Genomic DNA, 115343 nt, shown 5'->3' on the forward strand with positions numbered 1-115343 from the left:
CAATTCAATATGTCTATGAACGTGTCATTCTTTTTTGTGCCGCCATTCTCTCGTTTAGCGGGTGCAAAAGTACATCTTTTTTCTTAACTCGCAAGTAAATCGAAAAAAAATATTTTTTTCTTTTTTCTTGAACTTTCTTTCAAAAAACTATCTGAAATTAATTCAGATTAAATATTCGTTTTGCGGATGGCAAAGGTAAAACCTTTATCTTTTCCTTGCAAATCTTTTTTTAGTTTTTTTTCAGTATTTGTTATAGAACGTCTGCCGTATTGCGGGTGCAAAAGTAGTCATCTTTTTCATTCTCGCAAATCTTTTTAAACCCTTTTTTAAAACTATTTTTTAATTCACTGATTTTACGTTTGTTGGAAACAAAAGTTTTTTTTCTTACATTCAAATGCAGTACTCTAAACAAAAAATCTTTTGAAAAGATAATATCTATTCAATACAACATCTAAATAGCCCCGATTGTCGCAACTACCTTGTAGTGCAGAAAGCGGGAATAAGGATCGCAAAGATGCCCGAAACTTTCGCTCAAAAAAAATACTTTAGATATTATACCTATTATATATTGTATGTGTTTTGTTAATCTTATATATTTGCAGTCCATAAAATTTAAGGAATGATAAAGATTACTCTACCTGACGGTTCGGTTAAGGAGTTCGCAAATGGTTCGACTCCAATGGATATTGCAAAAAGCATCAGTGAAGGATTAGCAAGAAATGTAATTTCGGCTGCTTTTAATGGTACAACTATAGAAACTTCCACGGAATTAACGACCGATGGTTCATTGATATTATACACATGGAATGACAAAGAAGGTAAAAAAGCTTTTTGGCATTCTACATCACATGTCATGGCTCAGGTTTTGGAGGAAAAATACAATGGTATTAAATTGACTCTTGGACCAGCAATTGATAATGGATTTTATTATGATGTTGATTTTGGTGATAACAAAATAACTGATGCAGATTTTAAAGCTATTGAAGATAGAGTTTTAGAAATTTCTAGAGAGAAGCATGAATTTAAAATGCGTGCTGTTACTAAAGCAGAAGCATTAGCTACCTATAAGGATAACGAATACAAAACTGAATTAATTTCAAATTTAGAAGACGGAACGATTACTTTCTGTGATCATGCTAACTTCTTTGATTTGTGTCGTGGTGGACATATTCCGAATACTGGAATTATTAAAGCCATGAAGATCATGAGTGTTGCTGGTGCCTATTGGCGTGGTGACGAGAAAAACAAACAATTAACTCGTGTTTATGGAGTTTCATTTCCTAAACAAAAAGATTTGACAGACTATCTTGAATTACTTGAAGAAGCGAAAAGACGTGACCATAGAAAACTTGGGAAAGAATTAGACTTATTTGCTTTTTCACAAAAAGTAGGTCAAGGTTTGCCTTTATGGTTACCTAAAGGAGCTGCTTTGAGAGATCGATTGGAGCAATTCTTAAAAAGAGCTCAAAAGAAAGCTGGATACGAACAAGTTGTTACACCTCACATTGGTCAAAAAGAACTTTATGTTACTTCTGGGCATTATGCTAAATATGGTGCTGATAGTTTTCAACCTATAACAACTCCTGCTGAAGGCGAAGAGTTTTTATTGAAACCCATGAACTGTCCTCATCACTGTGAAATTTACAACACTAAACCTTGGTCATATAAAGATTTACCCAAACGTTATGCTGAATTTGGAACTGTATACAGATATGAGCAAAGTGGCGAATTGCATGGATTAACTCGTGTAAGAGGATTTACTCAAGATGACGCGCATATTTTCTGTACACCAGATCAACTGGATTCTGAGTTTAAAAAAGTAATTGACCTTGTATTATATGTATTTGGTTCGTTAGGTTTTGAAAACTTTACAGCACAAATATCATTACGTGATCAAGATAACAGAGATAAATATATAGGAAGCGATGAAAATTGGGAAAAAGCAGAAAATGCTATTATCAATGCTGCTGCTGATAAAGGTTTGAATACTGTTGTTGAATATGGTGAAGCTGCTTTCTATGGTCCTAAGTTGGATTTCATGGTAAAAGATGCTTTAGGTAGAAGTTGGCAACTTGGAACAATTCAAGTAGATTATAATTTACCAGAGCGTTTTGAATTGACTTATAAAGGTGCAGATGATAAATTACACCGTCCAGTTATGATTCACCGTGCACCATTTGGTTCAATGGAGCGTTTTATTGCAATTCTACTAGAACATACCGCAGGAAACTTCCCACTTTGGTTGATGCCAGAACAAGCTATTATCTTGTCTTTGAGTGAGAAATATGAAAATTATGCGAAAAAAGTTTTAGAATTGCTAGAAAATCACGAAATTCGCGCCCTAATTGACAACCGCAACGAGACGATTGGTAAGAAAATTAGAGATGCTGAGGTTCAGAAGATGCCGTTTATGGTGATAGTTGGTGAGGAAGAAGAGAAAAACGGAACCATTTCTGTACGTCGTCACGGTCAAGAAGGAAAAGGTAATATCACGGTTACAATTGAAGAATTTGCTAAAATTGTGAACGAAGAAATTGCCAAAACATTAAAAACATTTGAAGTTTAACTAAAATAATAAAGCCATAGCAATTAGAAACAACAGAGGTTATCAACCTCGAGTAGAAAAAAAAGATGAACACAGAATAAATAATTTTATTCGTGTACCTGAAGTACGTCTTGTTGGAGACAATGTAGAACCAGGTATTTTTAAAACTGCAGATGCTATGCGTCTTGCGGATGAATTAGAATTAGATTTGGTAGAAATTTCTCCAAATGCTGAACCACCAGTATGTAAAATCATAGACTATAAAAAGTTTGTTTACATGCAAAAAAAGCGTGAGAAAGAGTTGAAAGCAAAATCAACGCAAATTGTGGTTAAAGAAATTCGTTTTGGTCCTCAAACAGACGAACATGATTATGAGTTCAAAAGAAAAAATGCTGAAAAATTCCTAAAAGAAGGTTCAAAATTAAAAGCATTTGTATTCTTTAAAGGACGATCAATCATTTACAAAGAGCAAGGACAAATATTATTATTACGTTTAGCTCAAGATTTAGAAGAACACGGAAAAGTAGAAGCTTTACCAGTTCTTGAAGGAAAGAGAATGATTATGTACATTGCTCCGAAGAAGAAAAAGTAAACAGTTTTCAGTCTCAGTAAACAGAGGATGAATTACAAAAATAAGTAAGTAAGTTAAATTTAAATAAATTAGGGAAATTATGCCTAAAATGAAAACAAAATCTAGTGCTAAGAAACGTTTTAAAGTTACTGGCTCTGGAAAAATTAAAAGAAAACACGCTTTCAAAAGCCACATCTTGACTAAAAAGTCTAAGAAGCGTAAATTAGCTTTAACTCACTCTGCTTTAGTTGCTAAAGTAGATGAAAAAAGCATTAAACAACAATTAAGAATTATCTAATCGACTTTTGTCAATTAAAGAATAATTCTTTAGGTTAAAACAATTTTAATAACCTTGGAGTATGGCTATAAAGTTCCTTTGATTAAATTCAGGGCGCCTGCTACAAAAACACAAGAAAATTATGCCAAGATCAGTAAATTCAGTTGCTAAAAGAGCAAGAAGAAAAAAGATAATGAAGCAAGCCAAAGGTTTCTTTGGTCGTCGTAAAAACGTTTGGACTGTAGCTAAAAACGCAGTTGAAAAAGCGATGGTTTACGCTTATCGCGATAGAAAACAAAACAAGAGAAACTTCCGTTCTTTATGGATTCAACGTATTAACGCTGGAGCTCGTTTAGAAGGAATGTCTTACTCTCAATTCATGGGATTAGTTAAGAAAAACGGTATCGAATTGAACCGTAAAGTATTAGCAGATTTAGCAATGAATCACCCAGAAGCTTTCAAAGCTGTTGTGAAAAAAGTGAAATAAAAAACGTTTGTACAACCCGTTTAACTTACTTACATATAGAAAATCCCAATCGAAAGGTTGGGATTTTTTGTTTTATTAAATATTGAAACGAAGTCAAAATTATATAAATTTCATTTAATAAAAAAATGTAACAAAAAAATAAAAAATACACTAATAAGAAAATCAATTATTTAAAAGCTATGAAATTATCTTATTATATGTTTTCAGCATTATTATTCGTTTTCATATCTTCAATTTCATTTGCTCAAAATAAAGGAACAATAAAAGGTTTTGTCTACGATAATAATGGAAATAAACTCGAGGGTATTTTAATATCTTTATTACAATCTGATGGAATAACCATTTCAAAAACAATTTCTTCAGAAGATGATGGTCGTTTCACTTTTGATGAAGTTTCCTTTTCTTCTTATTTTGTATCAATATCGATTAATGGTTTTGAAAATTATATTAGCAATTCAATTGATGTAAATGAACAAAATCTAATTGTTCAACTAACAAATATCATTTTAAAGAAGAAAGAAATTATTGAATTAGAAGAAGTCAAAATTGATAAAAAAATTCCATTTGTGGTTCAAAAAGTAGATAAAACCATTGTAATCCCAGATGCATTAATCTCAAACGCTGGCGGAAATGCTTTAGACGTTTTGTCAAAATCACCAGGAGTTTCAGTCGATGAAAACGGAAATGTAAAACTAAGAGGAAAATCTGGTGTAACAATCTTTATTGATGACAAACCGACTTATTTAACTGGATCTGAACTGGAAAGTTATCTTAAATCACTTCCATCTAATTCAATCAAACAAGTAGAAATCATGACTAATCCACCTGCTAAATATGAAGCTTCAGGAAATGGAGGCATAATTAATATCGTTACAAAAAGAAGCAAACTAAAAGGATTTAACGGAAATACAAGTTTAAATTTCGGACAAGGAAAATATGCTAGAACAAATGATAATTTAAATCTAAATTATAATGCACCTAAATTTTCTTTATTTTCAAATTTGAGTTATACAAACGGCAAAGGATATCATGATTTAACAATAGAACGCAGATTTAAAAACCCAGATCTAATGCCACTTTCAAGCTTTAAACAAAATACGTATTTAAAATCCTCACGTCAATCATACAATGCTAGAATTGGTTTTGATTATTATCTTTCTGAAAAAAGTACCATAGGAATTGCAGCCAAAGGATTAATCAATAAAAATAAAAGTCCACGATATAATTATGCAACAGTAAAGGATGCAAACGGAAATATAGAACAAATTGTAACTGCTGATAATTTTGAAAAAGTAGATTTCAATAACAGAACAATTACGCTAAATTACCGACAACAATTTTCAAAACCAGAACAACTGCTTACAACAGATTTTGATTTTGTAACTTATTCTGCCACAATAGATCAACTTTATAAAAATGCTATTGAAGATTTAGTTGGTTCTAATTCAAGTGAAGATATTCAAAACGGTTATTTACCTTCTACAATTAACATTTATGCCTTAAAAAGCGATTATTCTACTCCATTAAAAAACAATTCTAAATTAGATTTTGGAGCTAAAGTAAGTTTAACAAATACCGACAATAATGCGGTTTATACAAAAACTACTCAAGCCAATGGTACACAGCCAAATTATGATTTAAGCAACCACTTTTTCTATGATGAAATCATTAGTGCTGCTTATATAAACTATACAAAAACGTTTAAAAAAATTGATCTTCAAGCTGGATTGCGTTTTGAAGATACACAACTAAAAGGCAAACAATTAGGAAATCCCGAAAAACCATATTCAGAATTTAAAAATAATTACAATTCTATTTTTCCAACTCTATATGCTAGTTACAAAATAGACAGTTTGGCAACTAAAACCATAAATCTTTCCTACGGAAAAAGAGTACAACGTCCTTTTTATAAAGATTTAAATCCATTTTCAAGTCCATTAGATCAATTTACTTATTACGAAGGAAATCCATTTTTAAAACCAACATTTGGGCATAACCTTTCATTAACTTACAATTATAAAGAGTTACTTTCTACCTCTTTTTCCTACAGTTATGGAAAAGACGAGATAAAAGAAACAATTGAAATTAATGATGGAATATATTATAGTCGTCCAAACAATATTGGGAAAAGTAATCAATATGTATTATCAATTCAAAGCCGATTCAATCCTACAAAGTGGCTCACAACTGTTCTTTACACCGAAGTAAATCACTCTAGATTTATAAGTCAGTTGTACGATCAAAATCTGAATGCAACTGGAACATATTGGTTTATTAATGCAACAAATAGTATTCAATTTTCTAAGAAATGGAGTGGCGAAATAAGTGGTCAATACTTATCAGAATCTGTCGATGCTCAATTTACTGTTGGTGACTTTGGATTCGTTTCAATTGGTTGTCAAAAGAAAATTCTTAACGATTTAGGAACTTTAAAATTCAATTTAAGTGATGTGTTCTTTACAAATCAAATTCGTGGCACAATAAATAATCTTGGTACAACAGAAGCAAATTGGTTTGGTCCACGTGATACAAGAATACTCTCTGTTACATTTTCGTATCGTTTCGGAAAAAACACAAGTAAAAAAGCAAAATACAATGGAACTGGTTCTGAAAGTGAACAAAATCGTGTTAAAGTGTAAGAACTATTATATTGAAATTTTTATAATAAAAAAGATATATATAGAAAATCCCAATCGAAAGGTTGGGATTTTTTGTTTTTAGTTAATCCCTAAATTTAAATATTAATAATAAAAATGAATTGTATTAAATAAAACACTAACTTCGTAATTCATTTATTATCAGATATTTAAAAAATATTCTCTTCTTATGGGTAACAAATGAAAAAGTTCATTGATATATAGTTGAATTAACCTTTAAAATCAAACTATCATGAAAAAATTATTACTTACAACAGTTTTTGCCCTATTCTTTTCAGTATTAACTTTTGGGCAAACAGGTACAGGATGCTGGCGCATGGTTTCAGCAGGACAAAATTTCTCTATGGGAATTAAAATAGACGGAACTCTTTGGGGTTGGGGACAAAATGGAAATCTTCTGGGGCTTAACGGAAATATGGCTAATCAAAATCTACCAATCCAAATTGGAACAGCAAATGATTGGGCTACAGTTTCTGCTGGAAATGTTCACACACTAGCCGTAAAAACAAATGGAACATTATGGTCATGGGGAAATGGACAATTCGGACAACTTGGAAATGGTATTTTCAATTCGGCTACTTGGACAGTAACTCAAGTTGGAACTGCTAATGATTGGTTGACAGTTTCAGCAGGAAATAGGTTTAGCTTAGCCATTAAAACAAATGGTACATTATGGTCTTGGGGATTAAATAATCTTGGACAATTGGGAATAAATAATCTAATCGATCAAAACCTTCCTGTTCAAGTTGGAACAGCTTCAAATTGGTTTAAAATTGATGCTGGTAATCAACATTCATTAGCAATCGATAATGCAGGATTCATCTACGCTTGGGGTAATAATACTTTTGGGCAATTTGGAAATGGAACCAATACAAATAGTTTATTTCCAATAACAGTTTCAACTTCAAATAATTGGGCAGAAATTTCAGCTGGTTGGGATCATAGTATGGCGTTAGATTCTGGTGGAATCTTATTTACTTTCGGTAATAATACAAATGGTCAATTGTGTGATGGTACAAATACTGCTTCAAATGTAATGGTACCTATTAGTTTCAGTAATTCAGGAGTAGTAACTCAATATATTGTAATTTCTGCAGGAAATAGTTTCTCATTAGCTATCAAAAATGATAATACTCTTTGGTCTGGAGGATTCAATTCAAGTGGACAATTAGGCTTAGGAAATAACACTGCTGTGAATATTCTAAATCAAGTCGGAACAAGTAACACATGGTTTGCTATTTCTGCAGGAGATGTTCACTCACTTGCCATGGAAACTACGACCTCATTATGGTCAACTGGAAGAGGAATTGAAGGTCAGTTAGGTGTTGGTACTTGGGTTTCTAATAACACATTGCAATCTGTAGGATGTCCTACAACAACATTATCAAACAATACAGCTTTATTAGATAAAACCACAATTAGTGTATATCCAAATCCAACAAATAATATAGTAAACATCAATTATAATTTGGAGGATTCTTCTATTGTAATTCTTAGACTAACAAATATTCAAGGTCAAATTATTTCAGAAACTAAAGCTGATAAATCAAATGGATTACAAACAGATTCTATCGATTTGAGTAATGAATCTAGTGGAATGTATTTCTTAACTATTACTTCAGGAAACAACTCACATACTACAAAAATTATAAAGCAATAACCAAGAATTAAAATAAAAAAAACCGATAAGCATTACTTATCGGTTTTTCATTTATACTTATTTTTTAACCAAAAACTTCTTCCTTCTCACCATCATAACTCGCAAAAACCATACTTGGATGCGAATCTTGATGAAACATATTTCCGTTTTTATCAATAGCAATTGCTCCAGCAAAACCATCATAAGGTTTCAATTCTGCGAAAGTTTTTTCGAATGCTTTGTCTAAAGAAAATCCGTCGGTAACACGTGTCACAATTTTGGCAGCAGTTGCATTACTTACAATATCTTCTCCAACTCCAGTCAAACTCACGCCACAAAACTCATTCACATAATTTCCAGCAACCGTAGCACTATCTGATATTCTTCCTGGAATTTCAAATCCTTTTCCTCCAGTAGAAGTTGCAGCAGCAAGATTTCCATTGGAGTCTAAAGCCACACAACCTACAGTTCCTGTTCCTGTTGCGGCTAATTTTGCTTCATATTCTGCTCTACGTTGTGGAATTTCAGTAGAAAATTTTTCAAATCCGTGTTGTCTTGCAAAATCGGTTGCTCCACTTCCACCCAAAACTCTATCATCAACTTTCATCAATTCTAAAGCCACATGAATAGGATTTTTCACTTCTTCAATATTAATAACGCCACTGAATTTCTGAGTAGTTCCATCCATCAAAGAAGCGCTCATTCTGATTTTTCCATCACTTTGAATCTGCGAACCAATTCCGGCATTAAACAATTCGTCATCTTCTAACAACGAAACTGCATAAACTACGGTTTCAACAGCCGAATGCGTTTTCAAATACTCATAAGAATCTTTTACAATTCGCAATAAAGCATTTTGTTTAGCAACCTTAGTCTCATGACTTGTAGATGATTCTGAAAAAAAACCGCCGTGAATTATTATTTTCATTTTTATGCTGAACTTGTTTCAGCATCTCGTGATACTGAATTTTTATATAAAATTAAACGTATTGCGAACTATTAATAGTCATTTTAAAAGTATCCAAATCAAAAGTATCATTTTTGCTCATCACGTGAGTTACTAAATGATTAATGGATATTGGCTTACCAAGTTCAACCTGAGTCAAATTAGTATCTTTCACTTCTCTTCCATCAACTAAAATTACAAGTCCAGAACCGATAGCTTCCATTTGTCGACCGTTCAAAATCAACAAACCTGTATCTTCTCCAAGACCAATACCTAAAACTTTTGGATTTCCAACAACAGCTTGAAATAACCTTCCAATTCTTCCGCGTTGTACAAAATGAGTATCAATTACAACATCATCAATTAATCCTAAACCAGAAGTAATTTTTACCTCACCTTTTAATAAAGCTTCCTGACTACTTCCTTGATAAATCATATTATTACTAGCAGCAGCAGCTCCAGCCGATGTTCCAGCATAAATAAAATCAGTATTTCTGTATTTATCAATCAGTATATCATCAAATGGTGTTCCACCTAAAATAGAAGTCAATCGCAATTGATCACCACCTGTAAACATAACTACATCAGCAGCTTTTAATCGCTCTAAAACTTCAGGTTCACTCGCTTGTTCACGTTTTTCGATATACAAAACATCAACATTATTTGCACCCAAATAGCTAAAAGCTTTTACATATTCTGGACCAATTTCTCTTGGAATTTTCGATGCCGTAGTGATAACTTCAATCCTAGATAACTCTTTCTTAGCGGATTCTTTTATAATTCTTTTCAAAATTCCCTCTTCAAAAAAGTTTAAATTTTTTGGAGCGTCTTTATCTAAATTTGTTTCGGTAAAACTGCCTTTATCAACAGCGCCACCTATTATTATTAGTTTTCCTTGTATTTTCATGCAGTAAAAATAACTATTTCATAATATTTCGCAAACGTTTTATTACTTTTTGAAGCGAAACTTATTGACTACTTATTAACCATATTCCCGCTTTTCGTTCCAATCTCTTCGAGGATTTCCACTACAATCGGGGCTAAACGGCATTTGTATTGCATTTCTATTCATTTTTTCAAAAGAATTTCTATTAATTAAGCTTTCAAAAGGCAAAGCAAATACCTAAAAATCAATACAACCATAATAAATCAAATAAAAATCAAACTTTTTCTCATAAAAAATGTTTCATAATAATAAATATTTTCTATTTTTAACAAATCCATTACAATCAATACAAAACAAAATACCAATAGAATATGAAGATCGATAAAATTCAAGCGTTACGTGGACCAAATATTTGGAGTGTACAAAGAAAAAAGCTAATCCAAATGCGATTAGATTTAGAAGAATTAGAAGAACGTCCTACAAATAAAATTGAAGGTTTTCGTGAACGAATTGAAGCCATGTTTCCTACAATGATTGAGCACCGTTGCTCAGAAGGATGTCGCGGTGGATTCTTCTCTCGTGTTGATAGAGGAACTTGGATGGGACACGTTATCGAGCACATTGCTTTAGAAATTCAAACCCTTGCCGGAATGGAAACTGGTTTCGGAAGAACTCGTGAAACCAAAACTCCAGGAATATATAATGTTGTTTTTAGCTACACAGAAGAAAACGTAGGTTTATACGCAGCAGAAGCTGCAGTAAGAATTGCAGAGGCTCTAATAGATGGAACCGATTACAATCCAGAAGAAGACATTCAAAAAATGCGTGAAATTCGTGAGCGCGTTCGACTTGGTCCTTCAACAGGAAGTATTGTTGAAGAAGCAGTTGCACGTGATATTCCATGGATTCGTCTTGGAACTAACTCACTAGTACAACTAGGTTATGGTGTCAACCAAATGCGTTTTCAAGCCACAATTACATGTAAAACCAGTAACATTGCTGTAGATATTGCTTGCAACAAAGAGGAAACAAAACGTATGTTAGATTTAGCATCAATCCCAGTTGCTAGTGGTGGAATTTGTGTTGATGAAGAAGATTTAGAAACCGTAGTAAAGAAAATTGGTTATCCAATTGTTATCAAACCACTTGATGGAAATCATGGTAAAGGGGCTTCTATTAATGTAAAAACTTGGGAAGACGCAGTTTCAGGATTGGAATATGCAAAAAAATACAGTCGTAGGGTAATTGTAGAAAAATTCATTACAGGTTACGACTTTAGAGTTTTAATTATTGACAATAAATTAGTTGCCGCAGCAAAACGAGAACCTGCTCACGTAAAAGGTGACGGAAAACAAACCATCCAACAATTAATTGACGAAACCAATCTTGACCCAAGACGTGGTTATGGTCATGAAAATGTATTAACACAAATTGATGTTGACCGTGACACTGAAGATTTATTGATTAAATATGGTTATACGTTAGAAACAGTTCCAAGAAAAGATGAAGTAGTTTATTTAAAATCAACGGCTAATTTGAGTACAGGTGGAACTTCAGTTGATGTAACTGATATGATGCATCCCGAAAATATTTTTCTTTGCGAAAGAATTTCTCGTGTTATTGGATTAGATATTTGCGGCGTTGACATCATGGCTGAAAATTTAACGCAACCATTAAAGGAAACAGGCGGTTGTATTCTTGAAGTTAATGCTGCTCCTGGTTTCAGAATGCATTTAGCACCAAGTGAAGGTTTGCCTAGAAACGTAGCTGCTCCAGTTATTGATATGCTATATCCTCCAGGAAAACCTAGTAGAATTCCGATTATTGCCGTTACAGGAACTAACGGAAAAACAACCACAACACGTTTGATAGCGCACATTGTAAAAAACAATGGTTATCGTGTTGGTTTTACAACTTCTGATGGAATTTATGTTCAAAACCATTTGATGGAAAAAGGTGACACCACAGGACCAATTTCTGCCGAATATATTTTGAAAGATCCAACGGTTGAATTTGCAGTTCTAGAAACAGCTCGTGGAGGAATTCTTCGTTCAGGTTTAGGTTTCAGTCGTTGTGATATCGGAATTATTACCAACATTCAAGAAGACCATTTAGGATTATCAGATATTCATACTTTAGATGATTTAGCTCGTGTAAAAGCTACTGTTGTTCGCAGTATCAAAAAAGATGGTTGGGCAATTCTTAATGCAGAAGACGACCAATGTTTGAAAATTGCAAACGAATTAAGTTGCAATGTTGCCTATTTTTCAATGGACGAAAACAATCCGAAAGCAGTCCAATTTGCTAAAGAAGGAAAAATTGTAGCCGTTTACGAAAACGGATTCATCACCATCAAAAAAGGTGAATGGAAAATTCGAGTAGAAAGAGCAACACACGTTCCGTTAACAATGGGCGGAAAAGCTAAATTTATGATTGCGAATGTTTTGGCAGCTACTTTAGCCGCTTATATACAAGGATTCAAAACAGAAGATATTAGTTTGTCATTGCAAACATTCATTCCAAGTGCGGCGCAAACTCCTGGAAGAATGAATATTTTCGAATTCAAAAAATTCAAAGTGTTGATTGACTTTGCTCATAATCCTGCAGGATATAAAGGTGTTGAAGAATATTTAAGTAGTGTTGAAGCTACCAAAAAAATCGGAATTATTGCCGGAGTTGGTGATAGACGTGACGAAGATATTAAAGAATGTGCAACAATTGCTGCTCGAATGTTTGACCACATTATTATCCGTCAAGAAAAATATTTACGTGGAAGAACCGAAGAAGAAATCATTGGCTTAATCATGGAAGGTATTGCAGCTTCTGGCAAAACAGTTACTCATGAAATCATCTCCAAAGAAACAGAAGCTATTAAACACGCTATTGACACTGCCGAAGATGGAACATTTATTACAGCTTTAAGTGATGTCGTTACTAATGCCATTGAAATTGTTCAAAGTTATTTGGATAAAGAACAAGAAGAAACTGTTTGATAGATAAATTTCTAATACATAAAATCCCAAATTCCAAACGGTTTTTGGGATTTTTTTAAATTTTAAAGTATGCAAAAGCTACAAAACCTAATTTCGCAACTAGAGTCTAAAATTCCTTTTCACCAAAAGACTAATTCTTCTGTTTCAAATGCAACAGTTGGTTGGCAAATTGAACACAGTTTGAAAACCATTTATCAAATTGCTTTAGCTGTTAAAAACTCTAATCCTCAAGAATACAGATGGAAGTTTAATAAAAGTAAACTGTTTATTTCAGTTTTGGGTTTTATTCCAAGAGGCAAAGCCAAAGCACCAAAAGTAGTTTTACCTGATGAGAATATTTCCGAAGAGTCACTATTGTTAAGTTTGCAAAAAGTAAAATCGGTACTTCAAGAATGGGATTCGTTTGATAAAAACGCCTACTTTCCACATCCTTTTTTTGGAAATTTGAATAAAAAATCAACTGAATGGTTTTTGAATTTGCACACCAACCATCATTTGAAAATTGTAAATGATATTTGTAAAGCATAATTTCAAATCATAAAATGATTAAAAAATCAATTTAATTTAGATTTCTCCAATAAATGTAAGACCTTTGCACACTTTTATTTAAGGAATTATATGAAGAAGAAAATAGAAATTCTTGCTCCTGCAAAAGATTTAATTCACGGAATGGCGGCTATAAATGCCGGTGCCGATGCTGTTTATATTGGTGCACCACAATTTGGAGCTCGTTCTAACGCACACAATTCTATTGAAGATGTTGCTGAGTTAGTGAAATATGCTCACCTTTTTAATGCACAAGTTTTTGTTGTTATTAATACTATATTGTATGACGATGAGTTAGAAACATGTCGTAAATTAATTTGGGAATTATATGACATTGGTGTTGATGCCTTAATCATTCAAGATATGGCAATCATGGAAATGGATTTGCCTCCAATAGTGCTTCATGCAAGTACTCAAGCTAATAATCGTGACGCAGATAAAATAAAATTTCTAGCAGATGCAGGAATTAAACGTGTGGTTTTAGCGCGTGAGTTGAATTTGCATCAAATAAGAGAAATCCATGAAGCTACAGATGTTGAATTGGAATTCTTTGTAACTGGAGCTTTGTGTGTTTCGTTCAGCGGAAACTGTTATATGAGTGTTGCCAATGGCGAACGTTCGGCTAATCGTGGTTCGTGTGCACAAAACTGTCGTTTACCTTATAATTTGATTGATGGAAATGGCGATACTTTAATTAAGAATAGCCATTTACTTTCTATAAAAGATTTTGATGTTTCAGATCAAATTCCAAATTTAATTGAAGCTGGAATTTGTTCGTTTAAGATTGAAGGACGTTTGAAAGATATCGTTTATGTAAAAAATAATGTATCGTATTTACGTCAAAAATTGGATGCTTTTTTAGAACAAAATAGTGATCGATACATCAAAGCTTCATCAGGAAAATCAACTTATACTTTTGAATCTTCGCTTGATAAAAGTTTCAATCGTGGTTATACTGATTATTTTGTAAACGAAAGACACCAAGCTATTGGTTCTTGGGAAAGTCCAAAATCAAAAGGACAATATATTGGAAAACTAATTAAAACGGTTGGAAATTCGTATCAAATTGAAAATGGTGAATTGCTTAATAATGGAGACGGTTTGTGTTTCATAAACGAAAATAACGAAGCCGACGGAATTTATGTAAACCGTGCTGAAAATGGTTTTGTATATCCAAATGTTCTAAAAGAAATTAAAGACGGAACTTTTATCTACAGAAACAACGATGCTGCTTTTATCAAAATTGTAGAACGTGAAGACAGTGCAGTTCGTAAAATCAGTACGACTTTGCTTCTATCTGAAAATGAAAATGGTTTTGAATTAAAAGCTACTGACGAAGACGGAAATGTGAGCGTTGTGACTCTAGTTCATCCGAAAGAACAAACCAAAAACAATGAATCGATTGAGGAAAATTTCAAAATAAATTTAGCAAAAACAGGTTTTACACCTTATAATGCTGATGAAATTACAATTGAATTCTCTCAAAATTGGTTTTTACCTATTTCTAAAATCAATGAAATGCGTAGAACGGTTTATGAGCAATTGTCTGAAATTCGTTTAGCAAATTACGTTCGTGAAGAACATCAAATGGTTAAAACATCGCATCCTTATCCTGAAAGTAAATTGGACTTTATGTACAATGTTGCCAACAAAACGGCTCGTAAATTCTACGAAAGACATGGTGTAACCGAAATAGAACAAGCCTTCGAATTACAATGGGATCCAGGAAAATCTCGTGTTATGACAACTAAATATTGTATTAAATACGAATTAGAAAAATGTCCAAAATATCATAAAGATACTATGGATGGTAAACTCAAAGAACCATTAGTGTTGAAACAAGGTGAATTGGAATACAAATTGAAATTCAACTGCAAACCATGCGAAATGGAAATTTGGGAAAAAGATGCCGAGTTTGAAATTGAAGAAGATTAGATTTCAGATTGCAGATAGCAGATTGCAGATTGCAGGATTGAGCTATACTATTTATAAAATGTAACAAAGGATAATGATTTTAGTCTAACTAACATTATCCTTTTTTTATACCTTTACCACAACAAACAAATTACATTATGAACAAAAAAATTATATTATTCTTCAGTTTATTTATTGCTATTGTTTCTCAAGCGCAATTGAAGAAAATTACATTAGAAGACGGCGTTTTGCAACAAGGAAGAAAATTTGGAGCCGATAAAATGACAGGTTTTCAATGGATTCCAAACACTAACAAATATGTTTATTTTAAAGATTCTTGGACAACGATAATATTAGGAACTCAAGGTCCAAATTTCATTGAGACACCAACTTTAGCAGACATAAACACTGCTTTAGGAACTAAATTAAAAAATTTCTTTGGAATAGAATGGTTAGATGCTTCTACAATTTTAGTTTCAGAAAACGGAAAATATTTCACTTATTCATTGACTTCTAAATCAGGAAAAGAAATTTTACAAACTCCAGAAGCAGCTGAAAATCAAACTTTTGACAAGTCAAAACAAAATTTAGCTTTCACCGAAGGGAACAATTTATTTCTTATTAATAAAAACAAAGAAAAAGTTGCTGTTACTAATAATGCAGACAAAAATATAGTTTCAGGACAATCTATTTCTAGAAACGAATTTGGAATATCAGGTGGTATTTTTTGGTCACCTAAATCATCTTATTTAGCTTTTTATCAAAAAGATGAAACTGATGTTGCAGATTATCCTTTATTAGACATTAATGAAACTCCAGGAAAATTGGTTTCGATAAAATATCCAATGATTGGTCAAAAATCAGAAAAACCTAGAGTTGGAATTTATAATTTGGCAACAGGAAAAACAGTTTTTATTTCTCCAAGAAATAATGCAGACGATTACTTAACCAATCTTTCGTGGACTCCAGACGAAAAATTTATCTTAATTGCTGAATTAAATCGCGGTCAAAATGATATGTGTCTGAATTTATATGATGCAAATTCAGGCGCATTTATCAAAACTCTTTTAAACGAAATTAGTGATAAATGGGTTGAACCAGAACACGATGCCTTTTTCCCTAGTGAGAAATCAAATAATTTTGTTTGGCATAGCGAAAAAGATGGTTTTCAAAATTTATACTATTATACAATCGATGGAAAATTGATTAAACAATTGACTAGTAACAAGTTTGTAACAAGAGATATTTTAGGAGCAAATCCTGCAGGAACTGAAATTTATTTTAAAGCAACTGGTCCAAATCCAACAAATATGTTGGTTTATAAAGTTGATTTGAAAGGAAAACAAACCTTGATTACTAAAGACGAAGGAGTTCATAACGTAGCCATTTCTTCTGACTATAATTGGATTTTTGATGAATATTCTAATCATTCTACGCCATCAAAATCGTTACTTTACGACAAAAAAGGTAAGGCAATTACTCTTTTAGAAAGTAAAAATAAATACGAAGGTTACGAAATGGGAACAGCTGAAATCAAAACAATAAAAGCTGCTGACGGAACTACTGATTTATATACAAGATTAATCAAGCCAAGTAATTTTGATGCCTCAAAAAAATATCCAGTAATGGTTTATGTTTATGGTGGACCACATGCGCAAATGATAACGAATTCTTATTTAGATGGCGCGAATTTGTGGATGTATTGGATGGCTGAACAAGGTTATTTAGTATTTACAGTGGACAATCGTGGTTCTGACAATCGTGGATTTGCTTTTGAAAGTGTGATTCATGGAAAATGTGGAACTAATGAAATTGAAGATCAAATGAAAGGTGTAGAATACTTAAAATCATTACCTTATGTTGACGGAAATCGCTTAGCGGTTCATGGTTGGAGTTATGGTGGATTTATGACCAATTCGTTAATGCTAAGAAAACCAGATGCTTTTAAAGTTGGAGTTGCTGGTGGACCAGTTGTAGATTGGAAATGGTATGAAGTAATGTATGGAGAACGCTACATGGACACACCAACAGAAAATCCTAAAGGTTTTGAAGAATCAAGTTTGCTAACTCATGTTAAAGATTTGAAAGGAAAACTACTTTTAATTCATGGAACCAATGATGATGTCGTTGTAGAACAACACAATTTATCATTAGTAAAGAAATTTGTTGAAGCTGGAAAACAAGTAGATTATTTCCCTTATCCAATGCACAAACACAATGTTATTGGAAAAGACAGAGTGCATTTAATGACTAAAGTTTTGAATTATATTATAGAAAACAATAAGTAGTTTCAAATTCCAAAATTTAAAATCCCAAATTCCAATTCTTATGGAGTTTGGGATTTTTTATTGAAAAATTTAAAATAAAGTCGTAATTGCTTTTTGATATACTTGTTAAATGAATTGAATTTATCATACATATATTCAAGTTGTGTGCTATATTAAAAAATAGCGTACCAAGATTAAACCTTTTAATGAAATTAATATCTAACCATGTATGACTATCAAAATAAACAAAATATGATTAGAACATTTTTATTATTTGTCGTGATTTTTACCCTTGGTTGTAACAAGGATGACGACAATCAAAATCCTTCAAATCCTAATATTATTCCTTACCAAGAAGGTTTGACAACAAATTTTATAACAATAAACAACATTACAAGAAAATATTTAGTTTATAGACCACTAGGAATGACAACTGTAAATGCTGTTGTAACAGTTTTGCACGGTGGCGGTGGACTTGGTGTTGGAGTTTCAGAAATTGGTACTCACCCATTATCCGTTTTTCGAACAATTGCAGACAATGAAAAGTTTTTAGTAGTCTATCCAGAAGGTTCACTCGACATTCAAGGAAATCCTGGATGGAATGATTGTAGAAGTGATGATATATCAGGAAGTCAAGGTGACGACATTTCCTTTTTGTATCAGTTAAATTCAAAATTAATCTCAGAGTTAAATATTAATTCAAACAAAATGTATTTAACAGGGACAAGTAATGGTGCTTTAATGACCTATTCTTATGCTTTTCAATTTCCTGAAACTATCAAAGCGATAGCTGTTTCAAGTGGAAATTTACCAGAGTTTCCTGAAAGCGGGCTTTGTACAAATGGCTCTAATCTACCATTACCAATCTTGATAACTCACGGAACAAGTGATCCTGCAATGCCTGCAAATGGTGGTTGTGTTGCTAATATTGGAGGCAATTGTAATCGAGGAAAAGTAATATCTCAAACTGCAACCTTAGATTATTGGTTACAAAGAAACGGTTTACAAAATATTAATCCAACCATATCAACTTTTAACTTGAACACAACAGATGCAGGCAACGTAGAAAAAAGAATTTACAGTGGTGCAAAACCATTGATTTATTTTGTTCTAAATAACGCTGGTCATGCTGTGCCAAGTAAGACCGTTTATACCAATTCTTCACCTGCAAGTGGAGTTCAAAATAGAGATATAGAATATGCTGAAGAAGTTTGGAACTTTTTTAAAGGACTTCAATAAAAACAGGATACAATAGCAGTTTGGAAAATAGTGGATTTGGCGCTAAATTGAAAATAAATAATTATAAATCAATTACTTATACAATTTATCAAAACGTTCAAAACTAAATTTCCAAATTATGTCAATGAATATAACTTTTAGCTATTACCATAAAAACCCAAATTTCAATCACAATTGAGTTTGGGATTTTTCATTTTGTATTACTTTTACAAAAAAATCACAATGAAAAAGCATATTTCATTAACACTTTCATTTCTCTTTATCATTAGCAATATCTCTTGCCAAAAAGAAAAAAAATCGGATGACAAATCAATTTCAGTTACTGAAGAAATAACACCTGAAACTGCTAATGATACAATTAATTGGTATACAGAGTTATGTGAAATGAATAGTAAATTTGATACTTCAAAATACACAAAAAAACAATTAAAAGACACCCATCATCTTTGGTTTGGCACAAGTGGTTATATCAGTTTTAATGGTTATCCTGTATTTAATTTGGAAGACAAAACAGAACCCATTACCGTTTTGGAAGAACGATATGCTGAAGGAAAAGCAGAACTTGAAAACTTAGAAATAGTTGATTTACCTTATTGGAACAACTTAAAAAAACTAAAACTTCAGGAACTAAAATCGTTTTATGACCACCAAAAATTAGCTCTTTCTGCTTATTCAAATCTATCTCTTTTGAAAAACACTTCCTATAATCCAAAAGCAAAAGTATATGTTGACGCTTTGGTTTCTGGTGATAGTTTGAAAATGATTGCTGCTTGGAAAAAATTAAATGAAGAGCAAAAAGCCAACAATGGTTCACCTGAAAATGTTGAGAAGAAATTTCAAAGCAGATTAAATTCTCCTCAATGTTTGGAATATGCAAAAATGGATTTGTTCACCTTTGGTTGGAGCAACAATACTATCAAAACTTGCAAAGAATGCAAAGATTTAGAAAATACTGAAATTATGTATCAGGAATATAAAAAGTTATTTATTTCAACAACAGAAGAATGTAGTGAACCTTAATTTTAAGTTTTCTGTTTTTTCTTTTTCGCTGCAGGAAATAATACATTGTTTAATATCAATCGAAAACCAGGAGAATTTGGATGCAGATCTAAAACTGTTGGAGCATCACCTACTCTATGTTGGTAATCTTCAGGATCATGTCCTCCAAAGAAAGTGAAAAATCCTTTTCCTTTTTGACCATGTATGTATCTTGCCTCTTCATTCAATTCATTCTGACCTAAAACTAAAACATTAGATTTTATCAATTCTCTTTCAAATGAAGTTGTTTGTCCCATAAAACCTTTTACTAATTGGGTATGATTTTGACATAACATACTAGGAATTACATCCCATTTTGCAGAATATTCCATCAATGTAAAATAGTCTTTCTCCATCGGAATTCTTCTTTTTTCGGTCATATCAATATCTGAAAACTCATAATGCTCAGGTTTTCTATCCAATATAAAATTTTTGAAAGCGAAAGTTTTAGCATAATCTATTTTTGATTGATAGTTAGCTTCACTATCATCGCCATCGAACATTGGTTCGCAAATATCAACACCTTCAGCTGCTAATGCTATATCAAAACTATCTGTCGCTGAACACATTGCAAACATAAAACCGCCGCCAATTACAAAATCCCTTATTTTTTTGGCAACAGCTAACTTTGCCTCAGAAACTTTTGAAAAACCAAGTTTTGCAGCCAAAGCTTCTGCTTCCTTTTTTTGATCTATATACCATGGAGCATTTCTATAGGCGCCATAAAACTTACCATATTGACCAGAAAAATCTTCATGATGTAAATGCAACCAATCGTATAATATTAATTGATCATTAAGGACTTCTTCATCATAAATTGGTGTAAAAGGGATTTCAGCGTAGGTTAAAACCATAGTTACTGCATCGTCCCAAGGCTGCTTACCTTTTGGTGTATAAACAGCAATCTTTGGTGCCTTTTCTAAAACAACAGTTTCCATATTTTGAGAAGGTGAAGAAATTTCGTCAAGAATTTGATTAGCTTCACCATCAGAAAGAAGTTCAAAACTTACACCTCTAATTTGACATTCTTTTCTTATTTCTGGAGCATCTGGCAACAAAAAAGAACCTCCTCTATAATTCAACAACCAACTGGCTTTATATTGTTTATCAAGACACCAATAAGTTATTCCATAAGCTTTTAGATGATTTTTTTGAGAAACATCATCCATTGGTAATAATATAAAATTAGCGTGAACCTTGGTTACACAAACCAAAAGAAGCATTAGACAAACTGACTTTAATAATTTCATATTGAATGAATAAATTTATTTTCGAAGATACTATTTTTAGATAATATAGTCAAAGATAATGTTTTGTTAAATATTTTACATTAAAACTAAAAACACGTAAAACTACGTATATGAGAGAAATTTATTGTAGTTAATTTTGGATTAACAATTAAATACAATTTAACATGAACATAAACGAAACAATAACCATGAGTAATTCTTTTAAAAGCATGAATATTTTTAAAAAATTAGGCCTAACTTTATTATTAGTTATGTTATTAGCATATTTTGTTTTATCTATTAAATTCATTTTAAGCTAATCATTAAATGGATTATAGACTAAGACTTGATTCAAAAGGAATTTATATTTCTGATATTCAAACCATTATTAATTCAATAAAATTAAATGGTAATAAAGTCACATGTGATTCAATAAACGTTTCGCATCCTAATGGTGCTGAAATAACTCTTCTAATGAATTTTGGTTTGGAAACCAATTCAAAAAATCCTCCAATAATTGCTTCATTAAATATCTTAGGTTTTAAAACAAAAAACAATCAAGAATTTATATTTAATATAGTTCCTTTTCCGTGTGAAGAAACTACAATTAAAGCAGAAAAATTGGCTGTTAATGGAACTTACAAAAGTTTAGGTTTTGGAATGAAATTACCTGTAATAACAGATAAAAACCTATTGGACAGTATTAATATTCTGAATAATGTTAAAAATAGTGAAGAAATTGGTCAAGCTGAATATGATTCGATTGCAAGATTAATTATTACTTTAAGTGAAGCAACAAGATTTTCTTCTGTTGCTAATGGAATAAATAGTGTTCTTGGAAATGAAAATTCATTCAGTCCAAATTTGTTTGAAATTATTGGTTGGGGCGGTCACTCTTTAGCAAGTTAAAGCTCGTCTGTTAATAATAATTTATTTTGTATTGCATATACAACTAAACCTGCAATATTCTTTGATTCTGTTTTCAACAACAAATTAGTTCTATGCCCTTCTACAGTTCTAGAACTTATAAATAACTTTTCGGCAATTTCATTAGTACTCAATTGTTGGCAAATTAAAGTTAAAACCTCTCGTTCACGATTAGTTAAAAATTCATCATCAAAAGCACTTTTATTAGATTTATTACCTGATAAAATATCATCTTGAATTACTTCCAAAACTGTATCATTATAATAAAAACCTTTTTTTGAAACCTCATTAATTGTTTCAACCATTTCGGATGGAGAAGCATTTTTTACCAAATAAGAAACAGCTCCAACATTGATCATATTAGCTATAAATGATTTTGTGTTATAACTAGTTAAAGCGATAATTTTAACATCTGAAAACTCTTTATGAATAATTTTAGTTGCTTCTACTCCATTTATTCCAGGCATTTTTAAATCCATTAGAATAATATCTGGTTGAGTTTCGCATGTTTTTAGATAATCAATTATTTCAGCACCATTAGAAGCTTCGAAAACTACTTCAATATTTTTTTCTCTTTGCAACAAAAAATAAATTCCTTTTCGGAATAATTCTTCATCATCAGCTAAAACTATTTTGATAATATTATCCATAGATTAAAATGTAAAATTGATTTTAACACCATTATTTAAAGATGAATTCAAAGAAAAAGTTCCATTTAAAAAATTGATCCTACTTTCAATGTTTTTCATACCTAATCCTTTTTGAGCAGAATCAGAATTGCTATCAAATCCAATTCCATTATCTGAATAAATGCAAGTGTTTTGATTATCAATCGATTTAAAAGCGATTGAAATTTCAGTAGCTTTTCCATGTCTAACTGAGTTGTTTAGTAACTCTTGCAGTATTCTAAAAACATGTAAGTGTTTGTCTATATCTGCAATATCAAACATCAAATCATTTTTATAAATTACATTAACAACTTTTGAGCTATTAAATTCAACAACTAACTCTTCAATACCTGCATGTAATCCGAACTTTTCAAGAACTGGAGGCAATAAATCGTGTGCGATTCTTCTGGAATTTTCTAATGCTTTTTGAGTTAAATCGGTAATGTTGTTTGTAATATCTTGTAGCTCATCATCAGATAAATTAGGTGTTTTAAGAAGATGCGTATTTAAAGAAACTACATTCAATTTTGAACTTATATCATCATGTAAATCTTGTGCAATTCTTTTTCTTTCAGCCTCTTGAGTAAGAATTACAGAACGCAAAAGTTCTTTTTGATGATTAATTTCTAGATTTTTTTTTTCAATTTCTTTTTGGATGATTTTCTTTCTAGAAAAATAAAAGAATAAAATCACAATTATTGACATTAAAAGAAAAACTAAGAATATATAACTCAAAGCTTCATTAATATTATTACTCAAAAAAGAAGTAGTAGTGTCTTTCATTTATTAATTCTTAAATTAATATTTCTCCATTCTAAAAAAATAAAAATCAAGTAAACAATATATAGAATAATATTTAGTATGTGTAATGCCATACTAAATGAGTATCCATATATCACGTGAAGATTTCTTGGTAAAAAAGTTACTGTACTCCCAAAAAGATAAATTATTATTCCACAATTTATCAAATAAAATTCTTTTCTATTTGATAACATATTATAAAAATGAAAAGTACAATAACTTATAATTGATATAGAAGTTAATAAAATTTCAAGCAAACTGAATTTATGAATCTCAGACGGATTTATAAAAAAATTCACCATCAAGATTAAAGGAATCAAAATCAAATTAAATTTAATAATCTTCTTTTGATACTTTTCTGTCAATAATTCTAAATAAAATAAACTGAGTAAAATAAACTGTCCAGTAAAATATAAATGAGAAAATATCAAATTTTCAAATCCAAAATCTACAACAAGCTTAATTGTAATTTCAATTAAAACTATAAAGCCCAGATAAATCGAATAAATTTTATATGCATTGCTTCCTATTTTATATTTAGAAAGAAAAAGCAAAAAATTTATACCTAAAATTATGTGGGCTATTAGTCTTAATTTATCAAACATAAATTTTTATAATTTGAATAATGGACTATCTACATCACAAATTCTTGGACATCCCGAAGTAAAATCATAGATATACTGGCCATTATTATCGTCAATTAAATCTTTACCATTAAGATCTACTCCAACAATCATCAATTTACAATTACCATTATCATCTATACCTAAATAAGAACGAACATTTACTGTGCTTTCTTCAGCCATTACTTGAGTTAAATCAACTTCTGGAATTAAAAAAGCTCTAATATCTTTATTTGGATTATCGATCCAATTTTGTGCCCATTTTTGAGCTTGCTCCAATGTAATTGTGTTTTCTGCCATGATTATTTAATTTTAGTTAGGGTTAAATATTTATTTCTGTAATAATGAAATATTATAATAATTAAAAGAGCCATTGACAAAGAAACCGTAAAGAGAATCTTTATCAAATTAATAAATTGCTCACCATTTAAATTATTTTCAATCATATAATTTATGCCTTACTTTGAAGTGCATAAAATTATAATAATGTTTTGGTTTAAAACCACGTAAAACTACGTGTTTTTTAATATAAAAAAAAGTCCTGATTTCTCAGAACTTTCAATATTTTAAAATGGAACATCACTATCATCATCATTGGAATTGGAACTACTTCCAAATGCTTCATTTGCAGAAGGTAAGTTCTTGGTGAAAAATGGATTATCATCACCAAGATTCATTTTAGAAGGTAAATCGTCAAATCCGCCACCATATTCTTCAAGGTTATCAAATTTTCCAAGGTTTCCGATGAATTTTAAACGAACATTTTCTAAAGAACCATTTCTATGTTTTGCAATTATAAATTCGGCTTGACCAGCAGTTGGCGATTGTTCATCATCATCCCATTCTTCAATTTTGTAATATTCTGGACGATAAATAAACGATACAATATCGGCATCTTGCTCAATTGCTCCTGATTCACGAAGGTCAGAAAGCAAAGGCCTTTTGCTTGAACCACGAGTTTCAACGGCACGAGATAATTGTGATAGCGCAATTACTGGAACTTCTAATTCTTTTGCTAAAGCTTTTAAGTTTCTTGAAATTGTTGAAATTTCTTGCTCACGATTTCCGCCACCTTTTCCGTTTCCTCCTGCTGTCATCAATTGAAGGTAATCGACAATAATTAGTTTTATTCCGTGTTGAGAAGATAAACGTCTTGCTTTGGCACGTAAATCAAAAATGGATAACGATGGAGTATCATCAATATATAAAGGTGCTTTTTCTAAATCTTTTACTTTTACAGAAAGCTGCTCCCATTCATGTTTTTCTAATTTTCCAGTACGAAGTTTTTCAGAAGACAAACCAGTTTCTGATGAAATCAAACGAGTAATTAACTGAACAGAAGACATCTCAAGAGAAAATAATGCTACAGGATGACCAAAGTCAATAGCCATATTTCTTGCCATTGAGAGTACGAAAGCTGTTTTACCCATACCAGGACGAGCCGCAATAATAACAAGATCTGATGGTTGCCAACCCGAAGTTACTTTATCTAATTTATCAAAACCTGTTGCAATTCCAGATAAACCTTCTTTGTTGGCTATTTCTTCAATTCGCTTTTTAGCTTGAATTACTAAACTTTGTGCTGTTTCTGAACTTCTTTTGATATTTCCTTGCGTTACTTCATATAATTTAGATTCAGCTTTGTCAAGTAAATCGAATACATCTGTAGTTTCATCGTAAGATTCTTCAATAATTTCTGAGGATATTCTTATCAAACTTCTTTGAATGTATTTTTGTAAAATAATTCTCGAGTGAAATTCAATATGTGCAGAAGAAGATATTTTTTGTGTAAGTTGAATAAGGTAAAAATCACCTCCAGCCAATTCTAGTTTAGCATTCTTTTTTAACTGAGCCGAAACTGTTAACAAGTCAATAGGCTGAGAATCTGTGAATAACTGAAAAATAGCTTCAAATATGTGCTTGTGAGCATCTTTATAAAACGCATCTGATTGCAGAATATCAATAACCTCATCAACACCTTTTTTATCAATCATCATCGCACCAAGAACTGCTTCCTCAAGGTCTAATGCTTGTGGAGGTAACTTCCCTTTTTCTAGATTGATTATAGTAGTTTTATCTACTTTAATTGGGTTTATATTTTTGAGATTTTCCATGTAGCGAAAGTAACCAATTCTGAAATTTTTATGAACTTTAGTTATTACTATTTATTGTTTATAACTAAGTATTTTTTGTTAACAACCTAAAAAAAATCCGTCTAATCCTAGCTTTTAGGACGAGACGGATTTTGATTAATTTTGTAAGATTTTACTCTTTATATTCGCCCATTTTGCTGTATTTGTCCATTCTCTGGGAAACTAATTCAGTTGTTGATAAATCTTTCAATTCATTAAAAGCTTTCATGATATATTGCTCTACCGTTTTGAAAGTTGTTTCTTTATCATAATGAGCACCACCAAGTGGTTCTGGAATAATATCGTCCACTAATTTTTGCTTTTTCATATCAGCTGAAGTCAATTTTAAGGCATCGGCAGCTTGCTCTTTATATTCCCAACTTTTCCATAAAATTGAAGAACAAGATTCAGGAGAAATTACAGAATACCAAGTGTTTTCCATCATTAAAACTCTATCACCAACACCAATTCCTAAAGCTCCACCAGAAGCACCTTCACCAACAATTACACAAATAATTGGCACTTTCAGACGGCACATTTCAAAAATATTTCTTGCAATTGCTTCTCCTTGACCTCTTTCTTCTGCTTCTAAACCAGGATATGCTCCAGGAGTATCAATAAAAGTAACTACAGGGATTCCAAATTTTTCGGCCATTTTCATCAAACGCAATGCTTTTCTATAGCCTTCAGGATTTGCCATTCCAAAATTTCTATACTGACGCATTTTGGTATTGATTCCTTTTTGTTGACCAATAAGCATGAATGATTGTCCGTCAATTTGACCTAAACCACCAATCATGGCTTTATCGTCTTTAAAATTTCTGTCTCCAAAAAGTTCTAAAAAAGTTCCTTTAGTTAAAGTTGTAATATGCTCTAAAGTATAAGGTCTATTAGGATGACGAGAAAGTTGAACACGTTGCCAAGCTGTTAAATTTTTGTATATTTTACGCTTTGTTTCTTCAAGTTTTTTCTCGATTTGTTTGCAAGTATTGGTTACATCAACATCTGATTCTAGACCAATAATCTGACATTTGTCTAATTGGTCTTCCAACTCTTTAATAGGAAGCTCAAAATCTAAATATTCCATAGGATTTGTGCGTTTTAATTAAAATTCGAACTACAAAGATAAAATTTTAAATCTTTTGTAAAAGTAATTTTACACGATAAGTTGTAAACAAAAGCTAAGTTGCTTTTAATCTGCTTTTTATAATTCCGTTTAAAATAACAGTTATTATGATAATCACAGCTCCAACATAAAATTGCGGACTCATTTGCTCTTTATCTTCAAAAATTAGAACCGCAAGAATGATTCCGTAAATAGGCTCTAAATTAATGGTAAGCATCACGGTATAAGGACTTAAAAATTTCATAACCGCGGTTGAGGCAATAAAAGCATAAGCTGTACAAACCGAACTTAATATCAATAAATAAACAAAATCGGAAGTAGTCAGTTGGAAAAATTCAGAATTAAAACTATTGGTAAAAAGTAGGAATATTGAGAAAAACAAAACACCTCCGCCCAACTCGTAATAAGAAATTACAGTTGGATCATAATCTTTAACAAACTTACTATTGATAACTGCAAAAGAAGCAGAAAGAAAAGCAGAAGTTAATGCTAAAACAATTCCTTCAACATATCTTCCTTCTACATTAAATATGATTGAAAGTCCGAAAACGACAATCAATCCGAAGAAAATTTCGTACCAAATAATCTTTTTTCCGAAGAAAACAGGTTCGATAAGAGAAGTAAAAAATGCACCTGTTGATAAACAAGCAAGTGTAATAGAAACATTTGACACTTTGATGGCTCTAAAAAAAGTAAACCAATGAAGTGCAATTACTAATCCAGCAACAAGAAACTTCAAAAGAATTCGCTTAGGAATCTTTATAGGCATTCTTTTGTATTTGATGTAAATAAAGATAAAGCCAACAGCAAACAACATTCGATACCAAACCAACGGTAAAGCGTCAAGAGTAATTAGTCTTCCTAGAATTGCCGTGAAACCCCAAATGAAAACTATCAAATGAAGGTGTAAGTAACTTTTGTTGTTATCGCTTAGCATTACGTAATAAATATATTGCTAAGATTCCAAAAAGTATGTTTGGAATCCACACTGCGATTATTGGTGGTGCTGATGATTTTTCTGCCAAAACGCCAAAAACTTTGTCTAAAAATACAAAAGCAAAAGCAAGCAAAATACCAATAGCAAGATTAATTCCCATTCCTCCTCTTCGCTTCATTGAAGAAACGGCTACAGCAATAATTGTAAGAATAAAAGCAGAAACAGGTATGCTATATTTTTTATATAAAACCACTAAATAAGTGTTGATATTTGTAGAACCTCTAGTTTTTTCTTTTTCAATAAATTTAATCAAATCAAAATAAGATAATGTTTCTGCAATGTAAACAACAGGTGTTAAATCTTCTAAATCAAAATTAAGAACCGTATCTTTTCGTTGTTCAGAAATAATAACATCGCCTAACTCACCAACTTTTCTCTTTTTGAAATCAAATAAAGTATAGGAGCTATCTCTTGGATTCCATTTTATTCTACTAGCAGATACTTTGTATTTTAATTTGTCTTTTTCAAATTTTTCCATAGAAAAATTGAATGCCATTTTAGAAACCGAATTAAAACTACTTACATAAATGTATTCGTCTTTATTGATTTGACGATAAACATCTGAGTTATCTCGCATCTCATTTTGTCCGTTTCCAATAAGATACATGTATCTAAAGTTTTTAAATCCTTCACTGGCTTTTGGAACTAAAAAGAATCCCATCAACAAAGCAAATATTGAAACTATTGTTGCTCCTATAATATAAGGTCTCAAAAATCTTGTAAATGAAATTCCTGAACTTAATATGGCTATAATTTCAGTATTATTAGCAAGTTTTGAAGTAAACCAAATAATAGATAGAAATAAAAATATAGGAAAAAGTAAATTAGCGAAATAGATAGTAAAATCGACATAATATTGAGCAATCGCACTAAAAGGTACATTGTTCTCAATCATTTTATTGACCTTTTCAGATACGTCAATGGTTATCCCAATAGGAATAAACATCAACAACATTACAGAAAATGTGGTTAAATAGCGTTTTAATATGTATTTATCTAATATTGTAAGCATAGTTTTCTTTTGTTTAATATGGTTTAAAATTGTTTAAGTTAGTTTAGATGGTTTAATACTGTTTTATCAAACAAAACTCTTTAACCTTTAAACTCTTAAACTCTTAAACTCTTAAACTTTTTAAACTTTTCTATAATTTTTGACTCATTTGCTTAACCATCATTTCTTTCCAAACTCTAAAATCGCCAGCAATAATATGTTTTCTTGCTTCACGAACCAACCACATATAAAAACCTAAATTGTGGATAGTTGCTATTTGCTTTCCAAGATACTCATTGGCAGCAAATAAATGTCGAAGATAAGCTTTTGTGTATTCGGTATCAACAAAAGTTATTCCCATTTCATCTAAAGGAGAAAAATCATCTTCCCACTTCTTATTTTTAATGTTTATGGTTCCGTTTACTGTGAATAACATTCCGTTTCTTGCATTACGAGTAGGCATTACACAATCGAACATATCTACACCAAGTGCTATATTTTCTAAAATATTAATTGGAGTTCCAACTCCCATTAAATAACGTGGTTTGTCTTCTGGAAGAATATCACAAACAACCTCTGTCATTGCATACATTTCTTCGGCTGGCTCACCAACAGAAAGTCCTCCAATAGCATTTCCTACTTGATTAGAATTGGCAATGTATTCGGCACTTTGCATTCTCAAATCTTTATAAGTACTTCCTTGAACAATTGGAAAAAATGCTTGATCATAACCATACTTTACTGGAACTTTTTCCAAATGATTAATACATCTATCCAACCAACGATGTGTCATTTTCATAGAACGTTGTGCATAACGATAATCACATGGATAAGGTGTACATTCATCAAATGCCATGATAATATCAGCACCAATAGTACGTTGAATTTCCATCACATTTTCTGGAGTAAAAAAGTGGTAAGAACCATCAATATGCGATTTGAACTTTACTCCTTCTTCTTTTATTTTTCTGTTTGCCGAAAGCGAGTATACTTGATAACCACCAGAATCGGTCAAGATATTTCTATCCCAATTCATAAATTTATGTAATCCACCAGCTTTTTCAAGAATTTCTGTTTGTGGACGAAGGTATAAATGGTAGGTATTCCCTAGAATAATATCAGGATTAATTTCTTCTTTTAACTCGCGTTGGTGCACTCCTTTTACAGAGGCAACAGTTCCAACTGGCATAAAAATAGGAGTTTCAATAACTCCATGGTCTGTGGTGATTTTTCCAGCTCTAGCTTTAGAGTGGGCATCTTTTTGTAATAAATCGAATTTCATATAGGCATTTTCAATTCGCAAAGATAACAGAATTAAAAAACTTGAATTACGAAATGCAATTTTTTAATAATGATTTATGATTTTCAAAATAAAAAACTTTCCAAACAATAAATGTTCTGTCTTGATTATAAATCGGATTACATAAATTTAGTTACATTCAACCTCATCCATTTTCATTGACTCCTCTAAAACCTTTTCTAAAGTTCCTTTAAAATCTCTTAAATTATTTCTCTTAAAAAGGTGTTTTACTCCTAATTTATTGAATTCGTTAATTAACTTTTTTGGATAAGCACTAGAAATCATAATTATAGGTATATGCTTTAAAGATTCCTTTTTTCTAATTATTTCTACTATTTCTTCACCATTAAAAATTGGCATATGTATATCTAAAATAATTATTTCGGGTTTTTCTTCTTGAAGTTCTAATGTTCTTAACATGAATTTTCCATCTAGGTAAACAATTATTTGGTATCCTATATCTTCACCAATTCCTTTTAAAAAACTGAAATCATCGAGAGAATCAACTAAATAATATATTTTTTTTGAACTTTTCATAGAGTTTTGGATTGCTGTAAAACTAGTTCTGAAAAAAAGAAATCATTTACATAAAATCATTTATAAATTATAAAATTGACTGCCAATATCTTGATAACTTGTAATAAAATCTTTTGTCTCACCAAAAAAATAGATTTACTTTTGACAAATTATAATTTATAACTACATAAAATGTCTAACATTCAACAACTACAAGATTTTACAACACAAGTACGAAGAGACATTCTTCGCATGGTTCATGCCGTAAATTCAGGTCATCCAGGAGGTTCTCTTGGTTGTGCAGAATTTTTAGTAGCACTTTACCAAGACCTCATGAAACGCAACGAAGGATTTGAAATGAACGGAACAAATGAAGATATTTTCTTCTTGTCAAACGGTCATATTTCTCCAGTTTTTTATAGCGTTTTAGCAAGAAGTGGCTATTTCCCAGTTTCTGAATTAGCTACTTTCAGAAAATTAAACACACGTTTGCAAGGACATCCAACAACACATGAAGGTTTACCTGGTGTAAGAGTTGCTTCAGGTTCATTAGGCCAAGGTTTATCTGTTGCAATTGGAGCTGCTCAAGCAAAAAAACTTAATAACGACAATCATTTAGTTTACGCTCTTACAGGTGATGGTGAATTGCAAGAAGGTCAAAACTGGGAAGCAATTATGTATGCTTCTGCAAAAAATGTAGACAATTTAATTGCAACTGTTGATTACAATGGACAACAAATTGATGGTTCTACTAAAGACGTTTTGAACATGGGCAACTTGAAAGCTAAATTTGAAGCTTTCGATTGGGATGTTTTAGAAATTAGCGAAGGAAACAATATTGAAGCAATTATCGCTGGAATGAACGAAGCGAAATCAAGAACAGGCAAAGGAAAACCGGTTTGCGTAATTCTTCATACCGAAATGGGTAATGGTGTAGATTTCATGATGCATACTCATGCTTGGCATGGAAAAGCACCAAGTGACGAACAATTAGCAAATGCTTTAGGACAAAACGCAGCAACTTTAGGAGATTATTAATTTTAGATTGCAGATTTTAGATTTCAGATTTCAGATTTCAGATATCTCTGTTAATCTTCTAATTTTAAAATCTTTTTTCTTTCAATTTATTAAAATGAAAAAATATACAAACACAGGAAGTAAAGATACACGTTCAGGATTTGGCGCAGGAATGACCGAATTGGGACAGAAAAACGAAAATGTTGTTGCACTTTGCGCCGATTTAATTGGTTCGTTAAAGTTTGACGATTTCAAAAAAAATCATCCAGAACGCTTTTTCCAAATCGGAATTGCAGAAGCAAACATGATTGGAATTGCAGCTGGATTAACTATTGGTGGAAAAATTCCATTTACAGGAACTTTCGCTAACTTTTCTACTGGAAGAGTTTACGATCAAATTCGTCAATCGGTAGCTTACTCGGATAAAAATGTGAAAATTTGTGCTTCACACGCAGGTTTGACTTTGGGTGAAGATGGAGCAACACACCAAATATTAGAAGATATTGGTTTGATGAAGATGTTACCAGGAATGACTGTAATCAACACTTGTGATTACAATCAAACAAAAGCAGCAACAATTGCATTAGCAGATCATCATGGTCCAGCTTATTTGCGTTTTGGTCGTCCTGTCGTGCCTAATTTTATGCCAGCTGACGAACCTTTCGTAATTGGAAAAGCAATTATGTTAAACGAAGGAACAGATGTAACTATTATCGCTACAGGTCATTTAGTTTGGGAAGCTTTAATCGCTGCAGAAGCATTAGAAGCAAAAGGAATTTCAGCAGAAGTTATCAATATTCACACCATTAAACCTTTGGATGAAGAAGCAATTTTAAAATCTGTTGCTAAAACAGGTTGTATAGTTACAGCAGAAGAACATAATATACTTGGTGGTTTAGGAGAAAGTGTTGCAAGAACATTAGCTTTAAATAATCCTACACCACAAGAGTTTGTTGCAGTTCAAGATTCGTTTGGTGAAAGCGGAACTCCAGAACAATTAATGAATAAATACAAACTTAACAACGAAGCAATTGTTGAAGCTGTAGAAAGAGTAATTAAAAGAAAGTAAATTTTCTTGTATAAATACAAAATCCGTCTTGTACAAACAAGGCGGATTTTTTTTATGGATTTAATTCAAATAAAAAAACCACCACATTGCTGTGATGGTTTTACGAAGAGCCGGCGGAGGGACTCGAACCCACGACCTGCTGATTACAAATCAGCTGCTCTAGCCGACTGAGCTACGCTGGCGTCATTATTGTGGTGCAAATATAATAGTGATTTTTAAATCTCCAAAACTTTTTTGCACTTTTTTGATGATTTTTTTTATTAAAGTGCGTTGATTTTTTCAATCAATTGATTTGCAGTTTGTTCTAATTCTGCATTGATTTGTTTGAAATGCGCTTTTTTATTTTCTACATTTTTTGCATTAACCTTAACGATTAAAGCATCAAAAGATGTAATTGCTTCATCTATAACTGCATTGGTAGCTGCTGTTGGCTTTCCTTCGCTAGTCATTTCGTGAATATAAACTGCTTCAATAATATCTCCTAAAACGAAGTTGATGTCTTTTTTTAAATTTTTAACGCTTGGCATTTTCTTTATTTTTTAAATTCAGGTGCAAAATTACACATAATCTTTTGAATACAAGTTAAGAAATGTAAATTTCTAACATAGATGCTTTTCCGTGAATTTCAAATTCGCTCATTTTTGCAGGAATTAAAACCGTATCACCAGTTTTATAAGAATAGGTTACATCATCATGTTTTAATTCAAAACTTCCTTCAACACACATATAAACTAAAAAGGAATTTTCATCATTTACAACTTCTAAACTTCCATCAAGAGGAATAAAATTTGTTGTAAAATAAGGACAATCAACTATTGCATTAGCTTCGTTTTTAACTTTCGAATAGCTTTTTTCAGCATCAACTACATCATAATTTATGGCATCTAAAGCTAAATCAACATGAAGTTCACGTGTATTCCCATTTGCATCTACTCTATCGAAATCGTATAATCTATAAGTAATGTCAGATGTTTGTTGGATTTCTGCAATTACTGTTCCTGCTCCAATTGCGTGAACCGTTCCAGTTTCTAAGAAGAAAACGTCTCCTTTTTTTACCTTTTTTGTATCCAGAATATCAATTAAAGTTTTGTTTTCAAGATTTTCTAAATATTCTTTTTGAGAGGATTTTTCTTTAAAACCTACTATTAATCTTGCATCTTTGTCGGCTTGCATAACATACCACATCTCGGTTTTACCAAAGGAATTATGACGTTTTGCTGCCAATTCATCATTTGGATGCACTTGAATAGATAAATCCTCGCGAGCATCAAGATATTTAAAAAGTAGTGGGAATTGTTTTCCGAACTTTTCATAAACTTTTGTTCCTAAAACTTGCTTTGGAGATTCATTTATTAATTCGTTTAACGATTTTCCTGCAAAAACTCCATTAGCAATTACACTAACATCATTTTCTACGGTAGAGATTTCCCAACTTTCACCTGTAATTTCAGATGAAATTGGTTTGTTTAAATAATCTTTCAGTTTTGTTCCTCCCCAAATTCTATCTTTAAGAATAGGTTGAAATTGCAAGGGATAAAATTTCATTTGTTATAATTTTAGATGCAAAGATGGATATTTTTAACGTAACGTTTTAATAATTTCTATCAATTACATAGCAAGTTCGGTGAATGGTTAAAAAGTATAGCTAACCCAAAACTAATTTGTCAATTTTTTCAAAACTTTTAGTGCCTTTGTAATATGAATTTCAGATGACATACTATTAAAAACCATTATCACCACACCTTGTTTATCAATTACAAAGGTTTCACGACCTGGAATTATAAACAAACTGTTTTGAACACCAAAAAGCTTTCTCAATTTTTTATCATTATCTGAAAGTAAAATAAACGGAAGATTGAATTTGCTTTTGAATTTTAAGTGAGAAGTCACTGTATCAGAACTAATTCCGATTACCTCAGCTCCTAAATCTTTAAATTCTTGATAATTATCTCTAAAACTACAAGCTTGCGCTGTGCATCCAGGCGTATCATCTTTTGGATAAAAGTAAATTACAAGTGGTTGTTTTCCAATATAGTCATGTGAATTAAAAATGTTTCCATTAGTATCTTTTGCTGAAAAACTGGGAAGCTTATCTCCTATTTTTAAAGACATATTAGTTTCCTTTATAAGTTACAAAATTTCTTGGTGTTTCATAAAGAACCACTTCTAATTCTTTATTAGTATCAATGTATTTCCTTAATTTATTCCAAATCACAACCGCAATATTTTCAGCAGTTGGATTTAAATCGGTAAAATCTGGAACATCAAGATTCAAATTTTTATGATCAAAAGCATTTTCAATATGTTCTTTTATCAAATCTGATAAAATTTTTACATCAATTACGAAACCAGTTTCTTGGTCAATATCTCCTGTTACAGAAACGATTAATTCATAATTGTGTCCATGAAAATTGGGATTATTGCATTTTCCAAAAACCAAATCGTTTTGCTCCATAGACCAATCTTTTCGATACAATCGATGTGCTGCGTTGAAATGTGCTTTTCTTGAAACGGTAACTTTCATTTTGATTTAGGATTTGCGATTAAAGGATTCAGTATTTTCACTTCGACAAGCTCAGCGTGACAGAAATTATAATTTATGGTCTTCTAAATAGTGGTAAAACTCATCAAAAATTATTTTGAACCAAACTGTATAAATATCAGGATTTTGAATCATATCGTCTTTGATATCCTCAATAGTCATCCATTTCCAACTTTCTACTTCTTCACAATTGATGTTAGGTTCTTCATTGGAATATCCAATCATAACGTGATCTAGTTCGTGTTCGGTTAAACCGTTATCAAATGGTGCTTTGTAGATGAAATGAAATAATTCCTTCAACTCAGTTTTGAAACCCATTTCTTCAAATAAACGACGTTTTCCTGCTTCAATATTGGTTTCTCCAGCACGTTGATGACTGCAACAAGTGTTTGTCCAAAGTAAAGGCGAATGATATTTGTGATGTGCACGTTGTTGCAACATGACTTCATTTTTATCATTTAAAACAAATACTGAAAACGCACGATGCAAAACTGCCTTTTCGTGAGCTTCGAGTTTGTTCATTAAACCAATAGGTTCGTCTTTTTCGTTGACTAAAATTACTTGTTCTTCTTTCATATATTTTTTATGATGGTCAAAAATACGAAAAAATAAATCCTAACAGAATTTAGTAGCGTCAACAACCGTTAAACTTTACTTAAATCATATCAATTTGTAAACTGTATGACATTTTGCAACGTACTTCTATTGTAAATTTGTACATCAATTAATTTAATTGTTATGAAAAAATTAATCACTATTTTGTTTTTGATTCCTTTGCTTACGCTAACGGCTTGTGGACAATCAAACAAAAAAATTTCAAAAAAAGATACTTCAGCTATGGAAAATGTAATTAGTAAACCCGAAAATCCTTACTATTCAAATACGGATACTAACAAACTAAATCTTTCGAATGCCGAATGGAAAAAAGTTTTATCACCTGATTTGTATGCTGTAGCAAGAGAAGCAGATACCGAAAGAGCTTTTACAGGAACCATGTGGAAAGATGAAACCAAAGGAACTTATTATTGTGCTGCTTGCGGTTATAAGCTTTTTAAATCCAATCAAAAATTCACAAGTAGTTGCGGATGGCCAAGTTTTTTTGAACAAGAAAACAAAGAAAGCATCACTTTTAAAGATGACAATTCTTATGGAATGAGAAGAATTGAAGCCAATTGCGGACGATGTGATTCACACTTAGGACATTTATTTGACGATGGTCCAGAGCCAACAGGTAAAAGATATTGTATGAATGCTATTTCGCTAGATTTTGTTCCAGATGGTGTAGCTGTAAATTCTGCAAATCTAGAAACTATTGTTCTTGGTGGTGGTTGTTTTTGGTGTGTAGAAGCCGTTTATCAAAACCTGGAAGGTGTGAAAAGCGTTTACTCTGGTTATGCTGGTGGAATGGTAGAAGATCCAAGTTATGAGCAAGTTTGCACTGGTAGAACTGGCGCAGCAGAAGTTGTAGAAATAACTTACGATAAAACTAAAACCAACTTAGATGAAATCTTTCAAGTATTTTTTACCGTTCACGACCCAACAACACTAAATCGACAAGGTGCAGATGTTGGTACGCAATATCGCTCAGTAATTTTTTATAAAAACGAAAATGAGAAAAAAATTTCTGAAGAAATTATAGCAGAGTTGAATGAAAAAGTATTTGCGAATAAAATTGTAACGACTTTAGAACCTTTGAAAAAATTCTACAAAGCAGAAGAATATCACCAAGGTTACTATGAAAACAACAAAGACAAACCTTATTGCCAAATGGTAATTCAACCCAAAATTGAAAAATTTGAAAAGGTTTTTAAAGATAGATTGAAAAAGAACTAATTGCTAATTAAAGAACCGCTTGTGAAAATAAGCGGTTTTTTTTTATTTATGATTGACTGAATTGAAAGTAAAATTTGAACTTATTGATCTTTTCTGAACTTCATCCATTGCACTTAAATTTACAAAAAAGATATCATCTTCTTCTGTATTTATAGTTACATTAAATTCGATTATTTTACAATTATCACATTTCTTGTCAAACAACTCTTGAAACGAAATAGTTGCTCCAAATTTATTGTAAAAAGTATAGGTTTCATTGGCGCTATCTTCGTCATAATCATATAAAATATGTGCAAATTTTACTCCATCATTATAAAAGAATGTTTTCTCTTTAACGCCTTCATCATACCTAATTGACTTGAACAATTTTCCGTTGTTGTAGTAATAATTCCAAATTCCTATTTCTTGTCCTGAATTGTAGCGTCCTTCAACTTTTGGTTTTCCGTTTTTATAATTTTGAAGGTACTTTCCATGTTTTTGACTATCAAAATACTCGGTTAATTCCTTTACAATACCGTTTTCAAAATAGACAATATCTTTTCCTATTTGATACCCATTACTGTCTTTTTCTTTGGACTTATAGAGCTTTCCATTTTCAAAATACTCTTGTTCCAATCCAATTTTCATTCCATTGCGATAAGTACATTTGTATTTAATTGAATTGCTTTCATCGTCAAAATAGTCAATAAATTCACCAAATAATCGATCTTCTTTATAATTGGCAATTTGACTTAATTTACCACTTTCGTAAAACGTTTTCCATTGACCAGTTTTGTATGTTCTTTCGTAAAAATCGTCAGGTTTATTACTTCCTCTATGTAGCTTTGCAATGTAATAATTTTCTAATTTCTCAATTTGACCTGAGTTATAATAATAGGTATGAATACTATCTTTATAACTACTAAAATCTCCAATTTTAGCGTAATTTCCAATGAATTTTATTGCTCCATCTTCATAATAGGATTTCCACTTTCCTATTTTTGCACTTTTAAGATAAGTTCCTTTTTCAGCTAAAGTACCATTCAAATAAAAAGACTCAAAATTGCCATCACGATAGCCATTTTTATGTTTCGTTTTTTCGATAATATCACCTTTATATTCTATTGTTGTTTGTTCAGAATACGATTGATAAATTGTTTCTATACTTAAAACTCCATTTTCATCAAAACTCTTAACATTTTTATATGTTCGGTCATCGTTGTATTCTGTTATTTTCTTTGGTTTACCTTGTTCTGAAAACGTTTCCTCTTTATAAACTTTATGATTTTTCACATAATTTCTTGACATCACAGTATCATTTGGAAAAATGGAATAATTTACGCCATTACCATTTTTATCAACATCAGAAAAAAAGTTTTTCTTCCCATTTTCGTAGTAAGACTCTGTTGTTTTTACATTTCCTTTTTTGTCTAAAACTACTCTTCTTCTAATTTGACCTGAATCGTAATAATAAACACTCTCTCCTACAAGTTTACCGTTATCCCATTCTTCCTTCACAGTCAATACTCCATCCTTGTTGTAACCGACAACTTTTCCATCTTTAACTCCATTTTTATTACGTGAAGAAGATTCTAATTTTCCGTCTATATAATAAGTCTTACTAATTCCGTGACAAACATCATTAACACATTCTAATTCCGACCTAAGCTGACCATTTTTATAAAACTCTTTTTGAACACCTTGTCGTTTTCCGAAAATATAATTGGCATAAGATCTCATAGTACCATTTTCGTAATAAGTAATGTATTCACCATTTTTCTTTCCGTCGACATATGTACCAACTTCTTTGGGTTTGCCATTACTATACAATTGATTTACATGTTCAACTTGAGCAAAACCAATTTGAAAAGAAAAAGCTATTAAAATTAAAATGATGAAATTCTTCATAACCTATTTTTTTAGAGCATATTTAAAGTTTCAGCTATTTTTAAAGCACATTTTTCGCCATCGATGGCAGCAGAAATAATTCCGCCAGCATAACCAGCGCCTTCACCACAAGGATACAAACCTTTTATTTGAACATGTTCCAACGTTTCGTTGTCTCTCGGAATTCTAACAGGCGATGATGTTCTGCTTTCTGGAGCATGAAGAATGGCATCGTTTGTCAAATATCCTCGCATTGTTTTGCCAAATTCGTTAAATCCTTCTCTCATAATTTGAGATAGAAATCCAGGAAAAACTTGTCCCATTTCTACAGAAGTCGTTCCTGGTACATAGGAAGTTTTTGGGATGGAACTAGAAACTTTATTTTGAGTAAAATCAACCATTCGTTGTGCTGGAACTTTTTGAGTTTTTCCAGCTAAATGCCATGCTTTTTGTTCGATAGCTTTCTGAAATTCCATTCCGGCAAGTGCTCCGAATTTAGCAAAGGGTTTAAAATCTTCTAATTTCAATTCGACAACTATTCCCGAATTAGCAGTAGCTTGATCACGTTTTGATGGTGACCAACCATTAGTTACAACTTCGCCTGGACTTGTTGCACAAGGCGCAATTACGCCACCTGGACACATGCAAAATGAATACATTCCGCGACCATTGACTTGTTTTACAATAGAATATGGTGATGGCGGTAAAAATTCACCACGGAAATCACACGAATATTGGATTTTATCAATTAATTCCTGCGGATGTTCTGCTCTAACTCCTAATGCAAATGGTTTTTCTTCGATAAAAATTTTCTTTTTATCTAATAATTCAAAAATATCTCTAGCTGAATGCCCTGTTGCTAAAATAACTTTATTTGCCGAAATAGTATCACCTTTTTGAGTTACAATTCCTTGAATTTCGTTATTCTTTATAATAAAATCAGTTACGCGAGTTTCAAACAAAACTTGTCCGCCACATTCAATAATTTTTTCACGAATGTCTTGAATAATTTGTGGTAGTTTATTGGTTCCAATATGTGGATGAGCTTCTACCAAAATATCATCTGAAGCTCCAAAACCTACTAATAATCTCAAAATTCTGTCAACATCTCCACGCTTTTTGGAACGCGTGTATAATTTTCCGTCAGAATAAGTTCCTGCGCCACCTTCACCAAAACAGTAATTGGAATCTTCGTTAACTATATGATCAACATTAATGGCTTTCAAATCTCTTCTTCTACCACGAACATCTTTTCCTCTTTCAATTACGATAGGTTTTAAACCCAATTCAACTAATTGTAAAGCGGCAAAAAGTCCAGCTGGACCAGCACCAACAATTATAACTTCTTGTGAATTAGAAACATTTTTATATTCTGGAAGTTCAATTTTTTGTTCAATAAAATCTTCACCTTTAAAAAAAACGGTTGCTTTTATATTGAATTTAATAGCTTTTTGACGTGCATCAATTGAGCGTTTTAAAACCACAACCTTTTGAATTTCCTTCACAGAAGTATTCAATAATCTTGCAACATGTTCATTAATTAATGATTCGTTGTGAGCTACTTCTGGTGAGACTTGAGTTTGAATTTCGCGAGGCATAAAGGTAATTTTTGACAAAAGTAATCAAATGAATTATTTTTTTTCTTCAAATGCTCTTAAAGCAAAGGAAGCTAACCAATGTTCTCCTTCATAATTTCCATCTACAATTGAAGGCAAAGAAAAATTTAAATGAATATCGGCAACTTTTTTTAGATGCGAAAACTCTTTAGGATATTGATTGATAAGGTAATAAAGATTCCATGCTCTACTAAAATTTAATCCGTCTAGATGTACCAAATGTCCATCAGTTCTATCAGAAACTTTGGCAGTTTCAATAGTAAACTTTTTACTAAACAACTGCGGAGCAAACTTTTTTAACCAAACAATGAACTCATTTTTTGGCAAAACACGTTGCATAAGTGCCATTTCTTCAAAACAAGGAGAAAGAAAATCGGTTCCGCTTGGCTCCCAACTAAATGGGCAATTTTTATCTGACAAATACAATCGCTTTGCATTGGATTTTATTACATTTTGAAACTCAATATTATTAGAAAAAACAGCATAATCCCAAGCATAAGTCAAGCCAAAAGCTGAATTAGAATGTGTTCCAACTCGAATTGGATATAATAGTTTTGGTAAAAACTCTATATATCTTTCAATAATTAAATTAGACAAAGGCTTTAAGTTTTGAGCTAGTTCTTTTGCAAATGGATCATCAAAAGTTTCAAGTTCAAGTTGTAATTTCAATAACCAATTCCATCCATAAGTTCGTTCAAATGATTTTTCATGCTTTTTATTTAAGTAATCTATTTCAGATTGAATATTTTGCTTTGAAAGATTTATTTTTAACTTTTGAATAATCTCATCTCTTTTTTCAAGATTTGGAAACTTCTTAAGTAAATAAACTAAACTCCAATGACCATGAACAGAAGAATGCCAATCAAAACAGCCATAAAAAGTTGGATGAAGCTCTTTTGGAGATTTTATCTCTGTACTATCAATAAGCATTTGACCTAACTTATTAGGATATTCTTGTTGAAGACATTTTATAGGTAAAGAAGCTAGATGGTTTGCATCACTCAAAGTAAGGTTTTGAGCTGAACATGTAATTGAGAAAATAAAAAATACATATTTGAAACATTTCATAATCTTGAATTTCTTCAAATTTAATAAAAAGTTATCTTTGACGTTCAATTTTATTAAAGATGTCAAGAAAAATAAAACTTATATGGGATTTTCGTGGTGAAGTTGCAGCAAAAACAGCTGAACATCACGAAATTCATTTGAAAGAATATATTGCAATAGAAAAACTACCAATTAACATCACTGGATTTGAAGTTTTAAACGATATGTATGCCATAGCATTTATGGTAGTTACTGACGAAAATATGATTCAAGTTCGTGATGCTTTGAAACCGCATCGAGGAGAAATTTACAGTTAGCAGTAATCAGTGCTCAGTAATCAGTTCTGTCAACTGAACACTGAACACTGCATCCTAGTTAGCTACTTCGCTAATAAATTTAATTCGCATTAATCGTAATTCTTCGATATCATAATCGCCGTCGAATTCTTTTAGAGCATCTTCAATTTTATCGGTTTCTGAATCCATGAAATAATCGTGAATCTCTTCTTGTTGATCTTCATCTAGTATTTCATCAATCCAATATTTGATATTCAATTTTGTTCCTGAATATACAATTTGCTCCATTTCTTTTAGCAAATCATCCATTTTCATTCCTTTGGCAGAAGCAATATCTTCTAAAGAAAGTTTTCTGTCAATATTTTGAATGATATATAATTTATTTGCCGAATTAGCTCCAGTAGATTTTACAACTAAATCATCAGGACGAATAATGTCGTTATCTTCAACATATCTGCTAATTAATTCTACGAACTCTTTTCCATACTTCTTAGCTTTACCCTCACCTACTCCATGAATATTTATTAATTCATCCATAGTAATTGGGTATTTCAAAGCCATATCTTCTAAAGATGGATCTTGAAAAACAACGAAAGGTGGAACACCTAATTTTTTAGCTACTTTTTTACGTAAATCACGCAACATCGCCATCAAAGCTTCATCAGCAGTTCCTGAAGATTTAGCTGCAGTTACAATGGCATCATCTTCTGCTTCATTATATTCATGGTCTTCTGACATCATGAATGAAGTTGGATTCTTAATGAAGTCGTGCCCTTTATCTGAAACTTTCAAAATTCCGTAGGTTTCAATATCTTTTGTAAGCATTCCGTCAACTAAAACTTGACGAATTAAAGCCATCCAATAGCGTTCTTCTTGGTCTTTTCCGCAACCAAAAAAGGATTGCGTATCGGTTCTATGAGCTTTTATGGTTGCATTTACTCTTCCAATTAAGGTAAAAACAACTTCTTTAGATTTGTATAAATATTTGGTATCGCGAACAACTTCTAATAATTTTTTGACATTGTCTTTAGCTTCAACTTTAGCTTTTGGATTACGAACATTGTCGTCCATATCAGCACCTTCACCAGTTTCACTATCGAATTCTTCACCAAAATAATGTAATAAAAACTTACGTCTTGACATAGAAGTTTCCGCATAGGCAACTACTTCTTGTAAAAGAGCATAACCAATTTCTTGTTCAGCAACTGGTTTACCTGACATGAATTTTTCTAACTTTTCTACATCTTTATAAGAGTAATACGCTAAACAATGTCCTTCTCCTCCATCACGACCTGCACGACCTGTTTCTTGATAGTAACTTTCTAAAGATTTTGGAATATCATGATGAATTACAAAACGAACGTCTGGTTTGTCAATTCCCATTCCGAAGGCTATTGTTGCAACAACAACTTCAACATCTTCCATAAGGAACATGTCTTGATGTTTTGCTCTAGTTTTTGCATCCAAACCTGCATGATAAGGAACAGCACTGATACCGTTTACTTGTAAAACTTCGGCGATTGCTTCAACTTTCTTTCGGCTTAAGCAATATATAATTCCTGATTTACCTTTGTTTTGTTTTATAAATCGGATTATATCAGCTTCAATATTTTTGGTTTTTGTTCGTACTTCATAAAATAAATTCGGACGATTGAACGATGCTTTGTAAGTAGTAGCATCAGACATATCTAAATTCTTAAGTATATCCTCTTGAACTTTTGGAGTTGCTGTAGCGGTTAATCCAATAACAGGAACATTCCCAAGTTGTTTAATAATAGTTCGTAAATTTCTGTATTCAGGTCTAAAGTCATGTCCCCATTCTGAAATACAATGCGCTTCATCAATAGCTACAAAAGAGATTGGAACAGATTGTAAAAATTCAACATATTCTTCTTTTGTTAATGATTCTGGTGCTACATATAATAGTTTAGTTATTCCAGAAGTAATATCCTTTTTTACTTGATTGATTTCGGTTTTAGTCAATGACGAATTTAATACATGCGCAATGCCATCATTCGTTGATACACTTCTTATAGCATCAACTTGATTTTTCATTAAAGCAATCAAAGGAGAAACTACAATTGCAGTTCCTTCTTGAACAAGCGAAGGCAGTTGATAGCACAATGACTTTCCGCCACCTGTTGGCATAATTACAAATGTATTTTCTTTTGCCAAAATACTTTTGATAACCTTTTCTTGTAAACCTTTGAAATGGTTAAAACCAAAATATTTTTTTAATTCTTTGTGTATGTCAATTTCGTTTGAATTCATTCTTACTTAATAGTATTTTTACATAAATTTGCAACCATAAATATACAACTTTCTTTTATTCATACAAATTTTATAACAAATCTATTTTGATAACTAAAGAAAATATCATTGAATCGGCCAAAAAAACACTCTTATCAGAGAGCCAATCAATTGCAAAACTTACTGATTTCATTGACAATAGCTTTGTAGAAGCCGTTGAAATTATTTACAATACCAAAGGACGTTTAATTGTAACTGGAATTGGAAAAAGTGCTATTATCGCACAAAAAATTGTTGCCACAATGAACTCAACTGGAACTCCTTCTATGTTTTTACATGCATCTGAAGCTATTCATGGTGATTTAGGTATGGTTCAAGATGGAGATGTTGTTATTTGTATCTCAAAAAGTGGTAATAGTCCAGAAATAAAAGTTTTGGTTCCGTTATTAAAAAGATTTGGTAATAAACTAATTGGAATTACAGGTAATATAACTTCATTTTTAGGAAAAGAATCTGATATTACCTTAAATACTTATGTAGAAAGTGAAGCTTGTCCAAATAATTTGGCTCCAACTAATAGCACAACAGCACAGTTAGTTATGGGTGATGCTATGGCAGTTGCTTTAATGGAAATGAGAAATTTTAAAGCTGAAGATTTTGCAAAATATCATCCAGGTGGCGCTTTAGGTAAAAAATTATTATTGCGAGTTCAAGATATGTTGGATACCAGCAGAAAACCATTTGTGAGTCCAGACTCAAGCATCAAAAATGTTATTGTTGAAATTTCTGAGAAAAGATTAGGTGTTGCTGCTGTTATTGAAAATGATAAAGTAGTTGGTATTATAACGGATGGCGACATCAGAAGAATGCTAAATAAAACAGAAACCATTACAGGATTAACTGCAAAAGATATTATGACAGTAAATCCAAAAACAATAAAAACATCTGATATGGTAGTTGATGCACTAAACATATTGGAAGATTTTTCAATTACACAATTAGTTGTAGTTGATAATAATGAATATAAAGGAGTGATTCATTTACACGATATTTTAAAAGAAGGAATTGTATAATGGCTAAAAAAGAAATGAAGGAAATGTCCTTTATGGAACATCTTGAAGAATTAAGATGGTTGTTGGTAAGAAGTACAATTGCTGTTCTAATTGGAGCAATAGCAACTTTTTTCATAAGTGATTTTATATTTGAAAATATTATTTTCGGACCAACAAATCCAAATTTTATAACTTATCGTTTGTTTTGTGAGTTATCTAACTATGTTGGATTTCAGGAAAGTATTTGTGTTACTGAATTACCTTTTGTGATTCAAAATACTGATATGGAAGGTCAAGTCACTATATTAATTTGGACTTGTATAACGGCTGGATTTATTTTTGCTTTTCCATACATATTATGGTTGTTATGGAGTTTTATTAGTCCGGCGCTTTATGAAAAAGAACGAAAAAATGCTAAATATTTCATTTTTGTAGCTTCAATTTTATTCTTTCTAGGCGTTTTATTTGGTTACTACATAATTGTTCCAATGTCGGTAAACTTTTTTGCCACATTTACTGTAAGTAGTATTATTAAAAACGAATTCAATGTTGATTCCTATATAGGTATGATAAAAACATCTGTAATTGCATGTGGTTTGTTTTTCGAATTACCAATTATCATTTATTTCTTAAGCAAATTAGGCTTGGTTACACCACAGTTTCTTAGAAAATACAGAAAATATGGCATTGTAATTATTCTTTTTGTAGCTGCAATAGTTACGCCACCAGATGTGGTTAGCCAGGTTATAGTATCAATTCCTATGTTATTAATTTATGAAGTCAGTATATTTATATCGGCTTTCGTAGTAAAAAGAAGTTTAAAAGCAGATGAGCAATCAAGTTAAAGAATTTAATGAATATCGTTCTAAAATGAACGAAAAGTTATTGGCTGACAATAATAAAATTGTAAAACGTATTTTCAATTTAGACACTAATGCCTACGCAGAAGGTGCATTAGATGTAAAAACTAAAGAACTTTTGGGTTTAGTAGCTTCAACTGTTCTTAGATGTGATGATTGCATAAAATACCATTTGGAAACCTCACACAAAGAAGGTATTACAAAAGAAGAAATGATGGAAGCCATGGGAATTGCTACTTTAGTTGGTGGAACTATAGTTATTCCTCATTTAAGAAGAGCTTACGAATTTTGGGAAGCTTTGGAAGAAAGTGCTCAGTAATTAGATTTCAGTTGGCAGATTGCAAAATTGAAGTTAAATAGTAAAATCAAGCCAATGATTTTTGTTAATTTGCACAAATAAATTCAGTACAACAATATCTCATTAATAGGAGATAATGAACTAAATTCAAAAATAGAGTTTAGCATTGATAAAATGCTGAACTAAATTCAGCATAAATATGAAACTAAGAGCCGAAAATTTAATCAAAACCTACAAAGGTAGAAGCGTTGTAAAAGGAATTTCTGTTGAAGTAAATCAAGGAGAAATCGTTGGGCTTTTGGGACCAAATGGTGCTGGAAAAACTACTTCTTTCTATATGATTGTTGGATTGGTAAAACCAAATTCTGGAAATATTTATCTTGATGACATGAATATTACTGAGTTTCCAATGTACAAACGTGCTCAAAATGGTATTGGTTATCTGGCTCAAGAAGCATCTGTTTTTAGAAAATTAAGTATTGAAGATAATATATTGAGTGTATTGCAATTGACAAATCACACAAAAGAAGAGCAAATTGCAAAAATGGAAAGCTTAATTCATGAATTCAGTTTAGAACACATTAGAACCAATCGTGGTGATTTACTTTCTGGAGGAGAACGACGTAGAACTGAGATTGCAAGAGCTTTAGCAACTGACCCAAAATTCATCTTACTTGACGAACCTTTTGCAGGAGTTGACCCTGTTGCAGTTGAGGATATTCAAAGAATTGTAGCCCAATTAAAAAATAAAAACATTGGAATTTTGATTACTGACCACAACGTTCAAGAAACTTTGGCTATTACTGATAAAACCTACTTAATGTTTGAAGGCGGAATTCTAAAAGCTGGAAAACCTGAAGAATTAGTTGAAGACGAAATGGTTAGAAGAGTTTATTTAGGTCAGAATTTTGAATTACGTAAAACCAAAATTGACTTTAATGCTCCAAAAGTAGATTTAGACGTTTAAAAAAATGGAAAATCCATCGAAAGAGACATTAGATAAATGGCATAAAGATCCTAATAATTGGAAATTTGGTGGTATTTATTATAACAAAGAAGACAAACGTATTTTTCCACCAAAAAGAGTAAAATGGATGGGTTGGACTGTAAATTTTGCCAATACAAAATCTGTTTTAGTTTTTGCATTAGTAATGATTTTAGTAATTGCTATTCTATATAATTCTAAAGTAACTAATTAATCGTCAAATATTCTAACATCTTTGGCGTACCGTTATAAATATTCAAATCAACTCGTTCGTTGATTCCTTTTATTGTTGCTTTTTCTGTAAACTGCCAAAAAAGCCAATCTTCTTTTATATTTTCTACAAAGAAATTATAATTGGCAACCCAAAAAGTATATCCTTTAAATTCCTCTTTTAGAAAATCTTCATAATATTTTTCGCCGGTATAGATAATAGGTTTCACCTTATAATGTGCGTCAATTTTTTTCAACCACCGTTTCAATCCTACTTTCAAACTATCAATAGATTGTTCTTTTGGCAATTGTTCTATATCTAAAACTGGAGGCAAATCACCTTTTTTCAAAGTTACTGTCTTAATAAAATTTTCGGCTTGTTCGATTGAATTTTCGTTTGGACGATAATAATGGTAAGCTCCACGAATAAAATTATGCTTTTTGGCTGCTTTCCAATTGTCATCAAACTCCGAATCCTCTTTATTATTTCCGGCTGTTGCTCTAATAAGTACAAAATGTAATGGAAATTTATTTTCAACAGAATCTATTTGTTCCCAATCTATTTCGCCTTGATATTGAGAAACATCAAACCCGAAAGTCAATTCTTTATGAGCTTTCAAAATTTGATAAATTCTAGCTTGAGCCACTTTATCTTCTTTTAAAACTTTATCTGTTTTGAAACTAAAATAATATAGAATAGCATTACGATAGTGATATATTCCTAAAGAAAATAGAATAATCAAAAGCGATATAATAATAAACTTTAAAGAAAAAAAAGTTTGCTTTTTCTTGGTAGCTCTTTTTCGAATTGGTGTTTTTCTCGTGGTAGCTTTTGCCATAAAAGTCTTGATACATACTACTAAAATCTTAATACTAAATAACTACTTTTTTGCCAACATATTATTTGCAACCGACAATAAAACATAAGTCATTATGATTAAAGGTATTGCAAGATATTGCAGAGTAGCAATCATTACTATTGAAAGAACTAAAAATCCAATTTGCAATTTATATTTTTGAAAACTAAAATTCTTTATTTTCAATGAAAACAACGGAATTTCAGCATTCATAACGTAAGCACTTATCATAGTTATGGCTAAAAGAACCCATTTTATATTTAGAAGTTCACTTAAGGTAAGAAAATGACACTCTTCAATAACCAATGGTAAACTCATTATAAAAAGTGCATTTGCTGGAGTTGGCAAACCAATAAATGAATCAGATTGTCTTGTATCGATATTGAAATTTGCCAAACGATAACAAGCACCGAGTGTAATAATAAAACCTAAAAAAGAGACTTGAAAAAAAGACAAATCATTTGTAATTTGCATAAAACTTCCATCAAACGACAACATTTGATACATTACATATCCAGGCGCTACACCACTTGTAACCATATCTGCTAAGGAATCTAACTGAACACCTAAAGGCCCGGCTACACCAAACTTTCTGGCAAAGAAACCGTCAAAAAAATCAAAAAATATTCCCAAGCAAACAAAATAAAAAGCTAAGTCAAACCTCAATTTAGAGATAAAAACTATGGCGATACAACCACATAATAAATTTAATAAAGTTAGTATATTAGGAATGTGTTTTTTGATGTTCATGCTTTTATTTTTTCTAAAGACAAATGTAATACAATAAGTTTATACATAAGTACGTTTGTAATTAGAGTTTTTATTTGAGATATTATTATGAATTGTATATGAAGTTAGCTCAATAAAAATTTCTATTTTTGAAAAAATATTTGCTTTGAAGAAAATTCTTTTTTTAACTTTCATTTTAGGATGCACTTTAGCTCATAGTCAAGCTGTTAGAAAATATTCTAACGAGTTTATGAATATAGGTGTAGATGCTGCTGCATTGGGAATGTCTAATGCTGTTGTCGCACATACAAATGATGTGAATTCTGGCTACTGGAATCCAGCAGGTTTACTTGGCTTAGAAGATAGTCAAGCGTCGTTAATGCATGCGAGTTATTTTGCAAATATTGCTCAATATGATTATGCTGCTTATGCTAAACCGATTGATGATGACAGTGCTTGGGGAATCTCTTTGATACGATTTGGAGTAGATGATATATTAAACACCACACAACTTATTGATGGTGATGGAAATATTGATTACAATAGAATCAGTAAATTTTCAACTGCCGATTACGGATTGACTTTATCTTATGCAAGAAGACTTAAAATACCTGGTTTTCAATATGGAGTTAATGCAAAAGTGATTCGACGTGTCATTGGAGATTTTGCAAATTCTTGGGGTTTTGGTTTTGATTTAGGATTACAATTTGAAAGAGACGATTGGAAGTTTGGTTTAATGTTGAGAGACATTACTACTTCCTATAATGTATGGGCCATCAATGAGGAAGAATATGCTAAAATAAAAAATGCCATTCCTGGAGAGAACCAAGATTTACCTGAAAGCTCTGAAATTACACTTCCAAAAGCACAACTTGGGATGTCTAAAACATTCGATTTTCATAATGAAACGTATTTAAAAGCTTCTGGAAATTTGAACATGCAGTTTGCTAGAACCAATGATATATTATCAACTAACTTTGTAAGTATCGACCCTGCCTTAGGATTTGAATACAATTATACTGATTTAGTATTTCTAAGAGCTGGTGTAGGAAATTTTCAAAACATCACACAATTAGATGGTTCTAGAAAAGTAGGTTTTCAGCCCAATATTGGACTTGGATTTAAATATAAAGGAATTCAAGTTGATTATGCTTTGACCGATTTAGGTGATCAAAGTGTTGCATTATATTCAAATATTTTTTCTGTGAAAGTTGATTTTAGTGTTTTTAGATAACCATTATGATTAAAAAATTACTTCTTCTACTTATCTTATTTTTTCAAACCATTGGTTTCTCTCAAAATCCAGCGCTATCAGAAAATGCTTCTGTAAGTATTTTTACTTGTGGAAGAGGAAATGAACTTTACTCCACTTTTGGTCATACAGCCATACGAATTAAAGATTCCATAAATAACTTAGACGTTGTATATAACTATGGTGCTTTCGATTTTAGAACAGAAAATTTCTATTTAAAATTTGTAAAAGGTGACTTACAATATTTTATAAATACAACTTCTTATGAAGACTTCATTTTTGAATATCAAAGTGATAATCGTGAAGTTATCGAACAGACTTTATCATTTCCATTAGCAAAAAAACAAGAACTATTTGAACTTTTAAATGCTTCTCTTTATTCTGAAGAAAGAAATTATACTTACAAATTTATAGACAGAAATTGTACTACGATGGTTGTAGATAAAATTAATGCCATTGTAGGTCAAAAATTAATCGAAAAAGTGGATGATAAATCCATTTCATACAGAGAATTACTTTATCCTTATTTTGATAATCACTTTTATTATAAATTGGGTATAAACATAATTTTTGGAGCAAAAACAGATGTAAAAGCTGAAAAACTATTTCTTCCTATTGAGTTGTTAAATAGTTTAGACAAAGCCAAAATTGAAAGCAAACCTTTGGTTGTAAAAAAAGAAACCTTAATTAAAGGAGCCGAGCTTACTTCTTCCTTTTCGTTTATAAATAGTATCTATTTCATAGTTCTTATCCTATTAGTGATATCTTTAATCAATAATAAGTATGTTTCATTATCCTATCTATTCCTATCAGGATTATTGGGGATTTTTCTTTGCCTAGTAGGATTATACTCAGAGCATAAAGAAGTTTTGTGGAATTATAATGCTTTGCTGTTTAATCCAATATATATAACCTTAGGATTTTTGGGAAGCACTTGGTTTAGAAAAATGGCTAATGTGTGTTTTGCAATGACCTTAGTTTATATTGCAATTATGATAGGAAAACCACATTTACCTTTAATGATTCCATTTATTTTAGCCAACAATTATATTTTGTTGAAATTATTAAAGAGAAATAAAAAATTGGAGCCTAGCATTTAAGAAACTTATTGTCCTCTATAAAACAATACTGTGCTAAAAGTTTTAATGATAATATTGATATCAAGAAAAATACTTCTGTGCTTGATGTAATATAAATCATATTGTAGCTTCATCAAACTATCTTCAATAGAATCACCATAAGCGTAATTTACTTGTGCCCAACCTGTTAATCCTGGCTTAACAACATGCCTAGTTTCGTAGAATGGCATCATTTCTGCGATTTCATTAACAAAAATAGGACGTTCTGGTCTTGGTCCTATAATTGCCATATCACCTTTTAGTATATTTATAAATTGAGGGAATTCATCTAATCTAGTTTTACGCATAAACTTACCAAAAGGTGTAATTCTACTATCGTTGGCAGTCGTAAATACAGCTCCATTTGCCTCAGCATTTTTCACCATAGTTCTGTATTTATATATTTTAAATACTTCTCCATTTTTACCAACACGCTCTTGTGTATAAAATAAGCCACCTCTATTTCCAATGAGATTACCAATTAAAATTATCGGAAAAAACAATAAACCAATAGTCAAACCAATTACTGAAAAAATCACTTCAATCAATCTTGATACCAATAAATACAAATGATTTTGATTACTTCTACTAAAAGGAAAATATCTGTAAAAATCTCGTGAAACATATTGCACAGGAATTCGTTGTGTAATAGCCTCATATACTTGTGTATACTCTCTAATTATAAAACCATTTTCTAATAAATGAATCAGTTGATTATATAAACTAACAGTTATTCCTTCGGTTTTTTGAGAAGCAATTACTATTTCAGAAATAGAGTTGTTTCTAACAAAATTTTCTAATTCATTAGGATGAATATTCTTAATTGATTTGAATTTAAAATTAAAAGAATCTTCTCCATCAGAATTAACAAATGCTATTATTTTATAATGTGGATCAGCATTTTCAAGACCAGTAACAAGTTCTTGCAATTGCTCCTTATCACAAACCAAAACGGCTTTTTTTACAAATCGATGTGATGCTAAAAATTTTACATAAAAAATTCTCCAAGCTAGTAAGGATCCAAAAATAGCTACAAAAAATATAATAATCTGTAGTCTATTTGAAGGTAAAACAGGTGTATAAATTGGAGTTAAAAGATAAATTAATACTGTTGTAGAAGAAGCAAGTATTATACTTTTTATTATTTGAAATTGATTACTTGCTACTTGCAAATTATACATTTCAAAAACAGATCCAAAAATATTAACATAGATAGCTAATACAATTGCCCAATAATAATTTGTAGTAGAAAATGTAAAATATTTAAAATCAAAAATAGAGCTTATAATGTACAATGATAGTAATACAAAGATTACATCAAAAATCTTCAGAAGAACCTTTCTTTCTGATACCTCAAAATGTATTTTTTTATTGCTATTCATTAGTACGTTTACAACTGTGACGCAAGTTAGTAAAATCTATACAAATTTAAACACTATTTCAATATTTCAAACCATTTTTGCTTTATTACATTCCAATCAAAGGATTCTACAGTATTTCTTGCATTTGTAGTAATTTTTTCTCTTAAAATTTCATTATTGAAAATTTCAAGAATTGCATTGGTCATTCCATCAACATCACTATCACCAACTAAAAGTCCATTTTCATTGTCCGTTAGAAGAAATGGAATTCCTCCAACATTGGTTGAGACTATTGGTAAACCTAATGCCATAGCTTCAATAACACTTATTGGAGTATTATCAAAATGTGTTGTATTAATAAAAACATTATAATCTTTAGACAATGCAACCCATTCTTCTTTGGCTAATTTTCCAGTAAATTCTACTTCTAGATTTAACTCTGATGCATGTTTCTTACAACCATCAATAAGGTTTTCTTTATCAGGACCAACCATTGTTAAAGTTGCATTTGGAAAATCTTTCTTGAGATTAAACAATACATCGATTGCCATTTTTGGATTGTATATTTTCGAAAAAGAACGTACCCATAATAACTTTGGGGAATTAAATTCTCTTTTGTTAAAAGTATATTTTTTTGATTCTATAGTATTAGGAATAAATATTAAATTTTTAGCATACTTATCCTTGAAAGCTTTAAAAAGGTAATTAGATGGTGCTACCAATTTAAACGCTTTATTAAAGATGAAATTACATAAAATCGGGCTAGATTTTAACCTATGAGGTAAATTCCCACCATGTAATATAGAAATATATTTTTTATTAAAAAGCCTACAAATACTGCTTATTATCAAAGTATAGTAAAAACTAAATGTACTATAGGTATCAATTATTATGGTATCAACTTTTCTAATGTTACATGTGGTTACATAAACCATATCTAACATTCTAAAAAGTTGGTTATTTTTTTCTGATGCATATACAACTTCATATCCTTCATACTCTAAAAGAGCACCAAGAGTTTCGATGTAGGTTAAATTATTACCATGTTTTGATAATTTATTTCCGATATAGAGCAACTTCTTCGTCATCGAATCTTACTTTTAACATGGATAATGCATAAATAAATGAGGGTGATGCCGTTCGCATAGCGGCATGATTTATTGTTAAAAACCAAAACACAAGGAAACAAAATAAATATAAATTTTGTTTATTCCCTAAAAAATAAATTATTGGAGTAAAAAATAAAATCATTAGTCCTATGATACCAAGCGATCCGTGTTCAGCTAACATTCTAGTTATTTCATCATGAGACGCAGCAACATAACCCATCTTTTCAGTACGAATATCAGTACCTTTTGCAACACCAACACCAAAAAATGGATTCTCTAAAAACATTTCTATCTCGTCTTCTGCTAAAGTTCCTCTACCAGTCAAAACATCAGACTTTTCTATTCCATGCGCATTTTTGTTTGCATAACGTTTATTAATTAATCCTCCAGTTTGTTCGGAGGTATATATCCAAGTAACCGACATTGCAGCTATGATAATTACAATAAGATAATTCAATTTTACTCGTCCTCTATATGCTGAATTAATATACATAAAAAAGATAAAAACAGCAATCATTCCAAAACCAGTTAACATGCCACCACGAGAAAAAGTTAAAAAACCGCGATAACTTATGTAAAATGCAATAACAATGTTTATTACAAACATTATCTTAGTTCTAGAATATAGAATTAATCTAGTAAAAAAAATAAACATTCCTAGTCCAAAAATAGTGGCGACTTGATTTGGGCCAAAGCCTCCAGAAAGAAACTCATTTGAACCAGTACCAGTAAGTACTTCCTTTATATTTGGAGCATACAAATTTACATAGGCTGCTGTAGAAATTATGGGAAGTCCCATCATCAATAAGATATTGCCCATTTCATTCATACTAATTCGTTTACCAAAAGTATAAATTGTTGCCAATCCTAAACAAATTGGGCCTGAAAGATTAAAAATGATTTTTTTTCTGAATTCAACATTTAAATCTAAGGTTTCATTTGCAATAATAACCCCAGGAATGAGAATTAATAAAAAAAACCAATAGGGTAACGCATATTTTGAAAATCCTGAATATACAATTCCAAAAAGTAAAAAAATAAAAACACTATATTTAGCAAACTCATGACTCGGATTTCCATATGTCATACGAAGAAAAACTTCACTTCCAACTATATAGGCACAAATATAAAGGACTTCATTTTTTTTATTTTGAGATTTTATTAAAATGATTACTCCAGCTAAAATAATTAAGTAACCGTAAATTTGCGAAACAATAATTGGTGTTAAATAGATTAAAACTCCCAGAAATATGTGAATAACTACTAACCAAATATAATTTTTATCTTTATTTTGCATGCAGTCAATTTATTTTAATGTTTTTCAAATCTAAAACCCAAGAAAAATACTTGTCAATAACTACTTGCTCTGAGTATGTCTCTAAAATTACTTTGTGAATTTCTTTTCCAAATTTAAGTCTTAATTCTTTATCTGCCATCAAAGTACTTAAATTAACACTAAATCCTTCCGAATCACCTATCTTAGAAATAAAACCACATTTCCCATGTTGAACAATATAAGGAATTTGTCCTACGCTTGTTGAAACTACTGGTTTACAAAAAAGTCCATATTCTAACAATGCAACTGGTAAACCTTCTGAATTTGATGTAAAAACAGCTATATCACATTGATTAATTATATGTTCAGTATCTTGTTTAGAGCCATAAATGTAAATTACATTTTCTAAGTTGTACTCTTTTATTTTAGCTTTAAGCCTAGTTGAATAATCGTTATTTGAATCATTACCAACTAAATGAAAAGTCCATTCTTTAAAATCATTGTGAACTTTTTTAACAGCATCAATCAATAAAAAATGGTTTTTTTGATGTCTCAAATTGGCTAAATATAAAACTCTTTTACCGTCTTCTCCTTTCAAAAGAGTTGTTTTATCAAAATCGTTATTCTCAACAACATAATTTTGCAGATAAATGATGTTTTTACAGAATAATTTTCTTCTAGCCCATGCCTCTAATTCAGTATTCACGGCTATTATTCCTTTGAAAAAAATTGAAAAAAACTGTAAATAAATTGCTCCTTCTCTTTTTGGTATAACTCCTATTCCATTATGGTCATGCCATAAAATTTGTATTTTAGGATATGTCATTTTAACCATACAAGCAATAAAAAAAGAACTTGAATGTGCCTGAATGGTTCTTACATCATTTTTTTTACAGTAATTCCTTAACCTCATAACGGCCCAAAAATCAATACGATGTTTTCTTCTTAAGAAAAAATAATTTACATCATCCTTGATGCTTTTTTTTAAACTGCCTTCTTTTCGGGTAACAACTAAACCAGAAAATTCCATTCTTGACGAAAGAGAATTTGCAAAACTGACTGCCATTTTTTCTGCTCCTCCAATATCAAGCGAGTCTATAATTTGAATAATCCTCATGATTTTAATATATTCTTTATTTCTTGTTCAAATTTATCAATTGTAAATTGCCGGGACCAATTTATTCCCTCTTTTATTTTTTTATTATATTCTTCTTGATTTGACAATAAGTCACTTATCGAAGTAACATCGGTCTGCAAATTTTCAGTTAATAAGATTCCTCTTTCACCAAAATTCAGCATATTTGGCACACAAGAAATAGGTGTTGCTATTGGTAAGCAACCCCAAAACATGGCTTCGGCAACCACTTTTGGCCAACCTTCGCTTTTGGAAGGCAATATTAAACAATGACTTTCTTGATAGATTTTTTTCATAGATTCTCTATCGGTATTTCCTTTTAGAAATATATTAGAATTCAATTTTTTTGAATGAATATATTCTTCTAGAATCGCTCGTTCACTTCCATCGCCATAAATTGATAATTCTATATCAAAATTCTGTTTTTTCAGTTCTTCAACAACCTTAATTACATAAAGTGGTTGTTTTCCTTTTGATAACATCCCAACGAAAATCATTTTTATTGTACCATTCATATTTCTTGGCTCAATTTCAATAATTTCAGATTTAGCATACGTAGCAGTAAAAAAAGGCTTAATATTTTTAGTTTGGTTTTTCCATTCTCCATAAACCAATACTTGCATATTTTTAGTAAGAAAAGTATTGCTAAGTATCCATTTTTGAATTTTATAACTTATGGGTTGTTTTGCTTTAGAATCCCAATTGCCTGCATATTTTACAGTTTTCTTTTTGTTTGGAAAAAATATCTGAATACAGCTAGCTAACAAACCAATATTCCCTGGACATCTAAGATGAATAACATCTGAATTATAAATACTTTTAAAAAGGATTATACAATTAATTAATAGTATTGGAATGGCTTTTAAAGCACTAAAAAATGTCTTAAAATGAAATTCTTTTAATTCATAAATCTTATCAATTTTAAAAGGAATTTTAGTTATCAATAAATCGCCTTCCTTTTCCCAAAACGTACATGAAAAAGCAATCTCATCTACATATTTTTGCCACACTTCAATTTCTTTTACGTAAGGACTATAGGCGTAAATCCCATCTGACTTTCTAATAAAAGGTGCTGAAGAAATGACTAAAAACTTCATTATAAATATCCGTTAGATGAATTTTGAGAAATAACTTTTGCTGGAACTCCAAGCATAACAGAATTTTCTGCTACATCGGTTGTGACTAAAGAACATGCTCCAATCAATACATTATCACTAACAATAATATTTCCTGCAACAACTGAATTTGCTCCAATATAAACATTGTTCCCAATAATTGGCACGCCTCTTTTTTCATCAATACCAGAAACTCCAATGGTTACTCCTTGTGAAATATTACAATTGTTTCCAATGACAGCCTTTGCGTTTAAGAAAATCCCACCAAAATGACCTATATAAAAAGAATGCCCTATTTGTGCAGAAGCCGGAATTGAAATTCCTGTTGCAATTTCAATTGACTTTCTCCATAGTAAACAAAAGGAAAGAACGATTTGTCTTACGACCGGAATTTTAAGTCTTCTGTGAAAAAAATTAGCTGTTCTATATTGCATTATTGCCCAAAATCCTTGCGTTAAAAAAAGTATCGTTATGAAGTTGCCTCCATACGATTTATACTTTTTATAATCTGATTGTATCAATGCAAACATAACTTTAGTTTTTAATTAAAGAATTGAAAAAATCGATATTCTTTTTGGTAATTTTATCAGCAGAAAATTTTTCTAAAACAAAGGTTCTAGCATTATTTTCAATTTCAATAGCCTTTGCTTCATTAGAAAAAACCCAATTGATTTTTTCAGCAATATCTTTAGGATTGAATGGATCACAAAGTAATCCAGTTTCATATTCTGCAATCGTTTCTGGCCCTGGGCCTTCTTTTGTAAATACTACAACTTTTTTCATTGCCATAGCCTCTGGCGCAACCAATCCTTGTGTTTCCATGTGAGACGGAAAAACACAAACATGAGCCATTGCATACTTTTCTGGAATTTTATCATAATCAACCAATCCGTGGAAATAAATATCTTTAGATAACTCACCAAGTTTTGGCAATTCAACTTCTGTCAACATTGTTGTGTAGGATGTTCCGTCTGGATAAAACCATTCTCTTCCATAAATTTCTAGAGTTGCGTCAGGAAATTGTTTTTTGATGTATGGAAAGGATTGTATCAGTTGTCGGACTCCTTTTTTCTCACAAACACTACCCACAAAAACAATACTATGCTTTTTTACAACTGCATTTTTTGGAGAAAAGAAATCAATATCTATGGGATAATTAATCAATTCAACTGGTTTGTTGTTGAAACTTAAAAACTTATTGGTGTGAATTTTGACGTAATTAGAAACAGGAATAAATGCATCTGCTTTCTTAAAAGAACGTTTCTCTTGAAAACCTTTCCAAAAATTTATTTTTCGGTTTTCAGATTCAGCAAAAAAATGATGTCCACCATGCAATCTAATTACATACTTTATATTTTTAATTTTATCTATGCAAAATAAACCTAATTCACTGGCTTCAACTACATCAATTGGATCGTTTTTATGAATTTCAGCTATTTTTTGGCTCGTTGCTTTTGCACCAAAATACCATCCTAATTTATTAATATTCTTATAATTTAATCTGTATATTTTTACACCTCTATCTTCAACATATTCATACTCATTTTCATAATTTAAGCCTACGATAGTAACTTTAACCCCATTTTGAATCAGCTTTGGAGCTAAAGTTTTAACAAAACTTCCAATGCCGCCGTGAACAAAACCAGGTTTTGGATATTCATGTGTAATTATACAGATGTGCATGTTTTCTCTAATTCGTTTGCCAAATTCTTACTGTTTTCATTTAATGGATGTTTTACAATTAGTTCCATCCATTTACTTCTATCTTTTCCTATTTGGCTTGGTTCTTCAATTGCTTTTAAAATCTTAGCTCCTATTTCCAATTTAGTAGTTATCCAACCTACAGCTTCAAGATTATTCATACTTCTAAAATGCTGAAATTGATATACCTCTTTTACCGGTAGCTTAGAATTTACTTCTGGATCATAATTAAAATACAGACAAGGTTTGTCCAATACCGCAAAATCATGCGCCATAGTACTTCCCAGATTTACAACAACATCAGAATGTAAAACCGTATTTACCAACAAAGATATATCATTATAACTTGGAAAAATATTTATAAAATTACCATCTCCTTCTGTTTCGGTTCGCCAATCAGGATTTACTACAGAAACTAAATTTTTATACTTCTCTAAAATACAATTGAATCTGCCTGATTTATCAAACGGATTGATTCTGAAAAGTATTTGTGGTCGAACAGCAACTTCAATTTTACTAATTTCTTCACATAAATCTTCTAAATAAGTTGGATCATATGGAGATGAAGTATCATTAGACGAAAAGCAAATGGTTTTTTTGTTTACATCCAATTTGTATTTTTCAAAGAATTCAGATTTAGTTAGATGCAATTTTTTATTAAAATAAAACTCAAATTGTGGCGTTCCAACAACCATTACTTTATTAGAATCAATTTCTGGATAAAGCAAATCAAGCTCATTCTTCATAAGTTCAGACCACACAAAATAATAATCATAAGAAGACACCAACCTTGCTTTAGGAACGTTATCCCATGAATAAATAACTGTTGCTGATTTGATACCTTTACTTTTAGAATAATTTATTATTGGCGCACTTGTCATTGAACGTTGGTGCAGATTCAACACAATATCAGGCTGAATTCGGTCTATTTCTTTTGATAATTCTTGTGCAACATTGGTTTTGAGCATTAAATTATCATATTTTTTTTCTAAAAAAAGAATTGCATTATATGATTTTGAAACAAAAAAACCTAAAAATTCTGATAAATTTAAAAGAAGTTTACGTTTGAAACCTTTTTGATTTCTGCTCCAAAAATATAAAATAGTTTCGTTTTTAAGTTTCTTTTTGTTTATCAATAATCTTGCATAAACAACTACTTCTCTTATAATTCTAGCAATAAACGGTTCAGTGAAATAGGGAATGAAAATAAATTCTTTTATATCTTGAGAAACAGTTTTAATTTCGGCAACAGCGGCATTTGGAATTTGATGAAAAACATAAATTTCAAATCCTCTTTGGGTTAATTCGTTTACAAAATCTGAATACAAATAATTTCTTACGACTACTCCATCAGGTATGATTAAAATGATTTTCATAACAAATTGATGAATTATTTTTGGGCTATAAAAATCAAATTATTATAGCCTTTTTTTCTATCGTAAACTTGATTTAGTAATGCGTAATATTCTTCTAGTGAATAAATTTCGATCGATTTAAATCCAGACGATTGAATATCATTAAACAAGTCATTTTTTTTATAATAGTAACCCTCTACTTCAAATCCGTTGTAACCAGTAGTTCTATTTCCAACTTTTTCACCAAAATAAAATGAAAATAAATTTCTTAATTTAAAGTAGGTTGTTTTTAAAAAAGTTCCTTCTTGATTGTGAACCGTTCCAATTAATACGCCATTTGGTTTAGCAATTTTGTAGGCATTTTTAAAAATATCAATTCTATCTTGTTTTTTTACAACATAAGTTAGCATACTGTTCAAAATAGTTACTAAATCAAACTTGTTTTCTACTTTATTGTAATCTTTAGCATCAATTACTAGTGTTTTAGTAACCGAATCTATTTTCCATTTTTTTAAATTTTCATTGCACTTTTCAATCATATTTGATGATATGTCAGAGGCAATTATTTCACTAGGTTTAAAAAAATTCTCAATAGTTTCAATTTCTCGACCAGTACCACAACCAAAAATTTTAATAGTTTTTATATCACCAACTTTACTGTAAATCTCTTTAGCTTTTTTAAACATAAAAATCTCAAATTCAGCAGATTTTTTCATGTTTTCTTGTACTTCGATTACATTATCGATTTCCCAAAAATCTTTATTTTCAATTTTCATGTGATTATTTTTTTTTCATTAACATCGTTAAGTGCATGCACGAAAACAATTTTGAGAAAGATGTTGCCGATTGTTCCCAATCGTCATGGTGCCATTTTTTTCCCAAAGCGATTTTTTTATCTTCTGAAATTGGTAAAAACGACAACATAAATGCCCATTTTGTTTTACCCAACATCGCACGTTTTTCGATTACATCAAAAGCATTTGTAAATTTATAAACTGTTTTTTTTGTGAATGGCCATTCCCAAGCAGCATCAGTTTGAAAAGGCCTATAAATCATTCTAATAAATTTAATTGGCAAACTAGTTTCTAAAGGGTCGTAACTTATTACAACTCCGTCTTTAGCTAATTTTTCGTTCAATCTGGCAATTAACAAATCTACATTGGGAAAGTGATGTAAAACGCCATAAGCATAAATAATATCAAAATCTTTTTCAGCAAAATCATCTGAAAGAAAATCTACTGCAAATGCTTTTGCATTAGGAAATGGAGCAATTTTCTCGCTTAGTTTTTCAATAGCAACATCGCTCAAGTCAATTCCAAAGTATTGTTTAGAATTTTCTGCCAAGTGAAGTGTTAAGTTATTTCCAGAAAAACAACCTAAATCTAGTACCTTTTTGTTAGACAAATCTCCAAACCAAACTTTATGAGTAGCGTAAGTTTTTTCAAGTATTCCTAAACTTTTAGATATATTTTTTAATATTTTTTCTCTTAAAAAAGACCAAATTTTAGTGGCAAAGTTTTTTTTCTTGGTGTTGTAAAACTCTTTCTGCTTTACGTTGGTATCAATTATTTCTTGTTTAGTCTTCATGTCAATTTTAAAAAAAACAAATTTAACTTATAAATTTAATTTTCTGCTATTTAAAAACTTTTTTTAAATTAAATAGTAGTTTAGCAATAGATTGCTTGTAAGGTTTAAGCCATTTTTCCATAAAAATATAAATTTTGAAATAGAATGGTTTCAAAACCCAATATCTTGAGTTTTCAAAATTGAATAATTGACTACCAAATCCTTCTTTAAATCTAATAACACCTTCACTTCCTCCAACAGAAACATCATAACTTTTATAACCTTTTTCGATAGAATATCTAATTAGTTCGCAATGCATATAAACCGAAATTGGTAAGTTTTGATATTGTTTTAAAACGCCTCCATTAATATAAATTAAACGTTGTCCGCAAATCATAACATAAATTGCACCCACAACTTTATTTTGATAAACACAAGTTGCAATTATTGCCTGATTATTGTCTACATAGTTTTGCAAAGTGTCTTTAATAGAATCATACGAGCGTAACGGATAACCTTTGTTTTGAGCATTTTGAACAAAACATTCGTACGCTTCAGCAATGGCTTCTTTAGTTGTTACCTGCTGAAATTGAAAATCAAACGAACTAACTTTTTTTAAATTTCTTTTATGATTGGAACCAAATCCTTGAACAACCTCATCAAAGGTTTTATTATGCAAATCAACCAATCGCATTCCGAAAAGTGGAATAACATACTTGAATTTTGTTCCTTCTAACCCAGTGTAAAAAATACTATTTGATGAGATTTTATCTAAAGTATAATCATGAAAAGCATCACCTTCTTTAAGTAGTGGCAAATTAATTTGAAAATAACAACAATTTTTTTGAACCGCATATTCTTTCAAATTATTTAAAACCAAATCCATTAAATGTTCTTGATTTTTATCTAAAACTGGTCCACAAGGAACAATTAAAAATTTAAAAACAGAAAATTTTGCAATTACAATTCCGCATCCTCCAATTATTTTATCATTTTCTGTAATGATATAAAAATCGTGATCAAAGCCGTAAACATCATACGATTTTATCCAAAATGACATTTGGTTGTACAATCCTCTTTCGGTTTCTTGAAGATAATTGTCCCATTTATCAAGCCAATTTTGCTCTTTTGTAAAAAAGGATTGTATCATATTATACTTCTTGAAGGAATATTTGTATTGTTTTTTATAAAAATAACACCTTTTTCATCAATGTCAAAAACGGTTTCTTGAAAATTTTTATAAAAATCTAATAATTCTGACAATATTGGATTCCAGATAGCATTTTCAGCAACTTTTTGAGCTAGATAATTAAAATTTCTAACCACGTTTTTATTCAATGAATTATCAGAATTGATTAATTTTCCGTGGTAATGATTCATGTTAACAGAAAAATAAGTATGTGCAATAAACAATCCTGAATCATGTACAAGCTCATCAACATTTTCTTTACATAATGCTTTATCAAAATCAACCATTTCAATCGCCTGAAAGATATAAAACTCGTTTTTGTCGATTTTATGTTTGAAAAATAATGGTGAATATTTGGCTACTTTGTAGGTTTTCTTTTTGGTTTTATTCCAATTAAAAAAAACTTTTAAAAGCATTACCGCAACTGGAATTGCATTTTTAAACAAACTAAAAATTTCTAAAACTTTACCTTTTTTAAAAATTCGTTTGGTATGCGTAATGGTTTCAATATAATTTCTTACTCTAAACTCATCATTATCATAATGAAATATGATGTTTTTAATTAGCATAACCATCCGCTTCAAAAAAGACACATCAGTAATTGATTTATAATACTTTTCAAGATTAAAATCATTTGGATTCAACTGATTCAAAATGCCCTTAGTTGCCGTTGCTGCATCAATATAGTTGCAAAGAACAGAAATATTTTTGTCTAAAAGCGTAGCTTCATAGCGTTCTTTAGCAATAGCATTTTTCTCAAACATACTAAAATTATAGGGCTGAAAACCGTGATCTATCCAGATATTTACATTTTCAAGAGGCGGAATAAAATTATAAAACTCATTAAAAGCCTCTTCGTCACTTCTTATAGATTGCGTTAAGGAGTGATAACACAATTCGTGGTTGTCGTTTTTCCATTTTAATAATTCTTCTTTATCGTTTTGAAAAGAAGCATTATCATCTCTTTTAGAAAAATGATTTAGAAAGAATCCTTTAGTAATTTTTAAATTATTTTCTTTTAAGAATTTACGCTGTATTTTTAAATTTTCTAATGTGTCAAAATCACAATGATCTGTAAAACAAGCAATAGCAGAAAAAGGAATTTTAGAACGACTTAATTCAATGGGATTGTTTTTTGTAAATAAAAGTGCTAAATTTTCATTCAAATCTAGTTTTGAGTTAGCAGAAACTATTTTCTTGGTGTTCAACTCATTGCAATATCTAGTAAGTGGTGCTGCATATTCTGGATTGAATCGCCAAAGCAACACATTGGTTTTTTTTTTATTGATTTCCCAAATACCAAAATTTACGTTGGCTTGTACAAAGCTTCCGTTTTGTAACTTTATTATTTTGGGCGAAAAATCATTAGCTATTCTATCTTGCGATAAATCTACCCATTGATAATTATGGTTTCTAAAGGAGACAATTGGTTGCGAAAATTGGATTTTTATATCAAACGATTGCTCATTTTGAAAATTTGAATTCTCAAAACGAAAAATAGTACCAATTGATTCACAATCAATTGAAAAATCAAATTTTAACTTTGTAATCACTATTTCATTTGACATAATTACAAATCTCTAAATTGCTTTTGATGATTTACCTCCCAAATACTGGAATCTTTTAAGGATTCTAAAAACAATTGAGCACTATTTCCTTTTCCAAAATCGGAATTTGATTTTTGAATTTTATGTGAATCTATACTATTTAATGCTTTTAAAATGCTTACCTCTGAATAATCTACATTTATAATATCTGCATGAACGGCTCTGTTTTGCTGGCGTGTTCCTATATTAATAATTGGAATTCCATAATACGGAGCTTCACGTATTCCGGCGCTGCTGTTTCCTATAATAAATTGAGAATTCTTTAGTAAAGTTAAAAAATATTCAAAACGCAAGGAAGGAAAAATTCTAAAACGTGAATGCTCTTTCAGATTCGAGTATTCATCAATTATAAACTGACTTCCCAAATCGTTATTAGGATAAATAACTACATAATTATGTGAATCGTTTTGCAAAGCAGCAACAAAATTTTGAGCATAGTGCTTCATATCGTTAGCTTCTGTCGTAACAGGATGAAACATTACGATACCAAATTGATCAAAAGGAATCTGATAATATTCTTTTGCAACTTCAATTGTTGGTAAATCATTAGAAAACATAATATCAATATCAGGCGAACCAATAGTGTAAATAGATGATTTCATTTCACCCATTTGAACCAATCGTTTGGCTGCTTCCTCATTAGAAACAAAATGAATATGACTCAACTTCGAAACACTATGACGAATCAACTCATCTACAGTTCCAGATAATTCGCCTCCTTCAATGTGAGCAACTAAAATATTATTTAATGAACCTACAATTGCTCCTGCCAAAGTCTCTACTCTATCGCCATGAACCAAAATCATATCTGGATGTACATTCTTGCAATAACTTGACAAACCTTCAATGGTTTTAGCCAAAGTTAAATCCATTGTGGTTTCGTGTGTGTGATTTTCAAAAGTGTGTACATTTTTGAAATTACAACGTTCAATTTCTATTAAGGTATATCCGTACTCTTTTTGCAAATGCATACCGGTTACAAAAACAAAAACTTCAAAATTAGGTTGATTTTCCAAAATTGAAATCAGTGATTTTATTTTTCCAAAATCGGCACGTGTGCCTGTTAGAAATAGAATTTTTTTATTCACTTTTAATATTGACTATAATTGTTATAAAGGTCTTCGACAAGCTTAGATTGACATATCTATCGCTAATTTGTATTATTTTTACTTGATTTATTCTTTAACTAAATAAGAAATAGCATGCGAATAAGGCAATTTTTTAACGGTTGCTTTTCCTTTAAAAAAATCATCCACCGCTTTGTTTGTTCCTGCAAAAGCGCCATAATCGTCTAATATTATGATGCCTCCTGTGGTGACTTTATCGTATAGTTTTTCTAAAATATGCTTGGTTGGTTCATACAAATCGACATCAATATGCAAAAGTGAAATCTTTAGATGTGGATTTTTTTCTAAATAATCATCTAAAGTAACTAAAATATCTCCTTTAATAATATCTACATTTTTATTCAAACCTTGTTTTTCCAATAATTCGTTGATTTCTTCAAATGAAATGCTTTTTCCACCATTAGTTTCGGCAACAAACGCATCTCTTTTATCTTTATCTTCCTCAAAATGAGCTTCAGGAAAATCACCAAAAATATCAAACCCGATTACTTTTCGGCTGTTAGTTTGTTCTAATAAATCTCTAAACTTTATCCATCTAAAAAATGAATTTCCTTTAAAAATTCCAAACTCTACAATTTCACCTCGTACGTTTGATGTTTGTTTGAAGAATTCTAAGTGCGTTAAAATTTTGCTGAAACGAGATGGATCAGCTGTAGCATAAAATCCGTTTTCATATTCAAATTTTCTATTTAAGTCGTATAATTTATCCATAAGTTAAAATCATTAAAATTTAATTGTTATCAGTTTGCAAATCAAATAGTTATTTTCAGTTTTGTATCTAAAGTATAACTCATATTTTGGAATCACTTACATCGATTTTTATTTACCAAACTTTGTTTTTAGTTTTAAAAATGGTTTTTCAATAACATAATATGAAAAAACAGCCATTGCAACTATGCAAATAATATTTTGAGGAAACCTATTTACCCAATAACCCATAGAACTTATAAAAATTTGTTGCCATAAATAAATGCTGTATGATAGAATACCGATATAATTCATAATCTTTAAATTAAGGAACTTAAACCAAATTCCTTTAGGTCCAAATACAGAATACATCATAATTAATGCAATTGCAAGATTAGCAAGAGAACCATCTGATAATCCTAATGGAACAAAAATAAATTTTAAATGAATTTTCTTTGCCAAAATTGGTAAATATCTTAAAGATAATATAACAAAAACAGAAGAATAAAATACCAATGTCCAATATTTACTCAATCTTTTAGTTATTTCATCTTTATAGATAGCAAATATACATCCTAAAGCAATTGAATCGATTTTAGCCAAAATATGTAATTGCTCTTCAATAGGAATTGTGTATTTGTTAATAAAAACTCTCAAAACTGGTATTAAAAACACAACAGAAAAAGCAATTATTTTTCTTGTTTTTACTCCAGACAAGAAAACAAACGGCCAAAAGAAGTAAAAAAGTTCCTCTAAACTTAATGACCAAGAATGAGCTGTATACCAATCTAAACGACCATTCAAATATTTTGTATACGTCAGTGAAGTTAGCCAAGATGATGGACTAATATAAATAATATTAAAGAATTGAAGAATGAAATAAACTAATAGTAAAAAGTAATATGCTGGAAAAATTCTTAATACTCTCCTAATATAAAATTTACTCAAAGATATTGTTCCTGAATTTGACTCTTCTTTTAATAGCAAAGATGTTATTAAGAAACCCGAAATAACAAAAAAAACATTAACTCCTAGAACACCATCTTGAATAAAAAACAGTAACGGTTCTAACCATTTAATTTCTGAAAATGAATCAAAAACATTGTTCTTCAAACCTAAATGAAGGTTCAAAACTAAAATAATACTTATTGCTCTAAGTCCATTTAAACTTGGATATTTTTTTAAATCCATATTTTTTTTTCAACTCAATTAAAATCTTCAAAAGTTAATTGTTCGTCGTTTGCAATATCTCTAGTTGCTACTTTTCCAAGAAGATCATTGAAATTTTCTGCAAGTATTTTTCCTGTTCCTGGTCGTTTTACCCAAATATTTTCTTTGGTTAATATTTCACCTTTTTTAATTGGCGCAATAGAGCAAACCGTTGCAAATGCAAAATCTATGGTTACTTGTTCTTCTTTTGCAGGTTCTTTTGTTCCGCCGCGCATTTGCCACATTTCATTGGAAGAAATAATTAATTCGGCTGTAGTTTTTTCGTCCATACTACAAACGATATCTGGACCAGTCCGTTGCATGTGATCTGTAAAATGACGTTCTAAAATACTAGCGCCAAGCGCAACAGCACCAAGACATGCATTGTTGTTTAACGTATGGTCAGACAAGCCAAAAACTTTATCAGGAAAAGCCTCATGTAATTGAGTCATCGCACCAAAGCGCACTAAATGAATTGGTGTTGGATACAAATTAGTAGTATGTAACAAAGCAACCGGAATATTATGTTTATCAAAAATAGTAACTGCTTTTTGAACACTTTCAATTGTATTCATACCAGTGCTTAAAATTACTGGTTTCCCAAACGAACAAATGTGCTCTAAAAGTGGATAATTATTGCATTCACCCGAACCAATTTTATAGGCTGGAATATCAAATTTCTTTAATCTTTCAGCAGCTGCTCTAGAAAATGGTGTTGAAATAAAAATCATTCCGTTGCTTTCTACATAGTTTTTCAGTTCTAGCTCGTCGGCTTCATTTAAAGAACAACGTTCCATAATTTCATAAATTGAAACATCGGCATTACCTGGAATAACTTTTTTGGCCGCACCGCTCATTTCATCAGAGACAATATGGGTTTGATGTTTTACCACCTCAACTCCAGCACGTTTGGCAGCATCAACCATTTGTTTGGCAACTGTTAACGAACCTTCGTGGTTGATTCCGATTTCAGCGATTACTAATGGTGGAAAATCAGGTCCTATTTTTCTACCTGCGATTTCTATAAAGGAATTCAAATTACTCATTATTTTTATTTATGATTGGTAAAGGTAGCCAGTTTTTCTTTCCGTAATAAAAAAGGTTTTTCAATAAACTTATAGGAAATTCCAGCAACAATTATAGTTAATAAAATTGAAATTAAATATAATACAAAGTGATTAAATAAATTAAATTTCAAAAGGCAATTTAATACAACAACAATTATTATTTGATGATACATGTATAATCCGTAAGAAATTTGTCCTAAATAATTAAAAGCATCATTTTCGAGTAGGTTTTGAAGTTTAGGATGATTTACCAAATTGATTATTACAATAACAAATAAAAATGCAAAAAAGGTTGATTTAAGGAAGCCTAAATTGTAGTGACTTACCAATAACAAAATAACAGTTAAAATCGCCATAAAAAAAATCATTTTATGGGTTAGAATACTGATAATTTTACTTTTACAGTAAAGCATATAAGCAGCTAAAGCTCCAATAGTAAGGCAATCTAGTTGAAAAGCAAAAACAAAATTAATGAAAACACTACTGTATTTTATACTATCAAAAATACCCGTACTTATACTTATAATAACTAAATTGTATGCTAGGATTAGACCAAAAAAGATTGGTTTTAGCTTTTGAAATTTATTTATAATGATTGGCCAAATCAAATAAAACTGTTCTTCTGTTCCAATAGACCATGTTTGCGCAGCAAACGGAATACGTACAATACTAATTAAAATATTAGTTAAGAAGAAAACAAAAAACAAAATAATCATTACCAACCTCGAGGTTGAAACTATTTCTAATTCCATATTTGGAATTGAAAAAATTGAAAAATGAGGTAATACAAATAAAGCGAGAATTACAATTACATAATATAAAGGCCAAATCCTATAAATACGTTTGAGATAAAAGTTCTTAATCCCAATAAACCCATTTTTTTCTTTCTCTTTAACCAATAAAAAAGTAATTAAAAAACCACTTAATACAAAAAAAAGAGAAACTCCAAGTCGCCCAATTTCTTTGATACTATGGAAATAGTTGGGCAAATCAAAGTGCGATTTATTTAGTTCTAAATGACTTACAATAACCATTAAAGCAGCAATAAAACGCAAACCGTTAAGGTTATTAAAATAAAGTCTATCTTTCATTAATGTAGTTTTTGGTAAAGAAATTCGGCGTAGTCAAAATCTTCTTGCGTATCGATATCGACATGGGCAAAAATATGATTTACTATGAATGGAAAAGCATTTTCTGAAATTATTTTATTATCAAGAATTGACTTGGCATTTGTGATGTATAATAATCCATTTTCAAAAAATAGTGGATCTAAATCTTGACTTCTTTGTCCAATTTCATAATTAAATGGTATAAATTTAGAGCCAACAATTTTTCCAAATTTATGATGGTTCTGTGAAACAGTAAATAAACTGTCTGAACCAGTTTCTTTAAATGTTTTAAAACATTCTTTCAATAAATTTTCTGGCCTTAGCGGATTAGTTGGTTGCAATAAAACTACATTTTCAACTTCGTCATTTATAGATTGCAAAACATGTTGCAAGGTTGTAATTGTAGGTTCTAAATCGCCTGAAATTGCTGATGGTCTATCGATTACTTTAGCTCCAAATTGAAGTGCTATTTCTTTAATTTTTTCATCATCAGTAGAAACATAAATTTCATCTATAATGTCACTATTTGCTTTAGCATACAAAATGCTATGCACCAACAACGGATAATTTCCTAACAAAAGAATATTTTTATTAGGCAATCTTTTAGATCCGCCACGTGCTGGAATTATTGCAATAGTTTTACTCATTTAATATAATTTTATTTCTTCTGGATTTCGTTTTAAATGAAAAACTCGTAACCAAATTTCAAAAACAAATAATCCGTACATTATTTTACCTAATTTATTAGACTCATTTTTTCTAAAAACAGCTAAATAATTAAGTACTTCGTCAGAATTTATGAGACCTAAATCTGAAGAAATTCCTTCTTTAATAAAATCTTCTAGCAAATTTCCCCATTGATTTTTCATGTATTTTACATAAGGAATAGAAAATCCTTTTTTTGGTAAATCAAAAAATTCTCTTGGCAGATATTTTGCTCCTATATTCTTTAAAATTTCCTTATCAATCCCGTTTGGCATTAATTGTTCAATGGATAATTTTGAGGTATAATCAATTATTCTATTATCTAAAAATGGTGCTCTTGATTCTACTGAAAAAAACATATTTGCAGCATCCATCTTGAACAAGTAATCACTTGCTAATTTAGTTTTTATTCCAACATAAAGCAATTTATCTTCTTCTCTATCGCAAAATTCATTAGAATCGGATAAATAGTTTTTAATATTATTGTGATAATTACCTTTCGTAATAATTTTTTTTACAACACTTGGAAAAAGCAAATGATTGTTGTAGTAGGTTTCAATTCCTGCCCATTTGAAAATTCTTTTATCGTTTAATTTATAATTTAGAACGTTAAAAGGATAATTAAAAGAGTTCTCAATGACTGTATTTATTACTTTTTTAGATAGAAAATTACCTTTAAAACTGTTGTGAAAATAATTTAGTGGTGCTTTATAACCTCCAAAAATATCATCACCTCCATCACCAGAAAGCATTACTTTAAAATTGGTTTTGGCTTCTTTTGCAATTTCCATATTTGGAATAATTGAGGCATCTGCAATTGGCTCAATAGTTTTCAAAATATGTGGAAGGTTATTTACGCAACTGTCTTCGAGCTTTATAAGTTTGTGTTTTATTCCTAACTTTTGCGATACAATTTTAGATTCTTCAGTTTCATCATATTTGCTGTTTCCTGGCATTGTTAAGGTATACGCAACAACATCCTTTTTTATTTTAGAAGCTATCGATGCTATAACACTTGAATCGGTTCCTCCACTTAAATATAAACCAACTGGAACATCGGCCACAATTTGTTCTTCAACTGAACTTTGAAGTAAATTATGAATTGTATTTTCTATTGATACACTAGAATCTTCAATTTTATTTTTATAATATGGATTCCAATATTGTTTGGTTTCAATTCCGTGTTTTGATAATTTTAAGTAATATCCTGGTTGCAATTTTTCAATTCCGCTATAAATACAAGTTTTATTGTCTATATTTTGATACGTTAACAACTCATAAATAGCTTGTTTATTAATTACTAAATCGAACTCACATAAAGGAACTATTCCTGATAAATTAGAAGCAAAACCAAAAGCATCTTTATCATGAAAATAATAAAATGGTTTCTCACCAAATCGATCTCTTGCTGCAAAAAGTTCTTGATTGGTTACATCCCAAATTACAAAAGAAAACATTCCACGAATTTTTTGAAGTATTTTTTCGCCAAACAATTGATATCCTTCAAGCAAAACTTCGGTGTCTGAAGTGGTTCGAAAGTTGATTCCTTTAGTAACGAGTTCGTTTTTTAGCTCTTTGAAATTGTATATTTCTCCATTAAAAACAATTATAAACTTTCCGTCTTTGGATTGCATTGGTTGATTAGAACGCTCATTTATATCTAAAATTGACAATCTGTTATGTCCTAAAACTATTTTATCATCAACGTAAATGTCTGAAAAATTGGGACCTCTATAGTCCATATTTATCAAAGAATCCTTTACATTCTCAATAGCTTTTTGTTGAAGTTTACTCCAATTTAACAAACCACTAATTCCGCACATAGCTATGTTTTACCTTTAAATCGTTGTTCCCATTTATCAAAAACTTTTGCAAATTTTTGACACCATTCATCATTACTTAAAATTTGATTTTCAAACGATTGCACCTGATAATTTTGGTTCATTAATTCAAAACTATCATTGAAACTTTTTACCCAATTAGCTATAATATTCGGACTATCAATTAGAATACCATTTTCAGAATTAAAGAAATCTGAAACGCCACCATTATTTGCTGCAATTGAGAAACATCCGCAACACATTGCTTGAGCTAAACTTAATCCAAAACCCTCTTTGCACAAGGTTGGAAACAAATAAACATGAGCCATTTTATAATATTTATCGACCAAATCACTTGGAACTTGTCCTATAAATTGTACTCCATTTATTTTCTCGCTACGTTTTGCTCCTACTACCAAAAGTTGCGCCTCATCTGGAGATTTATTCCAATCTTTCCAGGCATTCAAAACGATATTTAATCCTTTTTTTTCTCTGTCATGAGACAACCATAAATAAACGATTTTGTTATGTAATTGGTTCTCTTTTAAAAGCGATTCCTTTTCTAGTTTAGGAATTGAAAAAAACTTTTGTTTATTTACCGGATTATTAATTATTGTAACTTCTGGAGTAAATTCTATGTATTTTTGTTTGTTATACAAATAGGCATTTTCAGTTAGAAAAATCATTTCACTACAATTTTTAAGAAAAGTAGCAGTTGTAGTATCATCTAAATAATAGGAATAACCGCAATTGTAAAAAATTAAAGTCACTTTATTAAGTGCATTATTTTTTTCAAGATAACTATTGATAGCTATTTTTAACTTTACATTATCTACAACACAAATTATTAAATGATCATGTTTTAATAAAAGGTCTCTAATGGATTTGGTATATTCTTTATATCTATACCCTTTAAAAAACTTAGATATAAATTTAGATTTATATTGATTAACTCTGTAAAAAGTGGTTTTTGATTTTAATGTTCCGTTTATTTTACCGCATATATAATAATCGATACAATTGTAATCACTTTCCAGAAAATATTCCATTCTTTGGGACCATGATCCATTTTTTGGATACGGAATTGGATGTTCTGATATGATAACTTTTGCGGTATTCATTGTTAATGATTGACTGGATTGGAAGAAAAGGATTTTCCAGAAGTAAGAATTCCGTAGACTTTATTCTTAGGATTTATTTTCTTTACATCAAATTTGGATTCTTTTAATAAAATAAACCAATCATTAAGAATTTTTCTTTCATCTAATCTTCTAACGTCATCTAGAAAAACACTAAAGTCTTCATTAATATTATTTATTATTGATGGTACAGCTGGTTTTCTGGATTCTTTTCCCAAACCTCCACTTGGGCCATCAACAAGTATCAAATCAAATTTTTGGTTATTTACAACTTTTGCAACTTCATTTTTATCATACCACAAAACTTCACTTGAATTTTTTACTAGTGGAATGTGATGTAAAGTAACAACTTGTTTACAATTGTATTTTTCAAGTTGAGATGCTATAAAATCGCACCATGATTTATTATCTTCAATAGAAATTATTTTAGCATCGAGCTTATTCTCTACAATAAATTTTGCCAAAATAACGGTTGAAATTCCGGAACCAAACTCAATTATTGATTTTCTATTGTTAATTTGAAGGTCATTAATTACGTGGAGAATAGTATTTGGATTTAATGAAAATGTAGTAAATGGCAATATTGTAGCATCTGGAAACAAACGATGCAACAAAATACTAGCATTAGTATCGTAAGTATTTCTTGATAACTTATCGAAATAAAAATTTAAACTAAATAGTTTGATTAGTTTACTTAACATTATTGTTTGTTTTTAAAAATCTTTAGAATTAAGTCCCAAAAAATTTAGTACTTTTAATTTGATAGTTGTGTTTCTTGCAATTAATTTTTGAATTATAAATCCAATAGTTCTTCCAATTTTAGAAATTGGTTTGGCTTTAAAATCTGATGAGCTATGTTGAGGCATGGTTTGTTCTTTTTTCAAAAGTGCCAATTCATCGTGCATCCAATCTTCAATAGAATTCCCCATATGAAAAGCATAATTATCTACAGTAGAAATTCTTAAGAAACCCATTTCCTCATTGGGAATATCTATAAACTTATTTTCAACACCACCTACAATTTTAATAAATGCGGGTTCATTTGTTCCTTTATCAAAAACTTCTCTTCTTAAAGTTGCAACAAAATGTCCTCCACCCATAACAGCTTTAGCATTTTTTTTCTTATTGTAAATCACTAAATACTTTTCAAGATGAATTGGTTTTAGTAATGATTTAGCATTTCCTAAGCTATCATCAAATCGAATCATGGCTTGTGGGTCGGAAACTGGTTCAAATTTTAATTTGCTTTTGAACAATCCAAAATACCAATTATTTTTTACAAATTGAGATACTGCTTTGCTATTAGGAACAGGACAAATCATTCCTGCCTGCGGAAAATCTATCATTAAATCTTCCATTGCTTTTTGCCAATTTTGTTTAAAAAAAACATCCGAATCAGTAATGGTAATTAATGGTTCTAAATTTCCTTTTACAGAAGCTAATATGGCGTTTATTTTTCCTAAATTCTCTTTGGAGTGAAAAACTTGATCTATTAATTCCGACTCACTATATTTTTGATCAATATATTCCTTTACGTCAGCATGACAATTGTTGTTGTAAATTGTAATTCTTGTTTTAGAATGTACCGTAAGTAATAATGATTCTATACATAGTTTAAAAACTGTAAAAGCTTGAGCGAAATAACCTTCAAAATGTGGTATATAAACAGGAATAACTATGCGATGATAATTATTAAGTTCAATTTCTTTATTATTTTTTTCAGGATTAATTCCTATTCTCATAATGATCTATTAGTTTTTTGATTCCAACTTCTAATCCAATCAAATCTCTTTGGAGCAAATTTTTCATTTTTGAAGTATCTGGACAACGACGAGTCATATCGCCTTCTTCTAGTGCAGGTAAATGAATGATTTGAGATTTTGAACCTGTTACTTCAATTACTTTTTTAGCCAAATCGAGAATAGTCATTTCAATATCACTACCTACATTTAAGACATCATTTACACATTTTTCGCTATTCATTGCTTTAACACATGCTTCTGTATTATCATCAACATAACAAAATGAACGTGTTTGCAAACCGTCACCATATAATGTAATTGGTTCGTTTTTTAATGCTGCTTTAATAAATCTTGGGACCACAAAATCTTCACTTTGATTGGGTCCGTAAGTATTAAAAAATCTAAAAATAGTATATTCTAAACCATATTCTTGAAAATAAGATTTAAAAAAAGCTTCACCAACATTTTTTACAATTGCATAAGGCAATCTTGAGTTAAGTGGTGTTGTATTTTCATTTTGCGGAATTTCAAATGGTTCACCATAAACTTCAGATGAACTCGAATAAAATACTCTTTTTACACCTGAATTTTTAGATAAAGAAAGAATATTTTTTATACCTTCTATATCATTAAGAACCATTATTGGATTTTCAAGTGTTCGTTTTACCCCAACTACAGCAGCATAATGAAACACATAATCAAAATTATACCTGCCAAAAATGGGTACAATATCATTGTAATTGTTGGCATCTGCTTTAATAAATTTAACATTTTCTTTTTGAGGCACTTTTAACAAACTTCCAGTAGAAAGATTATCCACTATAACTATAAAATTATCATTATTTTCAGATAATTTATTAGCTAATGCGCTTGCTACATTTCCTGCACCGCCTGTTATTAGAATGTTTTTTTTGTTATTCATCTTATTTATAATGGGTTAATTCTTTAAATTGTTTAAGTTTTTTAAATAATAAAATGGATTTAAAAATATTTTCCATTTGCTAATTATTACTTTGTCGTCTTTATAAAAAATATTTCTATTTCTTATTCCTGTTCGAGCTAATTTTACTGCAATTTTATACAAAGTAAATGGATTTTTTATGCCCATTTTTAAAAAATTTTCAAAAAACCTTCGTTCTATTCCAATATACTTCTCTTCATTTTTAGACAACCTTGAAATGGAGTTACAATCTCTATAATATGATAATGGTTCGTTTATGTAATAGATTTTATAAAAGTAAAACATTCTTTGGTAAAAATCTAAATCTTCACCAACAACTAATTGTTCGTCGAATTGCAATTTGTCGAAAACTTTTTTTCTAAACAAAGGTGTTGGTGACTTTATGCACCAATTTCCTAGTGCATTCCAAAAAACATAACCCGATCTACTATTTGCTTTATTGACTGCCGCACCAATTGTTTCGCCGGTTACTATTCCGTTCTCATCTATTATAGCTGCCGATGAATGTACACAATCAACATCAAGGTTATTTATAAGAATTGCTATTTGTTTTTCAATTTTTTCTGGCATAAACAAATCATCATCGTCAAGAAAAGCAATAAAATCTCCAGTAGCATTTTGTATCCCAAAATTTCTAGCAGAAGAAATTCCTCCATTTACTTTATAAAAGTACTTGCAGTTTTCAAATTTATTACAAATAGCTTCAGCATATTTTCTTGAAGAACCATCGTCTATTACAAGAATTTCAATGTTTTTGTAGGTTTGATTTACTACAGAATTTATGGCGTCCTCAAGAAACTCATCTCTATTGTATGTTGGAATAATTACACTAACTAAATAATTTTTATTTAGCTCCATAAAGTTTTGAATTTGATGAAAATAAATTTCAATAAAGTTAGATAATACTTTCTTTCAATAGAATGATTTCCTTTTAGATTTTTTAAAAAATTGTAATTTAATACATCCTTTTTATTATTCCAAACAAAATGCTTAATGTAATGATCTATTAAAATTTGAACTTTATATTGTTGATTAAAATAGTTTAAATACTTAACTTTTTCGACATAAATATTCTTTAAAGATGTCGCATTCATTTTTACTGTAGTAGAATCTTGATGCCTTCTAAAGTAATTAAGTTTTTTATTTAAAAAAGCAACCGAATGATTCTGTACTAAAAGTGTCCAAAGAAACAAGTCTGAAGATTGTTTATTACAAAAAATTTCTTTTGAAATAGGTTCTGTTGGCTTTTTAAAAACAACACTACTTGCATTTGTAATATAGGTTTCTAGAGGCATTTTTGATAAAAACAATTGAGAAGAAATAATTTTAAAAGAGTTTTCTTCTACATTTAAATCTTTAGTTCGCCTAGTTGAATCATAAATAATAATATCATTTTCAACATAATTGCTTACACAAAAAGCTAAACTTGTATTTTCATTTTTTTCTAAAACCTCTATTAATTCTTCTAAGAATGTTGGTTCAGAATAATCATCCGTTTCGGCAATCCAAATGTATTTTGTTTGTGCTAATTCAATACCTTTTTGCCATGAAAAATAACCACTACCAGAATTTGATTCATGGCTAATAAAATATTTTATTTTTGAGGGATTATTTTTAGCAAATTCTGATAAAATCTCTAAACTAGAATCAGAAGAATAATCGTCTATAATAATCAGTTCCCAATCTGTATATGTTTGATTTAAAATAGATTGCAACCGTTTATTTAAAAACCTTGCATGATTATAACTTGGTATTATTATAGAAAGAGTTGGCATTTAATTAAGTATTTGATTCCAACAATCTATTATAGTTTTCACTTCCATTTCCATACTGTATTCTGAAAGAATAAAGTCAGATGCTTTTTTACTTTTTTCTATAAATGATGAACTATTGGAATCATACTCTTTAATAACTTTTTCTAATGTTTTTGCATACGAAATAACATCTCTATCTTCTACAGGATAACAAAAATCGTCTTTAAAAAATTCTTTTCCTCCTTTTCCAGCATAACCAACAACGATACATCCGCAAGCCATGGCTTCTGCTGGAGGCATTCCAAAACCTTCATTAATACTAAAACTTAAAAAAATAGCGCAATCTCTTAAGGTATTTGCTACTTGTTTTTCATTCATGTTTTCAATGGCTACCAATTCCCAATTTTCTAAAACACCTCTAAACTTTAAAATATTAATTACTTGAATTAGATCAACTCTAAGTCGTCTAGGCATAAAAGCAATTTTTCTTTTCTTTTGTGTATTAAGATAAAAATTCTTAGAATCAATACCATATCGAACTCGTTTAACATTCATTTTAGGAAAAGTATATTGAATGTATTCTTTAGCATTTTCAGAATTGACAATTGTAGCGATTAATTCTGTATTAAGATAAGGCGAATCATTGTTTTTGAGATTCAAATCATAGTGAAAAAAAGTTTGATATGCGCCTTGATTATAGATGACTTTAAGATTTCCTTTTATTAAATTTCCTAATAATGGTCCATATACCTCTGGAAAGACAAACACATCATCTGGTAGTATTGTGATATCGTTTTTTGTTGAATGTTGTAATTGCTTTATATTTTTTATTATTGATTTAATAACTTTTTTGGATTTAGAAATAAGTCCAGTTGCACTATTATTAGGCATAATCAAATTATTCATCTGATTATGTATGCTATAACTATAAGCCAATTTGGTTTGATTAACAAACCAAGAACATTTAAATCCAGCGTTTTGGTGAAGAATAAAAGCGTTGTATCCGTTGTTATTCAATACATCCACTTGTCTGTACAATTGTTTGATTCCACCAGTAGGTGAATTGATATCGGGTGAAATAAAGAAAATACGAGAGTTAGCCATGTTCATTATTTATTATAAAAATCAACATCAAAATCGAGGTAAATTTTACTTTCTTCTACAGGAATATTTCTTCCAGTATGGTAATAATCACCATCCATTACTTCAAAATATATAGCACTTTGAAGCCAATCGGCTCTTTTGTAATCTACATATAAATCTGTACTAATATAATAACCACCTTGATTTAGAATGAGTTTATCAATTTTAAAAATCATTTTTGTAACATTATTAACTGTTTGTTTTTCAAACAAATAATTACTTAACCACAAAAATCGCTGACCTAGATTATCATCAATTTTCAAATCTAATCGAATTTGAGATGAGTCTATTTTAGAAGGGTTATAAAGTTCTAATTCAATATGAAGAGGCTGACCAACTTGAGGTTCTACAAATTGGTTTTCACCATAGATTTTAGCATTAATTATTTTAACTATTCCAGTTCCAGATCGACCTTTATAATCGGCTAAAGAAGTAATATCTGCACTGTTTTTTAAGTATTCTTGAATAGCTTTATCGGCTGCACCTTGAAAATGATTCATTCCGTTTTGCAACACAATTCCTTTATTACATAAATTTTGAACGGCAGCCATATTATGACTTACAAACAATACTGTTCTGCCTTCGCTTTTAGAAATATCGCCCATTTTTCCTAGACATTTCTTTTGAAATTCTGCATCGCCAACAGCTAGTACTTCATCTACAATTAGAATTTCACTTTCTAAATGTGCTGCAACAGCAAAGGCAAGTCGCACATACATTCCTGAGGAATAACGTTTTACTGGTGTGTCAATATAGCGCTCTACTCCAGAAAAATCAATGATTTCACCGAGTTTTCTAGTGATTTCTTTTTTTCGCATGCCAAGAATGGCTCCGTTAAGATAAATATTTTCTCTACCTGAAAGTTCGGGATGAAAACCTGTACCAACTTCAAGTAAACTGGCAATTCTGCCCTTTACTTTAATTTGTCCTGTCGTTGGACTTGTTACTCTTGAAAGTAGTTTTAACAAGGTACTTTTCCCAGCTCCGTTTTTTCCGATTATTCCAACTGCATCTCCTTGATTTATTTCAAAATTTATATCTTTTAAAGACCAAACAATGTTGCTAGTTCCTTTAACACTTCTATTATTTGTTTCACCAATTTTAAGAAATGGATCATCTTTACCTAATATTTTTGTCTGCCAAAAACGTTCAACATCTTTAGAAAGCGTTCTTGAACCAATTTGACCAATTTGATAGGCCTTCGATAAATTCTCTACTTTTATTATTGGCTTGCTCATTATATAGTATCTACGAAGTTTTTTTCTGTCTTATTAAAAATAATAACACCAAAAAATAAAATAATTAATGTAACTACTGTTGAATAGCCTAAACTTGCTGCTGTAAACTCTCCTTTTCCAAGAAAAGCATATCTAAATGCTTCTATGATTCCAGTCATTGGATTTAATTCTGCAATATTTCCATAACCCTTTTCACGGGCATAACTCAAAGGGTAAATCACTGTTGTTCCATACATTAACAATTGGACACCAAAAGTAACAAGAAACGTTAAATCTCGGTATTTAGTAGTCATTGCGGTAATTATAAGACCAAGACCTAATCCTAAAAGAGCCATTAATAATACCAATATTGGGAATAAAAATAATCCTAAAGTAATATGAAAACTTGTTCCGGCAATTGGGAAAATATAAAAATACGCCATCATGCAAATCATGAGTAGCAGTTGAACTCCAAATCTAACTAGGTTACTTACCACAATACTTAACGGCATAATTAATCTTGGGAAATATACTTTTCCAAAAATATTAGCATTATCTCTAAAAACAGTACTTGTTTTTGTAAGGCAATCTGAAAAATAGGCCCAAGATGTAATTCCTGTTAAATAAAACAAATAACTTGGTAAACCATCAGTACTTATCCCTGCTAAATTGCCAAAAACGAATGAAAAAACAATAGTTGTAAAAATGGGTTGAATAAAAAACCAAAGTGGCCCCAGTACAGTCTGTTTATAGAAACTAACAAAGTCTCTTTTTACAAACATAACAAGTAAGTCTCTATATCTCCATAAGTCACTGAAATTTAAATCAAAGAGCGAAGAATGCCCTTTGATTATTAAATCCCAATTTTGTTCTTCTTGATTATCTTTCATCTAGTTCTATAAAATTCGATTGAAACTATTTAACTTCCTCAAATTTAAAAAGCAAATATAGTAATTTGACATAATTATAAGACTCAATTCTGTTGTTTTAATTATTATTTGTTTCTTTGTAAAAAATACATTCAATTTTGTTTTTCTTCAATAAAAAATCTACTTACCTCAAAGATATAATCCCTAATGATTATACTGATATTCATTCACATTTATTACCTGGAATAGATGATGGATCAAAAGATATCGAAGACACCTTGACATTGATAAACGAGTTAAAAAAGTTAGGATTCTGTAATTTCATAACAACTCCTCACGTTATGGAGCATGTTTGGGAAAATTCTAAAACTAAAATTGAAAATACACTTGCAACAACATTAAGTCGCCTAAAAGACAACTCTATTGACAATTCGTTTAAAACTGCTGCAGAATATATGCTTGATGATAACTTTAGAAAGTTATTTCAAGAAGAAAAATTATTGACTCTTAAAGAAAATTTTGTCTTAGTAGAAATGTCATACATTAACGCTCCTTTACAATTGTATAACATTATATTTGATTTACAAGTAGCTGGCTACAAACCAGTTTTGGCACATCCTGAACGATACAATTTTTACCATAATAACCTCCAAGAATATAAAAAGTTGAAACATGCAGGTTGTCTGTTTCAAATCAACCTACTCTCATCTGTGGGTTATTACGGACCAATGGTAGCCAAAACAGCCGACTATTTATTGAAAAATAACATGATTGATTTTGTAGGTTCTGATGTACATCACATGAAACATGTAGAATCATTTAATAAAAAAATTGTTTTGAAAAACCTTGATCCATTAAAGGAAGCTTTTCAAAACAATGTGTTCTTTAAACCTCAATAAAGTTTATTTCTTTTTGGCAAAAATTGCCTTTATTTTCTCAATAAACGTTAATTCATTTTCTTCAACCCCATAGCCATAGCCATAGCCGTAGCCATAGCCATAGCCATAGCCATAGGTTTTCTTAACTTCGGTATCGTTAAGAACTATTGACATGTTAGGCAACTTATTCTCTTTATATAATGTTTCGGCAAACTTAAGCATTCGCTTATCTAGATAATTGGCACGCATTACATAAATAAAAGCATCAGCATTTTTGGCAATTAATAGAGTATCTGTTACAACACTCACAGGAGCAGTATCAACTACTATATAATCGTATTGCTTTTTAAGTTCATCAAATAAAAGCGTTAATTTATCATTCATCAATAACTCTACAGGATTTGGCGGAATAACACCTGAAGGTAATGCATAAAAATTATCAAAATCTTTTACTTTAACAATATAATCCTTAATGTCTTCGTTTGGTTTTGTCAAATAGTTTGTAATACCTTTAACTGGTAAATCAATATATTGACCCAGTTTAGGATTTCTAATGTCTAAACCAATTATTAAGACTTTTTTTCCTGATAAAGCAATTGTTGTTGCCAAATTTATAGCACAAAAAGTTTTCCCTTCTTTAGGCAATGATGATGTTACAAATATAGTTTTACAAGCATTTTCAGGAACATGCGCGAGCATAAACTCTAAATTGGTTCTAATCATTCTAATCGCTTCTGCAGAACTGGACCTACTATTAGATTGAATAATTTCTTCATTAGACTCTGATTTTGGCAAATCTCCTAAGAAAGGAATAGAAACTTTACCTTCTATATCTTGACGATATTTTATTTTAGTATCAAAGAAGTTTATTAAAAATAATATTCCAAAAGGAATTAGTAATCCTAAAATAATCGCGCCAAGATAGAACATCGATTTCTTAAGTGAAATTGGTCCTATTAGATAAGCATTGTCAATTACTTTAGCTTTGGCAGAAGTAACCGCTAAGGATATTTCCGTTTCTTCTCGTTTTTGTAAAAGATACAAATACAAAGATTGCTTTATATTTTGTTGTCTTGCGATTTCATTATAATTTCGTTCATTGGTAGGAACCTGATACACTTTTCCGTTATAAAGAGAACGTTGTCTTAATAAATCTCTTTTCTGAATAGCTAAATCATTCTTTTTACTTAATAAACTTTGAACGATATTGTCTCTCAATTCCGAAATCCTCAAATCAATATTCTTAATTTTTGGATTTGATTCTGTAGCACTTTTTAATAACCTTCTCTTATCCAAAACAAGAGTATTGTATTCAGTAATGTAATTAGACGAAGTTTCTGATGCTGCTACTACATTAGTAGGAAACAATTCGTCTTTTTTTGTTTTTCTAATTTCATCTAATAGAAAATCTCTTACTTTTAAATCGGTTTCAATAGCTAGAATTGATTTATTATAATCCACAGCTCCATCTATACTCAATCCAGCATCTGACTCTAAACTAACTAATCCTTTATCTTTTTTAAACTGCTCGGCTTGTCCTTCTACACCACCTAATTCCTTAGTAATGATGTCTAATCGGTTATTGATAAATTCTTTGGTAAACTCTGCAACTTGATTTCTATCCCTTACAGCATCTTCATTATATTGTTGTACCAATGCATTTAAAAAATCAACACTTCTTTGAGGGATTTGATCTGTTATTCCTAAATTAATAACGTTGGTTTTCTCAACTGAAAATACCGATAGCCTGCCTCTAAATCCATTCGCTCTTCCTTCTAAGGTTGATTTCACAACAATGATATCAACAATATTCTCAGGCATTGGATACGTATTTAACTTAACAATAAAACTCCCTAATGTTGAAGGTACTTTTTGACCAAAACTATAGCGCTTAGCATTCTTCTTTTCAACATCCAGTACTTCAAATTGTTTATTTGAAATAACTCTAATAACGAAGCTTAAAGAATTCTCATTGTAATCCTCTTTTTTGTCAGTGAAAATAACTTTTATTGGTGAATCATTATAAAGCTCTTTAAAAACAACTCTTCCTTCACTGAAATAAGAGATGTCTAAATCCATTTTTTTAACAACATCTTGAGATAATTGTCTAGATTTTAAAATAAAAATCTCATTGTCAACATTATTCTTTCCTGAGAAAATATTCAAATCACTAAATGCAGAGAACTCACTGGTTCCACCTTTTTTTTCGTCTTTTATCAAAATGGAAGAAGCAGCACCATATTCTACAACATAATATCTTAAATATACAAAAGTGATTGCGAGAAGTACCAAAACACTTAATACAAACCACTTCCAATACTGAAGATAATTAAAGATTTGTTCCTTTATAGTAACTTCATTTTGTGCTTCTGAATTCGATTTTTGAGACAATAAATTTTGCATAATTATTATTTAGTTACTAGTAAAGTAACAGTTAACAATAAACTAAAAATTGAGGCATATATAGGTAAATTTGGTAATGCTGAAGCATCAATTTTGGCTTTTCTTTGTTCAACATAAACCATATCATTTTGGTCCATGTAATAAAATGGTGAATTTACAAAATCAGCTTTGGTGATGTCAACTCTATTGAAGGTTTTTAATCCTTGAATATCTCTTACAATCAATATATTATATCTTTTAGCAAAAACTGTTAAATCGCCAGAGGCACCAATGGCATCAAATAAAGTTACTCTATGATTAATAAAAGATTTAACTCCCGGATTTGCAACATCGCCTAAAACGGTTACTTTAAAATTTAATATTTTTATATTGATGACAGGATCAATAAGATGAGCTGCCAGTTTTTGCTTAAGCATACTTTTTAACTCTTTTGTAGAATAACCAGAAACTTGAATAGTTCCTATAACTGGAAAATCAATTTTACCTTCATTATCAACCAAATAGTTAGGCAGATTAAAAGGTGCAGCAGCATCAACTTCCTGTGTAGCCACAACAATTGACAATAAGTCGTCATTTTGAATTATAGGATCATAATTAGTAGAAACATTGCTAAAATCTTGTGAACCTTGAAGATAAACAAACTTTTTTTTAGAGGCACAAGAAGAAAATAGAAACAGAAAAAGTATTGATATATAAAAGAAATAGTTTTTCATTCGTAAAATATAATTAATTGGTGACAAATATATTAAAAAACCATTCAATTTACATTCTATTTGGTATAAACATAAGAGTCTTTGACTTCTATATCTAAAGTTTGGAATACAGAATTCATGCTTTTATACTCTGGAACTATATTTTTCATTTTTGCAGCTATCATGTCTGAGTTGCCACCATAAGAAATACTTATCAACTCTTCTACTTGTTGACTAACAATTTCAAAATCATCACATACCTCAACCGCAATAGTTATCTTTTCATGATGAGTAGTCAAATTTTGAGCAGAATCATTCAATAATTCTTCATAAAGTTTTTCGCCAGGTCGTAAACCAACAATTTTTATTTTAATCTCCTTATCTGGTTGGTATCCTGCCAAACGAATCATTTTTTTTGCTAAATCAATAATTTTAACTGGTTTACCCATATCAAAAATATAAATTTCGCCTCCATTACCCATTGAACAGGCTTCCAATACAAGCTGACAAGCTTCTGGAATAGTCATAAAATAACGAATGATTTCTGGATGTGTTATGGTAATTGGACCACCTTCTTGAATTTGTTTTGTAAATAATGGAACCACAGAACCATTGGAACCCAATACATTTCCGAATCTAGTGGTAATAAATTTAGTATAGCGCGCTGAATTGTTTTTTAAATGTTTAAAATGTTTCGATTGAATATACATTTCAGCAATTCGCTTACTTGCGCCCATAATACTACTTGGATTTACAGCTTTATCTGTAGAAATCATCACAAAACGCTCCACATGATATTTATTAGACAAATCAGCAACATTCTTTGTTCCTAAAACATTGGTAAAAATAGCTTGTGATGGATTTTCTTCCATCATTGGAACGTGTTTATAAGCAGCGGCATGATAAACTACATCGGGTTGATAAGTTATAAACAATCTTTCTAAAATTGCATAATCCCTAACATCGGCAATGACATTAACCACCTCAACTGACAAACCTAACCTTAAAATCTCTAACGATAAAGAATGAAGTGGTGTTTCTGCTTGATCCAACAATATAATTTTCTTCGGGTTAAAATGAAGTACTTGCCTTACAATTTCACTACCAATTGAACCAGCTGCTCCTGTAACTAAAATCGATTTTCCTTTAAGTTTAGAGGAAATGCTGTCGGTATTTAAAACGATTGGTTTTCGTTCTAATAAGTCTTGAATTTCAAAGTTCTTAATATTTTTGGAAATTTCTTTTTCATCATCCCAATCAGAAACTACTGGAAGCGTATATACTTTAAATCCATATTCTATACATTCATCAACTATTGTTAATCGCTCTTCTTTGGTCAGACTTTTATCCGCAATAATTAAAGCTACAACTTTTTTGGAACGCATCAAAACTGGAATACTTTTCTTTATTAGAAAAATAGGTAGATCTAGTATCCTTTTTGTCGAATTCTGATTATTTTTATCAATAAAGCCAACTAGTTTAAATCTTCCTGGCGACTCGGCTTTCAATGCAGAAGCTACCGCAGAAGCATTAGCATCTGAGCCATAAATGATTGCTGACATTTTTTTTTCGGAATTGACATCTCGAAATAATAAATCAAAAGTCTGTTTTACAATCATTCGAAAAACAAACAAAAAACTAAACGATAAAACTGCATTGATAAAGGCACCTGTAGTTAAATACAGTTTTGGTTTATCTAATAGTAAAACAACAAAGTTGAATAATAAAAGAACCACAAATGTTGAAAACTGAGAAAAAAACAACTTTAAGGCATCTATATAGGAAGAATGCCTAATAATCCCAGAATAAGTTCTGTAAATCCAAAAGAAAAAGATATTTACAAAAAGATATAAAATGGAACCAATAGTAAGGTGTTCTTTGGGAATATAATTTAATTTAAGCCCTTGAAAGAGAAAATAAGTAATAACACCTGATAGTAAAACAATAAAAACATCAATCAATAGAATAACCCATCGAGGTAAATAACTCAAATTTTTAAAACTAAATCCAAAATTGATATCGGAAAATGTTTTAAAAAAATCAGTAAAAAAATTTCTTTGGGTATTGTTTTTCAATGGATACTTCTTTTTAATAGTGGTAAAAATAATAAAAAAAAGTTCTTAAAAAAATCTTAAAAAATATTTATAACATTTTTTATTCTTTCTTTTTCATCATCTGTCAAATTAGAGCCCGAAGGAAGGCAAAGACCTATATCAAACAAATTTTCAGAAACAGTTCCTCCATAATAGGGTACATCCTTAAAAACAGGTTGTAAATGCATAGGCTTCCATAAAGGACGACTTTCAATATTTTCAGTTTCCAATAAAAGTCTCAAGTCTTCTCTAGATTTACCTCTATTTAATGAAGAATTTATGGTAATAGCAGACAACCAATGATTAGAAAAATAATTTTCATTTGGCTCAGAAAAAACTGTAATTGCAGTATTTTCTTTAAAAATATTCTTATAAAAATCGTGCATTGCTCTTCGTTTAGCCACATGATCATCTAAAATTTCCATTTGACCTCTACCTATTCCTGCACTAATATTACTCATTCTATAATTATACCCAATTTCACTATGCTGATAATGTGGTGTATTGTCTCTTGCTTGAGTAGCTAAAAAAATAGCTTTATTTTTCAAGTCACTATTCTTGGTAACTATTGCTCCTCCTCCAGAGGTAGTAATTATCTTATTTCCATTGAATGACAAAACACTAATATCACCAAAAGTGCCACATTTTTGTCCATTATAAGTACTTCCTAAAGCTTCTGCACTGTCCTCAAGAATCGGAATTTCATATTTATTGGCTATACTGCGCACCTCATCAATCTTATAAGGCATTCCATACAAATGAACAGCAATAATAGCTTTTGGCTTTTTACCTTTAGAAATTCTATCCTTTATGGCAGTTTCTAAGGCATTGGGACACAAATTCCAAGTATCGAGTTCACTGTCAATAAAAATGGGTGTGGCACCTTGATAGACTATCGGATTTGCTGAGGCTGAAAAAGTCATACTCTGACAAATAACTTCATCTCCAGCTTTTACACCAAGTAAAATCAAACCTAAATGAAGCGCTGCTGTTCCAGAACTCAAAGCTCCTACAAAGGCATTATTGCCAATATAATTTTCTAAGTCTTTTTCAAATCCAGTTACATTTGGGCCTAATGGTGCAACCCAATTACTATCAAAAGCTTCATGAATGTACTTTAATTCTGTTCCACCCATGTGTGGAGACGAAAGCCATATTTTAGTGGTGCTCATTTTGATTTAATTTAATTACTTTACCTGGATTCCCTACAACAATACTATAATCCGGAACATTATTTATGATAACTGTTCCTGCTCCAATTACAACCCATTTACCTATGGTAATACCTTGAATAATTGTAGCTCCAATTCCTACTTGCGAACCTTCACCTATCAAAACTCCTCCAGCTAATGATGCATTTGGACAAATGTGTGAATAGTCTTCAATTATACAATCGTGCTCTATAATAGCTCCTGAATTAATTATACAATGCTTACCAATTTCAACATGAGGATTAACTATAGCTCCAGCCATAATAACTGTTCCTTCTTCAATCTTAGAGTGTTTAGAAACCGTGGCGTTCGGATGAATTACTTTTTCAAAAGTTACTTTTAATTGTTCAGATAATTTTTTTCTAATTTTATTATTACCAATAGATAAAATAACACTATCACTTGATGTAAAAGAAAAGTTACTGGTATGAACTACTGAATTTTCCATTATAGAAGAAGTAATCGGATTATCATCTACTATGGTTTGAATACCAACTTGCAAACATTCTAAAATATCAATGATTACTTTACAATGTCCACTTGCTCCATATAAAATTACACTATTTTCCATTAAAAGGCTCTATTGTTGCTACATCTTTAGCGTTAATACCATCACTTTTAATAACTTTTATAATCGTTTTTAAAAGAATTTTTACATCCAAAGTAAACGAAATGTTATCTACATACCAAACATCTAATTCAAATTTTTTATCCCAAGAAATGGCATTTCTTCCGTTAACTTGTGCCCATCCTGTAATTCCTGGCTTCACCTCGTGCCTTCTATTTTGAAAATCACTATACAAATGCAAGTAAGTAGTTAGTAATGGTCTAGGACCTACAATACTCATATCGCCAATAACCACATTTAATAATTGTGGAATTTCATCTAAGGATGTTTTTCTAACAAAACTTCCTACTTTGGTCAAACGATCTGAATCTGGAAGTAAATTACCTTCGGCATCTTTCCTATCATTCATGGTTTTAAACTTGATAATTTTGAAAATTTTCCCTCCTTTACCCGGACGCAATTGAAAGAAAAACGGCTTACCATCGTTTGCAATAAATAGAAATACTGTTACTACAAGAAAAATTGGAAACAACGATATCAATCCAATCAAAGCAGAGATAATATCAAAAAAAGGCTTAAAAAGTTCTTTATACATTGTTTTCTAATCTTTTGTATTCTTGAAGTAAGTTATTCCAAACAAGTTCTTGTTGAAACCGCGAAACTATGTTAACTCTTGATTTTGATTGCAAATTTTGAAACAAATCTTTGTCATGATATAGCAATTGCATCGCGTCAAAAATAGCAATTTCATTTTTAACTGGTATAATAATCCCAGTTTCATTTGAAATAATTATCTCATTACTACCGCAAATGTCAGTTACAATACAAGGTAAATTCATGGCTCCTGCTTGCAAAACTACATTGGGAAAACCTTCTCTATGACTTGGAAAAACAAAAACATTTGAAATAGCTAAATAAGGCCTTACATCCTCTTGAAATCCAACACTAATTATAGATTTATTTGAGGATATCAAATCTAATGTTTCACTATTTAAGGGATCTAATTCGCTTTCGAAAGGACCAACCAAAAGTAATTTACAATTTGAATTTTGTTTACACAAATTAGTAAAAGCAATTACCAACTCATTGATTCCTTTATCAGACACTAGCCTTCCAACGAAAACAAAAACAAAGTCTGTAGCATTAATATGTAATTGTTGTTTTAAGTTTTCTTGTTCATCTTGAAATACTTTATTGGGATTAAAAAAATCTAAATCAATTCCATTTACATTTCCATTAGCAATTACTTTCAAAGGTTTTTTTGTAACCTTGAAAGCTAATAAATCTTTTTTAACGCCTTCTCCTTCTGGAATTATATGGGTTGCAAAACGACATAAAACTTTATCTATAAACAATAATAAATGATGCAAAAACCCTTTTTTATAAGGAAAAACCAATCCTGTAAAAGTATGAATTCTAATAGGAACACCAGCAAAATAGGCTGCTATCATGGTCAATAATCCTGCTTTAGGCGTTATAGAATGAACTATTAATGGTTTTTCTTTTCTTAAAACTTTATATAATTTTAATAATGAAATAAAATCTTTGAAAGGCGAAATCTGTCTCTGAATAGACAATGGAATCGTTCGAACTCCTTCCCTATTAGCAACATTATCCAAATGTACATCTTGCCCAGAAACAGCAACAACTTCATAATACTCTTTCAAAAAAGCCAATTGACCTTTCAGCAAAATATCTAATGAAATAGAAACGGTGGCTGTTCTTATTATTTTTTTCAAAACAATTAGGTTCTGGTTTTAAATCGAATTAATAAATATAAAGCTATTCCGAATGGAACAGCCAATAAAGTCAATAATTTTTCTGGTGAGTCTTTTAAAAAGTTACTACGTTTTAAAATAATACAACTCGATATGTAATGAATCGCTTCTATGAATTTTCTTTTTGTAGATTTTGAAAAGCGCATTGTGGTTATCCTATTGTATATAAATCCTTTAGGATATTTCATATATTGATAGAACATGGTATTACTCGAACCTGTTGGCTGATAATCAACTATGACTAAAACTTCATTAAGAGTTGCCATTTCATAGTCTTTATCTACAAAAAGATATTTTGTTCCCAATCCTACATAACGTTCTCCTTCAAAAATTGGATATTCTGGATACTTAGTAATAACATCTGTTCGATAAACCAATTTTTTATCTCCAGTTCCACCACTTAAATAAAAATCCTCTAAAGTAGTATAATCGGTAGTAAATTTTGAGCCCAAAATCGCACCAGATTCTAGTGCATCTAATCCAATAATTCCAGCATACTTTTTTTGATCAATAGTTTCCCATTTTGATAAAATTAAGGCAACACCGTTCAAAGGCATGTAATCATCAGAATCTATACAAGTATTCAAAGTAGCTTTTATTACTCTATAAGCCGTGTTATGAGCACCATGCATTCCTTGATTTTCTTGATAAATATAAGTGATTGGAATTTTATTTTCAGCAATCCAACCAGCCACTAGTGCTTTTGTATCATCAGAGGAACCATCGTCAACAACCAACCAATCAAAATCTTGACAAGTTTGATTGCACAAACTTTCATAAAGTCTAGGTAGTAAATGCGCTCTATTAAAAGCAGGTGTAAAAATGGTTAATGTCTTCATGAATGTTGTTGCAATAGTTCTAAATATTTTTCTTGTAGTAAAATTACATTTTTATTAATATCATATCCTTTATCAATGACTACTTGAGAAACATCGTTTTTTATAAAATCATTTTGAGAATGAATAGTTTGCGCCCATACTAATGCTGATTCCTTAAGAGAAATAGCTTTTACATTGTCATTTACAATTATTGCCTCTTTAGGGACACCATCAGAAATATAACATTTTACGCCACTTGCTTGTGCTTCAACCAAAGAAACTGGCAATCCTTCAAAAAGTGAAGGAAATAAAAACACATCCATTGCTTGAAGCAATTCGTTTACATCACTTCTTAATCCGAGAAAAATTACATGTTTTTCAAGTTGTAAACCAATAACTTTTTTCTGCATAGATTCCATTAACTCACCATTGCCAACCAAAAAAAGTTTTCTATTTAAATCCAATTTCACCAATTCAGCGAAAACTTCAATAAGAAATTCATGATTTTTTTGTTCGTTAAAGCGACCTACATGAATAAAATTTTGCGTTGTGGTTGCTTCTAATAGTTTTCTTATCTGAAGACTTTTACTTTCATCATAAACAAACATTTTAGTATCAACAGCATTAGTCATTGTAAAGGCTTTACTAGCATTTTTTTTACCAAAAAGCCATACTGCAGCATCATAACCACAAGTAAAATAGGTGTTTATGTAGCGCATCATTCGCTTTTTATAATAATATCTAAAAGGCGATTTCAAATTCCAACCATCTGTAGCATTGTGACCGTGAGCTATAATAACTGGCGTGCCTCTTTTTTGTGCTTCTTGATAAATATAAATCCCCAATTCGGAACAATTTCCATGAATTATTGGATAAGTATGTTGGTCAAAAAATAAGGCAATCTGTTTTTTATAATCTTTAATCTTTAGTGGATTAAAAGGTGGTAATCTGTATATTTTTCCTCCCAATGCAATAATCTCATCTTCATAAGCACCTGGCGCTTCACGATGAACAATAAAGTCAAACTGAAACTTAGTTCTATCCAACTTTCGGTAGTAGTTCATCACGTTGGTTTCTGCTCCACCGCGATTGAGTATGGTAAAAAGTTGTAAGATTCTAATTGGATATTCCATTTTGAAATTACTTTTTAATAATTTTTTTTATAGCTAATAACAATAATTGTAAAGGAACTGTTAACTTATATTTAGAAAAGAAGAAAAATAATTTCCAATGTATAGGAAAATAGCGCAATTCCAAACTTCTAAAGGCTACTTTATGATATCTAGAATTGAGAACAGTCTTCATGTTCTTACATTTAGTAAAAAAAGAAGCTTTATTAAAAGATTCGTTCAAACCCAACCCAATAACACTAAGACATATTCTATTGTTGAAAGCTTCTAGATAGTCGGTTCCTTTATTATGTTTTTTTAATTGTTCCGAAAGCAAATCGAACATATGATTGGTCTTGTCTAATAAACTATTTTTGTAATTTGAAGTTATAGACTCTGAATTAAACTTTCTATAGTTATACATTGGTACATCCAAAATGTAAACCGATTTGGACTGGTTGAGATACTCCCAAGTAAAAAACCCATCTTCCCAAGCTCCAATTTCACTTAGATTTTTAGCTTGAATTTTGTTTTCTTTAATGATAGCTGTCTTATATAGTTTACCCCAAGCCGTAACTAAAGTTTCTAAATGACTAGGATCTGAAAGTTCTTCCTTAATAGGACCTGTGATTCTTCTTTGCATAAAAGCAGCATCGAATTTTCCATTTAAACCAAAAACTCTAGCTACTTGTGTACTTGGATATTCTTTATAAAAAGAAAAACAAACCAAATCTACTTCATCCATTTTGGAAAATGCAGTTTCTATGGCGTACAATTCCATCCAATCATCACTATCAACAAACATTAAATAAGCGCCTTTTGCATTTTCAATACCTGTGTTTCTTGCTCCGGCAAGTCCTTTATTGGCTTGAGAAATAACAACGATTCTAGAATCTAATTGTTCGTAAGCTTCACATATTTTTAGACTATCATCCGTTGAACCATCATTTACAAGAATAATTTCTAGGTTTTTATAGGTTTGATTTACAATACTATCCAAGCATTGCTTCAAATATTTTGAAACATTATATACTGGAATTATAACCGTAATCAGTGGATTCATTTGTATTTATAATTTGTAAACAAAAACGTTCATAATATAGGTAAAAGCAAAATAAGCTAGTATAACTTTGACAATAACTTGATGCTGATTTTCAAAAAATTTATGCTTTATAAGTGGATAGATAATAATAATACCCAACATAAACCACGAGAGATAGGCCAAACGGTTAGAATAGTTAGATCTAATTACTAAAATCCAAAAGGCATTACAAAACAAAAAAACATTAAGCAATTGCAAATACAATTTATCTTGATATTTTTGTTTGTAAATATAATACCATCCTGCAAAAACACCAGAGGCACTATAAACTAAGAAATCCCAACGAAATCCCACATTCAATTCTACTCCTTCCGCAGCTTGATCAAACTGTCCTAAATAAACTCCAATAGCTTTTTCCTCTACAATTCCAACAGTCATAAAGAAATTTGTAAAAAAACCTCCTAGAGCTAATGATAAAGGAATACAGGCTAGCCACAAATAAAAATAGGCTTTCGAATTGTTGTATACTAAAGTAGCGATATAGGCAAATAATGGCAACAGCATTGATTTATGTACAAAAGTACTAGTAAACAAAATTGCTAAAACTATAAACTTTTTATCTTTAGATAATCCATACAAAAAAAGACTTGTGGCTATACCATTTCTTAATCCATTAGTACCATAGGTCCAAAAAGAAAAAGAAATTACGAGCATAAAAAAACCATAAAACCAGTAGTCTTTAAAGAATTTTTTAGAGGCCAAATATAAAGGAACCAAATATAGAAAAGTACACAGAAAGAAAAACACAGAAGAACTGGCTATTTGAGCCACACCAAATTTAAAATATTCAAAAAGTACATCTTTTTCAATCTTTAATGGTGCTCCAGAAGCATAGGTTTGAAATTGTCTATCATAAATTACCATATCTCCAAATCGATAATTCAAGGGACGTAAACCAATATAAAATAATAAAATAACAAAAATGACAAAACCCAAAACTTTTTTTGTACTCAAATTTTGAGAAGACTCTAATTTTGTTCCACCTTGTGCCAATACAACCAAGGTCATTAACAATAAAAATTGATAATATAAGTTAGTGTAATATTCGGCAGGTATTAGATTCATTAACTATTTTTTTCTATTATTCTTGCAGGATTTCCTACTGCAACACCATGTTTTGGTACATCTTTAACAACTACAGCACCTGCGCCAATTATGGCATTATCACCAATGGTTACACCTCCTATTACAATACATCCGGCGTGCAATTGTACGTTATTTCCAATAATTGGTTTTTTTCCATCCTTTTCACCCAAAGTAACTAAATGATTTACATAAACATTTTCACCTATAGAAGTAGCGTTCAAAATCGTTGCATAAGGATGTGCCAATTGCAATCCAGCACCAATTTTAGTTTGGACATCTATAGTAAAAGAATCTTGTTTTGGATAAAAAATTCGTAATATTTTAGAAAAAATTCCTTGTGTTCTAAAGTAAAACAATGTTCTAAAATACTTACTCAACAATAACGCTTTGGTCAAATCATAACATTGATTAATGACTCCTTGCTTTGCTGAAGTTCTAGCATACAAGTCGCGAACGATAACTTCTTTATTACTAGACAACAAAAACAATACTCCATGTGGAATAAAAAATAGTTGACCAAAAAATAAAAAAAATGTTCTCATCATGATTTAGCAAATATAATAGTATTCCATAGATTCATCACTTTTGGTAGCATATAATTTGATGCGTTCTCTTGAGCCTTACTTCCCATAGCTTTCAAAAGTGATGTGTTTTCAGCAAGTTGTTCTAAGCAATTTATATAGGCATTTTGATCGCCAACAGCTACTATAAATCCATCTTCTTCATTGTGTATTATATTTCTAGGACCTGTTGGACAATCATAGGAAATTACTGGAACTCCTGCAGCATTGGCTTCCAAAATAACCATTGGAAAACATTCTTGAATAGAAGTCATTAATAAAACTCTTGCGCTTTGTAAAACCCTTGAAACTTCATTGGTTTGTCCTTTGAATAGTATTGTTGATTCTAATTGCTTTTCATGAACTAAACTAAAAATTTTTTGATAATATTCATTCCCAATAGAACCATATAAATGCAATTCCCACTTTGGATGATTTTTGTAAAACTGTTCCCATACCTCAACCATACTTTCTAAATGCTTTACTGGAGCAAACCTAACAATAGCTATGGCTACAAGTGGTCTTTGAGATAAAGCAATTAAAGGTTCGTTTACCTCTTCCTCAATTGGATTTGGAATAACCACCGTATTATTTGAATAATAAAAGCTTTGTTCTTCTTTACTTAATGTTACTAAATAATCATATCTTGATTCTACAAAAATTAGAATTTTATTTTTGATTCCTAAATTGGAATCGTAAAATTTTGTGTAGTGAAATTCCTTAATTGTTTTAGTCTTTCCTTTAATAAAAAAAGGCAAAACATAAGTAATCGGAATATGTGAAGCAACTAAAATAAAATCGGGTTTTTGCTGAAAAATATAGCGTTGAATTTTTAAAATATTTTTGAATAATTTAAAAATATTAACACTACTAAAATAACTTTTTGTTCTATCAAAGTCTATGGCTAAATCTTGAAATTTAACCTTATCGTTTAAATCGTAAATTATTGGTTTTCCAGCTTGTTCAGTACTTAAAATAGTTACATCATAGCCAAAGACAGCACTCCAATAATTGGCTTTTATAGCAACCAATTTCTCAATTCCACCATGAGAATGCATCTGATCGACAAGGATAACTATCTTTCTCATGACAGCAACGATTTAAAAAGTACATCCCATTGATTGCATATTGTTTCTGGTAAAAATCGCTTAACATTAACTTTAGCATTGTTTCCTATCTTAGTTCTCATAGCATCGTCTTCAATAAGCAATAATAACTTTTGGGCTAACAAATCTACATCGCCATTAGCAACTAAAAAACCATCTTCACCATCAGCAATAATATCGCTTGGACCATACGGACAATCAAATGAAACACATGGAACTCCACATGCCATAGCCTCAATTAAAACCATTCCAAAACCTTCATAACGAGATGACATTACATAAATAGAGGATTCTAGATATTTTTTCTCAATAGATTTAACTGGTTCAAAAAAACTAACATTATCATTAATCTTTAGAGCTATCGCAAGAGATTCCAAACCTTCTGATGGTTCTTTTTTTCCATAAATTTCTAATTGCCAATCAGGTTGTTGAGCAACCACTTTTTGCCATGCTTGCAATAATAAATCATAACCTTTCTGATGACTTTGTTTACCAACTGCAATAACTTTTTTAGCAGTAAGTGATGCAGATGCTTCTGGATAAAAAGACAACGGATTGGAAATAACTTCTAAATTTTGCAAAGGCCATTCTTTACAATTTTCGTTAGTAAGCACAACGAATTTATCGTATTTTTTTGCTAAAATATTCATTAAAAAAAATTGAAACTTTGCAGTAATTCTTTTTAAAAATCCAGCATTTTTTCCAATCGAAATAGTTTTGGAAACATGACGTTCATAAATCATTTTGGCTTTTGACTTAATCAATAAAGGAAGGAAAAAAGCTTTCAATCCATCGTCGCAAACCAAAATCACATCAGGTTTTACTTGAGAAACCACCTTTTTTAACCCAGAAATATAACTTTTTATATACGATACTGGATTTCCTGAAACTGAAATACTATGCAAATTTATTTTAGGACTAAAGTCATAAAACAATTTGAGATGTGAATCATTCAAACAAACAATATGAACTTGATAACCCATCTTTTCAGCCAAATAACTTGCCTTGATAGACAGAACACGTTCTAATCCACCAGAGCCATTTAAGCCGTTTGTGATGTATAATAGTTTCATGAATTATGCATGGAAAATTGTTCTTAAACAAAAACCTTGTGTAAAAGGTAAAATATCAAACTCTTGCGAATGCACTCCAATAGTTTTGGTATCGCCTTGTGAAAAATCTACAACACCATCTCTTCGAGTTACTTGTTTTAAATAATTTAGAGCTTTAACTTTGGCTTGCTCACTTTCATTAGCAATACTTGAAATAGCTTTGGCTTTAGCAAAAAACCACGCTAAAGTGGCTGTAGCAGAGGAATCAAATTGAGATTGCCTGTTCGTTATTAACCAATTCCAACTTCCGTTATCATTTTGAAAAGAAAGTGTCATTTTTGCAAAGGCAATTACCATTTGAGTCACCTCATCCTTTTCAGGATGTCCATCTGGCAATTCACTCCAAGCATCAATTAATCCAATCGCATACCAACCTAAACCTCGTCCCCAACCGAATAATCCAACTGGTAAATTTGTTTTAATATTGTAAGTATGACAGGGTATAAAATGATTAGCTAACATTCCGTGAGAATTAAAAACACGTATTTGATTAATTCCTAAAGCGATCGCTTCTGGTTGATTAAAAAGCAAACCATAGCGCACTAAAAATGGAGAAATAAAACCAATAGTATCTACATAACGATAATCCGAAGTATGTTTTCTGTAAGCTATCGTACCATCAGAACCCTTCAAATTTAAAATCATTTCATACAAAAAATCAAAGGCCGGTCTATACTTTGTATAATCAAAACCATCTAATTTCAATAAAGCATATCCTAAAATTACCGAATCAACTTCGGTTGGTGGTAAAATCCAGTTTCCTTTTGAATCTAATTTTGAAGTAACGAAGGAATTAATGGAATTATCTAACTCCTTGTTGCGAGTTGTACTTTTATATTCATTTAAACCAAGAAGTAAAGCTGCTTCTTGCCAACTTTGAATAGCATTTCGTTTATAATTTCCTTTTAAAATATCAATTATTATTAAACGCGTATTATCGGTTACTTTTATAGTAGGTGTTTGCTTTAACCATCGCACAGCAATAATTTTTACTTTTTCTTTCCACTCTTCATCATTGGAAAACCTTCCAATTTTAATACGGCTTTGCCAAGTATTCAATTGTGGATACAAGTCAATAATTAGAACCAATAAAAGTGTAAAAAATACTATAAGTAGTAAGTAAACCATATTTTTTATTTAACAAATCCTACTGTGTTTGCCATCTTCTCTATCATTTCTTGCTTCATAGCATCTGTAATAGAAAAATCTAAGGTATATTCTTCTCCAAACTTTGGTGATGTTTCAAAAGTTGATTTCAACTTGGTTTCATATTCGGCAACAGTGCAAATAACTCTGGCTGGATTTCCTGCTACAACAACATCTGCTGGAACCGATTTAGAAACAATACTTCCTGCTCCAACTATGGAATTATCCCCAATAGTTACACCAGGCATAATAAAAGCTCGGGCACCAATAAAACAATTATTCCCAATTTTTATTTTTCCAATTCTGGAATAATCCAAGCTTCTTTTTGTACTTGTATCGTGTGCTAACAAGTAAACTTGAGGTGCAAAAACAACATCATCACCAATTTCAATCAACCACGAATGAGCATAATCAATAGTACAACCTATCAAGCCATAACAATTTTTTCCAACCTTCATTCCTGCTTTTATATTAGCTTCTAAGGTGAGTTGCTCTGGAGTTATTCCCTTTATCTTATAATATATTTTTTGAATAATTCTCTGTATCATATTACTTCACAATTAGTTTTCTCATTTTCAAATAAGAGTAATATCCTCTTGGAAATAAAATTAAATATAAACATTTATCTTTAAATGAGGGTAGTTTATCAAAATAACTAGTGCCACTCAGCAAAGAGTTAATGGCTAAATGAATAAAACTCCAAATATAAGTTTTTGGATATCTTGAAAAAGAATAGGTTTTATTAGCAATCAATTGAAAATATGAAAAAGCTAAAGATTTGATATACCATAGTTTATAAGAGCTATCAGACAAACCTTCTTCTAAATATTCTTTATATTGTAGTACTTTATTTAAGGCTAAAACATCATATTTTTTTGACATTTCATGCCATACAACCGCTTCAAATACAAAACGAATTCCTGCTTCTTCTGCAAATGGATATTCCTTCATCACACTAGTTTTGAAAGCAACCGATTTGTCTCCGCTCAAATGATGTTTCAAATAATAATCTGAAAATGACAATTGCCATTCGTCTTCCAAAAAAGCATCACCAACAAGTTGACCATTAGTAAATTCTGACAAACCTATAATACCGCCTATTTTGTCATTATCTTTAATTTTTATCCATGCATCAGTTGTCAATTGTATTGCATCTTTTGACAAAAAATCATCACTATCTACAATAAAAAATAAAGTACCTTTAGCTTTTTGAACACCATAATTAATAGCTGTGTGCTTTCCGCCATTGGGTTTGCTGTAGTATGAAATTGAGATTTTATTTTCTGAAATGAAATTAGCTACTACTTCTTTAGTAGTATCTGTACTACCATCATCAACAATTAGCCATTCAAAATTAGTAGCATTTTGCTCTAAAAGACTTAGATACAATTGTGAAAGCAAGTGAGCTCTATTGTAACAAGGTGTAAAAATGGTAATCAAGTTAGCACTATCCATTAGAAATCAAATTGTAAAATTTAGTTACTTCATTTTCAGTGCCAAAGGTAGTATTTTTCAAATTATTGGTTAAATCCGCTTGAAGTGAACTATTACTGATAAGTTGCTCAACTTTTTCGGAAATTGAAATAGCATTCATATCGGCTATTAAACCTGTAACACCATTATCTATTTGATCTTTGGCCGAACTAAAATTGGTAACCACTATAGGTTTATGCAATAACTTTGCTTCTTCCAGTGAAATGGATTTTCCTTCAAAAAAGGAAGGCAAAATAAAGGCCGAAGCATTACTAATGTAGGCATACGGATTACTCTTCAATCCAAGAAAAAACAAATACTCAGAAACTCCATAGTTTTTAGCGTCATTCAAAAGAGCCTCTTTTTGATCGCCATCGCCAATAAGATACCAGCGCACTTTGTGACCTTTTTCGATTAAAATTTTAAGAGCTTCCAAACCCATGAATAATCCTTTTTCTTTGGCAATTCGACCAACATACATAAGATTAAAATAAGTCGAATCAAAATTTACATCAATACGTTCTTTACTTAATTCTGTGATAATCTTTGATGAAATAATATTTTCAATAGTAATGATTTTTGTGCTTAAATCTGGAAGTTTACTTTGCAATCGTTCCGTCAATCCATCTGAAACAGTGACGATATGATTTAATTTTTCGAAATAGTATTTATCATTATCAAAATCCAATTGCAGTTTTTCCAAATCAGTGTGAATCCATCCTATTTTGCTTTTAGCTTTTACTTTATCAACACAAAAATAGATAGGATTTTTCTCTTGGAAACCAATCGCAACATCATATTCTTTCTCAAGTTTAGAAAGCCCTTTAGAATAATATTTCCAAAAATACTGTTCTTGCAAAACACCACTTTTATATTTTTTAGATAAAAGAAACAATACTATTCTTAAATAAATAGCTCTAAAATTAAAATTCTTAAGAGCTTTCACAATAGCACTTTTGGTACTGGAATACAAATAAGGCACAATGGTTTGTTCCTCTAGAACCACTACTTCTTTGGGAAGGTTCTCAAAAAAAACACCTTCGTGCTTGAACACAAATAAATCTAATGCATACTTTGAATAATCTATGGTTTGCAAAAGAGAAACAAGTGCTTTCTCAGCACCGCCACAGTTCAAATTATTGATAATAAAAAGGAGATTTTTTTTATTTTCAGCCATTTACTAAAGTATAAAATTTATCTATTTCATCTTCTGAACCTAAAGATTCTTTAGATAAATGTAAAGATAATTCATTTTGTAAACTCTCATTTTGCAATAAACTTGTTAAAGCATCTGCCAAACTATTGGCATCCATCTCACAAATAATTCCATTTTTTAAATGGTTAATTTGGTCTTTTGCTGTGGTAAAATTGGTAACCACAATCGGTTTATGCAAAAGTTTTGCTTCATCCAATGCAATTGATTTTCCTTCATATCTTGAAGGTTGCACAAAAATTGTGGTTTGCTTTATATAAGGATAGGGATTCTCTTTAATGCCTAACAAAACAACATGCTTTTCTAAACCATTCTTAGTTATAGCTTGTTCTAAAGCTGTTCGCTCTGCTCCTTCACCAATGATGTACCAAACAAAATTTAAACCTAGCTTTTTCAATAGTGCAGCTGCTTCAATTGCTAAGTCAAATCCTTTTTGTGGGTGCAATCGACCTATTGATAACAAACTTGGTTTTGTAGTATCAATAGTTACTGATTCTTCCGCCATTTGATGAATTAATTTGGCAGAAACTATATTGTATAACAATTGAACTTTATCTTTTTGAGTAGGAAAAACTTCTTTTAAAACCGTCACACATTGTTCAGATACTGTGGCGATGGTGTTCAACTTTTCAAAATAAGGCAAATCGAAAGAAGCGTCTAAATCTAATTTCACATAATCGTTGTGAATAAAACCAATCTTTCTTTTTGCTTTTACGCAATCAACTACAAAATAAATAGACGATTTTTCTAAAAACCCAATGGCTGCATCATATTCTTTTGGAAGTGAAGCAATTGATTTCTTCAAATGGTTCCAAGAATATTGCTCGGCTTTTCCTTTATTCTTAATAACATTAGATTTAAAAGTATAAAGCAATCTTGAAAATGCCATATCCATTTTTCCTTGCTTTAAAAAACTAACAATAGCAGAAGACAATCCAGAAGTAAATGTTTTATAATCGTCGTTAAGATATAGTAACTTAACATTTTTGGGCAATTGCTTTAAGAAAATTCCTTTAGGTACAAACAAAACTAAATCAACATCATACTGTTCATAGTTGATGCAGTTTAGTAAAGTCACCAAACTCTTTTCACCGCCTCCGGCTTCAAGACTTGGAAGTACAAAAAGTAATTGTTGCTTCATTAAGTTAATTCAAATAAATACGTTACCGCTTTCTTAGCATTCTCTTTTATAGTAGGAATGTTGTTAGCCAAAGTTAGAATTAGCTGTTGTTCCTCTGATACCATTTCATCAAATGCTACTATTAATTTTTTACTATCCGAAATTTCATTGATACTTAAAACTAATTTTTCTGAACCAAAAATATCTTTAGCAATACCTTTAGATTTTACGCTATATCCCAGAACTAAAGTAGGAATTAATGAAGAATATGCAGCAATAGTAGCATGTGTTCTAGCGCCAATAAAGAAACGCATTTTAGCAATTAATCCTTTATATTCAATAGCATTCAAGTTATTTGGCAAAAGTAAAACACGTCCAGTAGCTTTAAAATCATTATAGAATTGTTGCAATACTTCATAATCATTATTGCCTTGAATAAACACATGTGGTGTCAACGCAATGGTCATATCTGTAGTATCAATAATATGCTGAATAAGTAGATAAGCCGCTTGTTTAGAAGCCTCATTACGTTTCCAAACCAGTGGACTAAAATTGAACCCAATAGTATTGCTTTCTTGCCAACCTTCAGGCGTTTGCATTGCTTCTTTTTGCATAGTAAATGCGCCATCCGCAACCAACTTCACATTAGAAACACCTCTATTCTTAAGAATAGTATAAGTTAGAGTTTCACGTGCTAAAACTAAATCCATCGATTTTAAATCGGCAATTTTAGCGTCAGATAAATCTTCATCACCAATAGAAGAACCCCAAAGCACCAATTTCTTTCCTGCTTGCTTTATTAGTTTATCAACTTCATAAATCCAAGGTTGTTCACCATAACAATAGTTATCGCCTCCAATAGATAAAAAAACATCATGTTCTGGAATTAATTTAATGATGGAATTAAACTTTGCTCTGTAGTAAAAAGTCTCATCGTTTTGGAACTTAACTTTTAAAGCCGAAACGATTCCTTTTAATGAAAATCTATTAATGTCCAATTGTCTTGTATCATATACCTTATCAATATTTGGAATATGTAAATCGGATTGATAATCAAAAGAAGCTAAATTGATGATGGTTTCTGGATATTTGGCTTTGATCAAATCAACTGCCGATCGCACTATAGCTTCGCATCCTCTATTCAAACTTCCGGCGTGAAAAAATAATAATATCTTCATGATTTATCTTTTATTTCGTAGGTTACTGTAAGCTATAACTAATGAAATTAGTACTGATAACTTGTGTTTTATGGCAAACAAAACCACTCTTTCGTATTTCGATTTTTGTAAAAATACAGTTTTATAATAGTCTTTAAAAATTTTGATAGTTGTTTTACTAGTAAGAAGTTCTTTGACTAACAATTTTCTTGTTTCAATTTCAATCGCATTTACTGGATTATAATATTCATGCAACAAGGAAACCACTTTTGTAATATACTTATGTGCTTTTAATACTGAAATATTTGAAGCATCTAAATAGGCATTTTGCAAATGGGAATAGTCATTTTCATACTCTTGCTCAATACGTTGAAAATAGTTTTTGCCTACTATATTTCGTGTAGCACTTCCTGAAACATCAATGTAATGATAACCAGCATAAGACAAAAAATAGACTTTGTCAGCTTTAGCAAAACACAGACTATTAAACCAACCATCTTCTCCAAGCGGAACACCTTTGGGAAAAATGATAGCATTATCTTTTATTAAGCTCGTTCTATAGAGTTTATTCCAAATCGAATTTATAGTTTCATGACTTATAAAATAAGGAAGAATATCTTTCTTTATAGTATTCGATTCATAAACCGCATGTTCTTTAAATGGCGCTTTAGAAGTAAAAGCAGTTCCATCTTGTGACGAAAAATAATTACAAACCGTAATATCCAAATGGTGCTTTTCTGCTGTTTGGTATAAGGTATCAAAGAAATTATATTCTACATAATCATCAGCATCAACAAAACCTATATAAGTCCCTTGAGCTATTTTTAAACCTGTATTTCTGGCTTCGCTGACACCTTTATTTTCTTGATGAATTAACTTAATTCGAACATCTTTTTGTTGAAATTGCTCTAAAATAGATTGACTAGAATCTGTAGAACCATCATTCACAAAAATAAATTCGCATGAAGCTAAGGTTTGTGACAACAATGATTTTATACAGCGCTCAAGAAACTTGTCGGCATTATAAACAGGAATGATTACAGAAATAGTCACCATAGCTTTTATTTTTTTTAACGCTTTTTAATATTGTGAGCTAATAAATAAACTTTTTGCTTGTAACCTAAATACTTTTGATACGATGAAAACATAAAAAAACTACCCTTGAGATATGGAAATTTTTCTGACATGTCAACAAGAATACGATTTAAACCAAGGTCTTTCATAACCGATTGAACTTCATTAAATCGTTTTTCATTCATTTCTGGCATAATACTTAACTCTACTGTTCTTGTCATAAAAATAGTAATAACTGCATCAAAGAACTTTTGTTGAATTGCAGTTGGATTTGGATGAACTTCTTTTTGAAAAGCTCTAATGTTTTTTATCCCTTTGATATAACCATAATAAGAACGTTCAGTATAACCTTGTTTACTTATAGAGTTCATTCTAAAAGTATATTTATAGTAAGGAATATCAATATAAGAGCAACGTGAAGCTCTGGTTTGTGACAAGGCATTAAAAACGGTTTCGGTTCCTAAAAGGATTTCTTTATCAAAGATAAACCCTTGGGTTAATGACCTTCTGTATAAAGTAGCCGGAAAAGTTCTTCTTGGATGCTCAAATCCAGGCAAAATCTCTTTAGGATTTCCACAATCAGGTAGCTCTTGAAGATAGTTTCCGTTTTCATCATATTGTGTCATTCTTAGGTAAAGAATGTCTAGGTTTTCACCTTCTGCTTTCTTCATTATTGTTCCCAAACTATAGTGTTCGATAGCATCGTCTGAATCTAAAAAAGTAAGATAAGTACCTCGAGCTTTTTCTAGTCCTCTATTTCTTGCTTCTGAATCTCCAGTATTCTTTTGGTCGATAACCACTAAATTCTTGTGCTTTTTTTCGTAATCTCTTAGAATTGACAAACAAGAATCAGTTGAGCCATCATTTATAGCAATCAACTCATAATCATCTTCGGATAAATCTTGATGAAACACACTGTCCAAACATCTTACTAGATAACTTTCAGTGTTGTAAATGGGTAAAACGATACTTAACTTCATAACTTTTATTTAGTGATATTTATCCTTTTTTTACTATTGTGAAATAACTGCAATAAAAAAATGCACCCATGTTGTACAATTTCTTTTGGAGCCAAATTGCTTTAGAATAATTATAGTCTGTTTTTAAAATAGTCACTTTAGGCAAACTTTTTTGAACAAAACGAGTAAATTCAATTTTTGAATTAAAAGATGAAGCACCTTCTAAAAAACTATTCAACAAATAAATAATTACTTTTTCGTATGCCAATCTTTTATTCTTTAAAAAGTTAGGATCCAAATTATCAACTCTCTTACACAAGTCTATTAATTTAGAATAAGACACAACTCGTTTCTTTAAATTTTCCATATTAACTGCTGTGGTTATACTTCCTTGTCTTCGACGATAATAATACAAAGCAACTGGCAATTTACAACAAGATGATATAGAACCGAAGCAACTTAAATTAAAATAATCATCTTCGTGCATCAAACCGGGTGCAAACTGTAGTTTATTCTGTTTTAAAAACTGATGAGAATAGATAAAGCAGCAGGCACTTGTAAAGAAAAAACTAGACTGGTTGATAAAATCAGTTCCAGTTGTTTTGTTTATTTCTTGAATATTATAGGCCTCTGTAAGTCCATCTTTATCCTCATAATAATCAAAATTAGAGAAACCTACCACTTCATAAGGCATAGATTGAAGTGTTGAAAAAAGTAATTCTAAGGCATCTGGTGCTATCCAATCATCACTATCAACAAACCATATATAATCTCCAGTTGCATTTTTAAGTCCTGTATTTCTTGCAACACTCAATCCACCATTTACTTGATGAAATAAGTGAATTCTAGAATCAAGTGCCACATAACTTTCACATATAGAACTAGAAGTATCCGTAGAACCGTCATTTATCAATATAATTTCTATGTTTTTATAACTTTGATTCATCACGCTATCAATGCATTGTCCCAAATATTGAGCTACATTGTAAACAGGAATTATTATAGAAATTTTTGGTGTCATCGTCAATTGGATTTACAGTTTACTATAAATTATAGATTTTAGTTTGAACTTAAATTCAAAAAACAACAGATTGTGTTTGCAATCAATTTTTAGTAATTCTAAGAGTAAATAATATTTATTGCAATATTTTTTATTAGTAATAGAGCGATTTATCCGTTGAATTAAATAAAAACGTTTGTCTAAAATAAAAGAGTGATAATCACTTTTCTGAACCGTTTTGTCTGTTAACCTTCTTTCAAAAGCGTCTTCTTTCGCAACAATTTGCCAATATTCTGCTTTAAATAAATTAGCATTGGCTGAAATACTATTGGAATTAATGCGATAATAATAAAGAAAATCATTTAAAAACAAATGAGATCCTGTTTCTTCCAATTTGTAATATAAATCTTGGTCAACGGCTCTTTTAAACTTAGAATCAATTCCGCTGGTTTTTAAATAACTACTCCTTCTAAAACTACAAAAATGCGTTATCGCTCCTCTGCCATAAGTTAAATAAGAAGTTCCGTTAGGCAATGCTTCGCCATGAGTACCTTCGCCAGTTTTATTCAAAAACAAATCAGTAAAATAATATTTAGAGGAAACCAAAGAAACCGTTGGATGAAGTTTAAAAGAGGAAACCATTTTTTCTAAAGCAGTCACCACAATAGCATCATCTGGATCTACAAAAGCACATACTTCTCCAGTTGCCAAAGAAGCACAACGTCTTTTGGTATAGCCGCAACCTTTATTATGCTCATTAAAATATAACTTAAATCGGGAATCGTTTGCAATTAATTTTTCAATCACCTCAACAGAATTATCGGTAGAGGCATCATCAACAATTATAACTTCAAAATCCTGGTAGCTTTGATTCATAATACTAGCATAACAGTCCTTAAAAAAAGAACCATTGTTATAGTTGGCTATGAGGATTGAAAAAAGCATTAATTTGTACTTTTTAGTAATAATTTTAAATCTGAAAGCCTTTTATCTTCGGATATACTTGACTTTAACATCTCAACATTTTTATCTAGATTATCTTTTGATTCCTGTATAATTTTATTTAAGTCTTGTTGCTCGATTTCTTCTGCATCATAAATTTTTATTCCCATACCATCTAAATAACCTTTTACAGCGTTTTTATATTTTAAAAAAACTGGTTTTCCTAAACTTAAAGCCGAACAAATATTACCAAAAGCTTGTTGTCTGTTATGATACATAAAAACAATATCGATAGTATTTAAAAATTTTACATACTCGTCTCTTCCCATAAAATTAGTAATAGGAATAAAACGGTCTTTAAAAATTTGTTTTCCTTGGTCAATAATTTTTTCAACTTCATTTTTACTACCACCATACGAAAGTGGACAAATAACAACAATGTTACTTATATCTTTTAATTTTTCAAAAGCATCTAAATGATTGTTGGCAGCATTGGCAGAATTACCCACCAATATATTAATTTCTTGAGAATTGACTACCTTTTCTCGGCTTATTTGCTGTGCCCTATCAAAATTTTGGTCATAAAAACCCGATACATTTTTTGCTCGAAAAGCTGGATACAACTCTTTAATTTTATGGTAATCTTGATAAAATAAATCATTTTTATCTAAACAAATTAAAAAATCTATCCTTCCTACATATTTGTTTTTTAAAGCATAGGAAAGGTTTAAATTTTTTTTAAAAAAATAAGCCCTTTTCACCTGTCTTAATAAACTTATAGGATTTAATGTAAACTTAATTCTCGGATATTTTAGTTGTTGCTTTACATTTTGCAAAGTAATTTTATCATAAACCCATTGATGGTGCCAAAAAGGCTCACAATAAAATTCGCCTCCCCAAATCATTACATAAATCTTGTTAGGTAAATCAAATAAAACCTCAGATATCCACATATCATACCAATGAACAAAGATAGCATCTGAACTATTAATACTCTTTAATCGTTCTTTAATTACTTTCTTATCATTCCCGATATACTCAATTTTTCGTTTAGTACTTACATAATTAGTATCATTTTCTTGACCTCGAAATAGAAAAATGTTGTTTTGCTCTTCGCCAATTGCGTAAACATCTTCTATATAAGAATCCAAAAACTTATCTTGTACCATTATATGATAATTCATTCTTATTTCAGTAAATTTGAAATGAATTCAACTTGCTCAATACTCAATTCATAGAACAATGGTAGGCGCAACAATCTATCAGTAAAACAATCTGAATTAGTTAGTTCTCGACCATCGTGTTTTGATATATAAAAAGGGCTTGAATGAAGCGATATATAATGAAAAACTGCCAAAACTCCATGATCTTTTAATTTTTGAATCGCTTTAGTTCTTTCGTCTAAATTATCAAAAATGATATAATACATGTGAGCATTATTAGTAGAATAATCTGGTGTTATCGTTAAAGTAAACTTTAATTTTTCTTGATTTTTTTTAAAAAAAACATCGTAAGTATTCCATAGCATCTTACGTTTATCTTGAATGAAATCAATATTTTCAATTTGAGCCCATAGAAAAGCAGCAACAATTTCTGATGGCAAAAAAGAACTTCCTGTATCGACCCAACCATACTTATCTATTTCGCCTCTAAAAAATTTAGATCTGTTTGTCCCTTTCTCCCATATAACTTCGGCCCTATCGATAAACTGCTCATCATTAATAGTTAACATTCCACCTTCTCCAGCAATAATATTTTTAGTTTCATGAAAAGAAAAAGCGGCCATATGACCTATGCTTCCTAATGCTTTTTTTATCCCATTTTTATCAATGTAATAATTATCAATTGCTTGCGCAGCATCCTCTATCACAATAAGATTATATTTGGATGCAAGTTCCATAATTTTATCCATATCGCATGCTACTCCAGCATAGTGAACTGGTACAATTGCTTTAGTTTTTGAAGTTATTAATGCTTCTATTTTATCGGCATCAATATTAGGATTATCACTATAGGAATCCGCAAATAAAATTTTTGCGCCTTGCCTGATAAATGCTAAAGCAGTAGAAACAAAGGTATAGCTAGGAATTATAACTTCATCGTCCTTTTCTATGTTTGCTAAAATTGCTGCCATTTCTAAAGCATCAGTGCAAGATGTTGTTAGCAAACATTTTTTAAAACGATATCTATTTTCAAAATACTGTTGACACTTTTGGGTAAAAACACCATTACCAGAAATTTTTCCAGATAAAACAGCATCTTGAATATAATTGGTTTCTTTACCTGTTAAAAATGGTTTATTGAATGGTATCATTTCTTCATTATATTAGGTGTAAATTTAGCCTTTGCTGGTAATAAAAATTTCATGAAATAAATCTCTTCTTCGCTAAGTCTCTTAGTATATTCTCTAGTAGTTACATTAAAATAAGTAACTTTTGTATTTGCTATGTCGATACTATCAAAATCTTTAACAATTTGTATAGTCTTGCTATTACTATTAAATTGATTAAGGTATTGTACCATTTTATTATATTTTTCTTCTACTGAAATTGTTTCAAATTGAAAACCTACTTTATCAGAAATTGATTTTGCTGGAGATCCTGCATATATCTCGTTAAAAGCCATATCTTTCGTTACAACAGAGCCAACCATTGCCATAGATTTATCTTGAGCTGTGATTGGTGAAACAATACAATGTCCAACAAACCATACGTCATTTCCAATTATCATTGGTTTTTCATTTAAAAAACGACAACCTTCCAATGTGTCACCATACTTTATGTGACTCCATATTTGCGAATGTGCACCAATTCCACAATTATTTCCTATTGTAGTTCCTCCGATACTATCAATAATAGAATATTGTCCAATCCAAGCATTATGTCCTATCTTACAAGGTAAATAACCATGTATATTGGTATCGTGTTGTATTTTAGAATAGTCGCCTAATTCAAAATCATCACAAATTATTTGAACGTTTGCTCCTATATAACAATTATCACCAATTACAATACGTTTGGCTTTACCATTAACTCCTCGAATTACAGCTGATGGATCAATAATTGTGTTAATACCTATTTCAATATCAATACTTTGTATCTTGTTCATAATAAATTTAACTTTAAAAATTAGCTTTTATTAAAGATGAGTGACCCAACCTTATCTTCTTTTCAGGATTAAAAAAATTAGATTCTAAAACTGTTAATGAAAGTGCGTTTTGTAATACATCACAAAAATCTTTTGGGGCAGTCGATTTATAAGACACTTGATAATTGAAGTTATAATTTTGTGGTCTTAAGTTTAACTCCGGAATTGAAAGCGAGAATATTGAGTCTTGTATTTTACCAAATTCATGAGACATCTCATCAGAAACCCATCCCACAATTCTATTTTCATAATTGTCAGCAAAATTGCAGGCCACTATCATTTCATCCAAATTGACATTTGCATCTTTTTCAAAATGAAATTCTATTTTTAAATAATCGCCACTAAAAATCTCAGATATTACTTTGTTGTTTTTATCTTTAAAAATAATATCATTAATTTGAATTTTTCGATTACCAACTTTATCTGTTCGCAAATGTATTGGTGTTCCTATTTGACCATTTGTATCGTTAAGATAAGTTTCAATGGTTTGATCAATTTTACCCTGAAAATTTAACTTACCATTTTTAAGATAGATTCCCGAATTACATAATGTCTTTACAGCGGCTAAATTATGACTAACAAACAAAACGGTTCGTCCTTCACCTTTACTTACATCGCCCATTTTGCCCAAACATTTTTTCTGAAATTCGGCATCACCTACTGCTAATACTTCATCTACAATAAGAATCTCGCTTTCTAAATGAGCAGCAACAGCAAAGGCTAGTCTTACATACATACCCGAAGAATATCGTTTTACAGGTGTATCTATATAGCGTTCAACTCCAGAAAAAGCTACAATTTCATCAAACTTTCTAGTAATTTCTGCTCGACGCATTCCTAGAATAGCTCCATTAAGATAAATATTTTCTCTTCCTGTCATTTCTGGGTTAAATCCTGTACCTACTTCCAATAAAGATGCTATTCTACCGTTAACTTTGAAACTTCCTGTTGTTGGTTTTGTTACTTTACTTAAAAGTTTCAATAGTGTACTTTTTCCGGCACCATTTCTTCCAATTATTCCAACAGCATCACCTTGTTGAATCTCAAAATTAATGTCTCTTAATGACCAAACATAGTCACTGTCACCAACAGAAGTTCTGTCATTGGCTTCTCCAATTTTAAGATAAGGGTTTTCTTTTCCTCTTACTTTATGCCAAAATCGATTTAAATCATGGGTTAATGTTCCTGTACCAACTTCTCCTAATCGATATTGTTTTGATATATTTTCTGCAATTATTGCTAATTCTTTCATAATAATTAAATAGAGTCCATAAATCCTTTTTCTACTTTATTGAAGGTGATGACACCCACAAAAAGTAAAACAACAACAAACAAAGTGGTATAAATCAAACTACTTGGTTCAAAATGTCCTGAACCCAAATAACCATATCTAAAACATTCAAAAATACCAGTTAATGGGTTAGCGTCTACAATCCATCTGTATTTTTCAGGCATGGCCGAAATTGGATAAACTACCGGAGTGGCATACATATACAATTGAATTCCAAAAGCTAATAAAAAACTTAAATCTTTATATTTGGTAGTCATTGACGAAAATATCATTCCTAATCCTAAAGCAAAACCAGCCATCAAAAGAATTAAAAGTGGCGTCATTAATATCCATAAATTGGGTTGAATTTGATTTGTAAAACTATAATAAACAACCACTGCAATAAATAATAAAAACTGCACACCAAATTTTAATAAACCCGAGAACACAATAGACAAAGGCATAATCAATCTCGGAAAATATACTTTTCCAAATATGGAGGCATTGCTTTGAAATACAGAAGAGGTTTTAACTAAAGAATCCGCAAAGTAATTCCAAATGGTAATTCCTGCTAAATAAAATGGTATTTGAGGTAAATCATCCGTTGATAATTTGGCAACTTGACCAAATAAAACCATATAAATCAATGAAGTCATTATGGGTTGCACAAAAAACCATATTGGACCCAAAATGGTTTGCTTGTAAAAAGTAATAAAATCTCTTTTCAAAAGCATTAGTAATAAATCGCGATAATGCCAAAGCTCTTTAAAATTTATCGAAAATAAAGAAGAATCTGCTTTAATTTCCTCAGTCCACAATTGTTTATTAGTACTCATATTTTAATAAAATTAGCAATCAAAATTCTCATATATAATCAAACCACTTTCTGAAGGAAAATCTTGCAAAGTAAATAGTACTTTACGTTTTATTTCATCTTCAATTTTTATTGCCAATTGGTCAATATAATCGGCATTCAATTCCTTTCCTACAATCAAAACCTCAATAACACCCGAATCGATACCATTAGCATAATCACCTAAGACAACTATTTGTTGTACTTGTCCCATTCGCTCTAAAATCATGTCAATAATAGCATCCAAACCTAAATGTTTGTATACTATTTGTTGCAATGTTTTAAATAAGGGATGTTTGATGTTAGCTTTATAGGAAACCCTATTCTGAGCCGCTTTCTTCTCCAAATAGCCAGCTTCAGAGAGGTTGTTTAATTCCTTTCTTATGGCATTGGTAGATTCATTCATCTCTTCTGCCAAGCCACGTAAATGACCATTATTAGCAGCATTGATAAAAAACTTTACCAAGATACGAATACGTGTTTTAGAAGTAATAAGTGTTTCTAACATAATTAGTTATGCAATAACGAGTAACAAAAGTACTCATTTATTTGAAACCACCAAATTAATTAATTGTAAATAACCAAATTTTATAAATAAGCAATGAAAGACAATATTTAAGTTATAAGTGATTTGTTATAAGTTATAAGTGTAAAATCAAAAATTAATAGTCTTCCAAAAGCATTCTCCTCCTCTGGAGGAGTGTCCGAAGGACGAGGTGGCTTTTAAACTAATAAACAAAAAGCAGATGTTAGATGTTAGATAGCAGATAACAGGCAACTGAAAACTGAACACTAAACACTGAGCACTGAAAACTGAAAACTGAACACTGAACACTGAACACTGAATACTGAACACTGAACACTGAACACTGAACCTGTCGAAGTGCGGTCACTGAGCCTGTCGAAGTGAAAAAGCCCTTCCGTTTCCGAAAGAGCTTTCCCTAATTATTCCGAGTCCAAAAGACAAGTTAACCTAATCTCAAATTTCAAACTTCAACACTGACATCTAACATCTAACATCTAACATCTGAACACTAATTAACCACTTTCTTAGTAGCCTTAAACCCATCAATAGTAGTTACTTGAACCAATAAAACTTGATTCGTTGTTCCTACATTGATTTTAGCTTCTGAAGCATTGATGTTGGTTTTTGCAACCAATACTCTACCTCTAATATCGTAGATAGTTACTTCTTGCATTGTAGTTCCTCCTGTACGGATAAATACATCATTTTGTTGTTTGATAACATTGATACTGTTTGCTGTAAAGCTGTTATCATTTGTTGTTAATGAAGTTTG

Annotated in this window: 107 protein-coding genes and 1 tRNA gene (1 of these 108 running past the window's edge); 25 read left to right on the forward strand and 83 right to left on the reverse strand. The window is 30.5% G+C overall.

Annotated elements, in window-relative coordinates; all coding sequences use genetic code 11:
- Positions 1 to 619 precede the first annotated feature (619 nt).
- The 6 genes from thrS to ABD766_RS11045 all read left to right on the forward strand — a co-directional run bounded on the left by thrS (position 620) and on the right by ABD766_RS11045 (position 8197).
- Positions 620 to 2566, forward strand: coding sequence for a threonine--tRNA ligase (gene thrS, locus ABD766_RS11020; RefSeq protein WP_344816747.1), 1947 nt, complete (start codon positions 620 to 622; stop codon positions 2564 to 2566).
- Between the two features lie 22 nt (positions 2567 to 2588).
- Positions 2589 to 3137, forward strand: coding sequence for a translation initiation factor IF-3 (gene infC, locus ABD766_RS11025; RefSeq protein WP_298120296.1), 549 nt, complete (start codon positions 2589 to 2591; stop codon positions 3135 to 3137).
- A gap of 79 nt (positions 3138 to 3216) precedes the next feature.
- Complete coding sequence (rpmI, locus tag ABD766_RS11030) at positions 3217 to 3414, forward strand: 50S ribosomal protein L35 (protein WP_298120276.1); 198 nt, start codon at positions 3217 to 3219, stop codon at positions 3412 to 3414.
- A gap of 121 nt (positions 3415 to 3535) precedes the next feature.
- Positions 3536 to 3880 (forward strand): 50S ribosomal protein L20, encoded by a 345-nt coding sequence (gene rplT / locus ABD766_RS11035; protein WP_298120274.1) that lies wholly within the window; start codon positions 3536 to 3538, stop codon positions 3878 to 3880.
- Positions 3881 to 4059: 179 nt separating this feature from the next.
- The gene (locus ABD766_RS11040; protein WP_344816748.1) at positions 4060 to 6519 is read left to right on the forward strand and encodes an outer membrane beta-barrel protein; all 2460 of its coding nucleotides are present in this window, start codon (positions 4060 to 4062) and stop codon (positions 6517 to 6519) included.
- Positions 6520 to 6769: 250 nt separating this feature from the next.
- Complete coding sequence (locus ABD766_RS11045) at positions 6770 to 8197, forward strand: T9SS type A sorting domain-containing protein (RefSeq protein WP_344816749.1); 1428 nt, start codon at positions 6770 to 6772, stop codon at positions 8195 to 8197.
- A gap of 64 nt (positions 8198 to 8261) precedes the next feature.
- Here ABD766_RS11045 and ABD766_RS11050 read toward each other — a convergent pair whose 3' ends face one another.
- Positions 8262 to 9104 carry an isoaspartyl peptidase/L-asparaginase gene (locus ABD766_RS11050; protein ID WP_344816750.1) on the reverse strand — a complete coding sequence of 281 codons (843 nt, stop codon included), beginning with the start codon at positions 9102 to 9104 and terminating at the stop codon, positions 8262 to 8264.
- A 52-nt stretch (positions 9105 to 9156) separates the two neighbouring features.
- Positions 9157 to 10029, reverse strand: a complete 873-nt coding sequence (locus tag ABD766_RS11055; RefSeq protein ID WP_344816751.1) for a cyanophycinase — start codon at positions 10027 to 10029, stop codon at positions 9157 to 9159.
- 350 nt (positions 10030 to 10379) lie between these two features.
- On the opposite strand from ABD766_RS11055, the gene cphA reads away from it, so the two are divergent.
- The 6 genes from cphA to ABD766_RS11085 all read left to right on the forward strand — a co-directional run bounded on the left by cphA (position 10380) and on the right by ABD766_RS11085 (position 19987).
- Positions 10380 to 13001, forward strand: a complete 2622-nt coding sequence (gene cphA / locus ABD766_RS11060) for a cyanophycin synthetase (RefSeq protein ID WP_344816752.1) — start codon at positions 10380 to 10382, stop codon at positions 12999 to 13001.
- A 69-nt stretch (positions 13002 to 13070) separates the two neighbouring features.
- Positions 13071 to 13529, forward strand: a complete 459-nt coding sequence (locus ABD766_RS11065; protein ID WP_344816753.1) for a DUF1569 domain-containing protein — start codon at positions 13071 to 13073, stop codon at positions 13527 to 13529.
- 90 nt (positions 13530 to 13619) lie between these two features.
- Positions 13620 to 15482 (forward strand): peptidase U32 family protein, encoded by a 1863-nt coding sequence (locus ABD766_RS11070; RefSeq protein WP_344816754.1) that lies wholly within the window; start codon positions 13620 to 13622, stop codon positions 15480 to 15482.
- Between the two features lie 137 nt (positions 15483 to 15619).
- A complete protein-coding gene (locus tag ABD766_RS11075) occupies positions 15620 to 17749 on the forward strand; it encodes a S9 family peptidase (protein WP_344816755.1) in 2130 nt (709 codons plus the stop codon).
- A gap of 231 nt (positions 17750 to 17980) precedes the next feature.
- A complete protein-coding gene (locus ABD766_RS11080; protein WP_344816756.1) occupies positions 17981 to 18967 on the forward strand; it encodes a CE1 family esterase in 987 nt (328 codons plus the stop codon).
- A gap of 222 nt (positions 18968 to 19189) precedes the next feature.
- Entirely contained in the window at positions 19190 to 19987 is a 798-nt protein-coding gene (locus ABD766_RS11085) for a hypothetical protein (protein WP_344816757.1), read from the forward strand.
- A 2-nt stretch (positions 19988 to 19989) separates the two neighbouring features.
- Here ABD766_RS11085 and ABD766_RS11090 read toward each other — a convergent pair whose 3' ends face one another.
- On the reverse strand, positions 19990 to 21255 hold the full coding sequence (locus ABD766_RS11090) for an asparagine synthetase B (RefSeq protein WP_298304337.1): 1266 nt from the start codon (positions 21253 to 21255) through the stop codon (positions 19990 to 19992).
- A 306-nt stretch (positions 21256 to 21561) separates the two neighbouring features.
- Here ABD766_RS11090 and ABD766_RS11095 point away from each other — a divergent pair, with 306 nt between their 5' ends.
- Positions 21562 to 22143, forward strand: coding sequence for a ribosome-inactivating family protein (locus tag ABD766_RS11095; protein WP_344816758.1), 582 nt, complete (start codon positions 21562 to 21564; stop codon positions 22141 to 22143).
- Here the strand turns inward: ABD766_RS11095 and ABD766_RS11100 are convergent.
- The 9 genes from ABD766_RS11100 to ABD766_RS11140 all read right to left on the reverse strand — a co-directional run bounded on the left by ABD766_RS11100 (position 22140) and on the right by ABD766_RS11140 (position 31336).
- The gene (locus ABD766_RS11100; protein ID WP_344816759.1) at positions 22140 to 22811 is read right to left on the reverse strand and encodes a response regulator; all 672 of its coding nucleotides are present in this window, start codon (positions 22809 to 22811) and stop codon (positions 22140 to 22142) included. The genes ABD766_RS11095 and ABD766_RS11100 overlap by 4 nt on opposite strands.
- Before the next feature lie 3 nt (positions 22812 to 22814).
- The gene (locus ABD766_RS11105; RefSeq protein WP_344816760.1) at positions 22815 to 23612 is read right to left on the reverse strand and encodes a sensor histidine kinase; all 798 of its coding nucleotides are present in this window, start codon (positions 23610 to 23612) and stop codon (positions 22815 to 22817) included.
- 629 nt (positions 23613 to 24241) lie between these two features.
- Positions 24242 to 24553 carry a hypothetical protein gene (locus tag ABD766_RS11110; protein WP_344816761.1) on the reverse strand — a complete coding sequence of 104 codons (312 nt, stop codon included), beginning with the start codon at positions 24551 to 24553 and terminating at the stop codon, positions 24242 to 24244.
- A 266-nt stretch (positions 24554 to 24819) separates the two neighbouring features.
- A complete protein-coding gene (gene dnaB, locus ABD766_RS11115) occupies positions 24820 to 26367 on the reverse strand; it encodes a replicative DNA helicase (protein ID WP_298304347.1) in 1548 nt (515 codons plus the stop codon).
- A 151-nt stretch (positions 26368 to 26518) separates the two neighbouring features.
- Entirely contained in the window at positions 26519 to 27472 is a 954-nt protein-coding gene (locus ABD766_RS11120; protein ID WP_298304349.1) for an acetyl-CoA carboxylase carboxyltransferase subunit alpha, read from the reverse strand.
- A 94-nt stretch (positions 27473 to 27566) separates the two neighbouring features.
- Positions 27567 to 28448, reverse strand: coding sequence for a DMT family transporter (locus ABD766_RS11125; RefSeq protein ID WP_344816763.1), 882 nt, complete (start codon positions 28446 to 28448; stop codon positions 27567 to 27569).
- A complete protein-coding gene (locus tag ABD766_RS11130) occupies positions 28435 to 29520 on the reverse strand; it encodes an LptF/LptG family permease (protein ID WP_344816764.1) in 1086 nt (361 codons plus the stop codon). The genes ABD766_RS11125 and ABD766_RS11130 overlap by 14 nt, the downstream gene beginning before the upstream one ends.
- 130 nt (positions 29521 to 29650) lie before the next feature.
- Entirely contained in the window at positions 29651 to 30781 is a 1131-nt protein-coding gene (gene tgt, locus ABD766_RS11135) for a tRNA guanosine(34) transglycosylase Tgt (protein ID WP_344816765.1), read from the reverse strand.
- Between the two features lie 147 nt (positions 30782 to 30928).
- Positions 30929 to 31336, reverse strand: a complete 408-nt coding sequence (locus ABD766_RS11140) for a response regulator (RefSeq protein WP_344816766.1) — start codon at positions 31334 to 31336, stop codon at positions 30929 to 30931.
- Positions 31337 to 31507: 171 nt separating this feature from the next.
- On the opposite strand from ABD766_RS11140, the gene ABD766_RS11145 reads away from it, so the two are divergent.
- Both ABD766_RS11145 and ABD766_RS11150 read left to right on the forward strand, forming a co-directional pair.
- Positions 31508 to 32353, forward strand: a complete 846-nt coding sequence (locus ABD766_RS11145) for a transketolase (RefSeq protein WP_344816767.1) — start codon at positions 31508 to 31510, stop codon at positions 32351 to 32353.
- Between the two features lie 94 nt (positions 32354 to 32447).
- Positions 32448 to 33401 (forward strand): transketolase family protein, encoded by a 954-nt coding sequence (locus ABD766_RS11150; RefSeq protein WP_344816768.1) that lies wholly within the window; start codon positions 32448 to 32450, stop codon positions 33399 to 33401.
- Positions 33402 to 33509: 108 nt separating this feature from the next.
- Here ABD766_RS11150 and ABD766_RS11155 read toward each other — a convergent pair.
- From ABD766_RS11155 to idi, 6 genes are all read right to left on the reverse strand, one after another.
- Positions 33510 to 33583, reverse strand: a tRNA-Thr gene (locus ABD766_RS11155).
- Between the two features lie 78 nt (positions 33584 to 33661).
- The gene (locus tag ABD766_RS11160; RefSeq protein ID WP_298304362.1) at positions 33662 to 33928 is read right to left on the reverse strand and encodes a hypothetical protein; all 267 of its coding nucleotides are present in this window, start codon (positions 33926 to 33928) and stop codon (positions 33662 to 33664) included.
- A gap of 55 nt (positions 33929 to 33983) precedes the next feature.
- Entirely contained in the window at positions 33984 to 34946 is a 963-nt protein-coding gene (locus ABD766_RS11165; protein WP_344816769.1) for a type I phosphomannose isomerase catalytic subunit, read from the reverse strand.
- Between the two features lie 111 nt (positions 34947 to 35057).
- The gene (locus tag ABD766_RS11170; RefSeq protein ID WP_344816770.1) at positions 35058 to 35513 is read right to left on the reverse strand and encodes a peroxiredoxin; all 456 of its coding nucleotides are present in this window, start codon (positions 35511 to 35513) and stop codon (positions 35058 to 35060) included.
- 1 nt (position 35514) lies between these two features.
- The gene (locus ABD766_RS11175) at positions 35515 to 35925 is read right to left on the reverse strand and encodes a 6-pyruvoyl trahydropterin synthase family protein (RefSeq protein ID WP_344816771.1); all 411 of its coding nucleotides are present in this window, start codon (positions 35923 to 35925) and stop codon (positions 35515 to 35517) included.
- A gap of 66 nt (positions 35926 to 35991) precedes the next feature.
- Complete coding sequence (idi, locus tag ABD766_RS11180; protein WP_344816772.1) at positions 35992 to 36519, reverse strand: isopentenyl-diphosphate Delta-isomerase; 528 nt, start codon at positions 36517 to 36519, stop codon at positions 35992 to 35994.
- A 162-nt stretch (positions 36520 to 36681) separates the two neighbouring features.
- Between idi and ABD766_RS11185 the strand changes: the two genes are divergently transcribed.
- Entirely contained in the window at positions 36682 to 37776 is a 1095-nt protein-coding gene (locus tag ABD766_RS11185) for a bifunctional methionine sulfoxide reductase B/A protein (protein WP_425556579.1), read from the forward strand.
- Between the two features lie 42 nt (positions 37777 to 37818).
- Here the strand turns inward: ABD766_RS11185 and ABD766_RS11190 are convergent, their stop codons facing one another.
- The 3 genes from ABD766_RS11190 to ABD766_RS11200 are packed head-to-tail and all read right to left on the reverse strand — an operon-like array spanning position 37819 to position 42326.
- Positions 37819 to 39663: a toxin-antitoxin system YwqK family antitoxin gene (locus ABD766_RS11190; RefSeq protein ID WP_344816773.1), complete on the reverse strand. Its 1845-nt coding sequence runs from the start codon at positions 39661 to 39663 to the stop codon at positions 37819 to 37821.
- Between the two features lie 11 nt (positions 39664 to 39674).
- Positions 39675 to 41240 carry an NAD(P)/FAD-dependent oxidoreductase gene (locus tag ABD766_RS11195; RefSeq protein WP_344816774.1) on the reverse strand — a complete coding sequence of 522 codons (1566 nt, stop codon included), beginning with the start codon at positions 41238 to 41240 and terminating at the stop codon, positions 39675 to 39677.
- Between the two features lie 33 nt (positions 41241 to 41273).
- Entirely contained in the window at positions 41274 to 42326 is a 1053-nt protein-coding gene (locus ABD766_RS11200) for a DUF2891 domain-containing protein (RefSeq protein ID WP_344816775.1), read from the reverse strand.
- 59 nt (positions 42327 to 42385) lie between these two features.
- Here ABD766_RS11200 and ABD766_RS11205 point away from each other — a divergent pair, with 59 nt between their 5' ends.
- The gene (locus ABD766_RS11205) at positions 42386 to 42622 is read left to right on the forward strand and encodes a hypothetical protein (protein WP_298304379.1); all 237 of its coding nucleotides are present in this window, start codon (positions 42386 to 42388) and stop codon (positions 42620 to 42622) included.
- A 54-nt stretch (positions 42623 to 42676) separates the two neighbouring features.
- Here the strand turns inward: ABD766_RS11205 and recQ are convergent, their stop codons facing one another.
- Positions 42677 to 44872 (reverse strand): DNA helicase RecQ, encoded by a 2196-nt coding sequence (recQ, locus tag ABD766_RS11210; RefSeq protein ID WP_298304381.1) that lies wholly within the window; start codon positions 44870 to 44872, stop codon positions 42677 to 42679.
- An 86-nt stretch (positions 44873 to 44958) separates the two neighbouring features.
- Here recQ and ABD766_RS11215 point away from each other — a divergent pair, with 86 nt between their 5' ends.
- The 5 genes from ABD766_RS11215 (at position 44959) to ABD766_RS11235 (ending at position 48260) form a co-directional block, all read left to right on the forward strand.
- The gene (locus ABD766_RS11215) at positions 44959 to 45924 is read left to right on the forward strand and encodes a KpsF/GutQ family sugar-phosphate isomerase (RefSeq protein WP_344816776.1); all 966 of its coding nucleotides are present in this window, start codon (positions 44959 to 44961) and stop codon (positions 45922 to 45924) included.
- Positions 45924 to 46748: a twin-arginine translocase subunit TatC gene (tatC, locus tag ABD766_RS11220; protein ID WP_344816777.1), complete on the forward strand. Its 825-nt coding sequence runs from the start codon at positions 45924 to 45926 to the stop codon at positions 46746 to 46748. The genes ABD766_RS11215 and tatC overlap by 1 nt, the downstream gene beginning before the upstream one ends.
- A complete protein-coding gene (locus tag ABD766_RS11225) occupies positions 46732 to 47082 on the forward strand; it encodes a carboxymuconolactone decarboxylase family protein (protein WP_344816778.1) in 351 nt (116 codons plus the stop codon). Before tatC ends, ABD766_RS11225 begins: the two co-directional genes overlap by 17 nt.
- Before the next feature lie 178 nt (positions 47083 to 47260).
- On the forward strand, positions 47261 to 48028 hold the full coding sequence (lptB, locus tag ABD766_RS11230) for an LPS export ABC transporter ATP-binding protein (RefSeq protein ID WP_298304389.1): 768 nt from the start codon (positions 47261 to 47263) through the stop codon (positions 48026 to 48028).
- Between the two features lie 4 nt (positions 48029 to 48032).
- The gene (locus tag ABD766_RS11235; RefSeq protein ID WP_344816779.1) at positions 48033 to 48260 is read left to right on the forward strand and encodes a DUF5808 domain-containing protein; all 228 of its coding nucleotides are present in this window, start codon (positions 48033 to 48035) and stop codon (positions 48258 to 48260) included.
- On the opposite strand, the gene ABD766_RS11240 is transcribed toward ABD766_RS11235, so the two are convergent.
- Both ABD766_RS11240 and ABD766_RS11245 read right to left on the reverse strand, forming a co-directional pair.
- On the reverse strand, positions 48253 to 49095 hold the full coding sequence (locus ABD766_RS11240; RefSeq protein ID WP_344816780.1) for a GH25 family lysozyme: 843 nt from the start codon (positions 49093 to 49095) through the stop codon (positions 48253 to 48255). The two genes, ABD766_RS11235 and ABD766_RS11240, sit on opposite strands and share 8 nt — an antisense overlap.
- A 42-nt stretch (positions 49096 to 49137) precedes the next feature.
- Positions 49138 to 49863, reverse strand: coding sequence for a CDP-alcohol phosphatidyltransferase family protein (locus ABD766_RS11245; RefSeq protein WP_344816781.1), 726 nt, complete (start codon positions 49861 to 49863; stop codon positions 49138 to 49140).
- Positions 49864 to 50008: 145 nt separating this feature from the next.
- On the opposite strand from ABD766_RS11245, the gene ABD766_RS11250 reads away from it, so the two are divergent.
- Both ABD766_RS11250 and ABD766_RS11255 read left to right on the forward strand, forming a co-directional pair.
- The gene (locus tag ABD766_RS11250; RefSeq protein WP_486320566.1) at positions 50009 to 51076 is read left to right on the forward strand and encodes a putative type IX sorting system protein PorV2; all 1068 of its coding nucleotides are present in this window, start codon (positions 50009 to 50011) and stop codon (positions 51074 to 51076) included.
- 5 nt (positions 51077 to 51081) lie between these two features.
- Entirely contained in the window at positions 51082 to 52194 is a 1113-nt protein-coding gene (locus tag ABD766_RS11255) for a lipoprotein N-acyltransferase Lnb domain-containing protein (RefSeq protein WP_344816782.1), read from the forward strand.
- 5 nt (positions 52195 to 52199) lie between these two features.
- Here the strand turns inward: ABD766_RS11255 and ABD766_RS11260 are convergent, their stop codons facing one another.
- From ABD766_RS11260 to ABD766_RS11395, 28 genes are all read right to left on the reverse strand, one after another.
- Positions 52200 to 53594: a sugar transferase gene (locus tag ABD766_RS11260; protein ID WP_344816783.1), complete on the reverse strand. Its 1395-nt coding sequence runs from the start codon at positions 53592 to 53594 to the stop codon at positions 52200 to 52202.
- Positions 53595 to 53647: 53 nt separating this feature from the next.
- Complete coding sequence (locus ABD766_RS11265; protein WP_344816784.1) at positions 53648 to 54661, reverse strand: glycosyltransferase family 4 protein; 1014 nt, start codon at positions 54659 to 54661, stop codon at positions 53648 to 53650.
- On the reverse strand, positions 54630 to 55979 hold the full coding sequence (locus tag ABD766_RS11270; RefSeq protein ID WP_344816786.1) for an O-antigen ligase family protein: 1350 nt from the start codon (positions 55977 to 55979) through the stop codon (positions 54630 to 54632). The genes ABD766_RS11265 and ABD766_RS11270 overlap by 32 nt, the downstream gene beginning before the upstream one ends.
- 4 nt (positions 55980 to 55983) lie before the next feature.
- Positions 55984 to 57075, reverse strand: coding sequence for a glycosyltransferase (locus ABD766_RS11275; RefSeq protein ID WP_344816787.1), 1092 nt, complete (start codon positions 57073 to 57075; stop codon positions 55984 to 55986).
- On the reverse strand, positions 57072 to 58190 hold the full coding sequence (locus tag ABD766_RS11280) for a glycosyltransferase (protein WP_344816788.1): 1119 nt from the start codon (positions 58188 to 58190) through the stop codon (positions 57072 to 57074). Before ABD766_RS11280 ends, ABD766_RS11275 begins: the two co-directional genes overlap by 4 nt.
- Positions 58190 to 58738 carry a serine O-acetyltransferase gene (locus tag ABD766_RS11285; protein WP_344816789.1) on the reverse strand — a complete coding sequence of 183 codons (549 nt, stop codon included), beginning with the start codon at positions 58736 to 58738 and terminating at the stop codon, positions 58190 to 58192. The genes ABD766_RS11280 and ABD766_RS11285 overlap by 1 nt, the downstream gene beginning before the upstream one ends.
- Before the next feature lie 4 nt (positions 58739 to 58742).
- The gene (locus ABD766_RS11290; RefSeq protein WP_344816790.1) at positions 58743 to 59891 is read right to left on the reverse strand and encodes a glycosyltransferase family 4 protein; all 1149 of its coding nucleotides are present in this window, start codon (positions 59889 to 59891) and stop codon (positions 58743 to 58745) included.
- Entirely contained in the window at positions 59876 to 61285 is a 1410-nt protein-coding gene (locus tag ABD766_RS11295; protein ID WP_344816791.1) for a hypothetical protein, read from the reverse strand. The genes ABD766_RS11290 and ABD766_RS11295 overlap by 16 nt, the downstream gene beginning before the upstream one ends.
- Positions 61286 to 61299: 14 nt before the next feature.
- Positions 61300 to 62040, reverse strand: coding sequence for a class I SAM-dependent methyltransferase (locus ABD766_RS11300; RefSeq protein WP_344816792.1), 741 nt, complete (start codon positions 62038 to 62040; stop codon positions 61300 to 61302).
- A gap of 4 nt (positions 62041 to 62044) precedes the next feature.
- A complete protein-coding gene (locus ABD766_RS11305) occupies positions 62045 to 62851 on the reverse strand; it encodes a class I SAM-dependent methyltransferase (RefSeq protein ID WP_344816793.1) in 807 nt (268 codons plus the stop codon).
- A gap of 46 nt (positions 62852 to 62897) precedes the next feature.
- On the reverse strand, positions 62898 to 63980 hold the full coding sequence (locus ABD766_RS11310; RefSeq protein WP_344816794.1) for a lipid II:glycine glycyltransferase FemX: 1083 nt from the start codon (positions 63978 to 63980) through the stop codon (positions 62898 to 62900).
- Complete coding sequence (locus ABD766_RS11315; RefSeq protein ID WP_344816795.1) at positions 63977 to 65587, reverse strand: hypothetical protein; 1611 nt, start codon at positions 65585 to 65587, stop codon at positions 63977 to 63979. The genes ABD766_RS11310 and ABD766_RS11315 overlap by 4 nt, the downstream gene beginning before the upstream one ends.
- A 2-nt stretch (positions 65588 to 65589) precedes the next feature.
- Positions 65590 to 66714, reverse strand: coding sequence for a UDP-N-acetylglucosamine 2-epimerase (gene neuC, locus ABD766_RS11320; protein WP_344816796.1), 1125 nt, complete (start codon positions 66712 to 66714; stop codon positions 65590 to 65592).
- 87 nt (positions 66715 to 66801) lie between these two features.
- Positions 66802 to 67464 (reverse strand): TylF/MycF/NovP-related O-methyltransferase, encoded by a 663-nt coding sequence (locus ABD766_RS11325; RefSeq protein WP_344816797.1) that lies wholly within the window; start codon positions 67462 to 67464, stop codon positions 66802 to 66804.
- A 108-nt stretch (positions 67465 to 67572) separates the two neighbouring features.
- A complete protein-coding gene (locus ABD766_RS11330; protein ID WP_344816798.1) occupies positions 67573 to 68631 on the reverse strand; it encodes an acyltransferase family protein in 1059 nt (352 codons plus the stop codon).
- 14 nt (positions 68632 to 68645) lie between these two features.
- Positions 68646 to 69695 (reverse strand): N-acetylneuraminate synthase family protein, encoded by a 1050-nt coding sequence (locus tag ABD766_RS11335; protein WP_344816799.1) that lies wholly within the window; start codon positions 69693 to 69695, stop codon positions 68646 to 68648.
- 5 nt (positions 69696 to 69700) lie between these two features.
- Positions 69701 to 70807, reverse strand: a complete 1107-nt coding sequence (locus ABD766_RS11340; RefSeq protein ID WP_344816800.1) for an acyltransferase family protein — start codon at positions 70805 to 70807, stop codon at positions 69701 to 69703.
- Positions 70807 to 71472: an acylneuraminate cytidylyltransferase family protein gene (locus tag ABD766_RS11345; protein WP_344816801.1), complete on the reverse strand. Its 666-nt coding sequence runs from the start codon at positions 71470 to 71472 to the stop codon at positions 70807 to 70809. The genes ABD766_RS11340 and ABD766_RS11345 overlap by 1 nt, the downstream gene beginning before the upstream one ends.
- Positions 71473 to 73353, reverse strand: a complete 1881-nt coding sequence (gene asnB / locus ABD766_RS11350; protein WP_344816802.1) for an asparagine synthase (glutamine-hydrolyzing) — start codon at positions 73351 to 73353, stop codon at positions 71473 to 71475.
- 2 nt (positions 73354 to 73355) lie between these two features.
- On the reverse strand, positions 73356 to 74471 hold the full coding sequence (locus ABD766_RS11355; protein ID WP_344816803.1) for a glycosyltransferase: 1116 nt from the start codon (positions 74469 to 74471) through the stop codon (positions 73356 to 73358).
- Positions 74472 to 74473: 2 nt separating this feature from the next.
- Positions 74474 to 75190: an O-methyltransferase gene (locus ABD766_RS11360; RefSeq protein WP_344816804.1), complete on the reverse strand. Its 717-nt coding sequence runs from the start codon at positions 75188 to 75190 to the stop codon at positions 74474 to 74476.
- 12 nt (positions 75191 to 75202) lie between these two features.
- Positions 75203 to 76231 carry a glycosyltransferase family protein gene (locus ABD766_RS11365; protein ID WP_344816805.1) on the reverse strand — a complete coding sequence of 343 codons (1029 nt, stop codon included), beginning with the start codon at positions 76229 to 76231 and terminating at the stop codon, positions 75203 to 75205.
- On the reverse strand, positions 76215 to 77153 hold the full coding sequence (locus ABD766_RS11370) for an NAD-dependent epimerase/dehydratase family protein (protein ID WP_344816807.1): 939 nt from the start codon (positions 77151 to 77153) through the stop codon (positions 76215 to 76217). The genes ABD766_RS11365 and ABD766_RS11370 overlap by 17 nt, the downstream gene beginning before the upstream one ends.
- A gap of 15 nt (positions 77154 to 77168) precedes the next feature.
- The gene (locus ABD766_RS11375) at positions 77169 to 78050 is read right to left on the reverse strand and encodes a glycosyltransferase family 2 protein (protein WP_344816808.1); all 882 of its coding nucleotides are present in this window, start codon (positions 78048 to 78050) and stop codon (positions 77169 to 77171) included.
- Positions 78041 to 78967, reverse strand: coding sequence for a glycosyltransferase family 2 protein (locus tag ABD766_RS11380; protein ID WP_344816809.1), 927 nt, complete (start codon positions 78965 to 78967; stop codon positions 78041 to 78043). The genes ABD766_RS11375 and ABD766_RS11380 overlap by 10 nt, the downstream gene beginning before the upstream one ends.
- Positions 78968 to 80056 (reverse strand): glycosyltransferase, encoded by a 1089-nt coding sequence (locus tag ABD766_RS11385; protein WP_344816810.1) that lies wholly within the window; start codon positions 80054 to 80056, stop codon positions 78968 to 78970.
- The gene (locus ABD766_RS11390; protein WP_344816811.1) at positions 80056 to 81327 is read right to left on the reverse strand and encodes an ABC transporter ATP-binding protein; all 1272 of its coding nucleotides are present in this window, start codon (positions 81325 to 81327) and stop codon (positions 80056 to 80058) included. The genes ABD766_RS11385 and ABD766_RS11390 overlap by 1 nt, the downstream gene beginning before the upstream one ends.
- Positions 81327 to 82196 (reverse strand): ABC transporter permease, encoded by an 870-nt coding sequence (locus ABD766_RS11395; protein WP_298304449.1) that lies wholly within the window; start codon positions 82194 to 82196, stop codon positions 81327 to 81329. The genes ABD766_RS11390 and ABD766_RS11395 overlap by 1 nt, the downstream gene beginning before the upstream one ends.
- Positions 82197 to 82333: 137 nt before the next feature.
- On the opposite strand from ABD766_RS11395, the gene ABD766_RS11400 reads away from it, so the two are divergent.
- Positions 82334 to 83074 (forward strand): tyrosine-protein phosphatase, encoded by a 741-nt coding sequence (locus tag ABD766_RS11400; RefSeq protein WP_344816813.1) that lies wholly within the window; start codon positions 82334 to 82336, stop codon positions 83072 to 83074.
- A gap of 3 nt (positions 83075 to 83077) precedes the next feature.
- Here the strand turns inward: ABD766_RS11400 and ABD766_RS11405 are convergent, their stop codons facing one another.
- The 31 genes from ABD766_RS11405 to ABD766_RS11555 all read right to left on the reverse strand — a co-directional run.
- Positions 83078 to 85456, reverse strand: coding sequence for a GumC family protein (locus tag ABD766_RS11405; RefSeq protein ID WP_344816815.1), 2379 nt, complete (start codon positions 85454 to 85456; stop codon positions 83078 to 83080).
- A 5-nt stretch (positions 85457 to 85461) separates the two neighbouring features.
- Positions 85462 to 86169, reverse strand: a complete 708-nt coding sequence (locus ABD766_RS11410) for a polysaccharide biosynthesis/export family protein (RefSeq protein WP_344816816.1) — start codon at positions 86167 to 86169, stop codon at positions 85462 to 85464.
- Between the two features lie 56 nt (positions 86170 to 86225).
- The gene (locus ABD766_RS11415) at positions 86226 to 88223 is read right to left on the reverse strand and encodes a polysaccharide biosynthesis protein (RefSeq protein WP_425556580.1); all 1998 of its coding nucleotides are present in this window, start codon (positions 88221 to 88223) and stop codon (positions 86226 to 86228) included.
- A 56-nt stretch (positions 88224 to 88279) separates the two neighbouring features.
- Positions 88280 to 89413: a DegT/DnrJ/EryC1/StrS family aminotransferase gene (locus tag ABD766_RS11420; protein ID WP_344816817.1), complete on the reverse strand. Its 1134-nt coding sequence runs from the start codon at positions 89411 to 89413 to the stop codon at positions 88280 to 88282.
- Positions 89400 to 90023: an acetyltransferase gene (locus ABD766_RS11425; RefSeq protein ID WP_344816818.1), complete on the reverse strand. Its 624-nt coding sequence runs from the start codon at positions 90021 to 90023 to the stop codon at positions 89400 to 89402. The genes ABD766_RS11420 and ABD766_RS11425 overlap by 14 nt, the downstream gene beginning before the upstream one ends.
- The gene (locus tag ABD766_RS11430; RefSeq protein WP_344816819.1) at positions 90013 to 90615 is read right to left on the reverse strand and encodes a sugar transferase; all 603 of its coding nucleotides are present in this window, start codon (positions 90613 to 90615) and stop codon (positions 90013 to 90015) included. Before ABD766_RS11430 ends, ABD766_RS11425 begins: the two co-directional genes overlap by 11 nt.
- On the reverse strand, positions 90608 to 91759 hold the full coding sequence (locus ABD766_RS11435; protein WP_344816820.1) for a glycosyltransferase family 4 protein: 1152 nt from the start codon (positions 91757 to 91759) through the stop codon (positions 90608 to 90610). The genes ABD766_RS11430 and ABD766_RS11435 overlap by 8 nt, the downstream gene beginning before the upstream one ends.
- A gap of 5 nt (positions 91760 to 91764) precedes the next feature.
- On the reverse strand, positions 91765 to 92637 hold the full coding sequence (locus ABD766_RS11440) for a glycosyltransferase family 2 protein (RefSeq protein WP_344816821.1): 873 nt from the start codon (positions 92635 to 92637) through the stop codon (positions 91765 to 91767).
- Positions 92634 to 93749 (reverse strand): glycosyltransferase family 1 protein, encoded by a 1116-nt coding sequence (locus tag ABD766_RS11445; protein WP_344816822.1) that lies wholly within the window; start codon positions 93747 to 93749, stop codon positions 92634 to 92636. The genes ABD766_RS11440 and ABD766_RS11445 overlap by 4 nt, the downstream gene beginning before the upstream one ends.
- 7 nt (positions 93750 to 93756) lie before the next feature.
- Positions 93757 to 94788: a glycosyltransferase gene (locus tag ABD766_RS11450; protein WP_344816823.1), complete on the reverse strand. Its 1032-nt coding sequence runs from the start codon at positions 94786 to 94788 to the stop codon at positions 93757 to 93759.
- Positions 94789 to 94794: 6 nt separating this feature from the next.
- On the reverse strand, positions 94795 to 95892 hold the full coding sequence (locus ABD766_RS11455) for an EpsG family protein (protein WP_344816824.1): 1098 nt from the start codon (positions 95890 to 95892) through the stop codon (positions 94795 to 94797).
- Complete coding sequence (locus ABD766_RS11460; protein WP_344816825.1) at positions 95892 to 96458, reverse strand: serine acetyltransferase; 567 nt, start codon at positions 96456 to 96458, stop codon at positions 95892 to 95894. Before ABD766_RS11460 ends, ABD766_RS11455 begins: the two co-directional genes overlap by 1 nt.
- Positions 96455 to 97561, reverse strand: coding sequence for a glycosyltransferase (locus ABD766_RS11465; protein WP_344816826.1), 1107 nt, complete (start codon positions 97559 to 97561; stop codon positions 96455 to 96457). The genes ABD766_RS11460 and ABD766_RS11465 overlap by 4 nt, the downstream gene beginning before the upstream one ends.
- Positions 97558 to 98652, reverse strand: coding sequence for a glycosyltransferase family 4 protein (locus tag ABD766_RS11470; protein WP_344816827.1), 1095 nt, complete (start codon positions 98650 to 98652; stop codon positions 97558 to 97560). The genes ABD766_RS11465 and ABD766_RS11470 overlap by 4 nt, the downstream gene beginning before the upstream one ends.
- Positions 98653 to 98655: 3 nt before the next feature.
- Positions 98656 to 99819 (reverse strand): glycoside hydrolase family 88 protein, encoded by a 1164-nt coding sequence (locus ABD766_RS11475; protein WP_344816828.1) that lies wholly within the window; start codon positions 99817 to 99819, stop codon positions 98656 to 98658.
- Between the two features lie 5 nt (positions 99820 to 99824).
- Positions 99825 to 100385 (reverse strand): acyltransferase, encoded by a 561-nt coding sequence (locus ABD766_RS11480; RefSeq protein ID WP_344816829.1) that lies wholly within the window; start codon positions 100383 to 100385, stop codon positions 99825 to 99827.
- A gap of 1 nt (position 100386) precedes the next feature.
- The gene (locus ABD766_RS11485; protein ID WP_344816830.1) at positions 100387 to 101292 is read right to left on the reverse strand and encodes a glycosyltransferase family 2 protein; all 906 of its coding nucleotides are present in this window, start codon (positions 101290 to 101292) and stop codon (positions 100387 to 100389) included.
- The gene (locus ABD766_RS11490) at positions 101285 to 102487 is read right to left on the reverse strand and encodes a glycosyltransferase (protein WP_344816831.1); all 1203 of its coding nucleotides are present in this window, start codon (positions 102485 to 102487) and stop codon (positions 101285 to 101287) included. The genes ABD766_RS11485 and ABD766_RS11490 overlap by 8 nt, the downstream gene beginning before the upstream one ends.
- Entirely contained in the window at positions 102480 to 103664 is a 1185-nt protein-coding gene (locus ABD766_RS11495) for a glycosyltransferase (RefSeq protein WP_344816832.1), read from the reverse strand. Before ABD766_RS11495 ends, ABD766_RS11490 begins: the two co-directional genes overlap by 8 nt.
- Entirely contained in the window at positions 103664 to 104821 is a 1158-nt protein-coding gene (locus ABD766_RS11500) for a polysaccharide pyruvyl transferase family protein (protein WP_344816833.1), read from the reverse strand. Before ABD766_RS11500 ends, ABD766_RS11495 begins: the two co-directional genes overlap by 1 nt.
- Before the next feature lie 3 nt (positions 104822 to 104824).
- The gene (locus tag ABD766_RS11505) at positions 104825 to 105856 is read right to left on the reverse strand and encodes a glycosyltransferase family 2 protein (RefSeq protein WP_344816834.1); all 1032 of its coding nucleotides are present in this window, start codon (positions 105854 to 105856) and stop codon (positions 104825 to 104827) included.
- A 14-nt stretch (positions 105857 to 105870) separates the two neighbouring features.
- Positions 105871 to 106854 carry a glycosyltransferase gene (locus tag ABD766_RS11510; protein ID WP_344816835.1) on the reverse strand — a complete coding sequence of 328 codons (984 nt, stop codon included), beginning with the start codon at positions 106852 to 106854 and terminating at the stop codon, positions 105871 to 105873.
- A gap of 19 nt (positions 106855 to 106873) precedes the next feature.
- Entirely contained in the window at positions 106874 to 107854 is a 981-nt protein-coding gene (locus ABD766_RS11515; protein ID WP_344816836.1) for a glycosyltransferase family 2 protein, read from the reverse strand.
- 12 nt (positions 107855 to 107866) lie between these two features.
- On the reverse strand, positions 107867 to 108778 hold the full coding sequence (locus tag ABD766_RS11520; RefSeq protein WP_344816837.1) for a glycosyltransferase family 2 protein: 912 nt from the start codon (positions 108776 to 108778) through the stop codon (positions 107867 to 107869).
- A complete protein-coding gene (locus ABD766_RS11525; protein ID WP_344816838.1) occupies positions 108778 to 109959 on the reverse strand; it encodes a TDP-N-acetylfucosamine:lipid II N-acetylfucosaminyltransferase family protein in 1182 nt (393 codons plus the stop codon). Before ABD766_RS11525 ends, ABD766_RS11520 begins: the two co-directional genes overlap by 1 nt.
- Positions 109960 to 109961: 2 nt before the next feature.
- Complete coding sequence (rffA, locus tag ABD766_RS11530) at positions 109962 to 111089, reverse strand: dTDP-4-amino-4,6-dideoxygalactose transaminase (protein ID WP_344816839.1); 1128 nt, start codon at positions 111087 to 111089, stop codon at positions 109962 to 109964.
- Positions 111086 to 111883: an acyltransferase gene (locus tag ABD766_RS11535; RefSeq protein WP_344816840.1), complete on the reverse strand. Its 798-nt coding sequence runs from the start codon at positions 111881 to 111883 to the stop codon at positions 111086 to 111088. Before ABD766_RS11535 ends, rffA begins: the two co-directional genes overlap by 4 nt.
- Before the next feature lie 13 nt (positions 111884 to 111896).
- The gene (locus ABD766_RS11540) at positions 111897 to 113174 is read right to left on the reverse strand and encodes an ABC transporter ATP-binding protein (protein ID WP_344816841.1); all 1278 of its coding nucleotides are present in this window, start codon (positions 113172 to 113174) and stop codon (positions 111897 to 111899) included.
- 5 nt (positions 113175 to 113179) lie between these two features.
- Positions 113180 to 114028 carry an ABC transporter permease gene (locus tag ABD766_RS11545; RefSeq protein WP_344816842.1) on the reverse strand — a complete coding sequence of 283 codons (849 nt, stop codon included), beginning with the start codon at positions 114026 to 114028 and terminating at the stop codon, positions 113180 to 113182.
- A 12-nt stretch (positions 114029 to 114040) separates the two neighbouring features.
- The gene (locus ABD766_RS11550) at positions 114041 to 114553 is read right to left on the reverse strand and encodes an ArsR family transcriptional regulator (protein WP_344816843.1); all 513 of its coding nucleotides are present in this window, start codon (positions 114551 to 114553) and stop codon (positions 114041 to 114043) included.
- Positions 114554 to 115079: 526 nt separating this feature from the next.
- Positions 115080 to 115343, reverse strand: the final stretch of a protein-coding gene (locus tag ABD766_RS11555; RefSeq protein WP_344816844.1) for a T9SS sorting signal type C domain-containing protein. The gene runs 7473 nt beyond the window's last position; the window shows 264 of its 7737 coding nt (coding positions 7474-7737); its start codon lies beyond the right edge, outside the window; its stop codon occupies positions 115080 to 115082.

It is taken from the genome of Flavobacterium cheonanense (assembly GCF_039539185.1).
GTDB classification, from domain to species: domain Bacteria; phylum Bacteroidota; class Bacteroidia; order Flavobacteriales; family Flavobacteriaceae; genus Flavobacterium; species Flavobacterium cheonanense.

Bases quoted from the DNA above. Each gene is read 5' to 3' on its own strand.
- thrS (WP_344816747.1), top strand. From the start codon at position 620: ATGATAAAGATTACTCTACCTGACGGTTCGGTTAAGGAGTTCGCAAAT.
- rpmI (WP_298120276.1), top strand. From the start codon at position 3,217: ATGCCTAAAATGAAAACAAAATCTAGTGCTAAGAAACGTTTTAAAGTT.
- rplT (WP_298120274.1), top strand. From the start codon at position 3,536: ATGCCAAGATCAGTAAATTCAGTTGCTAAAAGAGCAAGAAGAAAAAAG.
- ABD766_RS11040 (WP_344816748.1), top strand. From the start codon at position 4,060: ATGAAATTATCTTATTATATGTTTTCAGCATTATTATTCGTTTTCATA.
- ABD766_RS11045 (WP_344816749.1), top strand. From the start codon at position 6,770: ATGAAAAAATTATTACTTACAACAGTTTTTGCCCTATTCTTTTCAGTA.
- ABD766_RS11050 (WP_344816750.1), bottom strand. From the start codon at position 9,104: ATGAAAATAATAATTCACGGCGGTTTTTTTTCAGAATCATCTACAAGT.
- ABD766_RS11055 (WP_344816751.1), bottom strand. From the start codon at position 10,029: ATGAAAATACAAGGAAAACTAATAATAATAGGTGGCGCTGTTGATAAA.
- cphA (WP_344816752.1), top strand. From the start codon at position 10,380: ATGAAGATCGATAAAATTCAAGCGTTACGTGGACCAAATATTTGGAGT.
- ABD766_RS11065 (WP_344816753.1), top strand. From the start codon at position 13,071: ATGCAAAAGCTACAAAACCTAATTTCGCAACTAGAGTCTAAAATTCCT.
- ABD766_RS11070 (WP_344816754.1), top strand. From the start codon at position 13,620: ATGAAGAAGAAAATAGAAATTCTTGCTCCTGCAAAAGATTTAATTCAC.
- ABD766_RS11075 (WP_344816755.1), top strand. From the start codon at position 15,620: ATGAACAAAAAAATTATATTATTCTTCAGTTTATTTATTGCTATTGTT.
- ABD766_RS11080 (WP_344816756.1), top strand. From the start codon at position 17,981: ATGATTAGAACATTTTTATTATTTGTCGTGATTTTTACCCTTGGTTGT.
- ABD766_RS11085 (WP_344816757.1), top strand. From the start codon at position 19,190: ATGAAAAAGCATATTTCATTAACACTTTCATTTCTCTTTATCATTAGC.
- ABD766_RS11090 (WP_298304337.1), bottom strand. From the start codon at position 21,255: ATGAAATTATTAAAGTCAGTTTGTCTAATGCTTCTTTTGGTTTGTGTA.
- ABD766_RS11095 (WP_344816758.1), top strand. From the start codon at position 21,562: ATGGATTATAGACTAAGACTTGATTCAAAAGGAATTTATATTTCTGAT.
- ABD766_RS11100 (WP_344816759.1), bottom strand. From the start codon at position 22,811: ATGGATAATATTATCAAAATAGTTTTAGCTGATGATGAAGAATTATTC.
- ABD766_RS11105 (WP_344816760.1), bottom strand. From the start codon at position 23,612: ATGAAAGACACTACTACTTCTTTTTTGAGTAATAATATTAATGAAGCT.
- ABD766_RS11110 (WP_344816761.1), bottom strand. From the start codon at position 24,553: ATGGCAGAAAACACAATTACATTGGAGCAAGCTCAAAAATGGGCACAA.
- dnaB (WP_298304347.1), bottom strand. From the start codon at position 26,367: ATGGAAAATCTCAAAAATATAAACCCAATTAAAGTAGATAAAACTACT.
- ABD766_RS11120 (WP_298304349.1), bottom strand. From the start codon at position 27,472: ATGGAATATTTAGATTTTGAGCTTCCTATTAAAGAGTTGGAAGACCAA.
- ABD766_RS11125 (WP_344816763.1), bottom strand. From the start codon at position 28,448: ATGCTAAGCGATAACAACAAAAGTTACTTACACCTTCATTTGATAGTT.
- ABD766_RS11130 (WP_344816764.1), bottom strand. From the start codon at position 29,520: ATGCTTACAATATTAGATAAATACATATTAAAACGCTATTTAACCACA.
- tgt (WP_344816765.1), bottom strand. From the start codon at position 30,781: ATGAAATTCGATTTATTACAAAAAGATGCCCACTCTAAAGCTAGAGCT.
- ABD766_RS11140 (WP_344816766.1), bottom strand. From the start codon at position 31,336: ATGAAAAGTTCAAAAAAAATATATTATTTAGTTGATTCTCTCGATGAT.
- ABD766_RS11145 (WP_344816767.1), top strand. From the start codon at position 31,508: ATGTCTAACATTCAACAACTACAAGATTTTACAACACAAGTACGAAGA.
- ABD766_RS11150 (WP_344816768.1), top strand. From the start codon at position 32,448: ATGAAAAAATATACAAACACAGGAAGTAAAGATACACGTTCAGGATTT.
- ABD766_RS11160 (WP_298304362.1), bottom strand. From the start codon at position 33,928: ATGCCAAGCGTTAAAAATTTAAAAAAAGACATCAACTTCGTTTTAGGA.
- ABD766_RS11165 (WP_344816769.1), bottom strand. From the start codon at position 34,946: ATGAAATTTTATCCCTTGCAATTTCAACCTATTCTTAAAGATAGAATT.
- ABD766_RS11170 (WP_344816770.1), bottom strand. From the start codon at position 35,513: ATGTCTTTAAAAATAGGAGATAAGCTTCCCAGTTTTTCAGCAAAAGAT.
- ABD766_RS11175 (WP_344816771.1), bottom strand. From the start codon at position 35,925: ATGAAAGTTACCGTTTCAAGAAAAGCACATTTCAACGCAGCACATCGA.
- idi (WP_344816772.1), bottom strand. From the start codon at position 36,519: ATGAAAGAAGAACAAGTAATTTTAGTCAACGAAAAAGACGAACCTATT.
- ABD766_RS11185 (WP_425556579.1), top strand. From the start codon at position 36,682: ATGAAAAAATTAATCACTATTTTGTTTTTGATTCCTTTGCTTACGCTA.
- ABD766_RS11190 (WP_344816773.1), bottom strand. From the start codon at position 39,663: ATGAAGAATTTCATCATTTTAATTTTAATAGCTTTTTCTTTTCAAATT.
- ABD766_RS11195 (WP_344816774.1), bottom strand. From the start codon at position 41,240: ATGCCTCGCGAAATTCAAACTCAAGTCTCACCAGAAGTAGCTCACAAC.
- ABD766_RS11200 (WP_344816775.1), bottom strand. From the start codon at position 42,326: ATGAAATGTTTCAAATATGTATTTTTTATTTTCTCAATTACATGTTCA.
- ABD766_RS11205 (WP_298304379.1), top strand. From the start codon at position 42,386: ATGTCAAGAAAAATAAAACTTATATGGGATTTTCGTGGTGAAGTTGCA.
- recQ (WP_298304381.1), bottom strand. From the start codon at position 44,872: ATGAATTCAAACGAAATTGACATACACAAAGAATTAAAAAAATATTTT.
- tatC (WP_344816777.1), top strand. From the start codon at position 45,924: ATGGCTAAAAAAGAAATGAAGGAAATGTCCTTTATGGAACATCTTGAA.
- ABD766_RS11225 (WP_344816778.1), top strand. From the start codon at position 46,732: ATGAGCAATCAAGTTAAAGAATTTAATGAATATCGTTCTAAAATGAAC.
- lptB (WP_298304389.1), top strand. From the start codon at position 47,261: ATGAAACTAAGAGCCGAAAATTTAATCAAAACCTACAAAGGTAGAAGC.
- ABD766_RS11235 (WP_344816779.1), top strand. From the start codon at position 48,033: ATGGAAAATCCATCGAAAGAGACATTAGATAAATGGCATAAAGATCCT.
- ABD766_RS11240 (WP_344816780.1), bottom strand. From the start codon at position 49,095: ATGGCAAAAGCTACCACGAGAAAAACACCAATTCGAAAAAGAGCTACC.
- ABD766_RS11245 (WP_344816781.1), bottom strand. From the start codon at position 49,863: ATGAACATCAAAAAACACATTCCTAATATACTAACTTTATTAAATTTA.
- ABD766_RS11255 (WP_344816782.1), top strand. From the start codon at position 51,082: ATGATTAAAAAATTACTTCTTCTACTTATCTTATTTTTTCAAACCATT.
- ABD766_RS11260 (WP_344816783.1), bottom strand. From the start codon at position 53,594: ATGAATAGCAATAAAAAAATACATTTTGAGGTATCAGAAAGAAAGGTT.
- ABD766_RS11265 (WP_344816784.1), bottom strand. From the start codon at position 54,661: ATGACGAAGAAGTTGCTCTATATCGGAAATAAATTATCAAAACATGGT.
- ABD766_RS11270 (WP_344816786.1), bottom strand. From the start codon at position 55,979: ATGCAAAATAAAGATAAAAATTATATTTGGTTAGTAGTTATTCACATA.
- ABD766_RS11275 (WP_344816787.1), bottom strand. From the start codon at position 57,075: ATGAGGATTATTCAAATTATAGACTCGCTTGATATTGGAGGAGCAGAA.
- ABD766_RS11280 (WP_344816788.1), bottom strand. From the start codon at position 58,190: ATGAAGTTTTTAGTCATTTCTTCAGCACCTTTTATTAGAAAGTCAGAT.
- ABD766_RS11285 (WP_344816789.1), bottom strand. From the start codon at position 58,738: ATGTTTGCATTGATACAATCAGATTATAAAAAGTATAAATCGTATGGA.
- ABD766_RS11290 (WP_344816790.1), bottom strand. From the start codon at position 59,891: ATGCACATCTGTATAATTACACATGAATATCCAAAACCTGGTTTTGTT.
- ABD766_RS11295 (WP_344816791.1), bottom strand. From the start codon at position 61,285: ATGAAAATCATTTTAATCATACCTGATGGAGTAGTCGTAAGAAATTAT.
- ABD766_RS11300 (WP_344816792.1), bottom strand. From the start codon at position 62,040: ATGAAAATTGAAAATAAAGATTTTTGGGAAATCGATAATGTAATCGAA.
- ABD766_RS11305 (WP_344816793.1), bottom strand. From the start codon at position 62,851: ATGAAGACTAAACAAGAAATAATTGATACCAACGTAAAGCAGAAAGAG.
- ABD766_RS11310 (WP_344816794.1), bottom strand. From the start codon at position 63,980: ATGATACAATCCTTTTTTACAAAAGAGCAAAATTGGCTTGATAAATGG.
- ABD766_RS11315 (WP_344816795.1), bottom strand. From the start codon at position 65,587: ATGTCAAATGAAATAGTGATTACAAAGTTAAAATTTGATTTTTCAATT.
- ABD766_RS11325 (WP_344816797.1), bottom strand. From the start codon at position 67,464: ATGGATAAATTATACGACTTAAATAGAAAATTTGAATATGAAAACGGA.
- ABD766_RS11330 (WP_344816798.1), bottom strand. From the start codon at position 68,631: ATGGATTTAAAAAAATATCCAAGTTTAAATGGACTTAGAGCAATAAGT.
- ABD766_RS11335 (WP_344816799.1), bottom strand. From the start codon at position 69,695: ATGAGTAATTTGAATTCCTTTATAGAAATCGCAGGTAGAAAAATAGGA.
- ABD766_RS11340 (WP_344816800.1), bottom strand. From the start codon at position 70,807: ATGAAAGATAGACTTTATTTTAATAACCTTAACGGTTTGCGTTTTATT.
- ABD766_RS11345 (WP_344816801.1), bottom strand. From the start codon at position 71,472: ATGAGTAAAACTATTGCAATAATTCCAGCACGTGGCGGATCTAAAAGA.
- asnB (WP_344816802.1), bottom strand. From the start codon at position 73,353: ATGTGCGGAATTAGTGGTTTGTTAAATTGGAGTAAACTTCAACAAAAA.
- ABD766_RS11355 (WP_344816803.1), bottom strand. From the start codon at position 74,471: ATGAATACCGCAAAAGTTATCATATCAGAACATCCAATTCCGTATCCA.
- ABD766_RS11360 (WP_344816804.1), bottom strand. From the start codon at position 75,190: ATGTTAAGTAAACTAATCAAACTATTTAGTTTAAATTTTTATTTCGAT.
- ABD766_RS11365 (WP_344816805.1), bottom strand. From the start codon at position 76,231: ATGAGAATAGGAATTAATCCTGAAAAAAATAATAAAGAAATTGAACTT.
- ABD766_RS11370 (WP_344816807.1), bottom strand. From the start codon at position 77,153: ATGAATAACAAAAAAAACATTCTAATAACAGGCGGTGCAGGAAATGTA.
- ABD766_RS11375 (WP_344816808.1), bottom strand. From the start codon at position 78,050: ATGGAGCTAAATAAAAATTATTTAGTTAGTGTAATTATTCCAACATAC.
- ABD766_RS11380 (WP_344816809.1), bottom strand. From the start codon at position 78,967: ATGCCAACTCTTTCTATAATAATACCAAGTTATAATCATGCAAGGTTT.
- ABD766_RS11385 (WP_344816810.1), bottom strand. From the start codon at position 80,056: ATGAACATGGCTAACTCTCGTATTTTCTTTATTTCACCCGATATCAAT.
- ABD766_RS11390 (WP_344816811.1), bottom strand. From the start codon at position 81,327: ATGAGCAAGCCAATAATAAAAGTAGAGAATTTATCGAAGGCCTATCAA.
- ABD766_RS11395 (WP_298304449.1), bottom strand. From the start codon at position 82,196: ATGAAAGATAATCAAGAAGAACAAAATTGGGATTTAATAATCAAAGGG.
- ABD766_RS11405 (WP_344816815.1), bottom strand. From the start codon at position 85,456: ATGCAAAATTTATTGTCTCAAAAATCGAATTCAGAAGCACAAAATGAA.
- ABD766_RS11410 (WP_344816816.1), bottom strand. From the start codon at position 86,169: ATGAAAAACTATTTCTTTTATATATCAATACTTTTTCTGTTTCTATTT.
- ABD766_RS11420 (WP_344816817.1), bottom strand. From the start codon at position 89,413: ATGAGCACCACTAAAATATGGCTTTCGTCTCCACACATGGGTGGAACA.
- ABD766_RS11425 (WP_344816818.1), bottom strand. From the start codon at position 90,023: ATGGAAAATAGTGTAATTTTATATGGAGCAAGTGGACATTGTAAAGTA.
- ABD766_RS11430 (WP_344816819.1), bottom strand. From the start codon at position 90,615: ATGTATAAAGAACTTTTTAAGCCTTTTTTTGATATTATCTCTGCTTTG.
- ABD766_RS11440 (WP_344816821.1), bottom strand. From the start codon at position 92,637: ATGAAGACATTAACCATTTTTACACCTGCTTTTAATAGAGCGCATTTA.
- ABD766_RS11445 (WP_344816822.1), bottom strand. From the start codon at position 93,749: ATGGAATATCCAATTAGAATCTTACAACTTTTTACCATACTCAATCGC.
- ABD766_RS11450 (WP_344816823.1), bottom strand. From the start codon at position 94,788: ATGAATCCACTGATTACGGTTATAATTCCAGTATATAATGTTTCAAAA.
- ABD766_RS11455 (WP_344816824.1), bottom strand. From the start codon at position 95,892: ATGAATCTAATACCTGCCGAATATTACACTAACTTATATTATCAATTT.
- ABD766_RS11460 (WP_344816825.1), bottom strand. From the start codon at position 96,458: ATGATGAGAACATTTTTTTTATTTTTTGGTCAACTATTTTTTATTCCA.
- ABD766_RS11465 (WP_344816826.1), bottom strand. From the start codon at position 97,561: ATGAGAAAGATAGTTATCCTTGTCGATCAGATGCATTCTCATGGTGGA.
- ABD766_RS11470 (WP_344816827.1), bottom strand. From the start codon at position 98,652: ATGAAACTATTATACATCACAAACGGCTTAAATGGCTCTGGTGGATTA.
- ABD766_RS11475 (WP_344816828.1), bottom strand. From the start codon at position 99,819: ATGGTTTACTTACTACTTATAGTATTTTTTACACTTTTATTGGTTCTA.
- ABD766_RS11480 (WP_344816829.1), bottom strand. From the start codon at position 100,385: ATGATACAGAGAATTATTCAAAAAATATATTATAAGATAAAGGGAATA.
- ABD766_RS11485 (WP_344816830.1), bottom strand. From the start codon at position 101,292: ATGGATAGTGCTAACTTGATTACCATTTTTACACCTTGTTACAATAGA.
- ABD766_RS11490 (WP_344816831.1), bottom strand. From the start codon at position 102,487: ATGGCTGAAAATAAAAAAAATCTCCTTTTTATTATCAATAATTTGAAC.
- ABD766_RS11495 (WP_344816832.1), bottom strand. From the start codon at position 103,664: ATGAAGCAACAATTACTTTTTGTACTTCCAAGTCTTGAAGCCGGAGGC.
- ABD766_RS11500 (WP_344816833.1), bottom strand. From the start codon at position 104,821: ATGAAGATATTATTATTTTTTCACGCCGGAAGTTTGAATAGAGGATGC.
- ABD766_RS11505 (WP_344816834.1), bottom strand. From the start codon at position 105,856: ATGGTGACTATTTCTGTAATCATTCCTGTTTATAATGCCGACAAGTTT.
- ABD766_RS11510 (WP_344816835.1), bottom strand. From the start codon at position 106,854: ATGAAGTTAAGTATCGTTTTACCCATTTACAACACTGAAAGTTATCTA.
- ABD766_RS11515 (WP_344816836.1), bottom strand. From the start codon at position 107,854: ATGACACCAAAAATTTCTATAATAATTCCTGTTTACAATGTAGCTCAA.
- ABD766_RS11520 (WP_344816837.1), bottom strand. From the start codon at position 108,778: ATGCTTTTTTCAATCCTCATAGCCAACTATAACAATGGTTCTTTTTTT.
- ABD766_RS11525 (WP_344816838.1), bottom strand. From the start codon at position 109,959: ATGAATTATCATATAATGGTACAAGATAAGTTTTTGGATTCTTATATA.
- rffA (WP_344816839.1), bottom strand. From the start codon at position 111,089: ATGATACCATTCAATAAACCATTTTTAACAGGTAAAGAAACCAATTAT.
- ABD766_RS11535 (WP_344816840.1), bottom strand. From the start codon at position 111,883: ATGAACAAGATACAAAGTATTGATATTGAAATAGGTATTAACACAATT.
- ABD766_RS11540 (WP_344816841.1), bottom strand. From the start codon at position 113,174: ATGAAAGAATTAGCAATAATTGCAGAAAATATATCAAAACAATATCGA.
- ABD766_RS11545 (WP_344816842.1), bottom strand. From the start codon at position 114,028: ATGAGTACTAATAAACAATTGTGGACTGAGGAAATTAAAGCAGATTCT.
- ABD766_RS11550 (WP_344816843.1), bottom strand. From the start codon at position 114,553: ATGTTAGAAACACTTATTACTTCTAAAACACGTATTCGTATCTTGGTA.